This is a genomic window from Rhodopirellula sp. J20-39, assembly GCF_057365095.1.
In genome coordinates this window covers 2,468,219-2,583,561 of sequence record NZ_CP195123.1, presented here as the reverse complement: position 1 = coordinate 2,583,561, position 115,343 = coordinate 2,468,219, and the positions used below count along the sequence as shown (strand labels likewise).

Annotated in this window: 74 protein-coding genes and 1 tRNA gene (2 of these 75 running past the window's edge); 29 read left to right on the top strand and 46 right to left on the bottom strand. The window is 55.2% G+C overall.

Annotation, left to right across the window (positions count from 1 at the left end; genetic code table 11):
- On the top strand, positions 1-656 hold the 3' portion of the coding sequence (locus ACR3ZL_RS09315) for an SGNH/GDSL hydrolase family protein (protein ID WP_486173398.1). Its footprint begins 70 nt before the window's first position; the window shows 656 of its 726 coding nt (coding positions 71-726); its start codon lies off the left edge, out of view; the stop codon is at positions 654-656.
- Between the two features lie 26 nt (positions 657-682).
- On the opposite strand, the gene ACR3ZL_RS09310 is transcribed toward ACR3ZL_RS09315, so the two are convergent.
- The 4 genes from ACR3ZL_RS09310 to ACR3ZL_RS09295 form a co-directional block, all read right to left on the bottom strand.
- Positions 683-1,951 carry a PQQ-binding-like beta-propeller repeat protein gene (locus tag ACR3ZL_RS09310; protein ID WP_473648134.1) on the bottom strand — a complete coding sequence of 423 codons (1,269 nt, stop codon included), beginning with the start codon at positions 1,949-1,951 and terminating at the stop codon, positions 683-685.
- A 74-nt stretch (positions 1,952-2,025) separates the two neighbouring features.
- Positions 2,026-3,405 (bottom strand): hypothetical protein, encoded by a 1,380-nt coding sequence (locus ACR3ZL_RS09305; protein ID WP_473648135.1) that lies wholly within the window; start codon positions 3,403-3,405, stop codon positions 2,026-2,028.
- Positions 3,402-5,963, bottom strand: a complete 2,562-nt coding sequence (locus ACR3ZL_RS09300) for a protein kinase domain-containing protein (protein WP_473648136.1) — start codon at positions 5,961-5,963, stop codon at positions 3,402-3,404. The genes ACR3ZL_RS09305 and ACR3ZL_RS09300 overlap by 4 nt, the downstream gene beginning before the upstream one ends.
- A complete protein-coding gene (locus ACR3ZL_RS09295) occupies positions 5,960-6,646 on the bottom strand; it encodes a sigma-70 family RNA polymerase sigma factor (protein WP_486173397.1) in 687 nt (228 codons plus the stop codon). The genes ACR3ZL_RS09300 and ACR3ZL_RS09295 overlap by 4 nt, the downstream gene beginning before the upstream one ends.
- A 288-nt stretch (positions 6,647-6,934) precedes the next feature.
- On the opposite strand from ACR3ZL_RS09295, the gene ACR3ZL_RS09290 reads away from it, so the two are divergent.
- The 3 genes from ACR3ZL_RS09290 to ACR3ZL_RS09280 all read left to right on the top strand — a co-directional run bounded on the left by ACR3ZL_RS09290 (position 6,935) and on the right by ACR3ZL_RS09280 (position 11,155).
- Positions 6,935-9,433 carry a peroxidase family protein gene (locus tag ACR3ZL_RS09290; protein ID WP_473648138.1) on the top strand — a complete coding sequence of 833 codons (2,499 nt, stop codon included), beginning with the start codon at positions 6,935-6,937 and terminating at the stop codon, positions 9,431-9,433.
- Between the two features lie 531 nt (positions 9,434-9,964).
- Entirely contained in the window at positions 9,965-10,381 is a 417-nt protein-coding gene (locus ACR3ZL_RS09285) for a hypothetical protein (RefSeq protein ID WP_473648139.1), read from the top strand.
- Positions 10,382-10,549: 168 nt separating this feature from the next.
- Positions 10,550-11,155: a hypothetical protein gene (locus tag ACR3ZL_RS09280; protein ID WP_486173396.1), complete on the top strand. Its 606-nt coding sequence runs from the start codon at positions 10,550-10,552 to the stop codon at positions 11,153-11,155.
- Between the two features lie 145 nt (positions 11,156-11,300).
- On the opposite strand, the gene ACR3ZL_RS09275 is transcribed toward ACR3ZL_RS09280, so the two are convergent.
- Positions 11,301-12,770, bottom strand: coding sequence for a YHYH protein (locus ACR3ZL_RS09275; RefSeq protein WP_473648141.1), 1,470 nt, complete (start codon positions 12,768-12,770; stop codon positions 11,301-11,303).
- Between the two features lie 433 nt (positions 12,771-13,203).
- Here ACR3ZL_RS09275 and ACR3ZL_RS09270 point away from each other — a divergent pair, with 433 nt between their 5' ends.
- Positions 13,204-14,790, top strand: a complete 1,587-nt coding sequence (locus tag ACR3ZL_RS09270) for an efflux RND transporter periplasmic adaptor subunit (RefSeq protein WP_486173395.1) — start codon at positions 13,204-13,206, stop codon at positions 14,788-14,790.
- Complete coding sequence (locus ACR3ZL_RS09265) at positions 14,787-18,053, top strand: efflux RND transporter permease subunit (RefSeq protein ID WP_473648143.1); 3,267 nt, start codon at positions 14,787-14,789, stop codon at positions 18,051-18,053. The genes ACR3ZL_RS09270 and ACR3ZL_RS09265 overlap by 4 nt, the downstream gene beginning before the upstream one ends.
- A gap of 52 nt (positions 18,054-18,105) precedes the next feature.
- On the opposite strand, the gene ACR3ZL_RS09260 is transcribed toward ACR3ZL_RS09265, so the two are convergent.
- The 8 genes from ACR3ZL_RS09260 to ACR3ZL_RS09225 all read right to left on the bottom strand — a co-directional run bounded on the left by ACR3ZL_RS09260 (position 18,106) and on the right by ACR3ZL_RS09225 (position 27,897).
- Positions 18,106-20,061: a fructose-bisphosphatase class III gene (locus tag ACR3ZL_RS09260; protein WP_473648144.1), complete on the bottom strand. Its 1,956-nt coding sequence runs from the start codon at positions 20,059-20,061 to the stop codon at positions 18,106-18,108.
- A gap of 144 nt (positions 20,062-20,205) precedes the next feature.
- Positions 20,206-21,414, bottom strand: coding sequence for a mandelate racemase/muconate lactonizing enzyme family protein (locus tag ACR3ZL_RS09255; RefSeq protein ID WP_473648145.1), 1,209 nt, complete (start codon positions 21,412-21,414; stop codon positions 20,206-20,208).
- A gap of 67 nt (positions 21,415-21,481) precedes the next feature.
- A complete protein-coding gene (aldA, locus tag ACR3ZL_RS09250; protein WP_473648146.1) occupies positions 21,482-22,960 on the bottom strand; it encodes an aldehyde dehydrogenase in 1,479 nt (492 codons plus the stop codon).
- Between the two features lie 149 nt (positions 22,961-23,109).
- Positions 23,110-23,880, bottom strand: coding sequence for an SDR family NAD(P)-dependent oxidoreductase (locus ACR3ZL_RS09245; protein ID WP_473648147.1), 771 nt, complete (start codon positions 23,878-23,880; stop codon positions 23,110-23,112).
- A gap of 68 nt (positions 23,881-23,948) precedes the next feature.
- Positions 23,949-24,962, bottom strand: coding sequence for a zinc-dependent alcohol dehydrogenase (locus ACR3ZL_RS09240; RefSeq protein WP_473648148.1), 1,014 nt, complete (start codon positions 24,960-24,962; stop codon positions 23,949-23,951).
- Positions 24,963-25,059: 97 nt separating this feature from the next.
- Positions 25,060-26,112: an aldose epimerase family protein gene (locus ACR3ZL_RS09235; RefSeq protein WP_473648149.1), complete on the bottom strand. Its 1,053-nt coding sequence runs from the start codon at positions 26,110-26,112 to the stop codon at positions 25,060-25,062.
- A 3-nt stretch (positions 26,113-26,115) separates the two neighbouring features.
- Positions 26,116-27,228 carry an L-rhamnose/proton symporter RhaT gene (locus ACR3ZL_RS09230; RefSeq protein WP_473648150.1) on the bottom strand — a complete coding sequence of 371 codons (1,113 nt, stop codon included), beginning with the start codon at positions 27,226-27,228 and terminating at the stop codon, positions 26,116-26,118.
- Between the two features lie 66 nt (positions 27,229-27,294).
- The gene (locus ACR3ZL_RS09225; protein WP_473648151.1) at positions 27,295-27,897 is read right to left on the bottom strand and encodes a GntR family transcriptional regulator; all 603 of its coding nucleotides are present in this window, start codon (positions 27,895-27,897) and stop codon (positions 27,295-27,297) included.
- Positions 27,898-28,003: 106 nt separating this feature from the next.
- Between ACR3ZL_RS09225 and eda the strand changes: the two genes are divergently transcribed.
- The 4 genes from eda (at position 28,004) to ACR3ZL_RS09205 (ending at position 32,135) form a co-directional block, all read left to right on the top strand.
- On the top strand, positions 28,004-28,630 hold the full coding sequence (gene eda, locus ACR3ZL_RS09220; RefSeq protein ID WP_473648152.1) for a bifunctional 4-hydroxy-2-oxoglutarate aldolase/2-dehydro-3-deoxy-phosphogluconate aldolase: 627 nt from the start codon (positions 28,004-28,006) through the stop codon (positions 28,628-28,630).
- A gap of 69 nt (positions 28,631-28,699) precedes the next feature.
- Positions 28,700-29,803: a PfkB family carbohydrate kinase gene (locus ACR3ZL_RS09215; RefSeq protein ID WP_473648153.1), complete on the top strand. Its 1,104-nt coding sequence runs from the start codon at positions 28,700-28,702 to the stop codon at positions 29,801-29,803.
- Positions 29,804-29,888: 85 nt separating this feature from the next.
- Complete coding sequence (locus tag ACR3ZL_RS09210) at positions 29,889-30,872, top strand: kappa-carrageenase (protein ID WP_473648154.1); 984 nt, start codon at positions 29,889-29,891, stop codon at positions 30,870-30,872.
- A 135-nt stretch (positions 30,873-31,007) separates the two neighbouring features.
- On the top strand, positions 31,008-32,135 hold the full coding sequence (locus tag ACR3ZL_RS09205) for a glycoside hydrolase family 117 protein (protein WP_473648155.1): 1,128 nt from the start codon (positions 31,008-31,010) through the stop codon (positions 32,133-32,135).
- A 1,634-nt stretch (positions 32,136-33,769) separates the two neighbouring features.
- On the opposite strand, the gene ACR3ZL_RS09200 is transcribed toward ACR3ZL_RS09205, so the two are convergent.
- Complete coding sequence (locus ACR3ZL_RS09200; RefSeq protein ID WP_473648156.1) at positions 33,770-34,999, bottom strand: DUF1559 family PulG-like putative transporter; 1,230 nt, start codon at positions 34,997-34,999, stop codon at positions 33,770-33,772.
- Between the two features lie 857 nt (positions 35,000-35,856).
- Between ACR3ZL_RS09200 and ACR3ZL_RS09195 the strand changes: the two genes are divergently transcribed.
- The 4 genes from ACR3ZL_RS09195 to ACR3ZL_RS09180 all read left to right on the top strand — a co-directional run bounded on the left by ACR3ZL_RS09195 (position 35,857) and on the right by ACR3ZL_RS09180 (position 41,235).
- Positions 35,857-39,147, top strand: a complete 3,291-nt coding sequence (locus ACR3ZL_RS09195; RefSeq protein WP_473648157.1) for a glycoside hydrolase family 2 TIM barrel-domain containing protein — start codon at positions 35,857-35,859, stop codon at positions 39,145-39,147.
- A gap of 197 nt (positions 39,148-39,344) precedes the next feature.
- On the top strand, positions 39,345-40,712 hold the full coding sequence (locus ACR3ZL_RS09190; RefSeq protein ID WP_486173394.1) for a sulfatase: 1,368 nt from the start codon (positions 39,345-39,347) through the stop codon (positions 40,710-40,712).
- Between the two features lie 92 nt (positions 40,713-40,804).
- Complete coding sequence (locus ACR3ZL_RS09185; protein ID WP_486173393.1) at positions 40,805-41,068, top strand: hypothetical protein; 264 nt, start codon at positions 40,805-40,807, stop codon at positions 41,066-41,068.
- A gap of 26 nt (positions 41,069-41,094) precedes the next feature.
- Positions 41,095-41,235, top strand: a complete 141-nt coding sequence (locus ACR3ZL_RS09180) for a hypothetical protein (RefSeq protein ID WP_486173392.1) — start codon at positions 41,095-41,097, stop codon at positions 41,233-41,235.
- 245 nt (positions 41,236-41,480) lie between these two features.
- On the opposite strand, the gene ACR3ZL_RS09175 is transcribed toward ACR3ZL_RS09180, so the two are convergent.
- The 18 genes from ACR3ZL_RS09175 to ACR3ZL_RS09090 form a co-directional block, all read right to left on the bottom strand.
- Complete coding sequence (locus ACR3ZL_RS09175) at positions 41,481-42,614, bottom strand: DUF1559 family PulG-like putative transporter (protein ID WP_473648160.1); 1,134 nt, start codon at positions 42,612-42,614, stop codon at positions 41,481-41,483.
- 443 nt (positions 42,615-43,057) lie between these two features.
- A complete protein-coding gene (locus tag ACR3ZL_RS09170; RefSeq protein WP_473648161.1) occupies positions 43,058-43,933 on the bottom strand; it encodes a hypothetical protein in 876 nt (291 codons plus the stop codon).
- A 351-nt stretch (positions 43,934-44,284) separates the two neighbouring features.
- Positions 44,285-46,360: a phenylalanine--tRNA ligase subunit beta gene (gene pheT, locus ACR3ZL_RS09165; protein WP_473648162.1), complete on the bottom strand. Its 2,076-nt coding sequence runs from the start codon at positions 46,358-46,360 to the stop codon at positions 44,285-44,287.
- A 100-nt stretch (positions 46,361-46,460) separates the two neighbouring features.
- Entirely contained in the window at positions 46,461-47,486 is a 1,026-nt protein-coding gene (gene pheS, locus ACR3ZL_RS09160; protein WP_473648163.1) for a phenylalanine--tRNA ligase subunit alpha, read from the bottom strand.
- 29 nt (positions 47,487-47,515) lie between these two features.
- Positions 47,516-47,887 carry a 50S ribosomal protein L20 gene (gene rplT / locus ACR3ZL_RS09155; RefSeq protein WP_473648164.1) on the bottom strand — a complete coding sequence of 124 codons (372 nt, stop codon included), beginning with the start codon at positions 47,885-47,887 and terminating at the stop codon, positions 47,516-47,518.
- Between the two features lie 118 nt (positions 47,888-48,005).
- Positions 48,006-48,212 carry a 50S ribosomal protein L35 gene (gene rpmI / locus ACR3ZL_RS09150; RefSeq protein ID WP_283433472.1) on the bottom strand — a complete coding sequence of 69 codons (207 nt, stop codon included), beginning with the start codon at positions 48,210-48,212 and terminating at the stop codon, positions 48,006-48,008.
- Positions 48,213-48,579: 367 nt separating this feature from the next.
- On the bottom strand, positions 48,580-49,101 hold the full coding sequence (locus ACR3ZL_RS09145; RefSeq protein ID WP_473648165.1) for a hypothetical protein: 522 nt from the start codon (positions 49,099-49,101) through the stop codon (positions 48,580-48,582).
- A 2-nt stretch (positions 49,102-49,103) separates the two neighbouring features.
- Positions 49,104-49,541 carry a rod-binding protein gene (locus ACR3ZL_RS09140; RefSeq protein ID WP_473648166.1) on the bottom strand — a complete coding sequence of 146 codons (438 nt, stop codon included), beginning with the start codon at positions 49,539-49,541 and terminating at the stop codon, positions 49,104-49,106.
- 48 nt (positions 49,542-49,589) lie between these two features.
- The gene (locus ACR3ZL_RS09135; protein WP_473648167.1) at positions 49,590-50,678 is read right to left on the bottom strand and encodes a flagellar basal body P-ring protein FlgI; all 1,089 of its coding nucleotides are present in this window, start codon (positions 50,676-50,678) and stop codon (positions 49,590-49,592) included.
- Between the two features lie 132 nt (positions 50,679-50,810).
- Positions 50,811-51,608 (bottom strand): flagellar basal body L-ring protein FlgH, encoded by a 798-nt coding sequence (locus tag ACR3ZL_RS09130; RefSeq protein WP_473648300.1) that lies wholly within the window; start codon positions 51,606-51,608, stop codon positions 50,811-50,813.
- A gap of 98 nt (positions 51,609-51,706) precedes the next feature.
- A complete protein-coding gene (gene flgA, locus ACR3ZL_RS09125; RefSeq protein WP_473648168.1) occupies positions 51,707-53,287 on the bottom strand; it encodes a flagellar basal body P-ring formation chaperone FlgA in 1,581 nt (526 codons plus the stop codon).
- Between the two features lie 59 nt (positions 53,288-53,346).
- A complete protein-coding gene (flgG, locus tag ACR3ZL_RS09120; protein WP_473648169.1) occupies positions 53,347-54,153 on the bottom strand; it encodes a flagellar basal-body rod protein FlgG in 807 nt (268 codons plus the stop codon).
- Between the two features lie 23 nt (positions 54,154-54,176).
- A complete protein-coding gene (locus ACR3ZL_RS09115; protein WP_473648301.1) occupies positions 54,177-54,929 on the bottom strand; it encodes a flagellar hook-basal body protein in 753 nt (250 codons plus the stop codon).
- 256 nt (positions 54,930-55,185) lie between these two features.
- Positions 55,186-57,291 carry a biosynthetic arginine decarboxylase gene (gene speA, locus ACR3ZL_RS09110; RefSeq protein WP_473648170.1) on the bottom strand — a complete coding sequence of 702 codons (2,106 nt, stop codon included), beginning with the start codon at positions 57,289-57,291 and terminating at the stop codon, positions 55,186-55,188.
- A 196-nt stretch (positions 57,292-57,487) separates the two neighbouring features.
- Complete coding sequence (locus tag ACR3ZL_RS09105; protein WP_473648171.1) at positions 57,488-58,357, bottom strand: dihydroorotate dehydrogenase electron transfer subunit; 870 nt, start codon at positions 58,355-58,357, stop codon at positions 57,488-57,490.
- A 205-nt stretch (positions 58,358-58,562) separates the two neighbouring features.
- On the bottom strand, positions 58,563-59,846 hold the full coding sequence (locus tag ACR3ZL_RS09100; RefSeq protein WP_486173391.1) for a pseudouridine synthase: 1,284 nt from the start codon (positions 59,844-59,846) through the stop codon (positions 58,563-58,565).
- Between the two features lie 69 nt (positions 59,847-59,915).
- Positions 59,916-59,989: transfer RNA gene (locus tag ACR3ZL_RS09095), tRNA-Ile, on the bottom strand.
- A 307-nt stretch (positions 59,990-60,296) separates the two neighbouring features.
- Positions 60,297-60,737, bottom strand: a complete 441-nt coding sequence (locus ACR3ZL_RS09090; RefSeq protein ID WP_473648173.1) for a response regulator — start codon at positions 60,735-60,737, stop codon at positions 60,297-60,299.
- 372 nt (positions 60,738-61,109) lie between these two features.
- Here ACR3ZL_RS09090 and ACR3ZL_RS09085 point away from each other — a divergent pair, with 372 nt between their 5' ends.
- The 4 genes from ACR3ZL_RS09085 to ACR3ZL_RS09070 all read left to right on the top strand — a co-directional run bounded on the left by ACR3ZL_RS09085 (position 61,110) and on the right by ACR3ZL_RS09070 (position 66,670).
- On the top strand, positions 61,110-62,072 hold the full coding sequence (locus ACR3ZL_RS09085) for a dihydrolipoyllysine-residue succinyltransferase component of 2-oxoglutarate dehydrogenase complex (RefSeq protein WP_473648174.1): 963 nt from the start codon (positions 61,110-61,112) through the stop codon (positions 62,070-62,072).
- A gap of 166 nt (positions 62,073-62,238) precedes the next feature.
- Complete coding sequence (locus tag ACR3ZL_RS09080; protein WP_473648175.1) at positions 62,239-62,694, top strand: hypothetical protein; 456 nt, start codon at positions 62,239-62,241, stop codon at positions 62,692-62,694.
- 91 nt (positions 62,695-62,785) lie between these two features.
- Positions 62,786-64,450 carry a prenyltransferase/squalene oxidase repeat-containing protein gene (locus ACR3ZL_RS09075; protein WP_473648176.1) on the top strand — a complete coding sequence of 555 codons (1,665 nt, stop codon included), beginning with the start codon at positions 62,786-62,788 and terminating at the stop codon, positions 64,448-64,450.
- Positions 64,451-64,678: 228 nt separating this feature from the next.
- Complete coding sequence (locus ACR3ZL_RS09070) at positions 64,679-66,670, top strand: matrixin family metalloprotease (RefSeq protein ID WP_473648177.1); 1,992 nt, start codon at positions 64,679-64,681, stop codon at positions 66,668-66,670.
- A 49-nt stretch (positions 66,671-66,719) separates the two neighbouring features.
- Here the strand turns inward: ACR3ZL_RS09070 and ACR3ZL_RS09065 are convergent, their stop codons facing one another.
- Positions 66,720-67,118 carry a hypothetical protein gene (locus tag ACR3ZL_RS09065; protein WP_473648178.1) on the bottom strand — a complete coding sequence of 133 codons (399 nt, stop codon included), beginning with the start codon at positions 67,116-67,118 and terminating at the stop codon, positions 66,720-66,722.
- A gap of 350 nt (positions 67,119-67,468) precedes the next feature.
- Here ACR3ZL_RS09065 and ACR3ZL_RS09060 point away from each other — a divergent pair, with 350 nt between their 5' ends.
- Positions 67,469-68,257: a hypothetical protein gene (locus ACR3ZL_RS09060; protein ID WP_473648179.1), complete on the top strand. Its 789-nt coding sequence runs from the start codon at positions 67,469-67,471 to the stop codon at positions 68,255-68,257.
- Here ACR3ZL_RS09060 and ACR3ZL_RS09055 read toward each other — a convergent pair.
- The 3 genes from ACR3ZL_RS09055 to ACR3ZL_RS09045 form a co-directional block, all read right to left on the bottom strand.
- The gene (locus tag ACR3ZL_RS09055; protein ID WP_473648180.1) at positions 68,254-68,979 is read right to left on the bottom strand and encodes a metallophosphoesterase family protein; all 726 of its coding nucleotides are present in this window, start codon (positions 68,977-68,979) and stop codon (positions 68,254-68,256) included. The genes ACR3ZL_RS09060 and ACR3ZL_RS09055 overlap by 4 nt on opposite strands.
- Positions 68,980-68,984: 5 nt before the next feature.
- On the bottom strand, positions 68,985-69,722 hold the full coding sequence (locus ACR3ZL_RS09050) for a YqgE/AlgH family protein (protein WP_473648181.1): 738 nt from the start codon (positions 69,720-69,722) through the stop codon (positions 68,985-68,987).
- An 86-nt stretch (positions 69,723-69,808) separates the two neighbouring features.
- A complete protein-coding gene (locus ACR3ZL_RS09045; protein WP_473648182.1) occupies positions 69,809-70,828 on the bottom strand; it encodes a ketoacyl-ACP synthase III in 1,020 nt (339 codons plus the stop codon).
- 532 nt (positions 70,829-71,360) lie between these two features.
- Here ACR3ZL_RS09045 and ACR3ZL_RS09040 point away from each other — a divergent pair.
- The 6 genes from ACR3ZL_RS09040 to ACR3ZL_RS09015 all read left to right on the top strand — a co-directional run bounded on the left by ACR3ZL_RS09040 (position 71,361) and on the right by ACR3ZL_RS09015 (position 79,556).
- Positions 71,361-72,329 carry a UDP-glucuronic acid decarboxylase family protein gene (locus ACR3ZL_RS09040; RefSeq protein ID WP_473648183.1) on the top strand — a complete coding sequence of 323 codons (969 nt, stop codon included), beginning with the start codon at positions 71,361-71,363 and terminating at the stop codon, positions 72,327-72,329.
- Between the two features lie 738 nt (positions 72,330-73,067).
- Positions 73,068-73,484 carry a TraR/DksA family transcriptional regulator gene (locus tag ACR3ZL_RS09035; RefSeq protein ID WP_473648184.1) on the top strand — a complete coding sequence of 139 codons (417 nt, stop codon included), beginning with the start codon at positions 73,068-73,070 and terminating at the stop codon, positions 73,482-73,484.
- A gap of 475 nt (positions 73,485-73,959) precedes the next feature.
- A complete protein-coding gene (locus ACR3ZL_RS09030; RefSeq protein ID WP_473648185.1) occupies positions 73,960-74,988 on the top strand; it encodes a stage II sporulation protein M in 1,029 nt (342 codons plus the stop codon).
- A 13-nt stretch (positions 74,989-75,001) separates the two neighbouring features.
- Positions 75,002-76,873, top strand: a complete 1,872-nt coding sequence (locus ACR3ZL_RS09025) for a hypothetical protein (RefSeq protein ID WP_473648186.1) — start codon at positions 75,002-75,004, stop codon at positions 76,871-76,873.
- Positions 76,870-78,279 (top strand): hypothetical protein, encoded by a 1,410-nt coding sequence (locus ACR3ZL_RS09020; protein WP_473648187.1) that lies wholly within the window; start codon positions 76,870-76,872, stop codon positions 78,277-78,279. Before ACR3ZL_RS09025 ends, ACR3ZL_RS09020 begins: the two co-directional genes overlap by 4 nt.
- Positions 78,280-78,533: 254 nt before the next feature.
- Positions 78,534-79,556 (top strand): SAM-dependent methyltransferase, encoded by a 1,023-nt coding sequence (locus ACR3ZL_RS09015; protein ID WP_473648302.1) that lies wholly within the window; start codon positions 78,534-78,536, stop codon positions 79,554-79,556.
- A gap of 31 nt (positions 79,557-79,587) precedes the next feature.
- On the opposite strand, the gene ACR3ZL_RS09010 is transcribed toward ACR3ZL_RS09015, so the two are convergent.
- The 3 genes from ACR3ZL_RS09010 to ACR3ZL_RS09000 form a co-directional block, all read right to left on the bottom strand.
- Positions 79,588-80,001: a hypothetical protein gene (locus ACR3ZL_RS09010; RefSeq protein ID WP_473648188.1), complete on the bottom strand. Its 414-nt coding sequence runs from the start codon at positions 79,999-80,001 to the stop codon at positions 79,588-79,590.
- A 76-nt stretch (positions 80,002-80,077) separates the two neighbouring features.
- Complete coding sequence (locus ACR3ZL_RS09005) at positions 80,078-80,812, bottom strand: methyltransferase (protein WP_473648189.1); 735 nt, start codon at positions 80,810-80,812, stop codon at positions 80,078-80,080.
- An 11-nt stretch (positions 80,813-80,823) separates the two neighbouring features.
- Complete coding sequence (locus ACR3ZL_RS09000) at positions 80,824-82,041, bottom strand: prenyltransferase/squalene oxidase repeat-containing protein (RefSeq protein WP_473648190.1); 1,218 nt, start codon at positions 82,039-82,041, stop codon at positions 80,824-80,826.
- 310 nt (positions 82,042-82,351) lie between these two features.
- On the opposite strand from ACR3ZL_RS09000, the gene ACR3ZL_RS08995 reads away from it, so the two are divergent.
- Both ACR3ZL_RS08995 and ACR3ZL_RS08990 read left to right on the top strand, forming a co-directional pair.
- The gene (locus ACR3ZL_RS08995) at positions 82,352-82,984 is read left to right on the top strand and encodes a hypothetical protein (RefSeq protein WP_473648191.1); all 633 of its coding nucleotides are present in this window, start codon (positions 82,352-82,354) and stop codon (positions 82,982-82,984) included.
- 223 nt (positions 82,985-83,207) lie between these two features.
- Positions 83,208-84,356, top strand: a complete 1,149-nt coding sequence (locus ACR3ZL_RS08990) for a hypothetical protein (RefSeq protein ID WP_473648192.1) — start codon at positions 83,208-83,210, stop codon at positions 84,354-84,356.
- Between the two features lie 84 nt (positions 84,357-84,440).
- Here the strand turns inward: ACR3ZL_RS08990 and ACR3ZL_RS08985 are convergent, their stop codons facing one another.
- The 4 genes from ACR3ZL_RS08985 to ACR3ZL_RS08970 all read right to left on the bottom strand — a co-directional run bounded on the left by ACR3ZL_RS08985 (position 84,441) and on the right by ACR3ZL_RS08970 (position 92,209).
- Positions 84,441-85,235, bottom strand: coding sequence for an exodeoxyribonuclease III (locus ACR3ZL_RS08985; protein ID WP_473648193.1), 795 nt, complete (start codon positions 85,233-85,235; stop codon positions 84,441-84,443).
- A gap of 175 nt (positions 85,236-85,410) precedes the next feature.
- The gene (locus tag ACR3ZL_RS08980) at positions 85,411-86,370 is read right to left on the bottom strand and encodes an aldo/keto reductase (RefSeq protein ID WP_473648194.1); all 960 of its coding nucleotides are present in this window, start codon (positions 86,368-86,370) and stop codon (positions 85,411-85,413) included.
- A 488-nt stretch (positions 86,371-86,858) separates the two neighbouring features.
- Positions 86,859-90,899: an ATP-binding protein gene (locus tag ACR3ZL_RS08975; RefSeq protein WP_486173390.1), complete on the bottom strand. Its 4,041-nt coding sequence runs from the start codon at positions 90,897-90,899 to the stop codon at positions 86,859-86,861.
- Positions 90,896-92,209, bottom strand: a complete 1,314-nt coding sequence (locus ACR3ZL_RS08970; protein ID WP_473648195.1) for a metallophosphoesterase family protein — start codon at positions 92,207-92,209, stop codon at positions 90,896-90,898. The genes ACR3ZL_RS08975 and ACR3ZL_RS08970 overlap by 4 nt, the downstream gene beginning before the upstream one ends.
- A gap of 301 nt (positions 92,210-92,510) precedes the next feature.
- On the opposite strand from ACR3ZL_RS08970, the gene ACR3ZL_RS08965 reads away from it, so the two are divergent.
- Positions 92,511-93,590, top strand: coding sequence for a tRNA dihydrouridine synthase (locus tag ACR3ZL_RS08965; RefSeq protein WP_486173389.1), 1,080 nt, complete (start codon positions 92,511-92,513; stop codon positions 93,588-93,590).
- 57 nt (positions 93,591-93,647) lie between these two features.
- Here ACR3ZL_RS08965 and ACR3ZL_RS08960 read toward each other — a convergent pair whose 3' ends face one another.
- Both ACR3ZL_RS08960 and ACR3ZL_RS08955 read right to left on the bottom strand, forming a co-directional pair.
- Entirely contained in the window at positions 93,648-95,165 is a 1,518-nt protein-coding gene (locus tag ACR3ZL_RS08960; protein WP_473648197.1) for a helix-turn-helix domain-containing protein, read from the bottom strand.
- Between the two features lie 228 nt (positions 95,166-95,393).
- A complete protein-coding gene (locus tag ACR3ZL_RS08955; protein WP_473648198.1) occupies positions 95,394-96,572 on the bottom strand; it encodes an ATP-grasp domain-containing protein in 1,179 nt (392 codons plus the stop codon).
- Between the two features lie 324 nt (positions 96,573-96,896).
- Here ACR3ZL_RS08955 and ACR3ZL_RS08950 point away from each other — a divergent pair, with 324 nt between their 5' ends.
- Positions 96,897-97,073 carry a hypothetical protein gene (locus ACR3ZL_RS08950; protein ID WP_473648200.1) on the top strand — a complete coding sequence of 59 codons (177 nt, stop codon included), beginning with the start codon at positions 96,897-96,899 and terminating at the stop codon, positions 97,071-97,073.
- A 319-nt stretch (positions 97,074-97,392) separates the two neighbouring features.
- On the opposite strand, the gene ACR3ZL_RS08945 is transcribed toward ACR3ZL_RS08950, so the two are convergent.
- A protein-coding gene (locus ACR3ZL_RS08945) for a dockerin type I domain-containing protein (protein WP_486173388.1) crosses the window boundary here: on the bottom strand, positions 97,393-115,343 show its 3' portion. The gene runs 2,110 nt beyond the window's last position; the window shows 17,951 of its 20,061 coding nt (coding positions 2,111-20,061); its start codon lies beyond the right edge, outside the window — the gene reads right to left on this strand; its stop codon occupies positions 97,393-97,395.

The window sequence follows — 115,343 nt, the reverse complement described above, 5'->3', positions numbered from 1 at the left end:
CGATTGAAAACAATTCGAACGTGGCAGTTCCTGCATCACCGGGTGCGAAGAATGCGAAGCAAGATGCTCCATCCGAGTTACCTTCTGTGCTGTTGATTGGCGATTCGATCTCATTGGCATACACGCCATTGGTTCAGGCGGCACTGAAGGACGTAGCGGAAGTGGAACGAGTTCCCGGTAATTGTCGATACTCCGCCTATGGTGCGGAACACGCTCGCCAGTGGGTTGATAACGGACACTGGGATGTCATCCATTTCAATTTCGGCCTATGGGATCTCTATGGCTGGAGCCAAGACAACTTGATTTCGGTACAAGACTACGGAACCAACCTGGAGGCGATTGTCATCGCACTTAAACCAGCGTGTGATGTGCTTGTTTTCGCTACCACGACTCCGCCTTGTGCAGAGCCTGAACACAAGATCAAGGTCCTAGCGTCTCCCGAGAAATCAGCCGCATTCGAAACCGAAGCAAGACGCGTGATGAAGAAGCACGGCGTCTTGGTGAACGATCTAGATAGCATCCTTGTCGGACGCATGGATGAGTTGGGGAAAGCAGCCAACGATGTCCACTACACCCACGATGGCAACCAAGTCATCGCCGAAAAGGTAGCGTCATTCGTTGACATGACGCTGGGATTGCTACCTTCCAATAGATAAGCGGGAAGACTCACTATCACGAATTTTCATTCACCTATGCAGTACAACGCTTGGTTGCTGCGCAGATAAAGCTTCCCATCACTGATGGCCGGCGATGCATTGAAGTCGGTGTTGTCGCTGGCAAATTTGTTTTGAGCAATCACGTCGAACTTCTCACCTGGATTGATCACTAGCGTGCCACTCCGCCGAGTCACGATGTAGATCTTATCGCCAACTAGAACTGGTGATGCATAGACCGGACGACCGTTTTCAAGCGTGCCAACCCGTTCCCGGTAAATGACTTCACCGTCCTTCGCCGACGTGCAATAGGCGATGCCGCGATCGTCGACCCAGTACAACCGTTTATCCAAGAGCAACGGTGTGGCAACATAAGAACTGGATCGATTGGTCCACAACACATGACTATCGGTAACATCATTCTCGCCACCAACCTTGACCGCGATACTTCCGGACGCTCGATAGCCACCAAAGCTGTAGATCGTGTCACCGTCGACGATGACCGACGGTGAAACGTTCCCCGCCGTTGGCGAAGACGCGTACCACTGCAACTTACCGGTTACAGGGCTCATCGACCAAATTTCTCCTGGCACGCTGATCACCATTTCATCGTCACCGTTTTCCCGCGAGACGATTCGGGGCGTGCCGTAGGTCAGTTCGAGCATATCGGCGTCTTGTCGCCAAACTTCTTTACCAGTCGCTTTGTCGAGGCATAGGATCGCCTTCGCTTCTTCGGCCGCGTTCACGATGATGGTGTCTTGATACATGGTCAAACTGGCCGCCGAGCCCCATTCACGGTTGCTGCTACCTTTGCCAACGTCCACGGTCCAGTTGCGTTTTCCATCCAAAGAAATCGAGTGGACACCGCCTTTGCCTAAGAACACGTAAACGTTCTCATCATCAACAACGGGAGTGTTGCTGGCGTAGCCATGTTCGGTGATGTAGCCTCGATAACCGTCCTCCCGATAGTCGATCGGAAAGTCGACGGTCCACTGCGTTTTTCCTGAGTTCTTATCGAAACAAATCACCTGTCGCTTGGGCGTGGAACCATCAGCGTTGTAACAAGTCACGATAACCCGATCGCCCGCAATCACTGGGCTGGACGATCCCGAACCGGGCAAATCCACCTTCCATAACAGGTTCTCCGAATCGCTCCACTTCAGCGGCACCGTTTCAGTCGTTCGGGCCGTACCATCAGGGCCTAAGAAACCGGGCCAATCTTCAGCCGAACCTCGCGTCGGATATGACAGTAAAGCGAATAAGCACACGCACGCGAAAGACTGAGGATAAAGTTTCATCGATTACAACTTCGTTAAATGACAAAGCCAGCGAGCAAAAATCACGCTGACAAAAAATCGTTTTGGACTGAGGGCTAAGGCGTTTGCTGACCTGTCGCCTGCATGTTCGATGGCGGCGATTTATGTTTACGTCGATTTGAGATCGCCAGCGTCGTCGCTGCGACAGCCACCGCCGGATAGGCTGCGGTGGGGACCTGCAAATTAGACGCCTGCGTAATAGGTTGGTTTTCTTGATCGACAACCTCTTCCAGGGAAGCCATGATCGCATCCAGAACTGGCCCGGAGAGTGCTGGTTTCGTACCGTTGGCTACCCAGTCCAAAGAACGATGCAGCATCACTGTGGATTCAAGCTGCACATCCACCGTGACCCCGTCCACCGCAAAATGGGCTGGTGGCAAATTCACCCGGTCTAATGCAATCATTCCTCCGGGCCCGTCGAACCAATCGTCCATCAATCGATCGGTGTTTTCAACACGTCCGATCTCCGATCCCTCGGCCAGTCGCTGAAGTTGGGGGATTGTGCCTCGTTCCAATTGCCATGACCGAGGCTCATGGGAACTGCCCTGGGCGTCAAACCCATCGTCTCTTTCAGATTGAATCCCGCTGGAATCCGTGGGCAACAATGACCGCAGTGGCGACAAGTCAATCCAGCCCGCATCGCTAGAAAAAGGATCTGTGTCACTGTTGCCTGCTATCACTTCGCCAGCGTCGGATGCCTGTGCTAACGGGCTGCCGTCTTCGGTGGTTTCGACGCTGCGATAAGCAGCGGTCTCTTCGGTAACTTCCGAAACGACATCATCGGCCAATTCGCTGACCGATGCATCACCTGCACTTACGTCGTCTGATTCATCCGATGTCGCTATCGCCGAAACGAAAGTTCCAGTGTTGCCGTCCGCATCGCTAGCACGACGAATGGGAGTGGAACCCACATTGGTCGATTGTAAGTCTCGGACTCGCGCGGCCGCGTCGCCAAAGTTATTCGGTGCCAATGTTGGCGTACGGTTGACCTCGATCACCATGACGATGTCCGCAGTTGCAGCTGAAACCGCGTTATCCGGGGTTCTGGTTTGAACCGGCGTCTGCGTTTGACGATCATTCGATCGCCCAACATCCAAACGGTCGGCTGTTCGATTCAGACCGCGGTCGCCATTCAAGTTTTCTCGCAAGGTCGATTGCCGAGTCAGTTGAGAATGTCCGGCTTGGCGACCTTGCATTTGCGATCCAGAAACACCAGCGGATCGCTGGTCATTGGACTGACGGTTTCCAACTTCTGGCTGCCCGTTCAAACGATTATCTTGTCGCGATTCGACTTGTGGACGATTGCTTTCCTGTCTTGAATCGGTTGATCGATCGAGTTGGGTGTCGATGGTGAAATCAAAGATACCCGCAGCCAGCATGGAACGGGATTCCAATCGCTCCAAACGTAAGCGTCGCGAGAGATTATCGGCATTCATGATTCGCCTCGCAGTTGATCCAAGTTGTGTTGATGTTTTTGCAAGAACGATTGGTATCGTGGTACCTGAGGAGCGATCTGGGTTGCCAGTCGCTGGTGCTCAATCGCCTCGGCGTAATGATCCGATGCCTGCGGGAAGTTGCCACGCCTTCGCTCAAGAAAACCTGCATTATTCAGCACACTTCCCAGCATGCTGTGAACTTCCGCATCGTCAGGAAACGCGTGTACCAATTTCCGTGCTTGTTCGGCCGCTTGTGCGAACGCTTGCTCTGCCTGATTCATGCGTCCCATCGCGGCAAGCGACAATCCTAACTGATTCAAACTGATCCCCAAATCGCGACGCGAAGCCTGTTGATCTGGCCAGCGAGTACGTAGTTGATTGCTAACATCGATCGCTTGGCGTAGCGTGTCAATCGCTTCCTGATGCAACGAATTAGCCGCCTGCGCCATCGCGAGCGTGTTGAGCGTTAGGACCACTTGGGTCGCCGCTTCAGCGTCGCCTGGGTTGGCTTCCAAACGTTGCAACTGCAGCGTCAGCGACTGACGAGCGATGACGCTGGCTTGCTGCGGGTCTCGTCTGGCCATCAGTCCGGCAAGATTGGACTGAACGGTCGATAGCAACAGGGATTCGTTTTCGTCAGACACCTTCAACCGAGTCGAGTCAGCAGCGACGGTCTTGGACGAGACCAACTTGCCCTGCATCGTTGTTTGTTTAGTCAGTAAAGCGATCGCGCGACCAAACACCTTTTCCGCTTCAGCAATGTTTTCCGACTCGGTCAACATCTGGCCCAAGTTGTTCAAGGTGGTGGCAAGCTCAAGGGTTACCCGTTCGCTCGAAGGCAAACGCTGTTGGGTTGCGATGGCTTTCCCGAACCACTTTGCCGCGTTTTCAAACTCGCCGGCACTCGCAAGCTTCTCCGCGAGATTGTTCTGGCTGATCGACCACTGCAGTTGCAAGTCCCAATCACTCGGATGCGTTTTAGCGAGTTTGGCGTAGATTTGTTGTGACATTTCGAGCGAAGCCAACGCCTCTTCATTCAAGCCCAACTCGCCTCGAAACGTGCCAATCTTGCCATGCGTGATCGCCAAATCCAGTTGATGCTCACGATCGAGGGTCCCTAACGCATCGGACTTCACGACCAAACGTTCGTAGTACTCCAGGGTCTGGCTCAACAAGCGGTGACGGACCGAACTCGCCGCCGGAATATCGTCCAACAACTCGGCCATTTGAGTGCCTAATTCATCGATAGCTTCACGAGCAATCGCTTCGTTGTTCTGCGCTAAGATCGCGTTGGTATCGGACACACTTTTTTGGGCTGCCAACCGTGCGTTGCTAACAGCAAACCCAAACAAGGCCAAAACGCCTACGAGGGTTGCCGCTGCTAAACCTCGCTGATGCTTTACGGCAAAGCGGGTCCACAGATCGACCAAGTTGGGTGGCCGAGCGATGGTGGGTTCCCCCGAAAGCACACGCCGAAGGTCATCCGCGAATTCGCGAGCCGTGTCATAGCGTTCGTCGCGACGGGATGACATCGCCTTGGAAATGACCGTTGCCAAATCGCGGGGCAGGTCGTCACGAAACCGAGCCAGTGGCGTTATCGAATCCTGATCGATTTGTCGCAAGATTGACGGAGCATCTTCGCCATCGTGTGCTGGATGCCCGGCCAATAATTCATAGAGCGTCGCGCCAAGCGAGTAAATATCGGTACGACCATCGACAATGGCCGACTCGCCGCGAGCCTGTTCAGGACTCATGTACCGCATCGTGCCGATCACGTCGCCGGATTGGGTTAACGACAAATCGCCTTGAATGCGCGCGAGCCCAAAGTCGGTAATCCACGCATTGCCGTCCTGGTCCACGATCAAGTTGGACGGCTTGATGTCGCGGTGAATGATGCCTAACTCATGTGCGGCATGCAGTCCGTCGGCAACCTGCGTGGCTTGCTTGACGGCAACCCGCCAATCCAGCGGTGACGAACCACACTCCTCCATCGAGTCGCCATCAATAAACTGCATCGCATAGAAGTGAACACCCCGTTCGCAACCGATCGCAAAGACCGGCACGATGTTAGGATGTTGAAGACTAGCGGCAGCTTCCGCTTCCTGATGAAAACGCGTTAAACGGTTCGCATCCAAAACCGACGACAGCGGCAAGAGCTTGATTGCCACAGTCCGACGAAGAGAAACCTGGGTGGCTCGATAAACAACGCCCATTCCGCCCCGACCGATCACCTCGATCAACTCGAAGTCGCCAAGCGTATTCGTGTCATCCGACGAATGCGGCACCGTGGTTGATTCTCCGCCGGCCAATCGATGCAAGCTTTCCAGTCCCGCAACACATCCCTGCAAGGCATCCCGCAATTCCGGGCAATCTTGCGTGAGCGATTCAACCGAAGGCGGCAAGCCGACCTCAAGTGCCGACATGTAGTTTTCCAGTAGCTCACCCAACTGATCCTTTTGCGAATCGGTCAAATGGCGCATCGCGAGCGGTTCATCGCTGAGATCGCGTCCCGCACTATCCGCCCGACGTTGGCCACTCAGATCAGCTAGCGAAATCATTCGCTTTCCTCCAATGTCCCAAGATCATAAACCTCCTTGAACTTCGCGATCGCTCGCAACCATAACATTCTGGCCGCTCCCGACTTGATCTCCATTCGTTCGGCAATCTCATCAAACGATAAGCCTTGCAGGTTGCGGTACACGATCACGTCGCGGTAGTTGGGCTTCAACTTGGCAAGTTGATCGGACAACTCCGCTGCCAATTCACGCCGCGAAACGATCTGGCTGGGCGATGGCGCACCGTCCGCGATGATATTAGACAACCGGGCCATCGAGTCATCCATCTTTCGAGCCACCCGCTCCATCGCGACCTCGCGACGCATGTCTCGCTTCTGTGCATGGATATTTTTTTCCACCGCGTGACTAAGACAGTTAACCAAGATCTTTCGCAACCAGGCCAGCAGTTCTCCCTCGCTTTGCCCACGAAACTGACCAAAGTCGCGGTGAGCAGCCAGCATGGTTTCTTGAACCAGATCCGACGTGCTCATCCGCCGCCGCAAACGTTTGTCCAGTTGGGTCGTTGCCAAAACACTCAAGTAGTTCCGGTAAAGCTGCAAGAGCTCACCCAACGCGCGCGTGCTGCCCCCCTGCACCGAAGCGATCACATCAGCGATGGGACGACCGGCGATTGGCAAATCGGAGATCGGCGTCTCAGAAATAGCTGGCTCGATAATAGCTGACATGGGGGGATTCCTCAGATTACGGGGACGCAGATCGATGAATGGTCAGTTCGATCGCAGCTTCATCTTATGCGTCAACTTCAGTCAAAAGGTGCCAAGCAAACGCCGCAATTCTCAGAAGAAAACCTTCCGAACCGTGAATCGTTCGCCCTCGCCTACTACTCAAGGACGAAATTGCCACCGATATGTGACACTTTTCGGACATGACCGTCCTAAGAAATTGTCCTGCGGAATCGGCAGCCTGCGGGCACGGCGAAAACCTCTTCACCCCTCCTCTCATCAGGTGATCACATGGCTCGTTTCTGGAAGAATTGGATCGGACAATCTCAGACAGAACCAAAGACCGCAGGCGAACCCAATAGCCAACGAAAACCGAGTAGGCATCAAAAACCGACGAGACGCCAATCGACACAGCGGCGGTTGAAGCCAGAATCGCTGGAAGCCCGCCAACTTTTGGCTGCCAACATCTTTCATAACGAACTGATGCCCGAGGACGTCAACGAGGACGGACAGGTCTCGGCAATCGATGCACTCACGATCATCAACCGGATGAACGAACAAGTTCGCGGAATCGATGCCGGAGCCGGAATCATATCGCTGGACAGTCAAACATCCGAACAAGATGCTCGAGGCCGACGGACCGATGTCAATAACGATGGACGGGACACGGCGTTGGATGCATTGATGGTCATTAATCGGATGAACCGAGAGCGAGGTCAGGACAATTCAAACGAAGTTCCAAACAACCGGACGCCCGACGCTCCGTTTCCGGAATCCCCCGGCACCCCCAGCGGATCGGACGGACAACCGACCGAATCACCCACCGACCCGAGCGACGATCTGGAATCGGAAGTTCGCAGCCTTGATGGCACCGGTAACAACCTTGCCAACCCTGACTTCGGTTCCGCTAACACGGAATTGCTACGGGTCGCCGACAACGACTATGCCGATGGGATTTCCGAACCCGCTGGCGAGGACCGCCCGAGCGCACGGGAGATCAGCAACACGCTATCCGCTGCTGATCCCAACGGAACAACTAACGATCGCGATCTCAGTTCATTCGTATTCGCATGGGGACAATTCCTGGATCACGACATCGACCTGTCTTTGGAACCGCATGATGAAGCGGACGCGATTTCGTTCGATATCGAAGTCCCTGACGGTGACGCATTGTTCGATCCTTTTAACACAGGCGAGGCCACCATCTCACTGACCCGATCCGCCATCGCCGACGGAACTGGCACGTCGACCGACAACCCCGCCGAACAGGTCAACTCGATCACCGCGTGGGTCGATGGATCTCAAGTTTACGGCAGCGATCAAGCAACGTCGGATTCGCTTCGAGAGTTCGTCGGCGGCCGATTGCTCATCACCGACGAAGGACTGCTGCCGACCGGCGACGACGGCAACATCATCGCTGGCGACATCCGCGCCGCTGAAAACGTGGTACTCACGTCCATGCATTCGCTGTTCGTACGCGAGCACAATCGGCTGGCTGACGAGATATCAGCCGAAAACCCAGAGCTAAGTGATGAGGAGATTTTCCAGGAAGCTCGCGCCATCGTGATCGCTCAACTGCAATCGATCACCTACAACGAGTACCTGCCCGCGTTGTTAGGTGAAGACGCGTTGTCGCGATACTCGGGTTACGATTCCAGTGTGGATCCATCGATCGCGAATGAGTTTTCCACTGCTGCGTTCCGGTTCGGCCACACCACACTGAACGACGAATTCCGCCTGGTCGGCAATGATGGCGAAGAGGTTGCTGAATCAATTTCGCTGGCCAACGCATTCTTCACCCCCGAATTGCTAGAAGAAACTGGCATCGATTCGTTTCTAAAATACGCTTCGTCGACGCTTTCCCAGGAGGTCGACCTTGAAGTCGTCGACAGCCTTCGCAACTTCTTGTTTGGTGCTCCCGGCAGCGGCGGCCTCGATCTCGTATCACTGAATATCCAACGCGGACGAGACCACGGTTTGGCGGACTTCAACTCCACTCGCGTCGCATACGGACTCGACGCCGCCGAATCATTTGCGGACATCACCAGCGATGTCGATGTGCAAGCCAAACTCGAATCACTCTATGGCACCGTCGACAACATCGACTTGTGGGTTGGTTTGTTAGCCGAGGACCACACCGACGATGGCAGCCTCGGAGAAACCGCGACAACCATCATTGCGGACCAATTCGAACGCATTCGCGATGGCGATCGCTTTTTCTATGCCAACACGATGTCCAACGCCGAAATCCGTGAGATCGAAAACACAAAGCTGTCCGACATCATCGAGCGGAACACGAACTTGGATTCCCTGCAGGAAAACGTATTCTTCTTCACACCCCAAATTTCTGGGACCGTCATCGCGCAAACGGCAACGTCCGTCCAGGCGAATGCCATCGATGGAACCGCTGCCAACTCGGCAACAGGAGTCGGAGAAACGTTCGTTTCCAACTCACGAAACTCGCGTGATGACTCGCCCAGTGGCCAGCGGACAAATCCTGATCAGGGCCGTCCTGATCAAGACCAACCCGACCGGGGTGATGACAACACTGGCGTTTCAGCCGAAGGCATTGAGGTCCAGTTACTCGATAGCGAAGGCAATATCGTCGACACCACGTTGACGGACTCCAATGGCAACTACCGGTTTGATTCCGTTAGCCAATCGGGCTCTTATCAAGTTCAGGTCGCAGCCTCGGATGAGTGGGCGGTCGATGGCAGCGACAGTTGGGACATCTCCATTTCCAACGGTGAAGAGCGACTTCGCGGAATCGACTTCCACGTTCTTGTTTGACCGGGGTTCGCCCCAATCTACGTCGCCTCGTTCACACCGAACGCTCGCACTCCAATGCAGTTTAAGGTTTGACCGTACCCGAAAAAACGCAGTAGACGAGGCAACGAGTCCTTCACCACAAGCTGGTGGAGAAGGTTACGAGTCCCTCCGCACAACTTACCAAGTCCCGGGCTATTCACTTCACGCCAATCACCCGCTTACGCATTTCCTCAACCCCAACCGCATCATGCCCAGCCCCCATCCCCCGAACGCACACAGCCTTCAATCACGCCCACCTGAACCGGTTCGCTTTTCAGACGTGGACACGGTCTTCGATCAATTCCACACGTACGCCAACGAACCTTGGACCGACAAGATCCAAACCGTTGATGACGCACTGATATCAGCGATCGCTTGCCCCTCTACACCTCCGCCTAATCCGAGAAGATCCAACCGAGCCAGACTTTCTTGGTTAGGACTGTGACAACTTGCTGACCAATTCGCCCCTACCGTTAGACACGCATCTCTTCCCACGACTCACCGAGGCTTCCCATGAAGTTCATTCCCGCATTAGCCATGGTCGGCGTCCTCAGCTTAACTTCCAACGTGCTGGCACAGCGTGGCGGCCCACCGCCACCACCACCGGGCGGGAACCAAGGCAACTTCAACCAGATGCAGCAACAGAACGCTAATACCAACACAACCAACATGCCCACGATCGTCGAATTGACGAACATGATGATCGCGAACTTCGATACCGACGGCAGCGAAGAATTAAGTGCGACGGAACTGCAGGCTGCGTTAACAGCGTTGCGCCAAATGATGATGCAGAGCCAGAACAACGGTCAAAACCAGGGCGTTCAACAACGGAATAACTTCGCCGCCCAACAAAATGGGCTGGCTGAACAAGGCCAGTTCCCGCCGCCTCCACCGCCACCCCGATTCGACAACGGTCAAAACGGTTGGTAGATCCGGCATAACCGACACCCTTTCCAATGACCTTTGCCGTGAAACTGGATGAACCTGAAAAACTCGAAAAAGCGTGGCCCAACGAATCCTTGATTCACGCATGCAGCCGGTACACCGCTTTTCACCGGTACACCCATCTCAATTCGACACTTCACGAAAGGAAATGTGATGAGCTCAATATCTTCCGTCCAAAGTTCCAACGCCTACACCCAAACGCAATCAACCGGTCGCCCCCAAGGCGGCAATCCGGCTGAGCGATTGGATCAATCGTTAACCAGCTTCTTGAACGAACAGGGCGTCTCCAGCGAAGACCAAACCAAGATCAAGTCGGAACTGCAGGATGCGGTTTCGTCATTGGCAGCCGCCGGCTCGCAACCGTCCCCCACCGATGTGAAGGCGGCACTGAGCGACGTGCTGGACAGCAACGGCCTTGATGGAGAAAGTTTTATCAGCAAACTGGGTACGCCCGGAACCGGTCGACAACGCGGCAACTCGGCATCGGGACAATCCGGTCAAGCCAGCGAGTCTGGCCGAACCGGTCGAGGCGGCGGCCCGCGTGGTGCAGGTGGCCCGCCACCGCCTCCAAAGTCGGACTCAACCTCGGAAACTTCCGAGACCAGCGAAACGACGGACATCGAAACTTTGCTGGAATGGCTCGAAACCCAAGCTGAAAGCGAAGCCGCTTCCTCATCCTCGACACAATCCGAGAGCACGCAAACCTTTCCCGGTTTGTACATCAAACGTGGCGGCGGGAATCTGGATGCCACGGCCTAAAACGTTCTGCGGCTTGATCTCGCCGATTCGTTGAATCGGAAGAGTCTGGCCAAACGACTTCAATCGGCTCGACTCGGCTCAGTCAATTGATCAATCGACCGACCGCGGTCGGCTTATCGCTTAGGTCAACGACGCGTTTACGGGATCAACTACTGGGACGAGACCTACGGTTCCCTGCATCGCGATCAAAGCCAGGTCGAGAAGGCGGCCCATCGTTCCCCGGTCCATCATTCCGCGGTCCACGACGATGATCGGGGCCGTTTTGTCCAGGAGGCCCTGGCGGCCCAAACTCTTGAAGCTGTCGCAGTTGTTCGGCGGTCAAGATTTCCTTCAAACCTTGATCCACGGTTGCTTGCAACGCATCCAGCTGACGCGTTTGGCTGGCACTTAGTCCGAGCGAATCCCTGACAAAGTGAGGCAAAACCTCGCCGGGCGGAGGCGGTCCATCTGGTCCTCGCCCCATAGCTGGTCCTCGCCCCGTAGCTGGCCCTAGCCCCATGGCTGGTCCTTGGCCCATGGTGGGGCCATGTCCTCGGTCAAATCCAGGACCTCGATCCATACCAGGCCGTCGATTCGTCCCTGGTTCGATCTCGTGTTCCATCTCGGGTCCCATTTGTGGCCCCATCCCCGGCCTCATCCCGCGTCCGGGTCCTCGCTGCGTTCCGGACTGACGATCGCGTGGCGGTCCGCCCCCGAATCCCGAACTTCGACCTGCACCAGAACCTGGGCCGTGCTGAAAATCGGCACTGGGCGTGCCGCGGTAATTTCGTGGCACGACTGGCCATTCTTCCGTCATGAAATACGCATAGGTCCCGTCAGGAAATTCAGGCGTGACGGTATGCCGGCCGTTGCACTCGTCCAAGTCGCCACTGCCCGCGGCGTATTCATAGTCACGCACAAAGGTACCGTCGTATTTTCCATCAGGTGCATTCCCTCCAGGCCGATTGCCCTTCCTTAAACGATAGCTCGATGTCAGCTTCTGCACCGGTGATGCAGCATCGTTTGGATCGCTGTAGCCGTAGACGGCATAGATCGGAAAGCCATCGGCCGCCCAGCCAATCAACGGCGAGTGCTCACCTGCTTTGACCTCTACACTATCGATCAAGCCGGTCGGCAAGCCGTGGTAGTGATACTTCCCGGTGGGCTGAACGTGGGCATGAGAGACATCAATCCCCAAGGCGATTGCACCGGACAAAGGTTCATACTGCCAACCAGGTTCGCCATCATAGAATTCGCCAGCGCCAGGATCAAAGGGCACACCATTGACGGCAACACCGAATTCGCCACGCATCGGCGAAATCTGGGCAGCAACCTTCGGGTTCGCCGGCACCCGGTATTCATGGGTCTGCACCGAAATCGCATTGGGATTGCCACGATTGGGAAATCGCCCCGTTTTGTGATTGGGAATCCCGTTGGATCGGATCACTCGGTCATCGCCCTCGATTTTGATCGAGACCTGGTTCTCCACTTTTGGGGTTGAGGTCGCTGGCAGGGGCCGAAGCACTCCCTTTTGTGTGACTTTATGTAGACGTGGTGCCGGCGGTTGAGCAATTGCTAGCAGAGTAAAGCCAGACGCTACAGCGACGGCGGCGGTGCCAATGAGTGCCTTTTTCAAGGAAAACTCCCAATTACAATGGTGAAAAAATGTGGGGCAAAGAGCCAACCGATCGGGTCGACTCCGGTATTTAATGCGTAACAACGTCCCTCAAAGGGCCTCTCAAAGGCCCTGTTCATTTTGAGTGGCCCCGCCTAGAACGACTTCTCGCATTGCCTTAATAGCGAGTTACGCCCCGAGCTCTGTCGGAGACGTTCGCAAAGACGAGAACGACCGCTACCACAGGGGCGTTTGCTAACACGAACAGCCGCAATCACGGGAACTTCGGTGCCTCACAGGAACTCACCGTCGCGACTGGAGTTTCCACACTGGCGGGCACCTTGCCTGCAACTACGATGGGCGTCCGCAGTCCAAGCCAAGCATCTTTACCGCAGAAAAACGCAGTAAACATAGTCATCCAACGTGAAATTCCGTTCATGAACCTATCCATCACATGACTCAAAATCACCGACCGACGGAGTCCCCGGCGCTCCCCGAAAATTGGCCGACGACGAGTTCTGGCACCACAAGCGAGAACGCGGCTTCGAATAATGATGAATCGCCATCAAACCGAAGTCCCACTCGTATCGTCGCCAACGTGCTCATCTCGGCCGCCATGCTGGGTCTTTCCTTTTTTGGCTATACCTTTCTTGGCGAACGCCCCCGCCCCAACCGATCCAAACCGCCAAAATCGGCGGTGATGATCGTCACGACGGATCCGTTGCAACTGCACGACGGTTCAGTCGACATCGATGTTAACGGCGTCGTAGTCCCGCTGCGAGAAATTCGACTTTCGACCGAAGTCCCGGGTCGGGTCGTAAAAATGTCCGAAAACGTTCGCGCCGGCCGTGCGGTTTCCAAAGACGAAATCCTGATTGAACTGGATGCCACCGAATACGATCTGGAAGTCAAACGCCTGCAAGCCTTGTCACGGCAAGAAGCCGCCGAGGTCAATTCGGTGGAAGTCAGCATCGAGAACACCAAACAGCTCGTTGATTTGGCGCTGCGACAACTCGATATCGCTCGCCAAGAAAGTCGCCGGGTCGCTTCGCTGGTTAACCAACGAGCCGCGTCGGTGTCGGAAGTCGACACAGCCAAGCGCGCCGAACTCAATGCCGAAGCCGCCCTGGTCGGCCTGGAAAACCAACAGCGTGAACTGGTTGCCCAGAAAAATCTGGTTTCGCAGAAACGAGCACTCACCGAAGTCCTTTTGCAGCGTGCTCGGCTGGACCTTTCGCGATGCATCGTTCGATCACCTATCGACGGTCGCGTTGTCGCTTCGACCGTCGAAGAACAATCGTTTGTCCCCACCGGTACAACGTTCATCACGATCGAAGACGTCGCTGCGGTCGAAGTCCGAGCCAGTTTGACGGCCGACCAAATGTTCTGGATTTGGAGCAGCCGCACTAATCCAGATTCCCGCACAGGGCAAACGATAGCAGCAGCGACCGAAGATCAAATTCCGGCCGTTCCCGCTTCCATCACTTTTGAACTGGGGAACGAAACCCATCGCTGGTCGGCTGTGTTGGAACGACTCGATGGGGCCGGTATCGACCAGAGCACGCGAACCTACCCATGCCTGTTTCGCGTGGACGCACCCAAGTCCACACCTTCCGGCCAAGGAGCACGTCGTCTCACTCGTGGGATGTTCGTGGGTGTGTCCATCCAAGCCGAACCGAACCGTCCGTTGTTCCGTGTTTCCGAAACCGCGATCCGTCCCGGCAACCGTCTGTGGCTAAACGTGGACGGCAAACTACGCATCGTTCCGATCACGATTGTCAGTCGTATTGGCGAATTGGGAATGGACCGAGAACTGGTCGTTGAAATGCAGCGACCGGACGCGATCGGATCCGTGTCCGAAACCACCGTAATTGTCTCGCCGATCAGTGATCCGACCGACGGGATGCCAGTCGGTACCCAAGCCGAAACGCCTCAACAAGCAAACAAGCTCGCTGAAACACCTGACCAACACGAGTCACTCAGCTTCGATGCGAACGCTCCCTCAAGCTCGACTCTTCCGGCCGCGAAGGTGGCGGGATGAAAAGTCTGATTGCATGGTCAGTGAAGAATTGGCAGGCCATGAACGTGGTCATGCTGGGCATTCTCTTGATGGGCGTCTATAGCCTGACGCAGCTTCGTCGAGATTTCTGGCCGGACTTCGAGCTTTACGTTTTAAACGTGTCGGTGGTCTATCCCGGCGCGAGTCCAGACGAAATCGAAGAGGGGATTCTAGAAAAGATTGAAGAGTCGATTCGCACTGTCGACGGCATCGAAGAAATGACCTCGTCAGCGCGAGAAGGACTCGGCAGCGTCACACTGGAACTCGATCCGGACTCAACTCAAGACGACGCCCAACGTGTTTTGACAGAAGTGACCACGTTGATTGGGCAAATCCCAAGCTTCCCGGAACTCGCCGAGAAGCCCGACATTCGCATGGACACGAATTTCGTGACCGCGATTCGTGTCGCCGTAATGGGCCCCGATATCGACGAGGTCATCGCCGCTGACCAAGCCGCATCGTCACCGAGTACGTCCAAGCAGGATAAGGACGATATCAAAGCGGAAGCCGCGTTGGCACTGCGGCGCGTTGCCGAACGCGTTCGCGAAGAGGTGCTGGCCTTGCCGTCGGTATCCGTGGCTGACTTGGTCGGAACGCCGGACTACCAAATCGATATCGAAATCCCTGAAGACACGCTACGCAAATACAACCTATCGCTCAAAAGCGTTGCCGAGATCGTGCGGGCCAACAATGTTGAGCTTCCCGGCGGAACGCTGCGGGGCCGTTCGCAAGAGATCCTATTGCGAGGTAGCGACAAAAGCACCGCGGGCGTCGGCATCGAAGAAATCCCACTGGTCAGCCAACCCGGTGGTGCCGTCTTAACGGTAGGCGACCTCGGGCGAGTGCGTGACGAATTTTCAGTCGATGGCAGCATCAATGAAGTCAACGGCCGTCCCGCTGTGCTCGTCTCTGTCGAGACAACCAGCGCCGATGATTTGATCCAAGTCTCGCAAGAAGTCCGCGATTATGTTCAGCGTGAAAAAGGCAATCTGCCTGCTGGATACACGATGGTCGATATGCGTGATCGCTCCACCAGCGTCAAGAATCGACTGAACCTGCTCAGCAAGAACGCCTGGATGGGACTCGTGCTGGTGTTCATCGTGCTGGCGTTGTTTCTAGAAATGCGGCTAGCATGGTGGGTCATGCTGGGCATTCCCGTGTCCTTGCTCGGCGCCTGCATCTACATGTATTACGGCGGCCAAACGCTGAACATGACGTCGATGTTTGCCTTCTTGATCGCGTTAGGCATCGTCGTGGACGACGCGATTGTGGTGGGCGAGAACATCTACGCTCACCGCGAAACCGGAAAGAGTTATCACCAAGCCGCCATCGACGGTGCTTATGAGGTGATGCCCTCGGTCATCACGGCGATCTTAACCACGGTCATCGCGTTCGCGCCCATCATGTACATGGAAGGCCGCATCAAACGGCTTACCGTCGTCTTGCCAATGTGCGTCGGTGCGATGCTGATCATTTCGATGATTGAAAGCCTGACGATCTTGCCGTCCCACCTTTCTCACAAACGCAGCCGTTTTCTCGATGCTCTGACCTATTTGCTGTATCCACTACGGCCGCTGGGCTGGTTGCTGGAGCGAGCGAACGCAGCCATGTCTCGATTGCTGGCATGGACTATCGATCGTATTTACACGCCTGTTTTGCGTTGGTCGCTCGGCAATCCGGCAATCATTCTTTCAACGCTAGCCGGGATGCTGATCCTTTCGGTCGGCGTTGTACGTTCCGGGATGGTCCCGTTTCTATTGCTTCCCAAAATCGACTTCGGTTTCATCACTGTGCAGGTCACTTATCCTGACGGCACTCCCGTCGACGTGACCAACCAAGCCACGCTGCGGCTCGAAGAAGCGATCATGAAAGTCAATCAACGTTCCATCGACGAAAAGCTAACGACCGATCCCAACGGATTTGTCCAAGCGGTCCAACGCACAGTCGGCTCATCCGGCGACGAAGTCGGCACGAGTGTCGCAAGCCATATCGGTGGCCTTTTTATCCAGCTCAATGACATCGGCGAACGTACCGTATCTAGCGACGACATCGTGCGTATGTGGCGAGCGGAATCGGGACGCTTCCCGGGGGCGGAAGCGGTCGCCTTTGGAGCCACGCCACGCGGTCCCGCATCGCTGCCAATCGAATTGCGACTTATGGCGACGGCCGAAAACCTCGGCGAGCTCGACAAAGCGATCGAACGCTGCAAATCCAAACTCGCCGAATATCCTTACGTCTCAGACATTGCCACTGATACGCGACAAGGCAAATGGGAATACCGGATCAAGGTCCGCGACGATGCCAAAGCCATGGGCGTTTCCCTCGCCGACGTTGCCGGAACCGTTCGTGCGTCGTACTACGGCGAAGAAGTCATGCGATTGCAGCGTGGTCGGCACGAGGTCCCATTGCGAGTTCGCTACCCTCGGGAAGATCGCAACACGCTGGTCAGTTTTAACGACATTCGGATCCGCGGTGCCGATCGTACAGAAAGACCGCTCAACGAGATTGCCGAAGTCGATGTGCAACGCGGGTATTCTGAAATTCGCCGTATCAACCAAATGCGAACCATCGGCGTCGTTGCCGATGTCGATGAAACTCGAGGCAACGCGTTCAACGTGGTCTCGGACTTAAAAACGAACTTTGTCCCCCAATTCAAAGAGGAATTCCCCGGCGTTCAACTGCAGTGGGGCGGTCAACAAGAACAGACCGACGAAACCGTCAATAGTCTGACGGTGGGCTTTTTCTTCGTCCTCGGTGCGATGTTCTTGCTGCTAACAATTCAGTTCAATTCGTCCTGGCAAGCAATCCTGATCCTGTCGATCATTCCCTTCGGATTCATCGGCGCCATCGTCGGTCACATCGTCATGGACATTGATCTGACTCTTTTCAGTATCTTTGGCATCGTCGCGTTAGCCGGTGTTGTGGTGAACGATTCTATCGTGCTGGTTGACTTCATTAACCGCCGTGTTGCCGATGGTTTGCCGTTGATCGAAGCCATCGTTGATGGCGGACGTCGACGCTTCCGAGCGGTCTTGCTGACCTCGGTCACCACGTGTGCCGGCATGATGCCCATCTTGCTGGAACGGTCCAAGGAAGCCCAGGTCGTTTCGCCAATGGCCACCAGCCTGACCTTTGGACTGGCACTAAGCACAATGGTCGTACTCGTGCTTGCTCCTGTGATGTACCTGGTGATCGCCAAGATATCGCCACCGCCAGAACAGGAATCCGATCCTGTATCAGCTTAGCGATCACGCCGATCGCTCATCAGAATCACGGAACTCCCCTGGGCAGTCGTTTCTAGGCAAACTTTTCGTGTAGACGATTGGTTTGATAGGCCTCGATCAAACGCTCCAGCACTTCAACACGGTGCTGAATTCGCTGGCCGCGTTCGGTATCGCGAGTTTGGCGGGGCGTTTCGAAAGTTCGAATGTTTTGAACCTTGGGCACGATGTCGACGCCATCACGAATGGCAGATTCGACCGATTCAAAGTGAGAGTGTTCGGCCAACACAATCCGATCGGGCTCCAGCACCAATGTGTAACCGTAGTCGCCATAGGCTTCCGAGAAAGCGCCGTCGATCGTGATCGCCTTGCCGCTGCGTTTCAGGGGCGACTCGCCTTTTTCAACTTTCACCGGCACGTGGCCATTTACGATCAAACCATCTTCGGTCGCCATCCCAAACTCAGCCAACACTTTGTCGCAATAGCCAACTTCATGAATCAAATTGAAGTAAGCATCTTTGGACTCATGGTGCGATTTCTTGTCTTCGATAAAGTCCCGTTCCAAGGTGGCGATTCGGTCTTTGCCGAACAGCGGCGAACGAGGACCGCTCCATAGGTACCAAAGGAAATCCAAGTCGGACTGTTCAGATTCAACAACGGCCCGACGGACCACCTTTTCGATTCCTTCATACAACGCTCGTCCGGAAAGCATTTTGCCATCCACTGATAGCGGCAAGAAATTCCCGCTGCTATCCGACGGTACGCAACCGTGAAAGATGAGACACTCATCGCGTCGTAGATACATCGAACCGTGTCCGACCATGAACCGCATCTGCTCGTGCAACTTTTGGCTCTTCAAGAACGAGTGTTTCAAACGGGCCAAGCAATCCGCTTCTTCAGTGGACAATTCGTAGGGGTTGGCCGGATCGACCGTTGGGAACAGCGTGTCGCGTAACTCATACGTGTTGCCATCAATCTCGATGGTGCCATTTTCGTGGTCAATTCGGTGCATCAACCGTCGGTGATCAAGCTCCCAGTGGGGATTCCGCTCAATGAGCTGCCCTTCCAGTTTGAACTGCATCACGGCGGCAGCTTTTTGCATCCGAGCGACCACTTCGGCGGGCCGCATGCCGTCGCCCTTTGGCATGAAGTTGACCGCCGGATCGTCTGCATAGACGGTTCGTGCCAAATGCTCCAGCGGAGTCAGCGGTACGCTGTACCCTTCGTCCAATTGCCCCAATCTTCGGTACCGCAGTGACACTCGCAGCACGGTACAGATCAACGCCTCGTTGCCCAGCGAGGCGCCCAACCAAAGCACGTCGTGGTTCCCCCAAATGAATTCCACATTGGGCTGCAATCGCAGGTAATCCATCACTCGATCGCCGCGAGGCCCACGGTCCCAGCAATCACCTCCAATAATCAACTCATCAACCGCCAGGTTCCGGATCACTCGCCCCAGCAGGTGGATCAGGTGCAAGGCACGATCACGCCGCACCAATTCATCCAGGATCGCGCCGACAAACTCCGGTCCCCGCTCGGTCGATGGCGAGTGCAGCATCTCCAAAAGCAGCTCACGGTATTCTGCCGGGAACACGCCCGACGCCAATCTTAAGCTGAAGTTCGAAACCAAGTACCGCAACAGCTCCAACTGAGGCTTCAGCATTCGGAAGGCATACGCTTTGATCTCAACCGGATCGACAAGCGATTGCGACAGACGCTTGGTCACCTCGGCGGGATAAAACGTGAGCGTCAGGAACTCTTCCATTTCCTCCGACGTCATCGTGTCCGAAAAAATCTCCTCGACCAGCGGCCGCAGAGTTCCCGACGCGTTGTTGATAACGTGCTGCAGCTTTTTGTCTTCCCCATGGATGTCGCTGATCACGTGAACCGCCCCTTTGGGCAAGGTCTGCACGGCAGCCAGACGGGCTGTTTCAGCAATCGCAGCGTCGACGTTGGGATATTCCAACGCCAAAAGCTCCAGAATCGTTAGATCAGCTTCCGGGCGTTTGAACGAATGATGGGAGTTCGACATGTCGAGAATGGCAAAATAGGGAGGATCGAAGATCGAATCCGCCTATTGTTACACGAAAGTCCTGCCCCGCATCCAGCGAACAATGGAGAGCGCCAGAAAACGACCAATTGGGTAGTGCATAAACCCAGAAGAGCTGCTGATGCACTAGAACTTGATTTCGTGCGGTTCTAGCTTCTTCCAGTCGAATTCCACGCCCGTGCCAGGAGTGTCAGGGGCGACCGCCAAGTGGTCCTCGATCACCAATGGGCGTGTCGTGTATTGGTCGATCGGGAAACTATGCACTTCGATCCATCCGGCATTGGGTTGTGCGCTGACCAAGCTGACATGCAATTCCTGCATCCCATGCGAGCAGACCGGCATTCCGCCACCTCGCGTGCGAGACATTTCGCAAACTTTCAAGAACCCAGTGATCCCACAACAATTACTAGCGTCGGGCTGGATGTAGCTCAACTTGGCATGGTCAAACGCCAATCCAAACTCGTGTTCGGTGTGCAGATTCTCGCCCATTGCGAGTGGAACACCGGTCGCGTCGGCGATTTTAGCGAACCCGAAGTAATCGTCCGGCAGCGTCGGTTCTTCGAACCACAACACGTTGTGTTCTTGGAATCTTTTGGCGGATTCAATCGCTTCGGGTACCGACAACGCATAGTTCGCATCCACCATGAAAGCGACATCGTCGCCAACCAGCTTACGGACGGCCGCAGCCCGAGCATAATCTTCCGCCCGGTCCGGACGGCCAACCTTAATCTTCACACCATTGTGACCAGCATCAAGGAAACCACGAATGCTGTCCAGCAATTCATCTTGGGACAATCCCAAGTCGATACCACCTCGGTAAGCCTTACATCGGCTATCCGCGCCACCTGCCATTTGCCACAACGGCTTGTCTTCCCGCTTGCCACGCAAATCCCACAACGCAATATCGACTGCACTGACGGCGAACGATGCGATGCCGCCCCGTGCGACGTAATGCAAATGCCACTCCAGTTGATCGTAGCGGGCCGCGATGTCGGCCCCATCGGTCCCCACTAGTGCCGGGGCGATATCGTGGTGGATCATCGCCGCGATCGCATGCCCGCCCTTGCCACCGGTATAGGTGTAGCCCGTCCCGGTACTGCCGTCTTCCAACGTGACCGTCGCGGTAACTAATTGAAACGAATGATGATTACCGTGCTTGGCATCCACCATGACAAAAGGCAATGGCACATTAAACAGGCGTGTCTGAATCGATTGGATATTCACACAATTCAATTTCGGTGCTGGCTCGACATGGGAAGATGCATCAACGGCGTCCTCACTCGAAACACGAAAAGCTTCGACCGAATCGATGTGATGTGGATTCTCAGTATGCATAGTTGATCTCTCTATCTGTGTTGTCATCGAACACGCGAACAGTTCTGACACATGGGTGTGTCAGAAACTAGCCTGCAAAATTAACGTACATCGTTTTCTTCTCGAGATAGTTTTCGAGACCGTACTTACCATCTTCCCCACCGGTACCACTCATCTTGTGACCGTTGTGAAAACCTTGGCGCTGTTCACCCATGGGTCGGTTGACATAAATCTCACCGAATTCCAATTCAAGAACAGCCCGCTGGATCAATCGCATATCGTTGGTGAATAAAAACGCCGCCAATCCATAGTCAGTGTCATTGGCGAGCGACAAAGCTTCCTCGTAACTGCCCACCCGCATGATCGGACTGACGACACCGAAAGCTTCCGACCGCATGATTTCCATGTTGTTGTTGCAATCGGTAAGAATGGTCGGCTCGTACCAATGCCCCTTGGCAAACTGCTCACCTTCAGGCCGCTTCCCACCGATCACCACTTTGGCTCCGTCGGCGACTGCCTTGTTGACCAGTTCTTCCAACTTATCGGTCTCAAACGCGTTGACCTTGGGTCCGATATCGGTAGCGGAATCCATGGGATCGCCAATCTTCAACTTAGAAACGGCGTCGGTGTACTTCTCTACAAACTTGTCGTAAACCGCATCGTGGATGTAGAAGCGTTCGGGACATGTGCAAACCTGTCCGCTATTGAGATGCCGCGACATGACAGCCGCGTCGACTGCCTTATCAACGTCGCCATCGGCCAACAAGATGAAGGGTGCTTTCCCGCCCAATTCCAACCGAACCGCCGTCAGACGATCGGCTGACTTGCGAAAGATTTGCTGGCCCGTCTTGGTCGATCCTGTCATCGTGACCAAACGGGTAATGGGGTTGGTCACAAGTTCTTCGCCCATGACCGGACCGAGTCCTGTCACTAGGTTGAGAACGCCATCGGGGATCCCAGCTTCTTTGGCTAGCTCACCCAAAGCCAACAGCGACACGGGCGATTCAGGCGACGGTTTGACCACCATCACGTTCCCCGTCGTCAGGGCCGGCCCGATCTTTCGACACGCCAATGCAAGTGGGAAGTTCCAGGCGGCGATACCAACGGTTACACCGTAGGGCACCTTGTGAATCATGATGTGTTCACCGGGCAAATCCGAAGGCAAAATGTCGCCCTCGATCCGGCGAGCCGCTTGGGCAGGAAAGTTAATGAAGTCCGCTGAGACATCGACTTCGCCCAAAGCCAACGCGTACGTCTTCCCCATCTCGGTCGTTAGGATTTTGGCGAATTCCTCTCGGTTCGCTCGAATCAAGTCCGCGAACTTGGCCAAAATATTGCCGCGTTCCACCGCTGGCATCGCAGCCCACGCCGCTTGGGCCGCTTGAGCGGATTCCAATGCAAGCTGGGCGTCTTGTACGGTTCCTTTCGGAACGGTGTAACAAATTTCTTCATTGGCCGGGTTGGCGACTTCAATCGTTTCACCCGAAGACGACTCGTGCCATTGCCCATTGATGTACATGCGATAGTGATCGCGACCATCAATCGTGTCTTTCATTGTGTTGGTCATGATTCAGTCTTGAAGAATTGCAAATGTTTAATAATGAATGCGTCCAGCCGGGACACTGAATGCCACTGGGTCATCCAATCGGCTCGATCGCCGAGCCGATCAAGTTAGCCACCAACCGCTAAGAAACGTCCTAACGTGGCATGGTGCTTCTACCGTCCCATCCAGCCACCGTCGACCAATAGCGTCGTCCCGTGAACGTACCCAGCGGCCTCGGACGCCAGGAAAACAACCGGTCCTTTAAAATCATCTGGCTCACCCCAACGCCCCGCCGGAATACGAGCCAATATCTGTTCGGTGCGTACGGGATCGTTTCGCAGTGCCTCGGTGTTGTCAGTCGCGATGTAGCCCGGTGCGATCGCGTTCACGTTGACGCCTTTGCCGGCCCACTCATTGGCCAACGCCATCGTCAACTGACCGATCCCGCCTTTGCTTGCCGCATAGCCCGGCACGGTGATGCCGCCCTGGAACGTGAGCAACGATGCGGTGAAGATGACCTTCCCGCTACCGCGAGCAATCATATCTTTGCCGAATTCGCGTGACAAAACGAACTGAGTATTCAAGTTCACTTCCATCACCTTGTCCCAATAATCATCGGGATGCTCCGCAGCCGGTGTCCGCAAGATCGTTCCGGCGTTGTTGACCAGGATGTCGATCTGAGGATGGGCTGATTTCACTGATTCGATGAAGGCGTACACCGCTTTACGATCGGCGAAATCACATTGATAGCCCGTGAACGATCGTCCCGTGGCAACCACCTCTTTCTCCACATCGCTTCCGCTGGTTTCTAGCGACGCCGAAACGCCGATGACATCAGCCCCCGCTTCAGCTAAGCCCACAGCCATCGCTTTACCAATGCCACGTTTGCAGCCGGTTACGAGTGCGGTCTTTCCGGTGAGATCGAATTTCTGAAGAGTGGTCATGAACGGCAAAGAAGAGAAAAAGGGGAGATAAAGTGAAAGGCTCGTCAGCACAATGCGCCGACGCCGTGCTAGCTGCACTGAATCAGATATTTGATCCCGTCAGGGTTGGCGTCGATGGCTTCAAAGGTTTCCTGGACCTGGTCGATCGGATTGACTTTGGTGATCAGCTTGTCCAGATGCAACTTCCCATCACCGGCCAATTGAATCGCTTCGTCGAAGTCTTCCTGCTCGTAAAGTCGAGCACCGATCATCTTGATTTCGGACCAGAAGAACTTGAACAAGTTCACCGGTTTGGGTTGCGGATGAATCGCGACCATCACGATACGGCCCCGCACGTTGGGCAGTTCCGTCATGACTTCCACACCCGGCGCCGAACCTGAAACTTCAAACACACAGTCCGCCATCTTTCCGTCGGTAATTTCACTAACCGCTTCCGGAAGGTTTTGCTTGGTTGGATCAACAACTTCAAACCCCAATGACTTGGCAAGTTCCAATCGTGATGGATTCACTTCCGACAAGATGACCTTCGCACCCTTTTCCATCGCGACTAAACCAATCAACAAACCGATGGGGCCGCCACCGATCACCACGCATGTTTCGCCTGCAACGACCTCACCCAGACGCACGTCATGGCAGGCAACAGCGGCGGGTTCGATCATGGCACCGTGCTGCAGACTTAATGATTCAGGCAACGCGTGCAGCGTGTATGCCGGCACGGTCCACGACGACTGCATCCCGCCTGGCATATCAATGCCAATGAACTTCAGGTTCTTACCAACGTGTGCATGGCCATTGTCGAAACTGGACGGCTCTCCGAAACACAACGGACGCACCGCGACGCGATCACCTACCGCAACCGATGTCACACCTTCGCCGACTTCGGCAACGGTCGCCGATGCTTCATGTCCGATGATCTGCGGGTTACTTACCCGCTGGTCCATGGAACCATGAAAGATATGAATATCGGTTCCGCAAATTCCACAAAACGCGACTTCCAAACGAGCCTCGCCAGGACCTGGCTTGATCGCTTCGCTGATTCCGACGGCAACTTCGCGGTTGCCTTTGTATTGAGCAGATTTCATGTTTTCTTTTTGTAGTGAAGGGGCGAAGCGCCCATCGATCGTCGTGTCGTTCAATCCGCGCAGACCGCTCGCCTGCGTGAGTTCCTGTGACCGCTGTTTAAGCCCAACTAAGCTTGTAAACGGTCGTGTCGTGATAGGTCTCGCCAGGTTTCAAAACGCTGTTCGGCGAACCAGCGATATTCGGTCCGTTGGGATACTTCGAAGTTTCTAAACATAAACCACGAAATTGCCCGAACTGGGCTCCGCTTTCGCGTTGCAGGTTGTCCGATGTGTAGCGACCGGTGTAGAGCAAAGTCCCAGGTTCAGTGGACTGCACTTCCAAACGCCGCCCCGTCGTCGGTTCACTGATCTCGGCTACTTTCGCAAGCGTGCCAACCGGCTTACTGAACGCGTAATAGTGTTCGAATCCCAACGGAAGTTCGTCAAAGGCATCGCCAATTCGTTTCGGTTCGTTAAAGTCCGCCGCCGTTCCAGCAACGTCCGCGACTTGCCCCAGTGGAACGCCGGTGTCGTCGGCGACTAGATAGCGATCGCTTTCAAGTTGCAAAACATGATCGAGAACCTTGTCACGGAACCCGTTCAGGTTGAAATACGTGTGGTTGGTCAACGATACCGGCGTCGCACGATCCGTCGTCGCTTTGTAGTCGATACGGATTTCATTTTCGCTGGTCAATCGATACTCAACGACCACCTTTAACTGCCCGGGAAAGGACTCTTCGCCGTCTTCGCTATCTAGCGACAACGTCAGCGATACGGAGCCCGAGTCCTCGGATGTTTCGACGACACCCCAAACCCGCTTGTCAAATCCTTTCACTCCACCGTGCAAGTGGTTCGGTCCGTCGTTGGTCGCGACTTGATGTTGCGTTCCGTCAATTGTGAATTGGCCGTCCTTAATGCGAGCAGCGTAACGTCCGACAAGGCAACCGAAATAGGGCGAGTTGGCTTTGTATTCGTCGCCAAAATAGCCTTCCAGCGAATCGAAACCACACACGATGTCATCGACATTGCCATCCTTGTCGGGCATCGTGATTGAGGTCACGGTACCACCGTAGGTCATGACCTTCATCGACACGCCATTGTCATTGGTCAACGTATAACGCTCGACCGACTGACCCTCAAACTCGCCGAATGGCTCTTTTGCAATCTTCATGACTTAGGCCCTTTCCATCAAAAGCGACAAGTTCGAAACAACGGGCTCCTCGGCTGGAGCTTGGTCAAGCGTTTGGCCGACCGCCAGCACAAGCACACCAACCACCATGCAAGCCAAACCCGTGTACAACCATCGTCGGGCTGCGGGCGAAGCCTTGGTCCATTCGCCGGTCAAGATGCCACTGATCACGGCAACGACCAAACAAGTTGTGTTGAAGATGGCATAGACCACCACGGGGCCATTGGCGCCTAAACTATCGGCGGCGAACGCGTACATGGCCGACGCTGCGTAGTGAAAGAACGCCATCACGAAGATCAAGATCAAGTTTTTGCCGAACGCAGGCGTCTTGAACTTGCCCCACGCATTCTTTTTGGACAACTGAAACAAGAAGTAGAGCGTCATCACGACGCCACCGCTCAAGAACACTGGCAACATCACCGCCATCGCAGTCATCCAAGCTGGATTCCCGTTGGCCGTAACCGCATCGCCCAAAGGTCCGGCTCCGTAGGTGAACGCTACGTTAAAACCTGTTGCCAATAGCCCGCCGAAGACAGCGATAAAGATCCCCAAACCATACGATCGTTTGGGTGGACTGGCGTCACCGCTTCCGGCCGCTGTTTCAGCTTGCTGAAGAGCCAGCTCATCCGCTTCTCGCGTGAGTCCGGCTCGCCCGTTGGAAAGCACTCCCAGCAAAACGACTGCGATGCCTACCAAAATCGAGATCAATGCTGGCGTTGAGGGTAGCGGCTGGCCTTTGGAAATCGCGATGCCCAGCGGCAACACGCTGCCCACCAAGATCACCGTACCGATGAATAGCGAAAACCCAAGCGACAACCCGATGTGGTCAATCGCCTTGCCCCACATCATCACACCAACGCCCCACAGGAAGCTGGCAACGATCATTGTGATCAACACGCTGGAATCGATCCCGGCGTAAATGTCGCCCACGCCCTTCATCAATCCAAAGGTGGCGATCAACGGGACCACAAACATGGTCAGCACAAAGAACAAACTCCATTTGTTCTCTTCTTCGAAATCCGACGTGTACTTACCTGGCAGGGCATACAGCCCAAGCATGGTTCCCGCGATAACCGCAGCGGCGATACCAATGAACATAATGATGGAATCCCTTGTGTAGAGAGGCATCCGCAGCGGTCCGAAGATCGGACCGGTCGCACACCTCTATTTAATATTGGCTTTCAGCGCCGCGATCGTCGCTCGCGCTTTCCTGGTACTCAACGCTTGGAAAATCTTCGCGTGTTCTTGATAGCTCTGCTCGTAGTTCTCTAGACGCGTGTACGTCAGCAGCATTCGCGAGCAAAGCAGTCGCCAAGCACCGACGAAATCCTCGCCACCGCACGCGACCAAGATCGATTCGTGAAATGCGATATCGCACTGCGCGATTCGATTCGCTTCACAGGAGTCACACGCTTCTTTCAAACGCTTCAACGCCCGTTCCACCAACGCCAGCCCAGCCTCGTCCAGATCGGCAATCCCCTTCTCGACGACATACCCTTCGATCTGTTGCCGAACCATCGTGATGAAACCGCGGTCTTCGGGGTTGGGTGGGTCCCGAACGGTAACCCCTCGGTTAGCCTGATAGGTCAGGAACCCTTCGTGCGACAACTGAATAAAAGCGTCACGGATAGGCCCGCGACTGACCCCGAGTTTTGATGCAAGTTCCGTTTCTCGAAGCGTCGCTCCCGCCGGGAACTCGCCCGAAACCAAGTCATCTCGAAGGCGGTTGGTAATTTGCTCGCGTATGGTGAGTGGTGCTGTAGGCATCAGAGAATTCCGTTTGAAGAGTAGGCTCCCCGGTTGATTGTTAACAATCTAATGGGTAGGATCAGCAAATACAAGACGTTCATTGTAAATCATTTGGAACATTTCGTTGACCTTTAACCAACTTGCGGACCTGAAACTCATCCCAGTGGTCGCAATTCAGGCCGTCGAGGATGCCGCCCCCCTGGCAGACTCCCTCGAATCGGGGGGTCTGCCGGTCGCTGAGATCACTTTGCGAACGGACGCCGGACTACAGGCAATCGCGACACTTGCCTCGCGAGAAGGCTTCGAAGTCGGCGCGGGGACCGTGCACAGCGTCGAACAAGCCAAGCAAGTCAGCGACGCGGGCGCGAAGTTCATCGTGGCTCCCGGATTCAACCCGAAAACAGTTCAGTGGTGCTTGGACAACAAAATGCCCGTGTACCCCGGATGTTCCAGCCCCACCGATCTTGAAATGGCGTTGGAGTTCGGTCTGGAAATCGTGAAGTTTTTCCCCGCCGAACAAATCGGAGGCGTTGCGATGCTGAAAGCACTGCAAGGTCCTTACGCCGACATGCGATTCATTCCCACAGGCGGAATCAGCAAAGCCAACCTACGCGACTATCTAGCGTTGTCTTCCGTGATCGCCTGTGGTGGAAGCTGGATGGTCAAATCGGATCTAATTAAGGAAGGACGCTTTGACGAGATCCAGCGTTTGACCGCCGAAGCGGTTAGCCTCAGCAACCAGTGCGAATAGCTGGATTCACCACCAGTCAACAAGCGTTATTCGCCCACAATCGCTTAACCATTTGGGACCCCACCTGCCATGTCGTCGACTCTATCGATCAAGCCAGCTTCCGATTGTCAGTTTGACCTTATCTCTTTAGGTGAGGTCATGGTGCGACTCGATCCGGGTGAAACCCGCATTCGCACTGCTCGAGAATTTCGCGTTTGGGAAGGCGGCGGCGAATACAACGTGGCCCGCGGTCTGCGACGTTGTTTCGGCATTCGCACTGGACTGGTCAGCGCGTTCGCAGACAACGAAATCGGCCGACTCGCCGAAGACCTGATCTTGCAGGGCGGCGTCGACATGAGCTTCGTCAAATGGATGCCCTACGACGGATTGGGACGCACGATCCGCAACGGGCTTAACTTCACCGAACGCGGGTTCGGAATCCGCGGCGCCGTCGGTTGTCCCGACCGTGGACTGACCGCCGCCAGCCAACTCAAACCCGGTGACATCGACTGGGATCATTTGTTCGGAAAACTGGGCGTTCGCTGGTTTCATACCGGCGGCATCTACGCGGCACTTAGCGACACCACACCCGACGTCGTCATCGAAGCGGTTCAGTGCGCACGCAAGCACGGCACCGTGGTCAGCTATGACCTGAACTACCGCCCCTCACTATGGAAGGGAATCGGCGGCCACCAAAAAGCTCAGTCCGTGAATCGCGAAATCGCTAAGTCCGTCGATGTGATGATCGGCAACGAAGAAGACTTCACCGCATGCCTGGGACTGGAAGTGGAGGGCGTCGACGAAAACCTGGGCAACATTGACGTTGCCAATTTCAAACGAATGATCGAACGTGCCGTCGAAGAGTTCCCCAACTTCATCGCGACCGGAACCACGCTGCGAGAAGTCCATTCAGCGACCGTCAACGATTGGAGCGCCATCGCTTGGTACGACGGACAATTCCACGAATCACAAGCGTTCCCGAAACTTGAGATCATGGACCGAGTCGGTGGCGGCGACAGTTTTGCCAGCGGTTTGATCTATGGATTCCTGACCACCGGCGACGCGGCAAAAGCGGTGAACTACGGGGCCGCACACGGCGCCCTGGCGATGACCACCCCCGGCGACACCACCATGGTGACCGTCAATGAAGTCGAAAAAATCATGGCGGGTGGCGGCGCCCGCGTGGTTCGCTAGCGTTCAAACGACCGGTGGCCACCGAAGTGCTTCCCCGCGTTCCATTCCTGTTTCGCTTGTTCACGTCACCTCTCCGGAGTCCCCAATGACAATGACTAAGGCACTCGCGTTGACCGGCATTCTGCTCGGGTTGATCGCGACGAATCCGCTGACCAACAACCTCGCCCACGCGCAACCAGTCACCGCCCCGGAACATCAGTCCAGCCATTCAAATTCGGCGGAATCCAAAACGAGGCTGCAACCTTTCCTGCTAGAGCCAGACACTTCGAAGACTTGGAAACTCGTCGACGCCTACTCCGACGAGTTCAATTCAGACAAGATCAACCGCCGCAAATGGTTCACCGAAATGGCTCCCTGGGGCGACCGTGCTTGGTCACCCGATAATCTTTCACAGCGTGATGGATCACTGTTCATCCAGGCGCGTTATGAACCGCACGTGCAAAAAGGCAAAAAGTACTTCTACAAGCTCGGAATTCTACAGTCGACGACCAAGACGACGTACGGCTACTTCGAGGCTCGGATCAAAGGATGCAGTCGCTTCCCAGGTCTGTGCCCTGCGTTCTGGCTATACAGCAATGGCAGAGATCTAAACCCGGCCTACCCCAAGGTCACCTACAGCGAAATCGACATCGTTGAAATGCAACAAGACCTCTGGAGCCCAATCACCAAAAAGAACAGTGGTATCAAACACATCGATTGCAACCTGCACACACGCGTTATCAACGACCAAGGCAAAGAGGTTTGGATTCGCCCCAACGATCGACCTGACCTGTGCCAACACGAATGGATTCCACCCTGGGACCCTCGCGACCACTTCCATGTCTACGCATGTGAAAACACTCCCGAGATGATCACCTGGTACATCGACGGCAAGAAAGTGGCCGAGGAAAAAAACCTCTATTGGCACCTGCCGATGAACGTCACCTTCACCCTCGAACTCCGCCCGCCGTTGATCGCCTGGGCCGGAGTCGACGGGCGTGAACCCGTTGCTGAAGCGTCCACGCCGGATGGGTTCCCGACTGAGATGGCCGTCGACTACGTCCGTGTCTGGACATCCGCCCAAGATTGACCATCGCCATGCATCCGACCATTCCGTTCCGTTCGTTACCGACATCCCCCAATCAAAACCATGTCAAATCGATTCCTGCTTTCGTTTTTTGTCACGAGTCTCTTCACGGCCCCCGCTCTTTTCACGGCTCCCGCCATGTCACAAGATTCACCGCAGCCTACCCCGGAACAAATTGACTTTCTGGGAATCACTCACCCCGACAAACTCAGTGCGGCTTCCAAGCGAGCACTCTTGTGGCCGGACATTGGCAACGAATGGTTCATCGAGTTCCAAACCCACGACCTCAAAGGCGATTTCGCGTTCGAAAAAGGGGTTTGCCGCCGCGACCCCAGTGCGGTCATTAAAGAAAATGGCAAGTACTACGTCTGGTATTCGCGAAGCACCGGCGAAACACAAGGCTTCGGCGGCGACGTCGAAACCGAGAAGGTTTTCCCCTGGGATCGTTGCGACATTTATTACGCAACCTCAACCGATCGCATCACCTGGAAAGAACAAGGACTCGCTGTTCCACGCGGCGAACCGGGTGCCTACGACGATCGTTCCGTCTTCACGACTGAAATTATGAAACACGATGGCATGTATTACTTGTGCTATCAAACTGTCAAATCACCATACACCGTGCGAGTGAAAAACCAAATCGGGCTCGCCTGGTCGAACTCTCCCGATGGGCCCTGGACCAAAAGTGAAGAGCCAATCTTAAGCCCCGCCGACAACGGCATCTGGGAAGGCACCGAGCAAAATCGATTCAAGGTCAAGAAGAAAGGCGACTTCGATAGCCACAAGGTTCACGACCCTTGCATCATTCCGTTTAAAGGAAAGTTCTACCTTTACTACAAAGGCGAACAGATGGGCGAAGCGATTACTTTTGGCGGTCGACAAATTCGTCATGGCGTCGCCATCGCAGACAACCCCAAGGGCCCCTACGTCAAAAGCCCGTACAACCCGATCAGCAACAGCGGACACGAGGTTTGCGTTTGGCCCTATAACGGCGGCATCGCTTCATTGATCACGACCGACGGTCCTGAAAAGAACACCATCCAGTGGGCTCCCGATGGGATCAATTTTGAAATCATGTCTGTGATCAAGGACGCGCCCCACGCGATCGGCTTGGACCGCACAGCCGACAACGAAGCCGAACCAACTGAAACCCTGCGTTGGGGACTGACTCACCAATACGCAACCTGGAACTACCAGGTTATCCGCGGCTTCACATCGCACCGAATCAAAAGCCACCTCGCCAAAGGCGAAAAAGGCGACGACTGATTCCCCGACGCGATATTCAGACCGGGCGCCGACTCACCGGCGCCCAGGATGGACTGCTAGAACATTTTGAGATTTGACGTGCCCAATCCCGGTAGCTGGGTTCGCCATATTTCAGTTTGCGGTTCATAGGCCGGACCAAGCGCGGCGACGTTCCGGCAATCATGCGCCTGCCGGATGGGCGTCGCAAAACCTCCTTCATCCGGCCTACTTTTGGGTCGTTACGTGATTGGTCTTTTTAGCTGGATTCGACAGACTTCAGAGCACCGGAGTCTGGCGACACCGGCTACATCCTTTTCAAAAACGCTCTAGCCTGGGTTATGCCATGCCCAAATAAACTCAGCCGCATGTCGCGAAAAGTTCAGACGCACAGGCAGGAACAAATTTGACTTCGAGCCCGAAGACACATCTGCCTGCATCATGAACAGCACGTACGCAACGAGCCGACAGGCCTAGCTCAGATATCACGCTGACAGTCGCTGAATCCGAGAACCACCTAGCTGTAGCCGCCCCGCTGTAGCCGCCTTGCCAGTGCGACTCGTTCCCAGCCAATTTGCCCTGGCGTCCTCGGACTCTGATGACGATCGAACAATCCATCAAAGTTCTGTGCTGTCGATTCCTTCGCCAATGAACTGGCCATGACCTAGGCCGTTACTAGCGAGGCGATTGCCCGAAAAGCAAACGCACCGGAGAAGATTGGGTGCGTTCACAATTTCATGACCAACAGTCGATACGCCCCGTCCAGTCGCTCTTCTATCGCGTGCGATACGGAAGCTTCTCGGACACCGCCGAATGTAGAAACTTTGGACCAAAGGCCCTCAGCAAAGACCTTTCACTACTGAAAGGTTCCCGCTGGTGAAAGCCCGTAGATAGATCACTCCAGTGAGCCAACACACTAAAAGGTTAGCCAAAGCGGACTAACCTGATCTTCCGAGCCGCTCATGACGAATGCGCGTATTTGGCGACAGCATCCTCATCCTACCGGCACTCTGCCCTACTAGCGTTCTTCCCGATCAGAACTTTGACTGGCTTTCCAACACCGTCCGCTAGGTCAAACCTTTCGCCTAAACTGCGAACCTCTGTACCCCGACGGGCCCAGGTGAATTGAAAACATTTTTGGTTCGCCTGCAACTTGCGATCAACATCCGAGAAGTTGATCGCACGCGTTGAAACGGCGTATCTTGGACGGGACAACCAGATCGGTGTCCCTAGATAAACACCACTGTTCGAAATGCGAATTTCATTGTACCTGTGGGCGATCGGTCGAGGATTCTCTTGCTTTCTGTTGGGCTTCTAGTTCGGCCTTAATTTCAGCCAACTGGCTATCATTAGCGCCCTCCAACACGTTCTCAGCGACCGGGTCACCGCAACCAACGGCAAAACATAAACAGGAAACCAGGACGTAAAACTTAACCAAGTTCATGGGACTCTCAATGAAAAGGAAGGGTTCAAAAAGGGACAATCAGGATCAAAAAAATCCAAGCAACGCATCAATGGTCCGAACACGACTTGGATTAACAATGCCAGGCTGCTTCCCCAGAAGGCTACAACCTGGCTTGAACGTCGATGGTAGAGCACATCGCACCGGGCAACGCCCGACTTTGCATTCAAAGCCGGGCGTCCCTTAGCGAGATTGTTTACAGTTCTTGGTCAATCGTTTCCTTAGCTGCTCGGCTTCCCAGTGCTCCCCACAAGCCGTATGAGCTCTTTGCACCAGGATTGTAGCCACCGTCTGGAGCACGACTTCGAGAGTCACCTGCCTCGATAGAGTCGGTGATAAACTTAACAGCACCATCAGCCATCAAGACGTGAACGCCTCCTTGGTGACGACTGGATGGTGGGGCGACTGTGATCCAAAAATCAGCCGAAAAACCGCACAATTCGCGGTTGGGCGGCAAAATGGTGTTCATCGCTGAGTAAACAGAAAGCTGATCAAACCAGTGGTAGCCGCGGCCATTCGTCGAGGTAGCGACAGTGGTTGCGGGAGCCCAAAACTGAGGGCGTTCCGAATCGATCAAACCTGTTGTGTCAGCACACTTGGACGGATTCGCAATTTGCTCGCCACCCCAGAAACTCGTCTTGGTTTGCGAGATAGTCCGCTTGTCTTTGTCACCAAGGTCAGTCGCGATTTCGCCCATTGCGATCGTATTGGAAAGACCATCAAGAATGTCACGAAAGCGAGTGCTGTAATAGTTGACGAAGACGCCACGCGCCGCACCACGAATATCTTCGGCCTCAGCATTGGTCATCTTGTCCAAGAATCGATCGTTTGCCAGCGGACGATAACCGCGATACATGTGGTTCCCAGAGTCGCCTAGGCAGACGGCATAGTTAGTTCGGCCAGCGGCTGGCAACCCGCTCCCTGGATCGCTCGGGCATCGCAAACCTGGAAGTTCCGTAACCCAAGGCACATAGCCATTGCTATCTACCCAGTAGTTGGGACTTGGTCCCATCGCGGGCCATGGGTCAGTTGTACTGCGAGTCGTTCCATCTGCGTTTTGCAGACTTGGATTGGAAAGCTGCTCCCAAAGTGCTTGCTGTTCAACGAATGGAAGAAGGCCACCCAGGGCTGACAGTTTGCTCATGGTGGCGTCTTGCGATTGGCTCCACCAATCTGCGGTCGTCAATTGGCTCATGTCATCTGTACCAGTTCCTTGTCGTGGGAGCTGGTTGTAGGCGCTGTGGTAGTTGTGCAACGCCAAGCCCAATTGCTTGAAGTTGTTGCTGCAGCTCATACGTCGTGCGGCTTCTCGAGCAGCCTGAACAGCGGGAAGTAGCAATCCAACGAGGACGCCGATGATTGCGATGACGACGAGCAACTCGACTAATGTGAAGCCGCCCCGGCTTCTGTGAGTAGCGGAAGGCATGGTGGAACACCTTTTAGAGAGGGTTAATGGAACGAAAATACCCAGAACAAGTCCGGCGATAGATGATTGTTAACATTTAACTGACTTGTGTCAAGCGATTTTGACCTTTTTCTCTTATTTTACGGTCCTGTGGCAGACGTATCGGGCCAACAGGGATCATTCATCTCACCTTGGGTCGCCGTGACTGCCCAGCGTTCTGAACGCTATCGCCCAATTCACGCGGGTTTTTACGGACTTATTCCAAGACTTGCGCAGGGCTTTCGGAGTTACCGACCCGTTCCAATTCCACGCTATTTCGCGGCGTCCGTGCTTGCATCCTGGCCGCATGCGAGCAGCCGTTCCCCCTAATAGCCCGGTGGCCAATGCCTCAATTTGCTTGACACCTCCAAAAAGTTGTAAACAATCAGCAACATTGCCCCGTAGTCGCAGCCTGCCCCCAGTTGATTCGGCAGCCCAGTAAATTCGATAGCCCGGACGCTTCGGCCGTCCAAATGCAGCCGGGCTCAGATGCTGCGGGGCTTAGATGCTGCGAGGCTCAGAGCTCCCACCTCAAACCGCTCCACGGCCGCCAACTTCATTGCGGAGACCTTCGGCGTACGAACTTGCATCCCGAGTTGCGGCGACGCCAACACGTCTCCCCACAACATCCACCAATTGCAGGTGCAAAAGCGCCCAACCAACTAACCCTCGACCTCCCCGGTTAAACAATTGGTAACCGCATGATTCCAATGTGATCGTGCACCCAACACGCAATTTATCTTGTTCGTAGGTCACCCCACCCTTCCCGGCGAACAAACTGCCAAGAAGCAATCGCTTCCGCCCTTTCAATCTTATTCGTCCCAAGCTCCCACGATCCCATGAAACGACTCTTACCCTTCGTCCTGCTCGTCATTCTCGGACAACTGCAAGCTTCCGCCCAAAATGATTGGGAATGCGAGACGACGTTTCAAAAGAACCGTTTGCCTGCGCGGGTGACGTCGTATTCTTTCGTCAACGAAAAGGACGCTCTCGCTGGCGTTCGCAGCCTCGCGCGGATGCGTTCTTTAAACGGAACTTGGAAATTCAACTTTGTTGAGCGTGCTGAAGAGCGACCTACCGAGTTTGTAACACGAGACTTTGCGGGGGATGATTGGGGCGATATTCCGGTTCCGTCGAATTGGGAACTGCAAGGACATGGCCAGCCGATCTACACCAACATCACCTATCCATTCACACCAGGCATCTTTGATCCGAACCTGAAGTACGACTGGAAAGGTCCTCAACCCCCAAGACCTCCCTTTATCTACCGCGACAATCCAGTGGGTAGCTATTTCCGCGACTTCGAAGTGCCCGCTGAATGGACCGATGACTCGATCATCCTGCACTTCGGTGGTGTTTCATCAGCCTTCTATGTCTGGGTCAATGGTCAACAGGTGGGCTACAGCCAGGACAGTTGCTTGCCAGCGGAATTCGATATCACCGAGTACGTTCAACCGGGATCGAACCGAGTTGCGGTACAAGTCTTTCGATGGAGTGATGGTAGCTATCTGGAAGACCAAGACATGTGGCGACTCAGCGGCATTCAGCGAGAAGTCCTGCTACTCGCTCAACCCAAGATAGCGATCAACGATCTGGACGTACGCACTCGCTTTGATGATCAACTCAATGACTCGACTCTACTTATTCGGCCCCAGATCTGGGTTGCACGAAATCACAACCAGTCCGCTAAAGATAACCCGCTTAACACGCAATTGGCTGGCTGGAAAGTCGCCGCTCAACTTTACGACGCAGAGCACAATGCGATTCTAGCAAACCCACCGTCCGCTTCCGTCGAGTCCATTTACAACGAACGATGGCCTGCTCGTGATGTCACCGAGTTTGCATTCTTGAAAGCCGATGTTCCGCAGCCTCGCAAGTGGTCCAGCGAAGATCCGTATCTCTATCAGTTGGTGGTGTCGCTTCTCAATCCGGATGGCAAGATCGTTGAAGCTCGCAGCCAGTCAATCGGCTTTCGACAAATCGAAATCAGCGACCAAAATGAACTGCTGATCAACGGCAAGCCTGTCAAGCTGATGGGCGTCAATCGGCACGACCATCACCCTGTTCGCGGCAAAGCGTTGACTCGCGACGACATGCGGCGTGATGTCGAGCTATTGAAACAGTTCAACTTCAACGCGGTCCGCACTTCGCACTATCCCAACGATCCGTACTTTTACGATCTTTGTGATCAATACGGTATCTATGTGATGGACGAAGCCAATGTTGAAACTCACCATCTTGGCGGCTTCATTCCCAACACACCTTCATGGACGGCCGCGATCCTGAGTCGGATCTATCGAATGGTCCAGCGAGACAAAAATCACCCCAGTGTGATCTCGTGGTCCTTGGGCAACGAATCCGGAACGGGTCCCGCCTTCGCGGCTTCGGCAGCATGGGTCAAGGACTTCGATCGTTCGCGGTTCATTCACTACGAAGGAGCACAGGGCAATCCGGCCCATCCTGAGTATGTGGAAGACAATGGCGTCGGCTACAAGTCGCAAGGTTGGCCGTCAATGACCAATGGCGATGACCGGGATTATGTGGACGTGATCAGCCGCATGTACCCTGACTTAAGTCAGCTCGTGAACATGTCCAAGAATCCAAACCTGTACCGTCCCATCGTGATGTGCGAGTACCTGCACGCGATGGGCAATTCCATTGGCGGACTCGGCGAGTTCTGGGACGAAATCCGTTCGGCCCCGAATCTGATGGGTGGGTTCATTTGGGACATGATTGACCAAGGACTTTTAAAGAACGATCCACAGGGACAACCGTTCTATGCCTATGGCGGCGACTTTGGTGACATCCCCAACGACAGCAATTTTTGCATCAACGGTGTTTTCGCATCGGCCCGAACTGCCAATCCGCATGCATGGGAATGCAAGCACGTTTTTCAGCCCGTATCATTTTCGGCGGCGCAGCAAATCCAACCGAGCGACTCACCGAAGACATCCGTATCGGTCAAGTTTACCAATCGCCATGTTTTTACCAATCTGGATCAGTATGAGATTCGGTGGTCGGTTTCCGATAACGGGAAAATCGTTGAAGCAGGCGTTTTGGCATCGCAAGACATAAAACCGGCCAGCACGGGTGTCGTTGAAATTCCACTGAACGACCTCGAAATGAATCGTCTCGGCGAAGTTTGGCTACGTTTGAGCGTTCACGAAAAGACGGATCGTCCTTGGTGCTCCGCTGGGCATGAACTGGCATGGGACCAGATTTCACTGCAAGAAAACGAACTGGAGCCCTTTCCAGCTTCGACTTCTAACGCCGCAATCGAAGTTCAAAAATCTGCAAAACGCATTATCGTGCGAGGCGAGAACTTCTCGGCGACCGTGGATAGTTCGAACGGACAACTGACCTCGTACATTGTCGAAGGCAATGAACACCTAGCCGCTCCTATGCAGGTCAACTTCTCACGACCGCCAATCGATAATGATGTCAAAGCGGCCAGTTCAACCGACTTCCGGAAATCACAATCTTTCTGGAAAGACTTGCCATCCAAAATGAAAACTGAATCCGTTCGCGTGATCGCCAGTGAAGGCATGTCTCGTACCATTGAGGCAATACAGTCCTTCGAAGACAAAGTCACCCTCAAGACATCGTACACGTTCTTCAGCGATGGCAAACTATCGGTCGACCTGGACCTCGATGCCGACGAGTCGCTCCCCAACCTGATCCGCTTTGGAGTGACCTTGGGCGTGCCGGCTGACTTCAAACAAGTCCAGTACTTTGGCCGCGGTCCCTGGGAAAACTATCCCGACCGGAAACGCAGCGCAATGATTGGAATCTATGCTGCCGAAACGGACTCGCTATTCCATCGATACGTCGTCCCGCAGGAGACCGGCAATCATGAAGATACCCGCTGGCTGAAACTGCTAACGGCTGAGAACGAGTCGAGCCTGCAATTCCATGGCGATCCCGCATTTGCCTTCTCCATTTGGCCCTACAGTTCGGCTTCGATCACCCGTGCCCAGCATCCGTTTGAGCTGACAACACAGGGGTTCTACACCGTCAACATCGATCGGCTTCAACTGGGCGTCGGCGGCACTCTATCGCACACGCTTCCGCAATATGTGCCGAAGTCAGGCCCCTATCGACTCCGCTTCCAAGTTCGCGTCGGCGAATGAAGTTAAGTCGCGAACCTAAACCGTTGACTCACTCAAAACGCGGCAAGTCCGCCACCAACGAGTACCTATCGCTGGCAGCAATCCGCCCTTTCATAGGATCAATTTCAATGCATCAAAACGACAAGCCCCGGCGTCGCATCGTCCATCGGATTAGAAGCTTCGCTTCAAGATGTTCTGCGGCACCGGGTCGTCTAACGATGTCCGTGGCGATGTTGCTCTGGATTGCTAACGCCGCCTTCATTCAAGCGGCACCACCTAACATTTTGCTAATCATATCCGATGATGCGGGCTACGCCGACTTTGGCTTCCATGGCAGCAAGGTCATGCGGACTCCGAACTTAGATCGCTTAGCTGAACAAAGCATGCGGTTCGAGCAAGCGTATGTGACCGCGGCGGTTTGTGGCCCTTCGCGAGCCGGAATCCTAACGGGACGCTATCAGCAGCGTTTCGGTTTTGAAGAGAACAATGTGCCGGGCTACATGAGTGAATCATGCTTACCGGACGATGAGATGGGATTGCCACTAGATCAGAAAACAATTGCCGATTACATGAAATCCCTCGGCTACCGGACTGCTTTGATTGGAAAGTGGCACCAAGGCAATGCTGATCGTTTTCATCCACTGCGTCGCGGATTCGATGAGTTTTATGGGTTCCGCGGTGGCGCAAGAAGCTATTTTGACTTGAACCAATCCAACCAACCGATTCGAAACGAAGATCGCCTTGAACGAGGGTTCGGTGAGTTTGCCGAAACCGACCAGTACTTAACCACCGCTTTTGCTGATGAGACAATCGCATTCTTGCAGCGCAACCGGAACCAACCCTTCTTCGCGGTTCTTTCTTTCAACGCCGTGCACGCTCCCATGCACGCAGAGGCCAAAGACCTCCGAGAGTTCCCCGAACTATCGGGCAAGCGGCAACAACTTGCCGCGATGACTCTTTCAATGGACCGAGCATGCGGACGTGTTCTCGACCAGCTAACTGAGCTAGGTTTAGACGACAACACGTTGGTCGTCTTTACCAATGACAACGGTGGACCAAGTGACTCCAACGCTTCGGTTAACAAACCGCTTAGCGGGACCAAAGCAAATCATTTGGAAGGCGGCATTCGCGTCCCATTCTTGCTTCGCTGGCCCGGCGTCGTCGCTGCGGGCTCGACCTACCCGCATCCTATTAGCACTCTCGATTTACTGCCTACGCTTTACAATGCTGCTGGCGGTGACCATGCCGAATTGCAACAAATCGATGGAGTCGACCTCCGCCCCTATCTGACAGGCAAGAAAGAAGGCCGGCCCCACCAAACGCTGTACTGGAAAAAAGAAGCGAGGGGCGCGATCCGCGATGGAGACTGGAAGTTACTGCGTTTCCCCGACCGTCCTGCCGAGCTATATAACTTGCAAGACGACGTTTCCGAACACAACGACCTCGCCAATGACTATCCCGAACGTGTTCGCGATATGTACAAGCAACTATTCAGTTGGGAACTAACCCTCGATCGGCCCCGCTGGCAACTTAAGCGGGAATACGAAGGGGCCGCGATGACACGCATGGACGCCTATCGCGACTGAGAAAACACGTGCACGTTGGCCAGCTTGAACGGCCCAATCACGTAGTCTACAACGACGATCCAAAACACTTTCCCTAAGAAAGATGATCGTCGATGGCAAAACAACAAGCTGACAAGCAAACCGAGAACAAGCAAACCGAAAAGTCGGAAGCGAAACCGGAAACCAAACCAGAGGCTAAGGCCGAAGCGAAACCAGAAACGAAAACCGAAGCTACGACCGAGAAATCCGGTACCGCTTCGCCTGCAGCAGCAAAGTCAACGGCGGCAACGAAACCCGCCAAGGCATCTGCATCGAGCAGCGCAAAAAGGAAACTCCCCGTGCAAAGAAGCAAGCTGCTTCTAAGAACGGATCGTTAATCCCATCGGCGGAGAAACTAGAAAACTTGAAAGCTGCCGTTTCCATTGCCGGCAGCGCTGAGAAACTGCTCGAGATTCTAGAACACGTCGAAGAAGCCGGCGGTCGCGAAGAAGTTTGCGAAAGCATCGAAGCTTACCGCGTGCTCAAGACCGTCCTAGAAGAGTAGTACCCGACCGCAACCAACGTGCCGGTCGTCTGAATCCAAGCCAGGCTGGACAGCTTTCATGCAGTCCAACCTTGGCAGGCGTTGATCTTCTACGATTTTGATAAAGACTTGCTTCGACTTCGCCAAGCCTAAGCTTTTTTGCTGGCCGGCTTACTCATTAGCCAGCTAACTTGCTGTTGGCTTAATTGCTGGCCGGCTTACTTGCTGCTTGGCCTAACTTGCGGGCGGTTCAGCTAACTCGTCTCTCAATATTCGCCTGGTAGCTGGCGATCGTCCCGCAACAGCAAGTTCAAGAACACACCCTGGTCAACCGTGTCGGTAAGTGTGCGAGACGAACCATCACACAGTCCGATGTGAACCGAGCTAGCGTGGAAACTGAACGGCTGGCTCTTGTTGGTGTGATTGATCGAACGATACGTTCCGCAGGTATCAATCGTCGCTTCCCACGCTGAAGTCTTCGTGCAATCGGTAGCCGCGTCGGGAATGTTTGGGTTCGATGACGTTGATTTTCCACGGTTGGAATTCGACGTATCGGCCAGAAGGTTGTCGGCCAGATAAGCCCGCATCTTCACGCCGTCGCCGCCCCCGGCCCAGGTGATGCTAGGACCTCCGCTGGTATCAGCCATCGAGCCACGGACGAACAACTCCGGCGTACCGATGCATTCGTAATACATCAAAGTATGCGACAGACCATCCAAGATGCTCGCTGCTCGCCCACCCTTGTTATTCGGGTCACGGTTCCGAGATCCCGAAGCTGGTGTCATCGCCGTGCTGAATTGCATCTGTGGCTCACCGTCTTGGTAATACAGTGGATGCCCTTCAGGACGAAGTGCGGGGATCCGTGGTGTAGTGTAGTCCGCCACGCCCATCGACAAACCGTCGTCATCTAAAATCGCTCCCGATCCAGTCCGACTGGGGCACTGAAAAACGGGTAGCTCCGCAGCAGCGGCTTCGATCAACAAATCCTTGTTGCTCCAATCCGTCGACAAGCTTCCGTTGTATCCCCATTTGTATTCCGATGCCGATCGGTCATCGAAGTTGGGGTGCTTGGCCGCATTGAATTTGTCGGCAAGGTCGGGCTGTTCCACAAACGCCAAGATTCGCCACAAAGATCCCGTTCGCGAGTACGGGTAGTGCTTGAAGGTGTGCTCGAACATGGTCATGCCGAGGACGATCTGCTTCATGTTGTTTTTGCACTGTGTCCGGCGTGCCGCTTCGCGTGCAGCTTGCACAGCAGGAAGCAGCAATCCTACCAAGACGCCAATGATGGCGATCACTACCAAAAGCTCGACGAGTGTAAATCCGCCTTTGCGAGCGGAAAGTTTTCGAACCAATGGGCGCACAGGGACCAACGCCAAACGGCGATTCGCAGCATTCATCTTAGATACTTCGTACAGGAGGCTTTGAGAAATCGATGCCGTGAATTAAACGGCTGGATGTCTGGCTGGCTGTACAAAGTTAGCTGGCTTGACCGACGAACTATTGAGATTGACTCGCAATAGCTGGCCGGAGTTTATATGGCGAAATCCCCCCCGTCAAGCAACAACAGGCATGTTTCTGGCAATGCGCTCCAGAAACTGAACCAGAGTTTTCGAGCGTTTGGTCCTGAAGCCACCATGCCGCCGGAATATTCAGGTGCGTTGGCAAACCCGCTCGCATCGCTCCGAGTTTCAGACCGGGCAACAAACCGGACTTCCGGCGCCCGATGGTGGATTAACCAACCCATAACCCACTCCTCTGCAATCCATTATCTCTGTGATCCATTTCTCTGCGATCCTGCTCAGGTGATCGCCCTGTTAACGATCTCCCTTCGAAATCTCCTCTAGCGATACCACTGAGCGATCGCTTTCGCATGGGTGTCGTAGGCAGTCGGTGCGGGCAATTCATCGACATCGATTCGCAAGTAGTCATCGATCATCCGGTCGGTCCGATGCGATGTATCCTCAATCCGGTGCATCCAGAGTGACTTCAAGACACCCACGCTGTCGAAAAGCTCTGGCTGAAGGATCATCATCACACTTTCAGCGACATCGCGGTTGGCTTGCGGCAGGGATGACTTTTGGGCGACCTTGCGTCGCAGACCATCAGTCATGGAAGCTCGTGTTAACCAGGCGACGGTCTCGCGAGTCGGCGAGGTCACCAACAACTCCGCTTCGCCGGCATAGGTTCGCGTCCGCTCAAGGTCAATTCCATAGCGAACCAGACGTGGATCGCTGCCGGCTAAGTGACCGATCAAGACATCGATCCAGCGTTCTGTCATTCGGCGAAGCTGATTCAACCGAACGGCATCTTGAACGGGACACCCACGTCGATCCAAAATCGCAGCCTGCACCCGATTTCGGGCTTCCAAGTGCGACAGGTGAATCGCTTGGGCAATCGGCGAAAATTCGTCCCGCTGGGCAGCGTGATCGGAACCATCGGCCAGAGCCGAAACCACGCGAGTTAACAACTCACTGGCCAGGATTTCCTCCACGACGCCGGTGTGATCCTGCCACCACAATCGCATTTGATAGGAATTACCACTGGCTTTGGCTCGCTTGAACCGGGTAAGTGCTTGGTGCCAAAGATCCAAACGAAGCCGTGATGCCGTCCAATAGCCGTTAATAGCTTCAGGCGGGACCGAGGCGTGGCACTGCAGGATCGCAGGCCCGTGCTGGGTTAGGACGGCAGCAATTTCGGCGAGTTGAACAACGTGCATAAATCGAGATCTGCGGAGGACTGATGCGATCACACATCCAAAACGATGTGCGATGCCCCCGCACCGGATCTCAGAGAAAGCAGTTGTTGTGCCAGCGGCGGATCAGCCGACGTCGCGATTGGCCGATATCGCGTAAGTGCCTAGCAATAGACACCTTAAAAAGACACCCAAAATTCCATCGTCCATTCGCCGCCCCTCTCCGGGACGTTGCAGAATTGCAACCTATGTTGCATCCATACAGACTTGTTGCGTCTAGGCAGGGTTATTCCGCTTACGCCGGACATGGGGAATACAAGGCAGAACATCCGCACCACCCTTCGCGACCGTCCAGGCCAGAGCGATCTCAGATCGCTATCGCATCAAGACCGCGCCTAATTCATCTTCGCACTTCTTGACGACGCTTTCGACGATCCCGTCCGCATCGTCGCCCGATAGCGTTTCGGTCAAACTTTGCAATTCCATCGTGAAGAGCATGCGTTTGCGATCCTTGCCGTCCGCCTTCTCATTGCGGTAAGTCTCTTGATAGGTCAAATCCGCAAGCCGCTCATCGGCCGCCGATTCGATCACACTGGACAGCCCATCCCAACGAACGGCCTCGGGCAAGACCAAGTTCAGGTCTCGCTTGATCGACGGGAAAGCACTGACTTGCTGCTGTTGCGGAACCAAATGGGAGTGCTCGACAAGCACATCGGCGGACAGTTCAGCCGCGATCACGGGGCCAGGAAGCTTCCATGATCCAACCAGTTTTTCGTCCAGAATGCCGAGGTAGCCGATTGGAAAATCGTCTTCGCCTGCACGCTGAAGCGACAACGCGACCACTCCGCCACCTGCGAAGCCGTCTCGCTCAACTGATTCCACGGCGAGCTTTCCAGCGACACCTAATCGATTCAGTAACGTTTCAATCACGCCTTTGGTCGTGAAAAAATCGCCACCCGCAATCATCGCAACATGATAGGTCTCTGCGGGTAGCGCGTCGTCGCCCTTGGCATCAGCAGCGGCCGGCAGATAAACGTGAGCGATTTCAAACAGATCCGCCTGCATCGAAGCGGACGCCCAGTTCGCGGCCCGACTTTGCAACAAGCTAGGAATCAACGATCGCCGTAAATGTTTGGAGCCTTCCAGCATCGCAGTGCGAGTGTGCAGTGCTGGCCGATCGGTCCATGGCGAAATCGAAGCGTCGAGCTTTTCGACGACCAAGCTAGGCGTCATCGCTTCGCTGAAACCAGCCGCCGTCAACACGCCCCGAAGTCGCTGCATCGCGGAGTCAAACTCACGCTTGCTGCTAGGGGCGACCGGGATCGGTGCATCTTCAGGAATCTTGTCGTAGCCATGGATCCGCGCGACTTCTTCGATCAAGTCCGCTTCGCGAGTCAGATCGTGTCGCCAAGTTGGCGGAACACACTGAATCTCGTCGCCGGGTTTGGCCTGACAACCCAGCCCCACCAGAACCTTGGCAGTCGTCTCGGCATCAATCTTGATGCCCAACAGCCTCTCGAGTTGTGACAATCGCAGTACGATCGGTGGACGGGCGGTGACCGGTGCCGCGGTATTAATCACACCCGAAAGAACACGCCCACCCGCGATTTCGCTAATCAGCTGACACGCTCGTCGGCTTGCCCAATCAATCCCCAATGGATCGACGCGCCGTTCGAAACGGAATGACGAAGGCGAATGCAACTTCAATCGTCGTGCCGTCCGTCGCACCGACAATGGCACAAAGTCGGCTGCCTCGATGACGATGTCGGTCGTCTCGGCGGTCACCTCGCTGGACGCTCCGCCCATCACGCCACCGATCGCCAAGGCAGACTTCGAGTCCGCGATCACGCATGAATCTTGCGTCAGCTCATAACTGCGATGGTCGATCGCTTCAAGCATTTCCTTGGTCTTACCGTCGGCCGATGTTTGGCCGGGGCGGACGACGATCGTGTCGTCTTCGATCTTGCTTGCGTCGAAAGCATGCAACGGCTGGCCACATTCCATCATCACATAGTTGGTAACGTCGACCACGTTGTTAACAATCCCGATACCGATCGACTGCAGTGCTTGCTGCATCCACTCGGGGCTATCGCCTACTTTGACGCCTTCAATGACGCGAGCTGTGTAACGAGGACACGCGGTCTCGAATTCATTGCGAACGGTCAGCCGGTCACTCACCTTCTTGCTGGCTTCTTGGAATTCGATCGTTGGAATCTTCAGCGTCTGGCCGGTCAAAACCGCGATTTCGCGAGCGACACCGATATGCCCCAAGCAATCGCCACGATTGGACGTAACTTCCAAGTCAATCACGACCTCCGTTTTGCCACCGTCTAGCGATACCGTTTCGCTGCCTTCGTGATTCAGCCCCGATAAACTAAGCCGGTCGACGAGTTCGTCGTGGGACAAAGTCAAATCGACGTAGCGGGACAACCAATTCCAGGAGACTAGCACAGGAGAATTCCAGATTTCAGATGACAGGTTTCAGTAAAACCAAGCGGTCGCCGAGCCAACGTCAGGCGGTTCGCCCGATGAATGCTAACCGCATAACGGCTTAGAACTGCTGCAGGAAACGCAGGTCGCCGCTGTAAAGATCGCGAATGTCGGTGATCCCGTGGCGTCGCATGCACAATCGCTCGACACCCAAGCCAAAGGCAAAACCACTGACCTTTTCCGGATCGTAACCGACCGCTGCGAAAACGTTTGGGTCGATCATGCCGGCACCACCAAACTCAATCCAGCTACCATTCCACAAGAAGTCGACTTCGACACTGGGTTCGGTGAACGGGAAGAACGACGGGCGAAAACGAATCTCAACATCGTCGCCGAGATAGTTATTCGCGAAGACTCGCAACACCGTTTTCAGGTTGGCCATCGTCACGTTGGTGTCGACGTACAGACCTTCCATTTGATGGAACATCGGGAAGTGAGTCGCATCAGGCGCGTCGGGGCGGTAAACCCGTCCCAGCGAGATGATTCGAATAGGCGGTTGCCGCGACTGCATGACCCGAATCTGAACGGTACTGGTTTGACTTCGCAACAACGCGTCGCCTTCACCGGTGTCCGCCGAGTTGCCAGCCGTTGCCAGATAAAAATTATCCAGCGGATCGCGAGCGGGGTGATCTTCGGGAATGTTCAATGCCACGAAGTTGTGGAACGGATCCTCCACTTCGGGACCTTCGGCAACTTCAAACCCCATCCGCCCCATGATCTCCGTCAGGTGATCAATGGTTTGGGTAATCGGATGAATGTGGCCGAGTTGCCCTTGGTGACCAGGCAAAGAGGGATCAAAACCGGGCTCGATTTGGGAATCACCACCACTATCGAGCTGGCCTTGAGCCGATTCGAAGGCTTCGTTGATCGCCTTCTTAACTTCGTTCAGACGCATCCCGGCGGTACGTTTGTCCGCCGATTCGATGCCACCGAGCATCTTTTGCACGTCTTTGAACTGACCGTTCTTGGCACCCAAGAACGTCACACGAGCATCTTCGAGCGCATCGATATCGGCAGCACCATCAAACGCGGTTTTCGCGTCTGACTGCAATTGATCGAGGCGGTCGAGAAAGATTTGAAGTGACATCGATTTTGCAATCCGTTGTCGAAGACCAATTAGGCCGCGACGGATTCGCTCGCGAGGACTTCTTTGACCTTATCGCAAACGTCTTTGAAGCCAGCAGCGTCGTAAATCGCCATTTCAGAAAGCGACTTACGATCCAATTCAATGTTGGCCTTCTTCAAGCCGTGGATGAACTCGCTGTAGCGAAGATCGTGCTGGCGGACGGCGGCATTGATACGAATGATCCACAACTTACGGAATTCACGTTTACGGACTCGACGGTCACGAAACGCGTACGCTCCACTACGAAGCAGGGTCTCTTTGACGGTTCGGATCAGAGACCCACGTCCACCGCGGAAGCCCTTGGCTCGCTTAAACAGACGTTTCTTGGCTTGATTCCGTGCGGCACCTTTGCGCGTACGCATGGCTTAATTCCTTAAAGTTGTGGTTGTTGATTCATTCGTGGTTCTCGATTCAGGCCCCGACGAGTGACGTCGAAGTTTTGCCCAATCGAGTTGCCGGTCGATTGAAAGAGAGAAAAAACTAGTTGCTGTAACCGTTCAGGGCAGCGTGAATGGTGGGTTCCATCACGGCGTCGAGCGAAGTGGTGCCACGCAAGTTACGGCGGCGTTTCTTCGTCAAACCCTTTGCCAAGTGGCTTGTGCCGCTGGCTCGGTGCATCGCTTTGCCCGTGGCACTGAGGCGAAATCGCTTCTTGGTGCCCTTGTGGGTCTTCATCTTGTTTCCCATCGGGAATCCATCGTTTGGAAAGGAGGCAGGTGATTTGAATTTAAGAGGCGAGATGATAGCCGCCAGGTTTCGATTCCGCTAGGGGCACCGAATCTGCAGACTATTTCGCATTAGGGTGGTATCGGAAGGTCTGGGCAATTCCGACAGGTTTTCTGGAGGGAGACAGCACACCCCCCGCACATCGGCCGAGCTAAGCAACAGTTCAGCGAACCGGCCAGACCGAAATGCAAAGAGGAATCGATGCCTTCGATTCCTCTCATACGATGCGACCGGTGCCGATCGCAACTTCAATTGTGACCTATCCGACTCGCCGCCAGAATCGCCTGGGATTCCCGCAGACGAGTTCGATGGCGAAACGAGGCCAGCTCTAGGCCGCTTCGTTGAACAACCCGGTCCCGCCCTGGGGACTTTGCCCCTGGCGGTTGTAGGTTGTCGGCCCGGTGGCCCCGGCGAGGCGGTTCAGTAGATCTCGCTGGAAGTCGCTCAGGTGGTACTGGCAAACGAACAACGCGGTCGCCCGTTGGTGCGTCGTCGCGATCGTCTCGGCAACCTCGCCGCAGCGGCGGGCCAACCGAGCGTCGTCGATTTTGCGGGTGTAGAGCAGCTTTTCGGAGAGGCTTAGCCCCGCCGATGGGGCGTCATCGGCCCGCAGCAGTTCTTCGCGACGCTGGACCATGTCCTCCAACTCTGAAATGGACGACATCAACTGTGCTGTCGATGCGTCGACGCCGTCGGGACGAAGCCCCAACGTGTGAACGCGGGTTTCGTCCAAGATCAAGTCGATTTCCTCGGCCACTTCAGCGAGCTGGTCGACGTAGGCGGATACCCGGCTTTGCCAAGGTTGAGCAGGTGTCGTTGAAGCGTTTTCGGGATTGGGAGATTGAGTCATGATTAGCCACGCCGTTGGAGTTGGAACAAATCAAACATGGGATTGACGAACGAGTCGGCCGAGGCGTCGGAGATCTCTTCGACGAGAGTCTGGTCGAGCTGTTCTTGGAATACTTCTTCGGCACGTCCGCCGTGAAAGTACGCTGGTTTGTCTAGGCTTTTTCGCATTGATGACATCATGCTGCCAAACAGCGTCTGACCCACAAAGTCAGTGAACGCTTCGCGAACCGGTTCAGAATCTTCGGTCGCTTCTGAGCTGGGTTGGCTCAACTCAAATGGCAACTTTGCCGACGAAGCATCCTTCGCCAACGAGCCCCCTGCCAATGCCCCACCAGAGACCGAATCGCTGAGTAAGGATTGCCCAGCACGCGACGAATTGGCGAGTGAGTTAATCGCATACGACGAACTAGCTGACGATGTAGGTAGGGAGGGCAGTTGCATCTGTTTCGACTATGGACAGTGAACCGAACGTGGGGATCTCATTTGGCTTTACCTAAAAATGACTTCGCCATACAAGTCACCTTTGGCTTTCAAAGTTTTGATAATGGCAATTAGATCTTCCGTCGGAACATCCAGCGCGCCTAACGCGTCAGCAAGCGATTTCAATTTCGCGGCCGCTGGTGTCCCATCGGGACCAAGCTCGACAAACCCGTTTCCACCGCCAGCTTCAATACGCAAATTGCGATGCGTGACCAATACGGGTGCGATCTCCACATCGTCACCGATCACAACGACGCCATCGGCTTCATTGATGACGACTCGCTTCCCGCGATTGGCAAGCTGGACAGGAATGTTCAACAGAAACGAAATGAACTTGATTGGATTCTTTTGATACAACTCGGGCACACTCACCTCAACGTGAAGCTGATCAATCGCACGGGCCTGTGGTGTTGAACTGGCACCACCGGAATTGAGCCGGGACGATCCTTGGCTTCCCATCGTCAACGATGTCAACGAGTTGATCTCATCCTCAATTCGCTGGGCGGTATTGAAGTCAGCGAAATCGCGATCGATGATCAGCGTAATCCCGTTGTCTTTGACATAGTTCGCACGCACGGTGGTTTCCATCTTCATGCCGCCTTGAATCGTGCCGCTGGTGGCAGGCGCGTCAGGCGATAACTGAATGCGGCCCTGTGCCATCGCGTAGACGGTCGGGTTGTCTGCTCTTGGACCGAGCATGGGGGTTAGCATCAGGTAACCACCTTCAAGGCTCTTCGCACTGATCGCACTGATACTGACGTCGAGCACATCGCCTTGTTGCGCACCGACGGTCGGCAACTTGGCGTTCACGAAAACCATGGCGACGTTTTTGGAATCTTCCACGTCCCCTAGGTTCAAATTACCGGCCGCATCGACAGCCATCGGTCCGCCCATTAGCTGCATCATCCGGGCAAGTGCTCGTGATGTGGGTGCGGCGTCGCCGTCACCCGTTCCTCGCAAACCGACAACCAATCCGAGTCCCTGCAGCGTGTTGGTTTCCTGGCCCTTTAGTCGACATAAATCGCCAAGTTTCAGTCCACCGGCGAACACGGTAGTGTTCGATTGCAAAACCACCACGGCGACGAGCAAGCACGACATCAGCCAACCGAACACGGAACTTTGCCGTCGTAATTCGGCGCTATCGATAAGACGTGTACGTCTACACAAACGTCGCTACCGTTCATTCGAAATGGTTTGCATTGAGTAATCAAGATCGGTCTCATTTCAAAATCAAAACGGTTTAACGCGGTCAAAGAAGCGTTGGAACCAACCGCGTTGATACCCGTCGCGGACGTAGCCACGATCTTCTTTTTGAATTTCTAAGTCGATCAGGTCTCTGCTCAAGACGACGTTGTCAGGCCCGATGTCCTGTGACCGACAAATTCCCGACAGCGAGGTTTCCCAAAGGTTGTCGTTAATGCGATACTTCTTGCGAGCTTCCAGAACAAGATTGCCGTTGGGCCGAATATCAACAATCCGGGCGGCAATATTGAACGACAACGATTCGCGAGATTCGATACTAGCCTCGGACCGAAACGTCGATTGCGAATCGGCAGCGACGGTGGGCTCGCCGTCTTCCAGTGGATCCGGAACGAATCCGTTTCGTGTCAGTTTCACCCAGTCCGAAAGCGCCGCCGAAAACAATGACTGCCGCTTTTTGTCGGCTTCGCCTTCGGCCATCGCACGCGATATCTCATCAACGCGAATGGTGATGATATCCTGCATCCGGAACTGCCGTAGCGGCGGGGCGGGCTGGTAGGTCCAACTTACTCCTCGCAGCCCGATCGCTGGATTAATGTCTGGTGTGTATGGAGCGACGGGCTGTGTCCCGGCAGTGGTGCCAATTGCCGACCGAGGCTGCGGTGCGGGGCTCAATCGCGGTTGCCCCGAAGGCACGATCCCACTGGACGATACACCACCCATCCCAGGCATCATACGCTGCGGGGCGGCAAACACCTGCGGCGGTGCTTGGTGCAGCAGCGACGACTCTTGTGCTGACGCGGTGACAGCACTGAAGACCGCCAACATCAACCAACCGAAGGCAATTAACTGCCGGCGTTGAGTCACAATCCAAACCCCCATCGCTGTGGTCTCATCTCTTACCGAAAAATTAGCTTCGCTGCGGATCATCGGGTGGCCTGGGGCTGAGCGGCGACTCGGGGAGCCTGGGTGATGATTTCAACGAGCGACGAATGAACGACCTTGGCTAACAAACGGCGTTTTGGCAGAAGCGTTTCAATCTCGATCAGCTCACCTTCGGCACCATCGCCAAGCGCCTTCGCACTGGTCGTTACCAACACACCGCCACCGCCAACTTGAACTTCCAAAAGATCCCCACGGCGGATCACACGTGGTGCTGCGAAGGCACTGTATGACAACGGAACGCCCGCACGAATGAGGCCAACGACTTCGAGCCCCACCAGATCTTCCGGTGAGTTCACGACATCGCTAGGTAGGTTGATGCGGCTGTCCGACAGCGGCTCGTATTGCAGGTCGCCCGTGTTCACCCGGTGCCCACGCCGCAATGCTCGCCGCGCCGTCACGATCGGTGGATAGGGCCGAAAGGTTAACTGCACAACTCCTTGGCAAGCCTCGTTCCCTGCCCTTCCATGCAATTGCACTCGGCAGGTAACCGGTTCGAGACCTTCGTGACTCCACGTTGGCGTGGGGTCCAAGAAGATGAACTGACGAATGCCCTGAATCTTTTCGAGCGTTCCGAATGTTTTGGGATCAAATTCGACATCGTACTCAAACGCTCTGTGAAGCTCGATGTGTTCGTTACGAACGCCTAAACGCACCCATTGCTCCAACCGCTCTCGGGTTTCTGCATCGATGATCAAAGGCGTTGCGGGTTCGGCCACCACCGACTCATCTAACGTCGATGACGAATCCGGCTGGTGATAGCTGGCGGTCGCGATATCAGCCTGTGAGCGAGCACCGGCCTGTTGGCTAATCTTAGCCTGAGGCCCTCGCGCAGCGACTTGCAAACGGACCGGTTCAATTTGGATTGGCTTCGCAGCGGCCTGCCGTTGGTTCCCTGCCAACGAAGTCGCATCAATGTTCGGATTCGCTCTGGCATACTGGCTGGAGTCTTCCGGCGAAATCGGTTCGGACTGCCACCGCGTCTCGGCTGGCTTGGAACGTTGGACGACGATGGTCTCGGGACCGTAGATCTTGACCTTTTCCGGAGTCGCTTTGGCACCAGCAATTTTTTGAGCCAGCCGGTCACGTGAGATCTTTGCCACGCCACCGTCCGCCGGCATCAAGCCCACCGTCGCGTCAGACAACCTGGACCATGCGACCAAGTTCGGTTCCAAGGGACGGATCACGTCCGACAAACGGATCACGTCACCCTGAATCGCAATGGACTCGCGACTGACGAATTGCCACCGAGTGGACTCATCGATCATCGCCGCTCGCTTAGCGACACCAGCGTTTTCCGCTGTCGTATCTTGCGTACGTCGTTTGACCAGGATCGCAGCGGGACGTGTCGCGGAATACAGCGGCGTTGTGACCTCCGCGTCGATCAGTTGACTGCCCGCCGGTGCGGACGCGCTGACCACGGATGTCTCAAACGCTTGTGGCTGAACTTTGTAGTGTGACTGGAAAGAACCTCGCGACTGCGCATGACTCGCCGAGGCCGACACGAACGTGCAGGCAACCGCAAAGATCAAAGCGAGTTGGCGAGGTTTCAATTGAGATTCCATGGAGCGGCTTACGCCGAGGCACTAACGAAGCAATGCCTCGCTAGCCGAGTGGTTGACGCCTAGAAACGGCGAAGGTTGGAGATGTTCTGCATCACTTGGTCGCCGGCCTGGACAGCCTGACTGTTCAGTTCAAAGGCACGCTGCGTCGTGATCAGGTCGATCAATTCCTGCACCGGTTCAACGTTCGAAGCTTCCAGGTTGCCCTGCCGCAAAACGCCAGTCCCATCGGTCCCTGGGTTGTTCAGTTGTTCGGGGCCCGAAGCATCGGTCGCCTCGTACATGTTTTCGCCAACCTTCAACAATCCGTCTGGGTTGATGAACTGCGCAAGCTGGATTTGCCCTTGGTTACTTAGTTCGGTTTGCCCGGGTTGCCGCACCATGACTTCGCCGTTCCCGTTGATGACCATCGCGGTCGCATCTTGGGGAATGGTGATCGGCGGGTCGAGCAAGCGTCCGGTTTGAGCGGACCCCATGACCAACTGCCCATTGGCATTGATGTCAAGGTTGCCCGCTCGGGTGTACATCGTGTTTTGGCTGGACGGGTCAACAACCCGAAAGAATCCACTGCCTTCGATCGCGACATCGAGGTCACGACCGGTTTGCTGAAGCGTTCCTTGACGTTGATCCGTTTGGGTACTTGTGATTCGCACCCCCAAGCCGACCTGTGTGCCGACGGCGGTGGGAGTTTGGGTCGCGTCTTGAACACCCGGATAGGTCTCAGTGCGATACAACAAGTCTTCAAAGTTCGCTCGGTCTTTTTTGAAACCGGTCGTGTTGATGTTGGCAAGATTATTAGCGATGACATCCAATTTGGTCTGCATCGCCTCCATACCGGTTGCGGCGGTATAAAGGGTTTGAACGCTCATGAGATTTCCTTAATACGAAGTTCTTAACCCTTCAGCACTCGACCGATCAGGGATCCGAGGACGCTGTCTTGGTTCTTAATCATCTGGACGTTGGCTTCGTAGGCTCGCGTCGTCTCGATCAGTTCCATCATCGTGCCCGTGGGGCTGACTGCGGACTGTTCAAGCGAACCTGCTATTACGTTTCTATCACCGGCAGGGGCAAGTCCAAAGTCGGCGAGCGGCTTGAACAGGTTGCCGCCCACGTTGGACAAATCACCCATGTTTTGCGGGCGTCCTAGCATCAATTCCTGCGTCACACCAGCCTGGGTGATGCGACCTTCAGCACCGACCTGGAACGGCTTACGCGGATCGATTTGAATGGGATTCCCATCGCTTCCTAAAACTTGATCACCGCCGGAATTGACCATCCGCCCCGACGAATCAAAGACGAAATCGCCCGCCCGGGTGAGCAATTGCTGGTCGCCTCGCTGGAGAACGAAGAAGCTTTCTTTGTCGTGGATCGCGAAGTCAGTTTGGTTGCCCGTCGTCCGAACCGCTCCGACTTTGAATTGAGTTTGCTCCGGCTGAATCGTGACGCCGCCGCCCAGGTCGTCGATCCCTCCCAAACCAGGTGAAACCTGGCCTTGTTCGATTAGTTCAGAGAACCGAGCTTGCAGAATCGTCGCACTCGGTTTGAAACCAGGGGTTTCAACGTTGGCGAGGTTATTAGAAACCTGTTGCAGTCGGTGGCTTTGAGCCTGGGCACCGGAGGCGGATAAATAAACCCCGTACGGCATGTCGGTCACCGCTTAAAATGGGTGGGAGCGAGCTGAGAAGACTTGGGCTTACGAAACTTCCGGATCGAATTTCAAGAGGAAGTTGAAATTTCGAGTCAAGTTCCGGAACTCCCATGCCGAGTGGGGCAGCGGGAAACTCGGTAGCGCAGCCCTAGTGAGAGCCAGGCGGGGTCGCTGAAGAGCTTTGCGACCGTGATTCTCATGACAGACTAAAGCCTGCCGAAGCGCCACCCACGCCCCCTCCTATCGGTTCCCTTTACCCGCGAGCGGCGGACTCAACGTCATCCGCACCGATTGCCCCCGAACTGGCGGCGTCCGGATGCGGTGTCCGGTGCGACGTCAGATAGGTGTAACCGGCCAAGGCTCGTTCGTAGGCAGCAATCGTCTGGCCCGCCTGCTGATGATTTATCAGGTTTTCCACCACCGCGTTTTCTACGGCTTCCTGGATTGCCTCGACCAACTCTCGATCTTCGTACTGAACGTAGCCCAAGACCTCCGATACCGTGTCCCCCTTCACGACAGACTTGATTTTGGTGATGCCGCCATCCAACTCGACGTGGACCGCGTGCGTGTCACCAAACAGATTATGCAGGTCGCCCAGAATCTCTTGATAGGCCCCCACCATAAATACCGCCAACTGATAAGGCTCATTGGGCCGAAGCGGATGCAACATCAAAGTCTTGGTGCGGTTACCGTCACCGACAAACGAGTCAATTTTGCCATCGCTGTCACAAGTGATGTCCCCCAAAACCGCGTGTCGTGTTGGCTCTTCATCGAGACGATGAATCGGCATGATCGGGAACAACTGATCAATCGCCCAGGAGTCCGGCATCGATTGAAACAGCGAGAAGTTGGCGAAGTAGATGTCCGACAACATTCGATCCAAGATACGTAGATCCTTTGGTACCTCGTCGAGGTCACTCGCAAGATCGCGGGCCCGGTGACAAATCGCAAAGTACAAGGTTTCGGCCGCAACCCGCTGCTCTAATGGCAGATAGCCACCACTGAACAAATTCATGCAAAGGTCAAGCGAAACCTGCGAATCGTGAAACGTTTCGAGCATATTGCTCAATGACATGTTCTTGTAGGCATGCCACAAGTCATGGACCGGTTGCTCGTAATCTTCCGGTGGTCCTTCGGGCTTTTCCGTTTGAAGCCGCTTGGCCAACGTCTCTTCATCAAGCTGGTTTTCGCCCAGGTTGTTATCGCCGAAGACGTTGACGTTTTCATCAAGCTCGTCATGGGAAACCTGTGCCCATTCCGGCAACACAGCCGCTCCCTGACTGGTCACACCCAGGGTCTCCATCACCAACACGCTGTGCTGCGCCGCGATCGCTCGCCCACTTTCGGAAATCAATTGCGGGTGTGGAATTTCAGAGTCATCGCAAACCGATTGAACGTGATACACAACGTCGTTGGCGTATTCTTGGATCGAGTAGTTCATGCTCGATTCGTTGTCTGTTTTCGAACCGTCGTAGTCCACGCCCAATCCGCCACCCACATCCAGGTAGCCCATCTGAGCCCCGCGTTTCTTGAGGTCAACGTAGATCCGAGCCGCTTCCAGAATCGCCGACTTCAATTGGCGGATGTTTCCGATCTGGCTGCCAACGTGAAAGTGCAACAACTGAAAGCAATCGCCCATGTCCATCTCGATCAAACGATCAAGTTGTGCCAGGACTTCCGCAACAGTCAATCCAAACTTACTGCGATAACCGCCGCTCGCTTGCCATCGGCCACTGCCTCGGGTGGCGAGCTTAACGCGGATCCCGAAGGTTGGACGCACCCCGATTTCACGCCCTACCTTCAAGATCAAATCCAGTTCGCTGACTTTCTCAACGACCGGCAAAACAGTCCGCCCAAGACGCTGGGCCAGCAAGGCAAGACGGATGAATTCCTCGTCTTTAAATCCATTGCATACGATCGGCACGTCCGCCGTCCCCATCGCCACGGCAGCCAACAATTCTGGCTTGCTGCCCGCCTCGATTCCGAAGCCAAGCTTGGCACCTTCGCCAACAATTTGCTGAACCACTTCCCGTTGTTGGTTGACCTTGATCGGAAAGACACAGCGATACCGGCTTTGGTACGCATGGTCAGCAATCGCCTTCGAAAAGCAGCGATCAAGACGATGCAACCGGTCTCGCAAAATCCCGTTGAAACGAATTAGGATCGGCAACTCTAACCCACGGTCGACCAACCGATCCACCAGCGACTTCAGATCAATCGCGCCGTCCTGATTGGGGTCAGGACTGACCAGCACAGTGCCATCTTTGGATATCGAAAAATAACCGTCACCCCATCGCTCGATGCCGTATTGCGAGGTTGCGTCTTCGATCGTCCAGCGATCAAGATTAACTGTGGTCAAGGTTCAGTAACCCGAGTCAAAGATGGGGAGTTCCCCGCTCAACCGGGGCGTTAGGACGAGAACCCTGGACAGGGAACCGAAACCCATGATCGCCGCTTCGAGCTCATTTGTCGAGTTGCCATCTAACGGCCAGATCCAGCCGCGCTCGCGATCATTGCCGCAAGGGCCGGACGTCTTCGCTCGCCATCGACCGTCGCTACCAGCAAACTTGCTCGGCATCGAAGATAGGGCCTTCCACACAGGTCCGTTTGTAGTCCCACTCGCCATCGTCCTGCTGGACCTTGGCGACGCAGGAGAAACAAATGCCGATGCCACAAGCCATGGGGGTCTCCATCGACACCTGGACGACCGCGCCGTACTTCTGGCCAACTTCGGCGACCCTTTCCATCATGATCTCGGGACCGCACGTCAGCACGCGAACCGATTCACCAGGATTGGATTGCTGAAGTTCCTGCAACCGCGCGGCCAGGACATCGGGCACCCGAGCTTGCTGTCCCAGCGACCCATCGTCGGTGCAAAGCGTCAAATCAAAGCCGGCTTCGCGGAAGTCATCCACACCGGCCAACAAGGACGCCTTCCGAGCTCCATAGATCATCTCGACATGCTTGGCCCACCCCTTCTCCAATGCGTCCCGCCCGGTGACCAGCATCGGGGTCTGGCCGATCCCACCAACCGCCATGATCAATCGATCACAGCCATCCGACGCGAGCGACTCGTCGACGAAGGAATTACCAAGTGGCCCCCACAACGAAACCGGTGTACCAACCGGTGCACTGGAAAGTGGCAGCGTCAACGCACCTTTCTTCAAATAGATCAAATCAATCGCGTCGGGATTACCTTCGGCGTCGTTGTGCACGTTGTAGATCGCAAACGCACGACCAATCAACGGCGAATTCAAACCGGCCATGCGGATCATGACAAATTGTCCCGGCCGACACGTCGCAGCTATGTGAGGAGCCGACACCCGCAACAAATAGGTGTTCTCAGCAATCGCTTCGTTCACCAAAAGCGGCGTTTCGATCTGGGCGATGCTGTCGGCGTAGTGGGCAGCGTGAGGGCTTGGCATGAGCGATTTCCAGGGCTGATGTTGAGCTTACGAGTGCCGGGGGGGCTGGCTGTGAAAAAAAGCAAGTCGACGCGTCCGACAGGTACGCTTTGCCGAAGAAAGCCCAAAGCAAACCTCAGACAAACCGCCAAGGAGCCTACTTCGCTTCCCACGCCAACCAGACCTACCCAAAGATCTGGCACGCATGCCGAACGCAATCAGAGCGTTATGGCCGACGACCACGCTTGTTGGTTCGTTTGACGCTCCGCTTACCCGTCGACTTCGACGCACCACGCGAACCACCCGTCGCACCGCCGGATGCGCCGCTGCGCGAATTGGTACGAGTGCCAGTACGTGAACCGCCTTTGGATTGGCTCCGCGCCTGGGACTGCGCCCGCGGCTTGGCTTTTGCCTTGGCAGCAGCACGTTTCTTTGTGCTGGGGTCCACCGCGGCAAACTCATCGGCCATGATCACCGCCGACACTCGAGTGGATTCGCGGTTAGGCGGACGTTCGGTCTTGGCTTTCTTAACGGGACGCCGGTTCGTCGTTTTCTTCACGAACTTGCCGCTGTAGCTTTTCTTGCTCTTCTTCTTAACCGATCGCGTGCCTTCGGGTACTTCGGGCGGCGCGTTGACAGCTTGCTGAGCGATGTTTTGCAGTTTCTTGATTTCCGCATGCGTCAACTTTCGATACGCACCGGCCGGCACATCGCCAAGTCGCAGCGGACCGATTGCAATCCGACGCAGGGTTTGTACTTTGTGTCCGAATCGGGCCAAAATCCGGCGAATCTCGCGGTTCTTTCCTTCGCGAAGCCGAATTTCAAGATCGGTGGCGCGTGATCGTGCTTTCAAGATTTTCGCACCATCGACCTGCACCAGGCCTTCGGCGATGTAGATACCTTCCCGCATCTTTCGCATCGTTTCGGGCCGCACTTCGCCAGCCACGGTGACGCGATAGACCTTCGTGATTCCGTACTTAGGGTGAGCGAGTTGCTGTGCCAGATCACCGTCGTTGGTTAGCAGGATCAGACCGTCGCTGCTACGGTCCAAACGTCCCACTGGATAGACACGTTCCGTCGGCGGAACCAAGTCGATCACGCGGACGCGGCCTTGCGGGTCCGAGTTCGTCGACACGACGCCCTTCGGCTTATGTACGGCGTAGTACACCAGCTTTTGAGGCTTCAGCGGTACACCATCGACGTTGACTTTGTGATCCTTCAAGTCGATCGTCACGCTCAATTTGGTGACGATTTCGCCGTCCACCATGACGCGTCCCTCGCGAATCAACTCTTCGCATTGACGACGACTGCCGAAGCCAGCGGACGCGAGCAATTGGTTCAAACGCTTGGAGGTATCCGCCGCCGGGGGCGCTACCGATCGCTTGCTGGCGGTGACCGAACGCTTTCGAGGCTTGGCACCGTCGCGATGGCGAAAGCCGGGACCTTGGTCAGATTCAGGACTTTGGCTGGAGGCAGCGTTCGGACGCGGCTTGCTTGGTTTGCGGGGCATGGAGTTGGTTTGGCTGCGACTCCGGCAACCGCAGCGGAGACAAGGAAGGACGACAAAAGAGGGGAAAAGTAGGGCTGGCAGGACTTGAACCCGCGACCTAGGAATTATGAGTTCCCAGCTCTAACCGACTGAGCTACAGCCCCAGATTGGCTTTTGCCCGGCACACTGAAAATCAGTTTAACACTTTCCCGGAATTGCGGTACGGGGCGTTTTCACTGACTAAGAAACAGTCACGCATTACCCTAATGGCAAAGCGGCCAATGCAAAGGGCGAATTCAGACGATTCGCAGGAAACGGGCCACACCGGAATGCTTGAACAGCGCCAGACTGCTTGAACAGGGTGGGAATGCTTGAACAGGGTGGGAATGCTTGAACAGGGCTGGACTGCTTGAACAGGGCCGGATTTCGACGGCTCGCTGAGGTGACTACTAAAAAGTGGCTACAACCAGCTCAGTCGCTGCTAACTGGCGGTGGCAAAACGCCCTCGGCAAACGGCTTCATCGCTTCGATCAACTTGTCCATGTTCGCCTTGGTAAAATACCCAGCGACATGTTGGGAATACGCCAGACGGACGTCTCGCTCATGGTCCGAAGTTGTTAACACAAACACCAAAGACGACGACAATTTGGGATCGCTGCGAATCTCTTTCAAGACATCGTGCCCACTTATGCCGGGCATGTTCAGATCGAGGAAGACGATCAAACTTTGATTCGGCTTGCACTCCAGTTGCTCATGGAGGGCTTCAATCGTACGGGTCGAATCGGTCACGAAATGAATCGGGCGCACCAAATTGTGCTTCGCCAACGCTCGACGGAAAACCTCTCCGTCCAATTCGCTATCGTCAACCAATACAAAAGCGACTTCACGCCCCTCGTTTATCTGATGAACCATTTAAGCAGTATTTCAACGCGACGAGGGGCAAGTATTGGGGTGAGTTCACTTTCAGCACACGTTAACTGTACTGTTATTTCTACGCCATCTGACGCGCAAATTTCGCATTCCTTGCATGCCAGCAAGAAAACGACCGCATTCTAACGACCTATCCGGGTGGGTTGTAGTGATTGCGGCAATCCTTCCGCAACTTCGCTTTCGAAAACGAAACGACTCCTTGCCACAACCGCTACCGTGTTCCTAGGCAAAACCATCCTTGGTTAAATAGGATGCCTAGGCAAGCACTTCACAGGAAAGAACCTGCGTCCGCGAAAAACACGCCTGCGAACAAACCGACTTTTGGACAGTCATACCGATTCAGTGGGGTCCTCGATGGTCCGTGTAGATGAAATTTTATTCTCGAACGTCACCACGGCGATCCTGCGCACCGCCAACCTCACCGGAGGCGCCATCCGAGGACTGCCCAACGGAACCGTCGTTGGCGGGCTGGACGGGCTGCAATCCCTAGGCTCCGAAATGGCCGAGGTTCAAAAAGACGTTCGAAAGGGACAGTTGGGATCCGCCCTACAACGAGTCCGACAAATGGAAATGCAGTTCAACGGTGCCAAGGGCCGCTGGAATGGCATGGTCGGGGCGATGATCACCGGTGCCCGCTCGGGCCGGCAAAACCTGTCGATGCAGAAGCTCAACGAGCTTAAAAACGCCCAAGCCAAGATGACTCAATTAACCGGACCGGTCAACAAGACGTTCCGCGATCTCATTTATGCCCTGGACCACGCTCAGGCAACCCAGGGCCACGAGGACACCACCGAAACGTCCCCAAATACGTCACCCAACAATGAATCCACCGCCAGTGAGACTGATGCACCCAAAACTGATGCACCCAAAACTGATGCAACAAAGCCCGTTGCACCCGAGACCGACAATCCTCAGCCGGAAGCGGAGACCTTTGAGCGAGGCGTTCAGCTGAAAATCGTCAAAGGAGACGACCAACGCAAACGCATCGAGCCCAAATTGGAAGCGGGACAGAATTACCTGCTCGAACAAGCCGGTACAACGCGGATTGTCCAAATTACAGAAATCCGACAATCATCCATCTGGGTTTCCGAAACACACTCGCCCGAAGCAGCAGGGCACAACTGCGCCGCGGCGGGCCCCGGTCGCCCGATGGATTCGCGTCACCCGGCCGATCTTGGCAGCCCGGCGGATCTTGGCAGCCCAGCGGATCTTGGCAGCCCAGCGGATTCTGGCCGAACGCCACGCCGCGAGGTGAATTCATCCGAACTGAAACAGTGGATCAGTCAGGGCATGTGGTCGCTAAAACCCACAACCTAGCGAAGTTCTAAAGCGAGCAACGCCTCGCTGGTCCGGCCTGCTAAAGAAACCCTTCGCCAGTATCGTGACATTGTTGCCGGACAATCTCCCTATCAATGAGAGCGGGGCAATGCGGCAAAAGTGCGGCATTGCCATCTTTTCTCGATTGAGCAAGTGGAGATGGGACATGGTTCACAATTCAAGCACATTGATCCTGACGATAGGAGCCTTCCTCCTTATGGCAGGGCTAAGCAGCGACGCATTTGCGCAGTGCAGCGGCGGTGGGCGAGGTATGCCTAGCGGTAGCCCTTCCACGCTCAGCTCAAACCTGGCCTATGCGTCGAATCCGCTGTTGACGAATCCCTATTCGCAGTCCACGTTGCTGGCGAACGCATACCAGCAACAAACTTTGGCTACTCAACAACGTGTTGCCACGCTCACCAACTACTACGCCGAACGAGAACGGTTGGCTGCGATTCAACGGGAAGCGGTTGCCCGCCCTTACCGACTCGCTCGCGCAGAAGCGAAACGTGCGGCCCGGGCGGCAAGAATTGCTGAACGGCTACGAGAACAAGGTCGCAGTCCCAGCGAGTACGTGCTGACATCATCGCAAACGCTGGTGTCTTCTCCAGCGACGGAGTGAACCCAGCAACAGAGTGAACCCTGCAAAGGGCTGCTTCGCGTCATCGGGCTTAACGCCCATGACGCTCGAAGCGATCGATCGGTACCACTCAATGAAAGCGCCCGCGATGCAAGCGTCCCCCCAGTCCATCCGCGTGACTCCGCCGCCCAAACCACCTGAGATAGCGGCACCTCAACGCACGCACCAGCATTCGGGTTGGCACCGGCATGACGGAACTTCATTGGGCGTGCCGACACCACAAACCGTTAGCCAAGAAGCACTGCTTCGCCCTTTCCACTTTCGTCGTTGGTTCAGCGAACAGTGGTCACGCATCGTCCAATTCAAGGACCACCTCCTCGACGCACCCTCATGGTTGGTTAGCCTGGTGCTGCACGTTCTAGCATTGCTCGCGTTGGCGTTGATGTCAGTTTCGTCAGGCGAAATCGGACGGATCGTGCTGACCATGCAACTGGGCGACGACGCAGCCCATGTCGAGCTCGTTGAATTCTCGGTCGATCCACTCGACTTGGATGAAACGGTCTTGCAAGACGCGTCGTTTGAGTCCGACATGGATCCACAACCTGTTGAACTTGATGCCGTTGTGAAACTTGCGTCAATCACACCTCTCTTCCATTCGCTGGATAACTCGTCGACTTCCCCGTCGGATGATTCATCCGCTGCCGAATCATTGCCGCCATCCTCATCCGGTGGCACGTCCAACATGTTCGGCGGTCGCTCAGGCGAGATGAAACAAAAACTACTGAAGGAAGCTGGCGGCACCAAGGCAACCGAAGCCGCTGTGTCTCTGGGTCTACAGTGGTTGCAGCGCAACCAGTTGAAGGACGGTAGCTGGAGCTTACGAGGCCCGTATAACAGCGGGGCCCGTGGAGAGAACAACGTGTCTGCAACCGCGATGGCGATGCTCGCGTTCATGGGCGCCGGCAGCACTCATCGTGGCGGTCAGTATCAGAAAACGCTTTGGCGTGCCGCTCGCTGGCTGGTGAAACAACAAGACAGGAATGGGTTCATGGCGATCGCGGCGGCCGATCACGAAAAGATGTATTCGCAAGCGCAAGCCATGATCGCCTTGTGCGAACTGTATGCGATGACGGGCGACTCGTGGATCCGACCCTACGCTCAATTATCATGCGACTTCGCGTGTGCATCGCAGTCTCCCGAAGGCGGCTGGCGGTACCAACCACGCTTCGACAGCGACACGTCGGTGACAGGCTGGTTCCTGGTGGGCCTGAAAAGCGGCGAGGCCGCCGGACTGAAAGTGGATCAATACGTGTTCCCGCCGATCGATCGCTATTTAGATACGGTCAGCACCGGCGGAGCGGACCGATACCAGCCGGTTGGCTACGCGTACAAAATCGGCGAGCGGCCTTCCCCTTCGATGACCGCCGAGGGAATCCTATGCCGTCAATATCTGGGCCGCCAACGAGACATGCCCGGCATGAGCCAAGGACTGACAACGCTGGTCCAGAATCATCCGCTGAACATGCGACAGCGAAATGTTTATTACTGGTACTACGCCACCCAAGCACTGCATCACTACGGCGGCCCGTTATGGACGCAGTGGAATGACGAACTAAAAGTCCGTTTGCCCGCCGCCCAGGAAACTCGCGGCCGAGAACGCGGCAGTTGGTCACCCGCCGGCGATGTTTGGGGCTTCCATGCTGGCCGCCTCTACACGACCTGTTTCTCGTTGTATTGCTTGGAAGTTTACTATCGACATATGCCAATCTACGAACACGAACTGCTTGACGAAGTTTAATGTCAGCAAAGCCCGTTTGTCGGCGAAGCGTGAACGTTAGAACTCTATCTCCAAAGCGAAGCGGACTGAATCGCCCCTAACAAATTTGTAATACCGGAACCCGATGAAAACTTTTTGGTGAAATATCCAGACCAAGAGTGACATCGTGTATTCAAAGTCGCCCTAACGAACCGGGAGAACGATTTGTTCTTTCTCGTCGGTCGCAATCATTCATTAGGGAGATTGAATATGTTCGGTTCCAGTTCGTCGCGTCGCCAACAAGCCAAACGCCGCCGTCTGACGGCAGAGCCGCTGGAAGCACGCCGCGTTTTAGCCGCCAGCTTGGGCTGGGATGGGCCAGGCCTTGGCAGTGCCGAACTGACATACTACATCGCCAACTCACCTGACTCGCTCACCCAAGCTGAAACGAACGCGGCGATTGAAACGGCTTTGAACGCGTGGGCGAGCGCGGCAGACATTTCTTTCACGCCGACCGATCAATCGGGCCTGCAAGACTCGATTGATATTTCGTTCACCAATATCGATGGCGTCGCCGGCACGCTTGCCCAGGCCTACTTTCCCGACGACGTGAACCCGGCTCGCATCGCCGGAGATATTCAGTTCGATATTTCCGAAGCATGGGAAGTCGGCAATTCGCTGGGCAACCGTGCTTTCGATTTGGTCTATGTGGCCGTTCATGAGATCGGTCACTCTCTAGGGCTAGATCACACGGATTCACCAGCCAGCGTGCTCGCTCCGTTCGTCTCGGCAAACCAAGCCTTCACCACCCTTAACGCTGTCGACGTCGCTGCAGTCCAAGAGGTCTACGCGGCCGCGGTGACCGACACCCCCACCGATCCGGAATCACCAAGCGAAGAAGTGCCCACCGAAGTGCCCAGCGACGAAGACTCGCCAACCGATGAAACACCTGACGGCGATGATGACGGTGACACAACCAGCGATCCGGACCTAGGCATCCCAGACCTCGGCATCCCAGACCTCGATGATTCCGACACCGACGATTCTGACACCGATACCGGGGACCACCACGCTGGCGACACCGATCCGGACGACACTGGCGATACCGATGACGATCCATTCCCACGCCGTCGCTGGCGCCGTGGCGGCAACTGGCACCGCTGGGGCGGTCGGCTCGATGCCGAGATCACATTCCAAAACTACATCAACCCGACTGACGTCAACGCTGATGGAAACACATCGGCTCTCGACGCACTGGTCGTGATCAACCAACTCAACCAGTCGTCCACCGGCGAAGACGAAGAGATCCTTGGCCTATGTGATACCAACGGCGACGGAACCATCACCGCGATGGACGCATTGACCGTGATCAACGCGATGAACGAAGGCGAATCGGCGACATCCCCCACGACCACCCCCACCGTGGCCGCTCCAGTGGAAGCTGAAAGCATCGATTCGGAGATCACCGACACACAAGATGCCGAGACGGATGAAGCGGAAGAGACACTCGCCAGTGAAACCGACGATGCATCTGAACCCGACCCAACAACCAACGACTCCGACGTAACGACGAACGATACCAGTAACGAGACGAACGAAGAGACTCTTGATGAGTCCGACGACAACTCGATCGACGACGGCGGCCTGGTTGATGACACCGACGATACAGATGTCGAAGACACCGATATGGGTGCTATGGATCCCGAAGAGACGGACACCACCGATGTCACCGATGACGAACACTGCACCGGAGAGCCGCATACTCACTCGGGCATTCTTCACATCGGCCTATTCGGGAAAGACGCTGAATCGCTGATCACCCGACTGGACACCAACAACGACGAAGCTATCTCGGAAGACGAAGCGTCCGAACGACTGTGGGCTAAACTCCTCGAACTGGATGTCGACACGGACATGGATGGTTTGGTGACACTGGCTGAACTGGAAACCGCGTCTTTGGCGGCGAGACAGGCTGCCTTCGACGCGAAGGATTCCGATGCCGATGGCGTGCTAACCCAAGCGGAAGTAAACGAACGGTTCTGGAACAAGATCGCGGCTGCGGACTCCGATCTCGACGGCGGCGTGTCGTTTACCGAGCTCGATACCTTCTTAGCTGAACAGGAACTCAATGGTGAAGGGCAAGGCCGTTTTGGTGGCCGGCGTCACCACCATCACGAGCAATCCACCGATGCCGTATTCGCTTCGATCGGACGCGGCGACAACGTCGGCTTTTCCAGATCGAACGCTTTCCGCCGCCGCTAAGAGCTATCGAATCGAATCGCCGATGGGATTGGTGACGCACCGATCTAGGTCAAGGACGCGAGAAGCCCCAGTGCGCCGCTAGAGCATCGGCGGCGTCTTCTCGGTCCGTGATCGGGCCCCAACCGCCGTTGCGCAAAAACGCGTGCGCAAACTCGTGGGCGATCACGTACAGCGAAAACGCTTCCGGAGCGTCCGCCAACTTGCGACGCAGGACGACACAGCGACTCGTCGCCGTGCCGTGAGCAGGTAGTTCGATAAACATTCGCGAGCCGCGCCCCGGCACATAGTCTTCCAGCGACATTCGAAACCGATCATCGCCCACAAAGTCGACCTGGACCTCGAAAGGCAATGCGTCCAGGACGCTCATCACACGCACGTCCAGCGGCTCGCAACTGCGAAACGGCTCAACGTACTCGGCAAATTTCGATCGGATTCGGGTGGGGTCCATGCCGCAGTAAGTCTCGAGAGAGGATGACGTGTGAATGATACCGGCTGCCCCACAACCGGGAAGCTGCCCGAGCGTCAGCACTGGCAAACAACTGCGGATTCACCCTTCGCAAGCCAACCCTTATCTGTGACGTTGTCCGCGAGAAGACTCGAGAGATGCTTATCCAAATCCCTAGGTGTCCACCAAAGAAACCCCGTGTTTTCCATGCAAAAACGAGGAAAACTGGACACGCCACACCACGATGCATACATTATGCATACCTCCACAAGGGCCCGTTTGGGCCAAACATTACCGCACGGAGGACCGGCCGACATTCGCGCCGGGCATTACGAAGTTCCAACCGGAAACACATGAAGAAGAACAACAACTTTTCCCGAACCACGATCACCGTCCCTCACGATTTGAAGAAACGGATGAAGCGGACGGGCTCGCAAGTCAACTGGTCAGCGATCGCTTGCGACGCATTCGAAACCAAACTCGAAGAAATCGGGCCGTTCGAAGAGATCACGACCATCGAAGGAACCGTCGAACGACTCAAAGCCTTGGCGGCTGAAAACGAAGCCGCACCGACCGATGAGCCCGAGCACTCGCCCGCAGGTGAAGCCGCCGGACGACACTGGGCGATGAACTTAGCGACCATCCAACAACTCTCAGCTTTAGAAGAACTCCAAGCGGAAGTCACACCGGAAAACTGGTCCGAATTCCTCTCCACCCGCGATGGCTGGATCGAGATGACACGCCGCATTGCGACCGAAGAAACATTCGGCTTCGCCGCAATCGACGAAGACACCGGCGAAGAACGAGGCCGACGGCGACATCGCCCGGGCCATCGTGGCCGCGAACTTGGGGGCCACGAACTCGGGGGCCGCGAAGATGGCGGTGCTGCGTTCGGCGGATCTGATCGTCCTGGTCGCGGGCGACGAGAAGAAGGCCGGCACCAAGACGGACGGCATGACGGACATCGCCGTCGATTCAAACGAGGCGGGCATCGCGGCAAGGGCCATCATCGTGGTGGATTCCGAGCCCGTGCGTTTTGGCGTTCGATCCTCGAAGAACGTCCCAGCGAGCCCAACTTCTTTACTTGCTTCGCCGAAGGAGCACTCGCGGTTTGGCAAGAAGTCAAACCACAAGTTGCTTAGGCTTCTGGAGCCTTGCGTTTGCCGCGCAACCAATCAATGCACTTCATGGCTGCATGCATGACGTGTTCTACCGGAACACGTCTGACATGCCCGTGCTTATCCGTTTGAATGACGGCGTCGGTTTCTAAATCCAGAGCGGTCAAAAAACCGCCTCCGAAACAATACGTGTCGACCACGACCAAATGGGAATGACGCAAGATTTCCCCATTCGGCTGTGGCGTGTGGCCCAGGTAAATTCGCTTGCCGCTGACATGAGGTGCAGGGACAGGTTTAGGCAGGTGAGTCCAATACGTTAGCTCATCGCTCTGCTGGCCGATTGACTGCTGGGCGTGGTACATCGCGTGGATGAAAATCTCGGTGTCCGTTTCGTGAAACCGTCGCAGCCCTTGAAAAAAATCCAAGTGGCTCGATGGGATCTTTGTCGCGGAACCACCGTAGCTTGCGATGGTCGTGTTGCCGCCGTTTTCAATCCACGTCGTGGCGTCCATGTCATTCATGGTCACGCCTTGCAGCATGACTTCATGATTGCCTCGCAAGGCAGTGACCTGGCAACACTGTTGCAGCGTCAGCAATTGATCGATGACATCTTTCGAGTTCGGGCCCCGGTCGACATAGTCACCCACCAAGATCACCTCGTCGTCCGAACCGGGTTTCAGCGTATCCAACATCGAACGCAGCGCTTTGCTGCATCCGTGCACATCGCCGATTACATAGCGTGCCATGGTCGCTAGTTCATACCCGGGTCAAACGCATCACTCTCCGCTGGCAGCGACAAATCGGGACGCAAGCCTTGCAAAATCGCGTGGCCGCACCGCTTAACCAGTTTTTCCCAGACATCAGCACCACCGTCGAAGATCGAATCCGCTTCCGCAGGCGTGACTAACCAACCACCGGCTTTAAGCTCATCTTCCAACTGCCCGGGCCCCCAGCCCGAATACCCCACGATGAATTTCAATCGGGCGTCTTCACGCCGAAATAGAATCCGCAAATGATCTTCGTCTGTCGTCATCCAAGCGGGCGCACTGGCATACTCGATCGACATCGAACCAAACGCTTCGGCGGGATGATCTTTCAAGATCGTTTCGGTTCCGTGAGGCTGCTTAGGATCATCCGGCAACCCGCATGGCTCACCAATCCCAGCGACCTCATGCAACGCGATCAAAGGGCCCTCGACTGGACCGCCCAAGTGAATCAAGTCTCGATCCACCGATGGGGGCGCAGCGGAACTGGACGCGGCAACGGGTTTGGCAGCAGACTTATTCCAAGACGGATCCGACATCTCCACCGCGTCGCTGAACCGCTGGTCACTGACTCGGTTGATGACCACGCCGAATGCACCTTCGGCAGCATGCCGCACAATAAAGACGACCGACCGAAAGAAGTGTCCATCGGCCAAGTATGGCGACGCGACTAAAAAACATCCGGTGCAGTTCTGTGCTTTCGCACCCTCGTTTGGCTGATCCATTCCCTATCCCCGTTTCAGCAGAAAGCAATTTCCCAAGCGAGTGAAGACGCCCTGGTCTCGATCTCGCCCATTTGACGACCGGTGCGCTAGGTCGCCTGATATTGATCACGCCATAAACATCCCGCCCACGACAATCCGACGCCGAATCCGACCATCACGTTCACTTTGTCGCCCGCGACATCGCTTTGCATCTCGCCGCGACGGCGAAGTCGGTCGATTAGGATGGGCAACGTGCAAGAGACCGTATTTCCAATGTCGGCCATGTCGATTGGCAAACGCGCCTCATCCACGTTCATTCTCAACCGCAACTGATCCAGCATCTTCCAAGTCGCTTGGTGCATCAGGTACCGGTGCACATCGTCGTCGGTGTAGCCGTTTGTCTCTAGGACTTCATTGACCAATCGCGGGATTGCATCAACGGTGAAGTTGATCAAACTCGGGCCGTCCATATACAAGCGGCTCTTCCAACGCTTGCGATGACGCGGCGGAATCGCATCTTCAGGCGATCTTGCTCCGCCGTCACCAACGATCAACATGTCCGCTCCGCTACCGTCGCTGCCGAACTGAAAACCCGACAAGGTCGGCGTCTCTTCCGCCGTCAGTAGCGTTGCCGCGGCGGCGTCACCAAAGATGGTGCGCAGACTACGGTCGCCTTCATCGATGTATTTGCTATAGGTTTCCGCCGTCAGCAGCAGCACTCGCTTAGCGGCACCACTTTGCATCAACCCATCGGCCATGGCCAAGCCGTAGACGAAACCGCTGCACCCCAAATTGAAATCCACCGCACCACATCGTGTCGGCAAACCAAGACGGTCTTGCAACAAACACGCCGTTGTCGGCAAAGGATAGTCAGGCGTTTGCGTGCACAGCAGCACGAAATCGATCGAGGCCGGATCGATGTTCTCGCGTTCGAACAAATCCGTTGCCGCGGCCACAGCAAGATCCGCCGATGTCACGCCGGGGTCGGCGATGTGCCGCTGTTGGATCCCCGTTTTTTCGGCAATCAGGCTCAGATCCCAGCTCGGGAACTGCTCTTGAAGAGAATCGTTGTGCTCCACCCGTGGAGGTAGGTGAACCGCGATAGGACCAATTTGAGCGTGAGGCACGGGCAAGTGGCGTGAAGGCAAGCGGAAACGGGCGGGCAATAACGATTAATAACAATCACACGGGACAATTGCCAAGGCAATCCAGAAGCGACTGGCACCAGGATCCCTCGCCGGTGAACAGTTGCCCGGTTCGACTTTGGCAGGTTTTGCCGCTCGCCGGTTTGACAACTCAAATGTGTGAACACATCAACCGCATGATTCTGACAGTCTGATCGCCACGGGCGGATTCGACTAGTCCCTGATCTCAAAAGCAGACCACCTCGGCGCCCTGTCGCACCGACTTTGCGGCTGATTCCGGCGGTGGGGATAACAGGCTGCCAAACCAGGTGTTTTTGAACGTTTAGGGTCGACAAAAACGCGGCCGCTAAGCACGATGACGCCGAGATCTCGTTGCGTAAAAGTGCTTCTTCCCAGGCACGCGATCCATACCGGCCCGGCTCAAACGGCGGGTCTTTGCAACGAGACGATTGACTGTCTTGCCTCCCTGAATTGTCTGTACGAGCGCCGATCGGCGTGCTTTGGAAAAGATTGAATGATCGAACGAATTCTTGTCACCGGCGGTGCTGGTTTCCTCGGTTCGCACATCTGCGAGCGTCTGGTCGATGAAGGCCACGACGTCATCTGCCTCGACAATTTCTTCACCAGCCAAAAGACCAACGTCGCCCACCTGCTGGAACGCCCCAATTTCGAATTGATCCGGCACGACATTACGTTGCCGATCCATCTGGAAGTGGACCAGATCTACAACATGGCCTGCCCCGCTGCCCCGGGACACTACCAATACAACCCGATCAAGACGATCAAAACCAGCGTTCTGGGCTCGATCAACATGCTCGGCATTGCCAAGCGATGTGGCGCCCGAATCCTGCAAGCCAGCACGTCGGAAGTTTACGGCGATCCCGAACAGCACCCCCAAACCGAGTCCTACCGCGGCAACGTCAACCCAATCGGGATCCGGGCGTGTTATGACGAAGGCAAACGCGTCGCCGAAACGTTGTTCATGGACTACCACCGGTCCAACAAAGTCGACATCCGATTGGTGCGAATCTTCAATACCTATGGCCCACGGATGCACCCTTACGATGGCCGCGTCGTCTCGACTTTCATCCGCCAAGCCCTGGCCGGCGACGATATCACCTTGTTTGGCGACGGCGAGCAAACGCGATCGTTCTGTTACCGCAACGATCTTGTCGACGCGATCATCGGAATGATGAACCAAGACGATTTCGTCGGGCCAGTGAACATCGGTAACCCCGACGAGTTCACGATCAAGGAATTGGCCGAAAAAGTCATCGCCCTGTGCGATTCCAAAAGCAAGCTGGCATTCGAGCCGCTACCGGCAGACGATCCCACTCGCCGCCGCCCAGACATCTCGCTTGCGAAAGAAAAATTGGGCTGGGACCCAGGCATCAAGCTCGATGAAGGCCTCAAGAGCACGATCGACTGGTTCAAGCAAATTCGGCTAGAAGACTACCGGCCGCCAACGCCCAACTACAGCTAAGCACCTGCTGTATCGTGCAGTTCCGGCGAGCCAGGCCGACCTGGCTTGCTGGATGGTCAGGTCCTGAGCGGATGGATTTGCTGGACAAAACGCACTACGGGACTAACGGGAGTCCAGGGCCTATAGAGACCTGCTGAGTTCCTGGGCAGGGTCGCTCCCCGAGGCCATTCTTCGCGGCAATTCGCTCGCTTCGGCTAGGCTCCACCGCGTCGCAGCCGTCCACGCCGCTGCGGGTGCCGCCACCGCCTCCCCATCCGGTAGCGGTGGAAATGTCCCCTTCCCGGACTGGTTTCCCACCAAGAATTCTGGCCCCCGTTTATCGTTCAAACCGGCACAATTATTGCTCTCTTGGGCGTTCCAGCTTCCGACGCTGCTTTTTTAGGCTTGAACATTCCTGAACACGTCTATTCTTGCCCATACCAAGCCAAAAAGGCCCAAGAAGCTGAAAAGCATTGACCACTCCAGGTTCCGATCGTGTCACCGAGTTGACGACACATCAACTGGAATCGGGTCGGGTTTGCGAACTTTGTCTTCACACCGCTCGTCTGTACCGTAGTCCGTCATGCATTCGAATTTGCTATCGATTTCATCGAGACGAAATGATCGGCAGTCAGCGTGCGGCGGGCACCAAGTTCAGCTACCCATCTCACTACACTATTAGCACAGAAACAACGGCTCCTTCGCAGTGGTTCCTGCGGTTTTCGCGACGGTCTTCCGTCTGACAAATGAGGTTTTACCATGCCCCGAAAAGAAACACTCCAAAAGCTTCGCATCACGTTGGTCCGTCGTCGCGATGCACTTCGAAAAGCGTTGGCGGGTGACCTTAGTCTCCTACGGGAACTGCACCAACAGAAAACAGGCGACCCGCTCGATGCGGCTGCCGACACGGTTCAAGATGAACTGAACAGCCAGTTGGTCGAGGTGGAAGCTCGTGAGTTGGCCGCTATCGAGGAAGCGATCGACAAGTTTGAAGGCGACAACTACGGCGACTGTGAAGATTGCGGCAAACCGATCCCACTGAACCGCCTCAAGGCATTGCCCTACGCCAGCGAATGCATTGAATGCAAACGCAAATCCGAGCTGGGTGATTCCGACGAAGGCACCAAGACGCCTTGGAATCGCATGTACGACATGACGGAAGCAGATTCCGTCTAGGCTCATCAATGCCTCCGTTGGTCTAACTGGACCAATTTTTGAATACCGGCAAGTCATTGTCGGTGACTTCTCTGGGTGTCGAAGCATCTGCTCCACCCAACCCGGACTTCGCTAAGAGCGGATTCTCTTCGTAGCGGACGTTGCTCGGCCCCCAAACAGTTGCTCGGCCCATAGTTGCTCGGCCCCAGAATGCCTGGGCGGCCGGATGATTCTCATCTTGATGCAAATGGCCGCGGAGCGATCTTCCTGAAAAAGCGATCTTGGCCGCTTCAATCGCCAGTTTGCCACGGTGATTCAGGCTGCTTGATCGGATATACTGCCCACGTCCCACACGCCCTTATTGCTTGGGTCAAAATCAAGATCAACACAATCAACGAACCTGTGGCGAACTCACTCCACGCTGGAAACAATTAGCCATGTAAACGGCATGGGTTGACTTGTGCACGCTTTCAGAAACGGATCCGACTGGCTGCGAATGAATATCGCCAAACTTCTTGAAAAACGCCGTGCCAATTGGGACGAACTCGAGCGGCTATGCGAGTCGATGGAAGTTCGCGGCCGCACCGATAAAGCGGGGCAGAAATATGTTGGTGCCGCCGGGATCACTCGGTTCGCAACGCTCTACCGGGGTGTCTGTTCTGACTTGGCTCTGGCCGACGCCTATCAATTGCCGCCCGCCACGGTCACGTACCTGCACCGGTTGGTTGCTCGAGCACACAACCAGCTTTATCGTTCCGGGAAATTCTCCACCACGGGCTGGTTCGATCTGCTATTCCGCGACGCACCCCAGCAAATTTTTGCGGACCCATGCGTACGCATCGCAACGATCGTGTTCTTTGGTTTGTTCGCGTTGTCGATGTTCCTCGGCTACCAACAAACGCTGTTCCCCGACTTCGCGCCGACGATTGTTGGCCAGGGACAATTGGACCAACTTGAGGACATGTATGAGCAGAAGATCGATGGTTCACTGAGCCATTATGTTTCGATGTCAGGCTTCTACATCATGCACAACACCGGCATTGGGCTACAGTGTTTTGCCTACGGCATCTTGATCGTACCCTGCTTATTCATTTTGGCGTTCAACGGTGTCAGCCTGGGCACCATGTTCGGCTACATGGCACGCGAAGACGTCGGTGGCAGCGACAATTTCTTTCACTTCGTTACTGCTCACGGCCCATTCGAACTGACGGCAATCGCCTTGTCCGCCGGCGCGGGACTACGATTGGGCGTGGGATTGTTTCACACCGCCGGACTAACCCGCATGGACTCGATCCGGCGTTCGGCTCATCAAAGCGTGCCGATCATGTCGGCCGCCGCCGCGTTGTTTGTCCTGGCCGCATTCACCGAGGGCTTTCTTTCCCCCAGCCCGGCACCGTATTTGTTCAAAGCATTGTGGGCCATCATGTCTTCGGCAATGATTAGTTTCTATTTTGTAGTGTTGGGTTTCCCTCGATCGCCTCGATCTTTGGGCACACCCAACCGCTCTCGCAGTCCGTTGGAATGAAGGCAAAAGTTCGTTGCAACTTGACAAAACCAACGTCGCGATTCGAGTGCGCACGCTGTCGGAAATTGGCGACCTATCGCTGTTGATGATACGTCGCTACCCGCGAGCATTCTTCCAAGCTTTTTTCTTGGGTGCTGGATTCTGGATCGTCCTGGATCTGCTGCTATTGGGTTGGTTACCGTTCCGCGTTGCAGATGCTGGCACGTTCGACGACGAGGCCTCCAGTGAATTCTTCCGCTATCTATTCTGGATGGCGACCTTAGTGTTTCTGCAGGCACCAATTGCTGGTGTGCTCTCAACGTTTTCGTTGGGGCAATCCATCTTTGAAAGCCAACCGACCCTGCGCCGAACCTTTCGAGAAGTTCGGTCGATGTTCTGGCCAATTACTTGGACGCTAGGCATCAAGCGGATGGCAATTCCCGCTGTGGTAATGTTGGCCTTTCGATGGGGGCAAGAATGGAACGGGTTCTTCGACGTCTTCATGCCCATCGTGTTTATATTGATCGCCGCGATCATCCGCGGCAATCGACCATTCGTAGCGGAAATGATCATGCTCGAACGGTGCCCCTTGCGGGCCACACAATCAGGATCGATCACGCTAAAACGGCGTTCCAAAGCATTACACACCCCGATGGCGAGTGACTTAGGCGGTCGCTTTTTAGCCGTGTCAATGATTTTGATTGCTTTGATGGGATGCGTTTTCTATTCGATCTTTTGGGTTCGTGGCATTGCGATCGGGGTATGGGAAATGAACCTGGTTGCTTGCTTGATTTTTTATCCACTGGCGTTGTGGTTGATCGCTTCGCTGAGCGTCGTGGTTCGGTTGCTGGGCTACCTGGACGCCCGCATTCGGCTCGAAGGATGGGAAGTCGAACTGGCGATTCGTGCCGAAGCGATTCGCCAATTCGGCGAAGACATCATGACACCACCGGAGACATCTGCGCCGTCCAACCCGACACCCACTCCGTCACAACCCACTCCGTCACAACCCATTCCGGCAACGTCTCAGCCATCAACTGGCAATCCAACCGTGACCGCCTCGACAGGCCCATCATCGAGCTCGTCGATTCCCTCAATCGCAATCATCGCCTTCGCCGCATGCCTGGGCTGGTCCGGAAACGGATTCGCCGATACCAGCGGCACACCGGCCGATTCCCCCGTGCAACCGGTGGTAGCGGATTCGGTTTGGTTCGACTCCGATGCTGGCACCTTGGTGCCCATCGAGCTGACCGACCAACGCACCGACACCATGAATCGGAATAGCCGCTGGACTCCCAAGCCACCCACCGCTAAACCCACCACAGCCGCCGCGCCACCACCGACCACAGCCACGGGCGCCGGCACCTCGTGGGGGTCCCTATCAATCGGAAACCTCTTTGGATGGGTGTTACTGGGATGTCTGATGGCAGTTTTGCTGGGCGCGCTCGCTTACGTGTTCGCAAACAGCTCGTTCGACTTCCGCTCCGAACCGGACCAACAAATATTGGTAAACCGCCGCGGCCTCGATGAACAAACCAAACAACGCATAGCAGAACTGCCCGCGGAACTTCGCGACACGAACATCAACCCGCGTGCCGAGCTAGAACGATTGATGCAGCGCGGTGATTTCGACCGAGCGATTATCTTCTTGTTCGGTCACCAGCTCTTATTGCTTGACCGTGCGACGTGGCTGAGACTTTCACGCTGGAAGACCAATCGGCAATACGTTCGCGAAACCGAAAACAGCCAAGCCCTCGCCGGCCAATTGCTAGGTAAGACCGTTGACTCATTCGAACGATCTTACTTCGGTCGCCACAGCTTAACCCGCGAACAATTTGACGTTCTGTGGCAAGACAACCTGCGACTCGAAGCGATGGTGGCATCACCAGCGGAGGTCTCGGCATGAATTGGAACAAGTTAACGGTCTGCCTCGTCCTTTTGCTCACTACAGGGTGTTCTTCGTTTCACACCGATTACGGTGAAAGCGGTGGCGTCGACGGCAAACAAAGCGTCAATGGCTTCGGCGCGTTTCGCTCTTTTCTAGAAGAATCAAGCGAAGCCTCCTCAAACACCCCTGAAATCAAAACTCGTGATCTCGGTCGGTTATCGGCTCGAGCGGACCAACTCAACGGGATCGTTTGGATTCCCCAAGCGTGGCCCCCCGCCAATGAACGCGAAGTGACTCGGTGGATGAAGCGTTGGCTAAGCGACAAACCCCGGACCATCGTGTTTGTGGTGCCAGATGGCGGTAGCACAGAGGCTTATTTCCGAGAGGCAGCGAAATTGGCCGAACCGGCTCAACGACTCGAATACCGACGGCAGCTCGCGACCCAAATCAACGACCGCCTACTCGACGCTGGTAAGCGGAAAGACGTTCGGGTCAGGAATTGGTTTATCGCCCGCTCACTGCCTTACAGAATGTTCTTGCCAGATCGCCGAGTCGCCGACTACCAACTCGCTGACGACTTCGAATTGTGGTCCAGCGAACTAGAAGACTACTTGGATTACGACGAATTCGACCTTGTCGAGATGGATGACGAGGATTTGTACGCTGAGATCGACGCCATGATCGAAGAAGACTTCGATGATGAAGTCGAGGAAGAGGTTGTCGAGCAGGTGGACTTAACCAGTTTCGAATCGCTGCACCAGGAATCGATCACACTGAATTCAAAGGCCGTCCAACTGACCACGCTTGCCAAAATCCAAAGCGAAAATTGGGGTCAGTCCCAAGTATTGGTGGTCACCAGCGGGGGGCTATTAACGAACTTTGCGATGACCGGTTCGCCCGCGAACCGGATGGCGTCTGCCATTGAAAAGCAAATCCGGACAACCGCTCTTGATGACTCGTCGCCACCGGATGAAGCGGAAGAACCGCTTCAAATCGGATTCCTGTCGTCCGACGACATGCCAATCCCCATTTCTAACGCGAAGCCCGGCGCACCACCCTCAACCGGGATGGAACTATTAACCACGTGGCCACTGAGCTTAGTTACGATGCATGGGCTATTCCTGGGCGTGGTGATGTGCCTCATGCTTTTGCCAGCCTTCGGTCGACCTCGGACGGTCCGCCACAATCGAACCACCCACTTTGGAAACCACCTATCCGCCATGGCGACGCTGATGCGGCGAAGTGGAGGAAGCGGGGGCGGAGTGATGTTCGCCAAACGCAAGATCAGCCAATACCTCAGACTCGTCCGTGGCGAAACGGTCGGCCCCTGGGTTCTGCCAGAACCATCCAATACGCCACCCGACACCAGTTTGTCCAATCCCAGTTCAACCGAAATTAAAACCGCCGATCCGCCGTCCAGCTAAAAGCTTGCTAGCGGCCAGACCTTTCCTGCTTTCCAAACTTAGCCGACACAACCTGCACGCTTGACCTTCAATCGGCTTCCAATATGACCGACCAAAAAAACCCATGGGCCGATGCGGCCAAACGACTCAAGGCTCAAGAAGAAGCCGCCGTCGCTCAACGCGAAGTGAAAAAGTCACCGCCTTCTGAGCCAGTCGCGACCGAGAAACCTGCCCCCGCCGCACCGCCAAAAGCGAAGGCTGATCCGACCTTCGTCATGCTGACATGCGCTCATGGCGCCGAAGGTCTTGTCAAAGAACAGATCGCACAAGAAGGCTGGCGCCTGGCGTTTTCTCGTCCCGGTTTCGTCACCGCCAAACACGATCAAACCAAACCGGTTCCGACCGGGATCTTCATTCGAACGGGATGCCGCTCGTTGGGTAACGCCAAGAGCCAAGATGGCGACGAGCTAATCGACAAGCTGTTTCAGTCGATCGAATCGATGCCCCAGCCAATTGATCAACTGCATGTCTGGCCCAGAGACCGAGCACCGATTGGCCGCTTCGACTTCGAGCCCGAAATCGATGAAGTTGCACAAGCCGTCGCCGCGAGGATCCTAGAAAGAGTGAAGCCGAACACCTTTCGCTGTAGCCTCGCCAACCAAATCGCCCAACCGGGTGAGTCGATACTAGATGTCGTTCTAGTCGATCCTTCCCAGTGGTTCTTTGGTACGCATACGGCGACCACCTTACCAACTCGCTGGCCCGGTGGTGTGCAACCGGTTGCGCCCGAATACGAGCCGATCTCACGTGCCTATTACAAGGCGGCGGAGTCCATCGCGTGGAGCGGATTTGACATGCGGCCCGGCGACTTGGCAGTCGAGGTGGGAAGTGCCCCCGGTGGCGCATGCGGACGCCTACTCGAAATGGGCTTGAAAGTGATCGGAATCGATCCAGCGGAAATGGACGAACGAATCGCGTCGCACCCACGGTTCCAACACTACGCCGCCCGCGCTGGCGATCTGCCTCGGCGGGTATACCGAGGGGCGAAATGGCTGCTGGTCGACTCGACCGTCAAGCCGGACGCCACATTAAGCACGGTTCGCAACATCATTGAAAGTCGCGAATCAAGCATCGAAGGATCATTGATTACGATGAAGCTGGGCGACTATTCGCGAGCTTCCCAAATCCCTCGATGGCGTGACGAGGTCCTGCGTTGGCGACCCGAGGGTTTGGAGATTCGACAGCTCGCAAGAAATCGATGCGAGGTCTGCTTCGCCGTGAAAGGCCGCTGCCGATAACTGGCTCTCGCTACTGCAGCGTACTTGGTCGCTACTGCGGGTTGGATTCGAGCTCAACCGAATCACCGGTGTTGACCTTCACACCCATCGAATCCACTTTCACGTCACCGGTTGCATTGACATCAACGTCCGCTCCGGGTGCTTTGACCTGTACCCCATTGTCGTACGAAACATCCACGTCGACATCCGGAGCCCGCACTGAAACACTTTCGCCGGGCTTGCGTTTCACGTCCACTCCAGCAGCCTGCACGTCGACGGAACCGTCTTCGCCAATCTCGACACTCCCGTTGCCCCAGTCGAGCTTGAAGCCGCCCGCACCAGGATCTTGGCCGGCGCCTTTACCGCCGCCAACACCGCCCGTGCTGTCACACCCCGTCATCGCGATGAACACCGTAGGCAGAACGACCAAAGTGATTCCACAGAGCAAACGTGCATAGCGATTCATCGGATAGTCTTCCGTTTTGGCGGTAACGAATTCTCCCCAACAGCGGGGCAACGCAACGGCAGTTTACTGCAATCCCTTACCCGACACAGGGGACGACCACGTAAACCGTAGCGGGAACACGCCCACCCGGGTGCCGCGTTTCAATTTGGCACCCACTTTCAGCAACGGCACGTTCCACGACTTCATCGGCAACAAAAATGGGTTGAACGCCGAAGACGACCTTCCCGCCCACCTTCAAAACCGGTTTGACCTGGTCGAGGAAAAGCCGCAAAGTCGCCGTCCCGTCCTCACCGCCATCCCACATTTGGTCGCCGTCGACGCCTAAACGCTGCGTCAACTTGAGTGCCTTGCCTGTTTGCGTGGGCACGTACGGCGGATTGAAAAACACGAAGTCATATCTGCGTTCGGCCGGAACATCCGCAAACAAGTCGCTAACCCAAAACCGAGTGTCCGCTCGATTAAAAGCGGCGACCCGCTGAGAACTTTCCACCCGCGACGCCGAACAATCAACACCATCGACTTGCAGTCGCAAAGGCTGACCGGTTCGCCGCTTGTTCCCACTCACAATCGATAACGAGACCAATGCCCCTTCACCGATGCCCATCTCCAAGAGGTGGGTAACATCACCCGAATCATTCGCTTCGATTAGTTCCGGCAACGTCCGCGCTAACATCACGGTGACCGGATCGAATTGGACCTGGGTCTTGGCTGGAATCCGCACACCAAAGATCCTGCCGATCACCCACCGATTACGACGAAGGACTCGCAACAGCGGTTGAACAACAGGATAGATACGGTTAGCGACGGACACGAATGAGCTGACTATTCTTTCGCGTGAGCCAAGGCCAGCAAACAATAAGCGGTCACCAACTGGCGATCGCCTTCCATCCATCGTTCACTTTGATCGTTCACCCACGAACCGTCTTCCTGTTGAGTGCTTTCAAGCTTTTCGACCAATTCCAGTCGCCAATCGTGAGCAGTGCCACCCTTGGCGTCGACAACTTCCAACCCGGCCACGTCCAACGCCTTGGCAAACGTGTGGTAGTAGTAGAACAACCCTTGAGCTCCCATGCCCGGATTGTTTTCCAACGTGTAGTGATCGCGGATGAAACGAAGGGCTGCGTCCACGCGTGGATCTTCTGGCGTCAGCCCAGCGTAGATCATGCTCTTCAAACCGGCGTACGTCATCGAACCGTAGCTTCGAAGACCGCCCGATTCGGATTCCCCCGCCTTGCTTTGACCACCGGCCGCCGGCGTGTAATAAAACCCGCCGTCACCAATCTTGTCAGCGTGCGGCGTATCGTTGCCAGCTTGCGTGTCAGCGGGTTGCTTCAGGTTTTGAGTTCGAGCAACAAACCGAAGAGCCTTTTGAATTGCTTCGTCATCAGCATCATTTCCCAGTTCATGCAACGCATCGATCAAGAACGATGTATTAGACAAGTCGGGACGTGAATGACTGCCGTAGCCCGCACCGCCGTAAGCAGCATCCTCTGGTGTAATACCTTCACCCTCGTCCCACTGAATTTCTTTCAGGAACAACTCCGCTCGCTTCAACGCACTGGCATATTTCCCGGAACCGGATTGACCATCAGCTTCGCTCGCGGCGACCAACGCCAATACGGCCGTTGAGGTTTCGTAATTGCGGTACAACGAGCCGACCGCATAGATCCCACCATCGGGCTGCATCTTACTTTCGATGAACTTCAACGCCTTGATCACCGCCGGATCCGTTGTCGCAGCTTGAGGCCGATGCTCCAGAATCGCTCGGACACACAGCCCCGTCACCGCCGCGCCGGTCTCACCACTGAAGGCACCATCGTCACCTTGGCCGCGATTTTGCAGGAACGCGATCCCACGATCAGCCATGACTTCGATGCGGCGATTCAGATCAACATTCGAGTTTTCATCGTCTGTCGAAGCAGTTGCTGAGTCGGCTTGTTCCGCGACGACTTCAGCACCTTCGGAATAGCTTCCCGATTGCAATGCAACGACGGAAACGAGCAGCCATGCGAGTGACTTTACTGACCAAGCGATGTTCATTTGTGCTCACGTAATTAGGGACAGAGTAGGGGATTCGAAGCATGAAGATCGAAACGTTCGGCACAATGCGATCGACCCTCAAATACTTCGTGGTTCAACGTCAATCATATCGCGATATCCCACTCCATGCTCAGAATGATGGTAAGAAAATCCGATCAAGTAAGGTATGTCGATCCCACCACCCAAATCGCTGCTTCGTTCTCGCCGACGCCTTTACGCGCAATCGGCCCAGACCGTTCATACTCACGCCGGATCCGTCGCGGCTTCTCGGGAGATTTCTACCCCGGAGATCCCTGCGCACGAAAATCGCATGCGTCACTTCGCTACGCGTGACTTTCCGGTGCAGAACAATCAAGTGCCTGAAAACAGTGCGCGTGATCGACGAGTTCGAAGATCGCTTGCCAGCGAAACGTGGCTTCGCATCGATCCGCCCGAAATTCTGACCGGCGATCGGGTTGTCCCTGCGGGCCCAGAGCCCAAGCCGGTACCCGTCAAACCGTTCACGCCGGTTCCGAATTTCCGCCGGACGGACATTCCCAAGCCGATGTCCGTTTCGACGTCCAATCCTGTTGTGACTTTTGAAAAAGTTGACTCACCCACAACCGCATCAGAGGAGCCGCTCGAAGCGATTCCATTTTGCGAGTTCGTTGATCCCGATGAAGAACCGACCCACGATCCGCACAAATGGCTCGCCCTGCACGCGACGGACCTAATCGAACGCATGACCGAATGGTCCGAAGATCTCGGTGAACGAGAAGCGAACCTGCATGCTCGAGAAGCGAAGTGGGAGCGTCAAGCCAGACGATTGCGAATGCAGTTCCAAGAAACTCAAATGGAACTGGACGAAATCACAGCCAACCTCAATCGGCAAACACGTCAACTCAACGAGCAACAACAGCGAATGCAACGTGACGTGCGGACACTCGCGATGGAGATTCGTTGACCACCAACTCATCGGTATCTCGACGCTAACTTAAAAACCGTCACCTCGAACGTGGATCCGCTGGTCTCAAAACAATCGGTCGGCTTGTCGATTGACTGACAATCCTAGATGATGAACAGACACTCCCCCCTCTCCGAGACGGATCGTTCCGGCTCGTCCTTTTGCCTGTGATGCCTGCCTACTGATTGGCAGAACCACAGCGCAACGAGTCGAAAGTTGAGCCATGCCGCCGCTGATCGTTCGCAAGGTGGAATCTCGAAAGGACATGCGGTCCTTCTTGAAGATGACGCAGACGATCTATGCGAACGATCCTCATTGGGTTCCGCCCCTTACCGCCGAGGTTCGCACCCGGCTGAACCCCAGAAAGAATCCTTACTTTCAACACGCGACCGCCGCCCAGTGGATCGCTCAACGTGGCAGCGAAACGGTAGGCCGGATCTCGGCCCAAATTTGCGACCTCGCCCAACAACATCAAGCCGCCGGCACCGGACACTTCGGATTCTTCGAATGCGAAGACCGGCAAGAGACGGCTAACGAGCTGTTCGCCACCGCCGCGAATTGGTTACTTGAACGCGACATGAACCAAATGGTCGGTCCTTTTAACCTATCGATCAATGAAGAGGCGGGGTTGCTAATCGACGGATTTCATCGTCCACCCTACATTTTCATGAGCCATAATCCGGCGTATTACGAAACGCTGTTCAATGCCAATGGCCTGACCAAAGAAATTGATGTCTTCGCCTACCACCTCGACATCACGCAACCGTATCCCAAACGCATCACCCGCGTTCTCCAGTCCGCCGCTCGCGATACCAAGATTCAACTTCGCAACGTCGATAAACAAAACCTCGAAGCAGAACTGGGACTACTCCTAGAACTGTTTAACGAATCCTGGTCTGAAAATTGGGGACATATCCCAATGACCGTCGCCGAGGTAAACGATCTCGCAATGCTTGTGCGGCGTCTATTCAGCACCGATGCGGTTGTGCTGGCGGAGGTCGACGGCCAGTGTGCCGGTTTCATCGTCGTGATCCCCAACCTGAACGAACTGACCGCGGACCTAAACGGTCGGTTGTTCCCGGTCAATTGGCTCAAAATGCTGTACCGGATCAAGCGAGAACAATGCACTTCGGTTCGCGTCCCCTTGATGGGAATCTCACGCAAATTTCAAAACACGCGAACGGGCGCGGCGATCGCCTTTTCGATGATCGACCGATGCCGAAACGCCTGCGTTGCCAAAGGGGCGGTGCACTGTGAGATGTCGTGGATTCTGGAAACCAACAAAGCGATGCGATCGATCCTGGACGCATCCGGCTCCCAACTCGACAAGACCTATCGTCTCTATTCGAAGTCGCTGACAAACGGTCATTAAGCCGCTGGTCACGACACTCAGCCACGAAACCGCCAGTCTCCAAACTGCCAGCGACTGGTCAGCCGATTCGCACCCCCGGTCGAGCTAAGCTAGCGACGCATTTAGCGACAAATCGATTTCAACGGGACAGTGGTCCGATCCCATGATGTCCGGCCGAATCCTCGCGTCAACTACGCGGCCTATGAACCGTTTGGCGACCCAGAAATAATCCAAACGCCAGCCGACGTTCCGTTCGCGAGCACCACCGCGATACGTCCACCACGAGTAGTGCCCGGGCCCAGGTTCAAATTGGCGGAACGAATCGACGAAACCTGCGTTAACCATCTCATCGACGGCGGCTCGTTCTTGGTCGGTAAAACCCGCGTTCTTGCGGTTTGATTTGGGATTAGCCAGATCAATCTCTTGGTGCGAACAATTCAAATCACCGCAAAAGATGACCGGCTTGCGACGGTTCAGCTTGCTAACGTACGCCATGAAATCCAGGTCCCAGCGCTGCCGGTAATCTAGCCGAGCCAATTCCCGCTGCGAGTTGGGCGTGTAAACGTTGACTAGGTGAAAGTCCTCGGTCGTGATCGTAATAACACGCCCTTCACCGTCATGCTCTTCGATACCGATTCCCAGTTGCTCCTTTTTGATCGGCAATTTGGACCATGTCGACGTTCCGCTGTAGCCGCGTTTTTGCGCGGGGTTCCAAACCTGGGTGTAGCCTAGATCGTCCACCCATTGCGTATCGACTTGATCCGGTTCGGCTTTCGTTTCTTGAAAACAAATAACATCCGGCTGTTCGGACTCAACGTATTCACGCAGGCCTTTTCCTAACGCGGCACGGATCCCATTCACATTCCATGAAACCAACCGGAGCGTGTCTTTACGGTTCATCGATTCAGCAGTCCATCGAGACTAAGTGGCGTCAGCGGATCGTCATGCAAACGCATCCACGCTGAACGGTTCGTGGGGTTGGCACAGTTGCTTGCCAAGCACACCCAAACAAGAAACCGAGATGCTAACAGGACCGGCGGTTCAGTTTAAGGACAGCGGTCGTTGCCGTCCGTGACTATTGACTTCGCAGAGCTTCCATTCGTTGCAACACTTCAGCCTCCAGTCGGCGTGCTCCAACCACTTCTCGGATTTGATCCGGACGGCGAGCTCCAGCCAATGCTGCGGTCACCCCCGGTTGCGAGACCGCCCATGACACTGACAGTGCGGCAACGGTCATATTCAAATCGGCAGCAATTTCGCCAAAACCGTCGACGACATCGTGTGCCCGCTGACGTGCCTCCCCTTGGAAAATCGGATAGTTCGGCCGACTATCGCCCTCAGCAAAAACATGGTCACGTCCAATTTTGCCAGCCAGTAACCCTTTCATTAAAGTCCAATACACCCACACATCGCACCCGCTCGAATGGGCGTCTGCGATTTCGTCTTCCAGCTTGTTCCGCTGTAAAAAGTTGAGGGGACACTGGATCGCTTCGCACCGACAAACCGCATCAAATCGTTTGCGTTGTGAAGGCGTGGCATTGCAAAGTCCAATCCGCTGAGCAAGTCCCGCCTCGCGAATATCAAGCAAGGCCTCTGCACTTTCCTCAACGGCGGTCTGGTCATCAATACAATGCAGCATCAATGTTTCGAAGCGATCTCGCTTGAGTCGCCGCAGTGATTCTTCAGCGTCCTGCCGAAGAACCTTTGCTCGGCCGTCGATCACCCGCACGCCATCGACATAACGCTGGCCCACTTTGCCGATCACATGAAACTGGTCCGCGTCCCGCCGCTCGGCACCACCTAGCTCAGAAAGCACTTGGCCCAAATAGCGATCCGATTCACCATCCAATCCATACCCATAGGCAGTATCAAACGTAGTGATCCCTAATTCGATCGCCGCGCGGATGGTTTGCAACGCGTCTTCGGACGTAACGCCCATCGTCGTGACGCCCGCAATAGGCCAGAGCCCTAATACGATCGGACAATCAGGGGATTTAGGATGACTCGACGATCCGGTAGTGAGTTGATGGTTCATGCAACCAAGATAGCCCGTACCGACGACAGGCAAAACCATTCAATCGAATCAACGGATGCGGAACGTTGCCCCGCCGACATCGTCGGCTCTTAGCGAAACGGCGTGCCCCATCCGGTTTCACCTCAACTCCAATACCGACCGTAGCAATCACTTCCAGCGGTCCGAGACTCGATCGTGAGAAACAAAATTCTCGCGATCAAGCGATGACTTTATGACGGAGCCTGATCTCGACTAGGTCGCCTCCGGCTACATTTCATTTTGGGGCTGATCGTAGTGGATGAGGCGACGAATCCTGTCCACTCACCGACCAGACGGGCTCGTCGCCTCGCCCACTACACCCAACTTGAATCTGGATGAAGCACTAGTGCTTCGGCTACTTTTCATTTCGGGGCTGATCGTAGTGGATGAGGCGACGAATCCCACCCACTCACCAACCAGACGGGCTCGTCGCCTCGCCCACTACACCCAACTTGAATCTGGATGAAGCACTAGGTCGTCTCTGGCTTCCACCATGAATGGTCGGCGGTGGCTGCGGTTTCCACTTCTTGCTCGTAATTGCGATCCTCTTCGGATAGCCATTGGTTACGTGCCGCTTGTGCTGCCGCTTCTTCCGCATCGATACGACCGTCCGCAGGCTCTCGTTGGAACCAAGCCCATCCGATCGCGTCTTCAACCTCTTGGGTCTCAACGATTTCGACAGGGCGTCGCTCTTCGATAACCTTGGGAACGCGAACTGGCTTACGTTCCGGTTCGACATGTCGCTCGATCTTGATCTGAGGCCGGCGTTTTTGACGATGCTGGCGGTTCAGACGCTGAAACGCGAAATGGTATTTCGACTTCGGTGGTTTGGGCCGTGCAGGAATCACGCGGCGGTTTTCGACGACCAATTCCGCTGGACGAGCAACCGGCAAAGGTTCCGGCGTGCGTTCGATGACGACGGGAGCAACCACGACGGGTTCCGGCTCGGGCTCCGGTGCCTCTTCAACCTCATCCGCTGCCGCTACTTCCACTTCTTCTTCGATATACTCTTCTTCGTACTCTTCCTCTGGATATTCTTCCGGCGGTGCCAATATGTGAGCACGTCCAGGAGCACCTTGTGCTGGCATCTCGCGAACTTCCACGCCGATGTTGTGGAAGATATCAACGATGTGATCGTGACACGTGAACATCATCACCTGATGCCCAAGTTCGGCGAACGTTTGCAACGTACGGGCCGCGTGATCGGCACGAGCACCGTCAAAGTTGACCAGCACGTCGTCCAAGATTAGCGGCAACATAACGCCACGCCGTGAGTAGGCGGCGGCCAACGAAAGTCGCAATGCAATGAAGACGGCTTCGCCGGTACCACGGCTGAGCACTTCAAGAGGCAGAGACTTCCCATGGGAATCGTCGATCTTCAGTTGATTGGAACCCAACGGTGTCCAAATTCGAGTGTACTTCCCATCGGTCAATTGATTTAGGAAGGAGGATGCTTCACGGAGCGTTTCCGGTTGACGTTCATTTTCAACCGTTCCGCAAACATCTTCCAACAAGCAACTGGCTGTCGCGAGCGTTTGCCAACGTCGAGCAAGCTGATTGAGCTGACGTTCCACACAACCCAATTCCAAGCGAGCGGTCATCAACCGATCGTCGTCCCCGAGCTGCTTCATGCTAGCGGCCAACTCGCCTTGTGCGGTTTGCAGTCCAGCGACACGGCCTTCCGTTTCCGTCATGCGAGTGGTTAACGAATCCCAACGACGTTCCAGATCGGTAGCTTTCGCACCTTCTACCTCCCGCGCCACATCGTCGTAGTTGACCGACGTGCCAATCATCGTGCGAATTTGCTTGTCGAGCTCTTCGAAGTTCTGACGATACTGAGCCAATTGCGATTTGCGATCGACCAGTTGATAGAACTGTTCCGATGTCGCGACGCCACACTTCGCCCACAACGCTCGCCGCTGCTGTTCGCCGCGTTCGATTGCTTGCGAGTGCATGAGTTGTTGCTTCTTGTACTGGGCATCTTGCCGTTTCAAGTCCCGACGTTGCTTGATCCAGTGCTGCTGACGTGCAAGCTCTTCGTGCAGGTGATTGAGCTGATCCAGTGGATTGGATCGTGATTTCAACAAGCTTTGAATCTTGCTGGCACCTTGCTTTGGCCGTTGTGACCGCGATGCGATTTCGTCATCGTAATCATCGTCGTAGGCTTCCACGTCAACGTCTTGGTAGTCGTCTTCGTAGCCGTTCGAACCGTGCGTGCGATAGGATGCCTGCTTGTCACGGGATCCAGCCCCCTTACCCCGCGATCCCGACTTCGAGTCACGCGAGCCTGGCTTTTGTTTCCTGGACTGCGAAGCCGAAGATCGTTCTGGCTCGTAATACTCTTCGGTTTCGTCACTGTCACCGGATGCGTCAATCGATTCGATGTAGAGCGATTCGATCCGTTTAGCAATCGTCTGACGTTCCTTGCGACGTTGTTCCCGCTCTTCTCGCAAATCGTTCAAGCGACGAATGCTGGACTGCAAAGTTTCATAGCCATCGCCCAACGAACGAACGCTTTTGGGCGACAAGGTGGTCGATAGCCCTAAACGATCCAACGTCGCCGTCCATTCGCGGCGAGCGACCTTCAGCCCCTCAGCCGCCTTGGTCGCACGTTGATACGATGCTTTGTACGACTGTTCCGCCGCCATATGCGACAAGTGGATCGGCTCCGCTTCCTCAAGTTCGCCCAGTAACTGATCCGCTTCGCGAAGTTGAGCTTCGAGCGATTCTTTGGAATGATGAGCCGACGAATCGACATCCGCACGCTCGGACTCGACTTCTCGAATTTGCCGGCGGACACTATCAATTTGCCGCTCGCAATCTTCCAAGTCCAACACCGCACTGCGTTGGCCACGTTCTCGCGAAAGGTAATACACCAACAATGCCATCGCACCGAACAGGATGCACATCATCCCTTGGGTCGGATTAGGTCGGCCGACGAATGTCGTGATCTGGAAGACGTTGAACATGCCGTAAAGCACCAACATCCCACCAAAGATGAACGGCAGTCCGAGCACGAACAGGCGATCGATCGGCAACGCTTCGTCGGTCGTCAGTTCAATGGACTCTTGTTCCAGATCACGGTGCTGACGGATCAGCTTGTCGAGATGCTGGCTAAGCTGGATCCGATGGCGAAGCGAAGCGATGTTTTCACGTTCACGCCGAATCGCTTGAGGCACATCATCAGCATGGGCGCGACGCAAGAGTTCTTGCAATCGTTCGCCGTGTTTCTCTGCACGAGCCTTGTAGTTCTTCCCTTCACTTCGGGCCTGCTTCAGCAGGAACATTTGCTCTTTAACGTGCTTGGCTGGCCCCGACAAAACCGAAAGGGTCTGTCGCGAGAAGTCAGGCAACTCGCCCGCGTCGCCTTGGGCAAGCGTCTCCCGCTCACCTTCGTCAATTCCCAAGCGATCCGCGTCGACTTCGACCTGCTTGCGTGCTTTTTCGATTTGCACGTCGATTCGGCTGATCTGTTCTTCGAGTGCTTCGACCCAAGTCGCTTGCTGGGTGGCGGCTTCGATCCGCCCCTGCAAATCGAACAAACGCTTGTTAACCGGCAACTGTTCCGCTTTGTCTCGCAGCCCACGTCGGCGATTCTTGATCTCTTCGACCTTGCCACGACGTTCTTCGATCATGGCGTCGATTTGAACCAATTGCGACGGTGCTTCGTCAGGCAAACTGGATTCGTTTTCAATGTCCGCGATCTTTTCGCGAATCTGCTCACGTTCTTGCCAAGGCTCGAAAACGCTCGTCGCGATCTCAACACATCGGGCTTCACGTTCCCAAGCGACCATCCGCGACCGCAACGAATCAATTTCTTGACTCTGCGTCCGTCGCTGCGTTGCCAGTTCGCTCCACCGACGAGTTTGTCCGCTGAGACGCTGAATTTCATCACGCAATTTCTCGCGTTTGCTCATCATGCCAGCAAGTTTGCCAGCGGCAGCTTCTTCTTCACCGGGCGACGCTGCACCACGGCCTACCAATTCGCCTCGTCCCGCACGCAACGAACGCAACACGTCCACTAACGAAACGCGGTCCAAACCGCTGCTAAGCTTATACAGTTCATCGGCGGCCGAAGTGTCGTCCAATGTCGACAACTCTTGCAGCTCGCGAATCCCGATCGCGAACACGTTGGAAAAAATGGGCTCATCGATCCCGCCCAATAGGCCGGACAATCGATGCTGTCCTTGGCTGAGTCCATCCGCACCGGTGACGGTCAATGTCCCGGTCGAAGATTGGTCGGTCAGTTGGCTGTGCCGACGTACTTCGTAGCCGCCACCGGGGCCGGTCACACGAATCGCACCACCTGGCGTGCCACCGTAAACCGGCGGCAGGTAACGCGCACGTCGCTCGGGTGTGAAGCCGTAAAGCATCGCACGCAAGAATTGCATCAACGTTGTCTTACCAGCCTCGTTGGGCCCGTAGAACAAGGTCATGCCTTCGTTCATGGAATCGACTGAAAGCCCGGTCCAGACGCCGAAACCGTCAATTTGGATATCTTTGATCTTCATGATTTGCGTCCCCAAGACGGTTTGCCACCACGAAGCAGTTCAACGCCCAACAGCGTTGCTTCGTCGAGAGTGAGATCACGTTCACCAGCGGGCACGTCGCCCAATAGCGTCGAAGCGGTACTGGATAGATCAGTATGTTCTTCGGTAAAAGGCATCAGTTGCATCGGGCCCGACTTGGCCGTCGCCGTCTGACTACCTGTATCTGCACCGGAGCGAGGTTTCAGTTCGCCGGTTGCCCCCGAGGCCACTTTGCGGAACTTCTCCGCCGCTCGCAAGAAGTCGCCCAAGATGGTGTCCTCATCTCGCCACGATTTCGGATATTGCTGAGGCGGACGCACCGTCAAGCGAGTGGTCCACGCCGCCGGATTGCCATTGCCATGGTCTTGGCGAAGCTGACGCAATAGCTCGTGAGGGTCACCAACCATCGACAGCATTTCCGGGTCGGTCAGTGTTACATCCCAAGCGATCAACAAATGCCGGCCACCGTTTTCGTTGGCGAGCGTTGAAATCTTTTGTCCGATCAGGTTTCGCAGCGTGCCAACGGCTCGAATTTCCGAGGCGTCGATTAACACATGGGCATAACGAAAGCGATCCGTCTCGACTTGACGGACACGAGCGGTTTGGTCCGCATCCACATCCACGACGAGATATCCGTGAGCACCACTCTCGGCCAAACAACGGCCTTGGGTCGAACCTGGAGCAAACGCTCCCGCCGAGCCAACGCCCTCGATTTCCGTATAGTTATGCGGGCCACCCAAGGCCCAGTAATCGTGACGCCCGGCCGATAATGCGGATGCGTCAGCGGTCCCATAGCCGACCGCGACGGTGAATTCATCGGTTGTTTCAGTTTGAAAGCCTGGCACGTGCAACGATGCACGCCCTTCGCTGGACCGACCGACCACGTGGCAGACCACTCGACCGGCCCGCTCATAAGGCACCGAAAGTGCACGATCGCGAGGAAATAGCGTCACGTTGGGCGGCAACGGAACGGCCTCGGGCCACTGCTTGGGATCGTCGGCGATTCCGGCAGCCCAATAGACTGGCGTCCCGGCGGCGTGCAGCTTTTCAAAGTTGTCCAACAGCAGCGACATGCCGTGCGGTCCCGCGGCTACGGGATGCAAAAGGTCGCCTGAAAGGACCAGGAAGTCGATATTATCGGCCAACGCAGCTTCGAAAACGGCAGCGGCAGCGTCTCGAGGAGCCGTTGCCATCGCATCGCGAAGGCTATTGGGCAACTGGTCGAGATCCCCGAGCGGCGTCTCCAAATGGAAATCGCTAGCGTGGATAAAGCGGAATGATTCTCCCGGCATCGTTTCCTCCCTGAAAACCGATGTCCGCCCTTCGAATTCATGCCGGCGGTTGCCAACAATCTCACGTCAGGCGGCGTGTGATATTGCATCGTGCCGTGAAACTTTAACGAATCTCGGGAAACACTGCAAAATCAATTCGATGGGAAACTCGCCGGATTTTCCAGAGATTGATATTGATTGATCACTTCCCGCTGGATTATGCGGCGAATCCTGGTCTGAAAACCCGTTCAGTGACCCGGTCAAGCTGTTCCTAGCCAGGCTGCTACTTCGCGAAAGACGCCTTTCCGGCTAAATTTGGCACATGATCTCCACATCCAACCAACCCGTTAACTTGCCTTCGCTGACGATCGGCAATGTCCCCATTGGCTTTCCGGTCGTTCAAGCGGCGTTGTCCGGCTACAGCGATCTGCCCATGCGGGTGATCGCACGGCGACACGGCGCGAGCTATTCAGTTTGTGAAGTGATGCTGGACCAATTCCTGTTGTCGCTGACCAAACGAGAGCGGACGCGGCACTTTTTGGACATCGCTGACGAAGAGCACCCCGTTGGCGGCCAACTCATGGGCGCCGAACCGGAACAGTTCTCCCTCGGTGCAATGAAATTGGTCGAGGCAGGCTTCGATATCATCGACGTGAATTTCGGCTGCCCCGTCAAGAAAGTCCTGGGGCGCTGCCGAGGCGGGTTCCATCTGTCACAGCCCGCCGTCGCGATCGACATCCTGAAGCGAACTCGAGACATCGTGCCTGACCATATTCCCGTCACGGTCAAAATGCGGCGGGGGATCGACGACAGCGACGAAGCTCGAGAACAGTTCTTTGAAATTCTCGACGGCGCCGTCGATGCCGGACTCGCCGCCGCCACGGTGCACGGCCGCACCGTTGCACAGCGGTATATCGGACCGAGCCGCTGGGAATTCTTGAAGGAAGTCAAAGAGCACGTCGGCGACCGATTGCAAATCCTGGGCAGCGGTGACCTATTCAACGCACACGACTCGCTGAGAATGATCCAAGAGACCGGTGTTGATGGCGTCACCGTCGCTCGCGGGGCGATCGGAAACCCTTGGGTCTTTCAACAAGCTCGCCAACTTGCCGAAACCGGACAATTGCCTGCCGCCCCGACGCTGCACGAACAAGCCGCCGTCATGCGGGAACACTTCACGCTGTGCGAGCAAACTTACACTGTCGAGCGAGCTCCGTTGTTGATGCGGAAGTTTTGCATCAAGTACTCGCAAAGCCATCCGGATTATGAAAACGTTCGGCTGTCCTTTGGTCGTTTACGCACGCGTGAAGAGTTCGAAACCGCAATGGACTTGCATTACCGCGAAGACGGTCCGGGTCGGCATGTTCCCCGCGAACTGCACGGTTCCCAGGAAGAGGGCTAGGACGTCGACCAGATGCTGACCAGCGGCAACCGGACATCGGCTCCGAAAGAAATTCCGTTAGCTAGGCAAACCGAGTCGTTCCCGGGCTTCGTCCGCCCACGGACTTCCCGGTGCGAGTTGCAAGAATCGTTTCCAATGATGGTCCGCCTCCGCCGTGCGATCTAACTGATCAAGCAGGCGTCCGAGGTTGTAGTGGACGTCCGGGTAATCATCGTGCAACGACAAAGCACCCCGGTACGCCGCCACGGCTAATTCGAGTTGCCCGGTTTCGGCAAGCACGCCCGCCAAGCTAGATCGAGCCTCGACATAATCCGGATCCACCTCGATGGCCGCATAGTAACGTTCTCGAGCGGCAATGACCTCGTCGAGTCGGTAAAGCAGTTCACCAATCTGGAAATGCCATTCCGCCCGGCTTCCATCGCGTGCCAGCAATGCGTGATAGCAGTCCACCGCATAGGCAAGATCGTCGTCGTCTTCCGCAGCATAGGCGGATAGCAAAAGATCATCTTCGCTTTCGCCTCCCAGCGATCCACGAGTCCCGAGCAGCGAATCGGGCAACGGGAATGCCAACGGGTCAGACAACCCTGCCAAACCGCTCGACTCTAGCGAGCCAATATGCCCAGAGAACCCTGTATCCCCAGAGAATCCTGACGGTCCCGGGAACCGAATCGAGACCATCGCCTCATCGTCAAATTCCACTGACTGCTCGGGCGCGTCGCCGTCTTCCAGTCGCTCAAAATCAAATCGTAATTGGCCGCTCGGCTCAATCAGCCCCTCACCCTGCCGCAGCAACACATGTTTGCCCTCGATCAGAATCGAGAGCTGGTCGAGCGGTCGTCGTAGATCCGGAACGATCTCGATCAACTGCATCAAACGTCGTTCAATCGCTTCGGGACTGGCCCCCGAAGCCACCCACTGGGCCAAACGCCGGGCAGTCGCGACTTCCTGAAAATCAAAGTACGGCAGCCGATGCAAGGTTCGTACCGGCTTAATCAATCCTCGCCGATGCCACCGACGAATCACTCGCACCGAAACCCCTAACAAATGTGCAAGCATCGCGGGGGTATGCAACTTGCGGATCGAATTTTCCGCGTCGACCATGCCCAGCCGTTGCCACAAATCCGTTTCGTGCAGGATTTGAGCCTGACCGATCGGCACTCTTTGCCGAGTGGCTTCATCGATCAGTTCAGCCTCCGCTAACGGTGACTCCTCCGCACCAATCACAATCCAATCCACAGCCGCCGAATCGGACTCCACAATCACCGCCCCATAAGACCGCAGTAGATTGCTAGCTTCCCGCCGATTCATTCCGCCCAGACGACCGACGATGGCAATGCGATGGCCACGCAGGGTTTCGTTGTCCGTAAAATCCAATGCGACCGCATCAGTCTCATCACGAAGCTTCTCGAATGACTCTTCGTCATCCAACTCATCGTCAAAGTTGCTATCGTCCAATCCGCTGGCTTCTAAGATGGCTGCGTCCAGATCGATAGCACCGTTTAGCTCATCAGCAACATCGAACGGATCGCTTTCTTGTAGCCCGTCCGAGTCGTCGCTAGAGTCGATCGAGGACATCGTGGGGATAGGTTCCGGTAATCAGTGGCGGACAAAGGATTTTGAGGCTTCTCCAGCTCACCGCGAATCCTAACACACTGAACGCATCCTGGCATGCTAGGTATGCTCCCCGCAAGCACGACGGCTTTGCCTCGACGGTGTCTTTCCTCATTGCTTCCACATTATAAGCGAAGTTCCGGAGCGACCATTATGCTGCTACGACCGCCATGCTCGTCCATCTCTGCACGGTCACACCGTCCACTCGATGGATTCGTCCCCCACCACAACCTCGGGTCGATTCAAAATGGGCTCAAACAATCGCCGCGTCAGGTTCTCTTGCACCATTTGTCGAATGCCCAGGTAGGACGTCGTTAGGCGAGCATTGACCTCGATCACACTGTCATGACGAGCGTCATCACCCAAGACCATATCGATGCCGACGAAGCCGCCAAGCTTTCCTGGCAAGGAATCAACCAATCGTGCAGCAAGCGTTTGGGCACGTTGCTGCAGACTTTCGGACACCGGTCCAACACCGCCATCATACACGAGACAATCTTCGTCATTGGCCAGTGACGTATCGTGACCGATGCACTGCCAAACGGCCGGCAGAACCGTGTAGGACCGATCCGCCTCACACCCCATTACTAACACCGAAGCGGGACGCCCCGGGACGTGACGCTGAACAAACTCATGAGGCTGCATCGCGTCTAGCGCGGCTCGCAATTCGTGATAGCAACGGATCCCCATCGCACCACAACCGTCTCGCGGCTTGACCCAGCATTGATCACCACAAACACTCGGCACCGCCGATGACGCCAACTTGTTTGTCGGGCGTGACGCGACAGGCTTCGCACGCGTCACATCGAGCGACCAAGCTTCGGGATGAGGAACGCCTTCGCGGTGCAGCCACTTCGCCGTCTGCCATTTATCCGAAACGGTTGCGATCACAGCATTACTCGGTGCGAGTACTGGTACACCAGCACCACGCATCATGGTGATCACCTTGGTCAGCAACTGATCCGTTTCAGGCACAATCACGATCGCCGCATCGCATTCTCTCGCCGCTTCCACCCAAGACGCCAACGGTGCAACGTTCTTCGCCATCGGGATCGTCCGCACGGAACGGGCATCCTGAACCGTTACCTCGCCGATTGACGTGCCCACCGCAACTTGCTCGGCACACTCAATTCGTCCAGCATCTCCAACCCCTCCGATTGAATGAACGCCTAGCCTTGCTGAACACTGCGAATCAAATAGTTCCGGCAGACGGGGATCGACTGGCGAGTACACTTCCGCCCATTGCGAAAGATCCTCGACAATGGATCGCAACATCGCCGAACCTTCCCGCAATAAAGACGGCGGGATCGCCTCTACGGGAGTGTCATACATGCCACCCCCACATAAATACTCAGCCACGAAAATTTTCATCAGATCGCTTTCGTTTGCGTTGGCATCGTTATTGCTAGTTCAGTCCAGGAGATCACCCGTTGTGTTCCGAATAATGGAAACCGCAACGGTATCGTTCGATCCAACTCCAGAACTGGAGTCCTCGTTCAACTCGAAGGGCTTCCATGACTGGAAGAATCACGTCTTTCCGCCGCAAAGGCAGCAAGACGGCGAGAGTCGCTCGGTAACACCCATTTGCACCCTGGACGATCTCCTCTCCCACCGTTGGAGTGGAATCGACCATTGCAAACAACTGTGGGTGAACAGCCTTCGATTAAAACGCAACTTCCCAACTGAGACAATGCCATGAACAGTGACACGAAACATCCGTCGAACTATAGCGAACCAACGCGTTCGGACGAATCACCGACCCTGGGCGAAAAGGCTCCTGGAACTCCATTCCTAGTCGTTGGATTGACCTACCTCGCAATTTTAGCGGGCGCGTCACTCGCCATCGCCGGTCTGATCTACTTGATCCGCTAACTGGACACTGCCAAACGATTGCTATGCCCTCAATCGTTACATCTGCACCACTACGAAAGTAATTTCGCTACGCACTAAAAAGCTGGCAATGCTCTCACGTCGACCAGTCTGTCCCCAATGCCGAAGCGACCAATTCGGCACTGTACTGATATCAACTAGCTTGGTCGTTCAACGACCAAGCTGAGCTTTTGTCTAGTAACTGAACTAAATGGTCATGACAGTCGTGCTATTAAATACGACCAGCAAAAAAAATCGCCGTGGATAGCCTTTAACCATCCACGGCGATTGAATTTCACTAGCTAAGTGCCGTATTGCAGGACTAGAACAACTCGCTAATCACGCTATCCAAGTTGGACGGCACTTCATTATCGGTATCGTCGTCGGCTTCAACTTGGTCAGCAACGATCAGCTCTAGAATATCCGACTCAACTTCGGCACCAGAGACAACCTTCGATTCCGACTTCAACGTTACCGCAGCAAACGGTTCACTCGAACTGGCAAGTTCCAGTTCCTGAGACGAATTGGTTGCGAGAGTCACTTGAGCCAACGGCTCCGATCCTGCTGCAGTCTCCTTCGCATTCAACGCGTTGATCACTCTCAAAGCATCGAACGCCGTGATGGTGTTGTCGTCACTCGTATCGTAGAAGTAGTCTGCTTCAGGTGCACCAAGAGGATTTTCGGCCAGGATACTGTCGACAGGAATCCCGCCTGCTGGCATCCCCGCCCCCCGGTTCATCACATTGATAACCAGCAAAGCATCAAATGAGTTGACAATTCCATCGGCGTTCACGTCATTCGGATCAATCGGGTTGGTCAAAGCGAATCGGGTAACGTTGTACTGGACCGTAACAGGGTCACTGCTAACGCCATTGGAATCCGCGATGACGAACGTCAACTGATCTGGGCCGTTGTAGCCAACATTAGGCGTGTAGACGATCTCGCCATTCACCACCTCGGCGATTCCGTTATTCGGTCCGACCGTGATGGCAAGCGTATCCAAGTCCAGTGGCGTTTGAACGATAAACAACCCATCCATTCCCAGGGTGACTGCACCACCGGAATAGGTGCCCGAACGAATCAGGTTCGGAACCGTTGTGTTAGTCGTCGGCTTGCCGGTGACTTCAATAAAGAACGACTGAGTCGTCGATATTCGGTTGTCACCCCGGGCGGCATCGTCAGGTCCGTTATCCGTTGCAAAGACTTCGAACTCGAACGTACCAACCACACCAGCGGCAGCTTCAAATCGCAAACGCCCTTGAGCATCGACCGTTGGCTGAGACACAAACTTCGCAGCCAATTCCGCCTCGGTCAGGTCGGCTGACGTCACGGTGTAAGTAATCAACTGACGACTGGCCGATGTGGCATCCACTTCGTCCTCTGCCGTCGCAGGACCAGCACCCTGGGTCGTGATCAAGCTGAATGGACCACTCGCACCGGAACCTGCCCCGACTTGCACCGAGACAACTTGGTCTGGGCCAGCGTCGATATCGAAGTCCGGGTTGAAAGCAAACTCAGGTGCATCGTTGACTGGATTCAGTAAGAACCGGACTACACCTTGGTTTGTCTTCGGATCCGTCGCGTCATCGTCAGTGACGATAAAGTTGAACGAGTCCGGGATATTGTTCGCTGTGTTGACATCCTTAGGCGGATAGTACAACAAACCGATATCACCAACGTTCACACCACGTCCAGTCACAAAGGCATCGTCGGTACGGACCAACCAGCCACCCAAGTCGGTTTCGATTCGTCCGTTTCGTAGCGTTCCGAATCCAGCGAGCGACAACGTTTCGTAGGACTCGTTATCAGGACCGGAGATGAACATATCCAACAAACCGGGGAAATCGTTGCCAGGCAATGGCGACGTGTTGGTTTGACTGACTCGGACAAAGTACGGCGTCACGCCATCGAACTCGGAAGCCGAATCGTTGATAACGAGGCTAGCTAGATCCGATGCTGAAAGTGCAGGATCGATTTGATCGATGCCATTATCTTCAGCTAACGTCAGCGTGATCGTACCGTCGCCGAAGGTCTTATAAGCCGCGTCATCGGTTAACGTCTTTTCCGATGGATCGACGTCCGTTGGTGACGGAGCATCGTTGACGTTGTTGACAACGACTTGGAAGCTCATCAAGCCAGCACTTTGGCCACCTTCGCTATCGACGACACGATAAGTGTATTCCGCCGAACCGAACGCGTCCGCCACTGGCGAGATTTGAATCGTGCCATTGGTTTGAATTTGCGGCCGTGCAAACATCAACTCAGCTTCGTCGATCGGGTTGCCAAGAATGTCAGCATAGGACGCACTGACCAATTCAAAGCTAACCGTCTGGCTCAACAATTCATCGAGTGCTCCAGCGGGTCCCGGGAAGACCTTCACTTCGATCCCGTTGTAAAGATCGCGTGTTCGGGTCGCTCCGTTGGTTTCAACTTCATTGACTGTAATGACTCGGTTGTAGTCATCAGCGAAGATTGGCCGGTCGTTTACCGGAGCCACGCTGATTTGGACCGTGGCAGGCTCACTCAGATTCATGTGAGATTGCCCATCCACATCGCCAGGCTTCTTGCCGGTATCCCGAACCACATACGAGAAGTTGTCCGTTGGACTGAACGGTTGATTCTCGTTGTAATCTTCCAGAGGGGTGTAGTTGATGCTGTCCAGCTTCGATTCACCGGTCAGAGCCGATGTGCTGAAGATGAATTCCATCGTCGCACCCGTCGTTGTGGTCAACGTCGTTGTCTCGGTGATGCTGGTCGTTCCACCTGCACCATCAGGCACGCGAATTTCAGCGATCTCCAGTTCATCTGGTTCAGCGAAGTCCGGATCCAGGTCCACCGGATTCGCAACCGCATCGATTTCCGACGCTGCAGACGGATCCACCAGAGGATCGACGCTGGCGTCCGATGGAGTCAGCAGACGAATCGGATCAATCGTCCGTGTTCCGCCTTCGTCAAAACGGATTGAACGATCGAACGTGACCGGTTGGTCGTTGACCGCTTCCATTCGGATAGTCAATCGAGGCTTCGGATCAATCGAAAGACCTTCACTATCAGTGATGGTCAGTTCATAAACCGCGGTTCCCCAAGCGTCTGGCTTTGGTTCAACCGTTAACAAACCTGTGGTAGTCAACGTCGGCGCCGAATCACCTACGAACAACTTCGGCATCAACCCGTCGTCATTGGGCACCTGTGTGAGCACGATTGGCAACAAGATGGTTTGGTCCGACTCGTTGTCCGGCCCTGGAACGATCTCGCTTAGAGTAGGGAAGATACTTGTTCGAATCGTTCCATCGTTCGCTGTCGATTGATCTTCGAAGAAGACAACCTCGTTGGGGAACAACTCATTACCGTCGCGATCTTGAGCGATCGGCTGATCGTTCACCGAGATGGTGAAGAACGTGATCGTTTGTTGATCGCTGTACTTGGATTGCAAATCGGTTGGATTTGCTGACGATCCATCCAGAGCAACCGTCGACAGCAACTGCGTCGTGGTGTCATCCACATTATCGCCGTTGGTATCCGCCGATGGCCCGTACATTTCGAAGCCGCCAAGATCCGACACAGTGTAAGAGATGAAGTCGCCCGCAGCTAATGCCGCCGCAGGGTTTTCAGCGAAGTAATCAACGAACTGCGGCTTCAGCGTGAACTCGCCACGGTCGAAGCGAATTTCGTCATCCACTTCGACAAAGAACAGGGTCACGAAACCGTGTGGTGTGACAAACTGTTCCGGCAAAGTGTCTGTCTTGTCGTCAGTGGCACTGAAAGTGGTTCCACCCAGATCGATAATCTTCGAAGCTCCATTGGTCGCCAAACCAGTAAAGCTAGAGACGAAGACATTCTGCTCGCTTTCGTCGAATAGCGGATTGGGCTGCGTGTCGAACGCACCTTCGACGGCACCCACGGGAGCCAGCGGCGGATCGGTCGGAAAGTTTGGGGTTCCCAGCACGAGGTTTTCATTAGTGAACGTGTGCGTTGTACCCTCGTCGCCGGCGACTACGCGATCTTCGGTCCCTGGCTTATCGTTAACTGGATTGATGGTAACGAAAAGCGTCTTGGACCAACGCTCTCGCGGCGAGGTACCAACAGGATTCACGTCGGGGTTATTAATCGTGACGATGAAGCCTGCTTCGCCATAGGCATCGACAATCGGCTCGAACCTCATGCCAGCAATCCCACCAAACGCGTCCAGGTAGATTTCTGGGGTTGGCAACAAGATTGCGTTTCCGTCGACGTCGACCAAATTACCGGCCAGCGGCGTGATCGTGACCCAACTTGGATCCACCACGATTCGCTCGTCAGCACCTTTACCCAACATGAACGACTCGGTCGGATCAACAAACAAGTCATTGTAGCCCAACTCGAATACATTCAGTCCGCTCTCGGTTTCATTCAAACGGATGTGATTAAAATCGCCCAAGAATGGCTCATCGGTTTGCTCAACCACACCGAAACTGACCGTTCGTGGAGCGGAGTCTCGAACCGCCTCGACGGCATCAATTTCCGTTTGATCCGTCAGACCATCGGTATCGAGTGCTTCCGTTGGTGCGCCGACGGCTGGGTTCGGCAAGACCGATTTACCATCGTCGGTAACGATGTATTCGAACTCTTGTGGAACGCCTTCGGTCGTGTTGTTGATGTCGATCGTTGGCGTGTAAGTTCCGTTGATGAACTCACCGTTGTTGTGGAACAGTTCCGCTTGGCCGGTAACGATGCCGCTACCGTTGGTGAACTCAACCTTCACCGAACTAAACACCACACCGGCTTCCACCAATTGTCGGAAGTCCAGTTCACGCGGTGTCCAAGTTTGCTCGCCAACCAAATCATCACGGGTGTATGTGATCGTCGCGTCGGCACCGAAGATCAACTGGTGAACCTTCAAGGTTGCAAACTGGTTGTCTTCGTTAAACGGTGACGGCCCCGATCCACCTGGATCAACTGGCGTTGGATCCATTGCTGGATTTGGCGAACCATCGGTACCAAGCAGGTCTTCCTTCGCAAACGCAAATTGCAAGGTATCCGTTGCAGGATCAGTACGCTCAACGATTTCATCCGCCGTCCATGCACGATCGTAAGCGATAGGCTGGTCGTTGATCGGATCGATTGTCACTGACAGCGTCTTGGACCAACGGTCACGTTCGGGAACCGGATCAGCATTCACATTCGGGTTGCGAATCGTGATAACGAAGCCAGCTTCGCCAAACGCGTCCACAACGGGGCTTAAACGCAACCCTGTGATAGCACCGGTGCCGTCAACAATCTTCTCTGGCGTAGGCAGCACGAGAGCGTTGCCATCACCGTCAACGACGTTGGTTGCCACCGGAGTGATCGTGATCCAATCTGGATTCACAACCACTTGCTCGTCCGCACCAATCCCCAGCATGAATGATTGATTTGGGTCAACAAACAAATCGGCAAGACTTAAGTCGATCGTGGGTGCGCCCGGCAATGCCTCATCGAAGCGAATGGGCTTCAATTCGCCCAAGAACGGTTCGTCAGTTTGTGCCGTGACACTGAAGCTGATCTTCTTTGGTTCCGCATCTCGAACGGCCACCAATGCGTCAATTTCAGCTGGATCCGTCACGCCGTCGATATCGATCGACTCGGTCTCCGCACCGGGTGGATTCGGCAGAACCGATGTACCGTCGTCGGTGACGATGTACTCAAACTCTTGCGGCACGCCGGCGGTCGAGTCATTGACATCAATCGTTGGTGTGTACGTTCCGTTAGTGAATTCACCATTGTTGTGGAACAATTCCGCTTGGCCAGTCACCACACCAGCGGCATTGGTGAACACGACCTTCACCGAACTGATACCGGGAGCGGCAAATACCGGATCACGGAAGTCAAGCGTTCGGTCGGACCATGGCTGTACAACTGGGTCGCCGTTGACGTCGGTAATGTCACTTCGCGTGTAAGTGATCGTCGCGTCAGTTCCGAATACCAACTGATGCACCTTCAAGGTTGCAAACTGGTTGTCTTCGTTGAACGGTGACGGGCCGGATCCACCAGGATTTACTGGAGCTGGGTCGATTGCCGGATTTGGCGAACCGGCCACACCGAACAAGTCCTCTTTCGTGAATGCGAACTCCAATACATTGACAACGGGGTCCGCTTGTTCGACGACTTCCGGCGCGGACCATTCGCGATCGTAGGCGATCGGTTGGTCGTTGATCGGATTGATCGTCACCGACAAAGTCTTGGACCATCGATCACGCTCAGGAATCGGATCAGCATTTACATCTGGGTTACGAATCGTGACCACAAAGCCAGCTTCGCCATAAGCGTCCGCAATCGGACTCAAACGCAATCCAATAATCGCACCAGTGCCGTCGACAATTTTCTCTGGTGTAGGCAGCACAAGTGCATTGCCATCGCCGTCGACCACATTGGTTGCTACCGGAGTAATCGTGATCCAATCTGGATCGACGATGACCTGCTCGTCCGCACCAATGCCCAACATGAACGACTGATTCGGATCGACAAACAACTCTGCAAGGCTCAACTCAATTGGAGCGGCACCTGGTAATGCTTCGTCAAACTCGATGTGATTGAACTCACCCAAGAACGGCTCGTCAGTTACCGCATCGACACTGAAGCTGATCTTCCGCGGTTCGGAACTGCGAACAGCAACGACGGCGTTAATTTCGACCGGGTCGACTAAGCCGTCGGTGTCCAGGACTTCGACGTTCGGAGTCGCACTGACGGGGTTAGGAAGAATGGACTTCCCGTCATCGGTAACGATGTATTGGAACTCTTGCGGAATACCGCTGGTTGAGTCGTTGAAATCGATCGTCGGCGTGTAGGTTCCGCTGATGAACTCACCATTGTTGTGGAACAACTCAGCGTGCCCCGTCACGACCCCATCAAGATTGGTGAACTCCACCTTCACGGAACTGAACGTCACGCCTGGGTCAACCAAAGCTCGGAAATCAAACTCGCGTGGTCCCCAAACCTGTTCACCTAAAATGCTATTGGTGAATGTGATCCTTGCGTCATCACCAAAGATAAGTCGATGGATACGCAGGTCTTGGTTGCTCTCGTCAAACGGTGCTGCACCTGATCCACCTGGGTTAACCGGGGTGGAGTCACTCGCTGATCCTGTCTCGCCCAACAAATCCGCTTTACTAAAGTCAAATTGAAGAACGTTGGCAACTGGATCCGCACGCTCGATGATTTCAAAATCGCTCCATGCGCGGTCATACGCGATGGGCCGGTCGTTCACGGGATTGACCGTCACGATCAGCGTTTGCATGGCAGGCATACTGTCATCACCACCGCCAAGGACACCGTCGGCACCCAAGAAGTCGTCTGCAGTATCCGCGATACCATCGACACCCCAGTAATCGTCGTCTGTACCCAGAATGCCGTCGTTCCCAGGTGTATCCGATACGGTCACTACGATTTCAGCAGTACCGTATTGGTCCGTCGTGGTCGAGAACTTCAATTGAGCCTGAGTGCTACCGCCATCATACGGATTGTCATCAAGCCCAACGATCGTTGGGTTGGCGATCAATTGGACCGCGCCCTCGGCGTCGACATACGTACTGGTTGTCGCATCCCAAACCACATTACGAGTTGCCACCGACACATGAACGGGTTCAACGTCGTCGCCTCCCGCGGAAATGCCTTGCAACCCAATGACTTGACCATCTACTTCATCTTCATTCAACGTCACCACTTGGCCGTCGTTGATGATGCCCAGCGTTGGGTTTTGATTAACCGGATTCACTTGTAGTGAAACCGTCAAGGTTTCGACACCAGCGATGTTCCCACCAGCACTGACCAATCGATATCCGAACATCAATTCCGGAGTCAGATCGTCAGCCGTCCCTGGGATTTCATCAGGTCCCACCACAACGCCGGAATCGTAGTTCGATTGCGGAATAAACGTAGTGTTGCCGTTTCGATCAACCGTCAACTTGCCTGCAATTCGGCCCAGCGAATCGGTTAGATTTTCAATCGTTGCGGTGCCAGAAGCATCGATCGGATAGGCACGGCCTGTTCGCAGATCAACGATTTCCAAAATCTCAATCGTATCGCCGCCGTTATAGGCCGCATTCGTCCCACCAATGATGTCACCCAAAAGCGGAGTGACTGGACTGCTTTCGTCAGCCGACAGCACATCGATCGAATCCATCAAATCGGCAAGCGTTGGAGCGGTGCCGCCGACGATGTTGATCACGTGATCTTCGACTTCGCCACCAACGGCCAAGCCGCTTGCGGAAAGCCCACCGACTTGACTGATACGCAAGCGAAGTGCCCGGTCACCCGTGCCGGCGTAGTTCGCGGGGAACTCCACATCCAGCACGTTTTCGCCTGGCCACACAGCAACATGATTGAAGATGCGTTCGCCTTCTTGCAATACACCGTCGCCGTTGAAGTCGAGCCAACCGTCAACCACGCCATAATCTGACGCTATTACAGTCAACTGAACCGGACCGCCGTCGGTGACGGTGGTGCGATTGACGTTAAACGTGGCGTAAACCGACGAGGTATCCAGACCGTTTTCATCGTCGCTGATCAATGTGATTGGCAACAAACCGGCATCAGCATGAGCTGTCGCCACTGTCCCCAATCGACCACGAACGACTTGCAGCAAATCGTTGGTAGCGTCCACGCCGGTTAGCCGAACGACTTCGCCATCGATGTCGAGATAACCACCGATGAACGGTGTGAAGCTGGCCGCGTCACCCGCGGTAACCGGAATCGAGGTATCCGTTGGCGAGATTGCAAGCTGCAGAGCTGTAACAACACCCGCCGTGTCGTCGGAACCGTTGGTGCCTTGAGCCGCCTCGGCGTCTACCACTTGTTGAGCGGGATCGGCAGGCGAACCCAATCGAGGATCGTCGAGCAGTGCTTCGCCGGTCAAAATTTGGTGTCGAGCCTTGTCGTCACCGCTGGTATCTAATTCGTCGCCATAGTCGGCGACGGCAGTTCCCAACCCGATCGTGAACCGAGTCTCGGTGCCACGGTTCGCTCGCAACGCATTGCCGGCCAAATCCTTGATGCCACCGAAGGTCGAAAGCGATGATTGGAATCCGGCCGCGTTCGAAGTGAACCCGATGTCCGCCACCGCGATCCCAGCTTCACCTTCTAGATAGAAGGTATTGCCGCCTTCACTGGTCGCGACAACCCCTATCGCATCGTCGTTGTTGATCGCTTCCAGAAGGCCCGCCATGACGGCCCGTTGTGGGAAGGTCACACTTGGAATGAATGGAATCGCAGTCGCCCCCGCGCTGACGCCCGGTTCAGACACGATGGTGGCGAAGGAGTCGATACTGTCGACGGATCCAGAACCTGTTGAAATTGTGTCACCGACGTGGCCACCGATGTAGACACGTCCGCCTTCGAGCGATTGAGTTTGCGGGATTCGCAGATCTAAATCACCTCGTTCGCCTGACTCGGTCATACCGAACTCACGCAGAGCACGAGCAATCTTGCTGGTGATTCCCAATCGAACGGAATCCGGGCCTCCGCCAACGGAATCAGCGACTGAGCTGTCATCCAACGAATCACTTTCCAGAATCAAAATCGATTCCAGAGCCGAATCAATCAACTGAATTGGCGTCGTAAAGGTGGTTGGATCGGTATCACCCGGAACTGTGTAATCGGTCGTTTGCAAAACTTCGGTGATCGTTGTACCGAACAGACCACGCTCCAATGTCAGCGATAGATCACCGTTAGGCACACCGCCTACCGAGACCTCTTCGATCGCCAGCACACGAGCGAACTCGTTGCCGATTTGCAGCAAGTCGCCGACGACAGGTTGGAAGTCAGCCGATGGGGTGACTTCAATCTTATGATCCGATGCCAGGAACGATGCCCCGGTCACGCCATGCGGTGATGCCGCAGGCCCCGCCAGATACGATGTCTGGGTTGCCGACATGGTCGCCGATCGCGAAGTCGTAACAACCTCGATCATGCTGTTCGCACTGTGTGCCTGGATCGAGGTTCCAAGGTAACCCCGCTGAACCGTTACCGCGTTGGGATCACTCGCATTGTCGATCGCGATCACTCGCATGATCTCGTCACCGATGCGAATGAGTTGAGCAACCGGCGAGTCTAAGTCCAGCCCCAAACTATCGACCTGCATGACCGCAATGTCATCGGACATCGGAGAAGCTGGGGTAGCTGACAAACCCAACGGGGCAATCGAACGTTGCCCTTGGTCAATCTTGAAGATATCAGTCGTAGCGGTAGCTTCGTGTGCGAACTTCTGGCTTCCCAACACAGCCCGCTGAACCGTCAGTGTGGTCGCATCGACAACCGATACAACGGCCATGATTTCATCGCCGATCCGGATGAAATCGCCAGCGGTGAAGTTGGTTGAATCCACCACCGACAACGCAAAATCATGATCGACCGCGAGGTTATCCAGTGCCACATCGGCTGCCAAACTGCCCACGGCAGTCCCCGCATCGTCGATGTGCTCGAACTGGAATCGAGCGGTATAGCCATCGGTGCCCGTAGCGGTGCTATAGGAGAACGTTTGACCGTCAACGATTTGATCGGCACCGCTGAGCTGTAACACATAGCCAGCGTCAAACTCGTAGGTCGATGAGCTCACGCCGTCACTAACCGTGATCATGTCTTCATCGGCAATCGACGCACCGCTTTGCAGAGCCGCATTGGTCCCACCGATTGTCAACTCGACAACAGCTTGGTCTTCGTTGAACAGAATGATCTCGTAAACCGCGTTGGGTGTCCACAGATCGGACAACGGTGTCAATCGCAACTCACCCGTCGAAGGATTGAACGCCAATCGGAAGTCTTCTTCCGGAGTCAGGACGCGATTGTTCTGACGAATAATAACCGTGTTTTCATTGACGGTTTCAGGATCGACCCCAGTGCCTTCGAAGGGCGACTCTGGGTTTTCACCATCCGATAAAAGAATTGAGAATGCGTCGAGCTCGACACCCTCAAGGCGAAGCACAGTTTCGACCAAGTTAGTGTCATCACCAACCCGACTTTCAAACACATCAAACGGGGTCAGCAAAGACGCGTGTGGTGTGGTTTGGTCAGAAAAGTCAATCGCACCGATGTCGATGTCACTGTTTTGACCACCACCGCCACCGCCGACTCCACCGCTAACCCGCAGTTGCCCCAAAACGTCAAGCGTTGGTGCAAAGAACGGCGAATTCGGGATACCAAGGATCTCCTTGAAGTTGGCATACGCTCCCCGGTCTTGAAGCACGTTTTGTGAATTATTGATCGTGCCAGCATTGTCGGCTGGGTAATAGTTGCCGTCTTCAGGATCTCGGAACAGAGGATTGTTGTCCGTCCGCGCGTCCGTCCCCCACGTCCCTCCCGCATCCTGGAAGAAGTTATTGTCGATGACCGCATCGGTCGTTCCTTCGCCCGAGAGTGCGAAACCAAGATCGACGAACGCATTGTTGAGCAGCGTTGGACTGGCCGCATCGGTTAACACTACGCCAAACCCACCACCATGACCAATAATGGTGTTGTTAATGATTCGATCAATTGGCCGTGAATTGATGCTGTCTAGGTTCGTACCAAAGTACAAAATACCTGAGTGTTGGCTTTCAGCGATGATGTTGTTTTGGATCACGACACCTGGAACAAATCGATCATCATCTTTGTCCGCGAAGTTGATCGTCGGCCCCGGAGTCGGCATTCCACCCAACGCCTCAATGTCGCTGGTCATGTCAAGGCGGATGCCGCTGAAACGCGAATCCGAGATCACATTGTTTTCGAGGACAAACATCCCCTGAACCCGCTCGCGGTTTTGATCCGCATCCAGCCAACTTCCGTTTAGCAGATCGAGGATGTGCCGCTCGTTGGTGTCGTATCTCCTTAAAATGTTCAGTTCATCGCCGTCGATCAAGGCATATTCGCCTGTCCGGCGAATTTCCAACTGATAGTCGCCCGAGAGCGAGTTGGTGACTGCGTTCTCATCACGCTGCACATCGGTTCGAGTGCTGGCCCCTAAATCAACGAACGCATTGTTCAGTGTCGAAGGTGAATTGGTGACCATTTCGCCACGCTCGGCATAACCGACAATGAAATCGTCGATGAAGAAACCGATGTGGTTGTTGTCGCTTCCACCGACCGAGTTTTCACCATCGGCATCGCTCTCATCGCCAAACGAGTCGCCTGGCAAGTCGGCTTGAATTGACGAACCCGAAGTGCTGAATTCGAACCGCAACCGGATCGTTGCATTTCCAGCGTAGCGAGAAAGGTCAACACGGGCTTGGTGCCACAAAGGATTGTCGTGATCTTCGTCAAACAACTCTTGAACGATCTGCTTCGTTTCTGGTTGAGGCGCAGAGCTATTCACTCCGGCATCGGCAACGTGGGACAAGAAAGTCGGCAATTCCGCTTGTTCGCCCGCTTCGGTAGCGTCCGTTCCACTTAGCAGAGAACTGTTTGTCGCCAACAACTCCCATTCCAGCTCAACCTCATTCCACGCGTAGACGCGGGCACTGTCGCTGAAGTATCGCTCCGCAGTAACGTCATCGACATTACGGCCCGTCGCGGCTTCGGTTTCCAACAGGTAGTTGAAGTAGAGCGTTGGCCGATCTTGATAATCGGCCCCTGCAAGCGAGAATTCATTAGTGACCAACGAACCCTTGGCACCACCAGCAAAATCATAGGTATTGCGAATCGCAGTGTTACTGCTGAGATCCTGATGCTGCAAGGTGTTCAGCCCATACTGAGCATTGACGCTCACATCGCTTGGCGTGATGTAACTATTGGTTCCTACCTGCGGGTTATATACCCACTGTTCAAAACCAAAGTAGAAGCTAGCTCCACCAGCCCCTTCGTTGGAGTTCCGCCTTCCCTCGATGAAGTTGCCATCACCGTCGATAGCGTTGCGAATGCCATCGACGATTTCAACGCTGACTTCACCCGGATCACGACTTCCATCGGTAGCGTCATTGACCCCGTGGCCGGCATCGTTGGCACGCAACATCGTGGGGTGCCAAAGGTTGAAGTCCAAAGGCGAAAACGCGAGCCCCACCGGACCACCAACCAAACCGCCCATTTGAATGAAATGATCATCCGCCAGACCGTCGTCAACCATTCCCGCGACAGTGGCTGTCGCCGTTGTACCAGGATCCAAATTGGTGGAATCCACAATCAACAATGGAGCGTCAAGACCATCGTAGGCACCGGTAAAGTGAATGGTAATCCCGCCCTCGTCGAAACTTCCGCTTACACGAATGTCACCCGCATCGAAAACGGTCAGCAAAGCGTCTTGGACGCTAAAAGCCCCTTCCACTTCCGTTGTCACAGCACTCGTTGCAGCAACGTCGAGGTTTGTAGGATCGAGGACTAGTTCCGCGACATTTGTATTCGCTAAGGCTCCTGTGAATTCAATGGAATAGCCACCGACAAGGGTCGGCGTCGATGCGTCGACGAGAGTGATTGAAAAATCAGCCGGAGACAAAATCGCAGCCAGGGCGGTTTCGACATCACCAGGAGTCGCATCGAAATCGATCGCTGCTGTAACAGCCCCCTCATATCCCAAGGTAAACGTGCCTGAAGTCGCCGAAACGGTGACCGTCTGGACTTCGTTGCTGCTCTCCACCGCCGGGGCGTCGACAGCGATTGCTGGCGTCGTTTCCGCGGGGTCGACTCCATTGTCAAGCGTCAGTGTGAATGTCCCACCGGCGACGCCCGCCGAAGCAACTTCGATTAACTGCGATGCTTCGCCGGAATCGAAGACTTGGACGAGGCTACCGGATGTGTCAAACGCGTAAAGCTCGCCACTTGTCGTGGTCGCAAACAGCATGTTCCGGTAGACACCGTCTTCGACGTTTTGTGGTCCAAGCGTCAACCCAGAAAACTCAACCCCCTCAATAACTGAAAGCACCGTGGCTCGCGCGACAGCGGTCAGAGGCGTGTTGTCATTATTTCCGAAGTCTTGGTCGAAGCGATTAATCGAAATAAACTCGCCCGCACTAGTCACGCCAAAGAGGCTTCCGGTGCCTTCGAAACCACCCATCGACAATCCAGTTACTCTGCCTTGCAACGCTTCTTCTGCAGTCCCGACTCCTCCTGTCAACGTACTACCAAATGCGTTTAGGGCAACCGTACCATTTGCACCGTTATCACCAGTACCGTCATCATAGATAACGGCCACAATACGGTTGCTGACCGCAGCAGTTTCATTGATCGCATCAACAACATCTTGTGCGGTGGCTGTCACTACACGAGGATTACCACCTGTCGACAGACGGATAGTGATCGTGTTACTTGACGCGTTATAGCTAGCAGTGGTATTTCCGTTGTTGTTATTAGCACCAAATTCAATGATGGCATTGCCTGCTTCTCCAGGCACAACCGAACGAACATAGATACGTGTCGTAACTGGATCGGTCGCGTTGTTACGAACGCGAATAAATCCACTGGCATACTCAACATCTGAAACTTGGATGTTGCCAACGAGACCATATTGAGGTGTGTCGGGATTCCCGTTGGTCGCCGGCGCTGGAGTGGCATCTCCATCCGCATCGCCGCGGAACAATCGCGATCCACCATCTGCACCGCCTTCGCTGACGGCATAGTAAGTCTCGTAAACCGGCACTGGGACGGCCAACGTTCCGATGGTCTCACGTCGTCGGAACGTAACCGCGTCAGCGCCATTAGAATTGGTTACTTGCTGCGCTCGCGCGGAACGATTGTCCGTGTTGCCGTTGCTGTCTTCCGGATCCGGGATACTGGAAACGTTGAAATTCCCTTCGGTGCCCGGAATGTTGTCATCTTGGGTTGTCCCCGCAATAAAATTACCCGTCGCAGGATCAAGCTGCGAAAGGCGGCCGACCAAGTCGTCATCGTCGGTAGCGCCCGCATTCACCGGCACCATCGCTTGATAGCCAAACATCTTGCCATCGCCGCGAATGACAATGTCCTGGATGTCATCGGCCCCGGCTACCAGATTGTCATCGTCCGGCGTTAGGTCATTGTCCCTCTCGCCATTGAACGGATTGTGGGTATAGAAGTTATCCCCGTTTTCGCCACCACTATCCGTGGCGATGAACAGCGGCACGTCCTGGAAACGGAACGCAGTGATGTGCTCGTCCAGATTCGCTTTGGTCGAGATGTCCAACAAAGGACCGGCCGTGGTTGGAGCAACCGGTAATAGATAAGAGGTGTATCCGGTGAACCCGATATGATCTTCGACTACCCGTTCGACCGAATTAACTGGCTCAAGACGCGTGAGCGTGCCCGCATCGCCGGTTCCGTTGGGTCCGGTCAGCGAGAACTGCGAAGCCAACACCGAAGGCATCGACTGATTACTCATCACGGCGACGTAATACTGCAGGCCAGCCGACAGATGAACTGGACCGATGAACGGATCGTCGGTCCCCAAAGACCCACGCGACAGATCGTCTAAACTCTGGCCGTCACCACCGACCTCGGGCTGATCGTCTTCAACATTCGAATCACGCCCAATGAAAATCAATTCTTGGTTCGCGTTGTAGACTGCGATCGTGGTGTCGCCTCGCTTCTTATCGGCATAGTCCAGATCAAAGACGACCGCGACGGTTCCTGTATCTTCGGTTACGCCTGGGATGACCTGAGTTGCAGGGTGGGACACCTCAAACGCAAACACATCAACATCGGTGGCGTTTGCCAACGATCCGGCGATCGACAACGCCGCCAGATCCGTTTCCAACAAATTGCCGACATCTTGCCCGGTAATCGATTCGGGTGCATCACCCACTTCGACTGCATCGCCCACCAAAGGACTGTGCCGAGGAAGCCCTTCAATGTCGAATGCAAAGTTAGCATAACGAACATCCGCGTAACGAACCGTTGAACCAGGGAACTCATCGACTTGTTGCAAACGAATTTGCAACTGGTACTCACCCTTGGTAACGGGGACATCAGGTGTGCTTGGATCGCTATCGTGATCAACGGCAGCGGCGCGAATCCGAACGTAATAAGTGCCGTTAGCTGGCAGAGTTAAGTAGCGGCCGGGGTCATTGTTTGACAACGAATAGAAATCGCCTCCCAGCAGAGGCTCTTCAATAAGCGTCGAGTCCGCCGGCTGATCGGTGGCGGCAACCAACAGCCCTGAATTGGTCCCGTCGTCCAGCACGATTTCCAGAACCAAGTCCAAACTCGTACTGGTGCGATCGATATCGAACCAAACCTGGGTTCCAGCTTCACCAGTGAAGCTGTAAACATCCACATCGGTCGGATCATCCGGGCTGATGTAGCCGTGCACCTCAAAGCCTAGGCGACGGTTCTCGTCACCACTCTTCATGTCAGGCGCTAAGTTGCCCAACGGCTGTGCTTTGGTAACCGGATTGGAATTGATGTTATTCCCACCTGTTAGCGGTGATTCCGCTTCACGAATGATGGCAACGTTGGAATCGTTGCTCCATTCATCAAACAGGAACCCACGCCACTGGTCCAGCACCGTGACATCTTCATCACTGTTATCGGTATCAAACATCACGCGACCGTCCGGTGTGAAACCAGCACCCACGGTATCGTCTTTGATGTGGGTGATCACCACGGGATAACCAGGCAAGCCGATCACTTGGATCGTTCCGCCAATGCGATCGACGATATCCAATGGCGTTCCAGTTGCAGTGAACCCGGAATTATTCCCGGTCACTTTCACAACGAGACTTTCCGACACGCTGCTTTGCAGTCGCAAACCGCTATAGGTGTGATGGTTCCCGACGATAATTTCACCGTCGAGGATGTGAACGATATCGGAATCGTCCCAAATACTTTCGGTGGTGAGTTCCTCGCCGCGAATGTACAGACCGTTGTACTCGTTCCCGTCCAGTTCATTGAGGCGAATCAACGGGCCTCGGTTGTCATCGAACTCGCTGTAACGGTCCGCCGTTCCGGTGCTACGACCGGAGTCCACTAACGTTTGAAATTGCAACGAGTTGGCGTTCATGTAGATCGCCGGCCCATCGTTGTCGACGATTTGGTTGCCAATCAAAATGGGTTGTGAGCCACGAACGTAAATTGCGGCGGCCTGGTTCAAGCCTCGTCCGAAACGATTCGATGATGCGTTACCACTCGCGTTTTCGGTGATCAACGAATTGGTCAGTCTCAAATTCGCTTGATGAACTTCAATCGCGTTGAAACGGTCTGATTCACCGCTGCCAGTCGAACCGGTCGGAACGACACCACCACCGTAAGTGATCACCGAATGGTCAATGCTGCCGTCAGTGCCTTCGCTAAAGAAGATCCCGCCCCAATCGCCAGGCGCCGCAGTGCCAGTTCCTAGGTTGGTATCAAAAACGCCGCTGCCACCATATCGATTGTCGTTCAGAGACGTGAAGATAATGGGGCTATCGGGTGTGCCTTCGGCAATCAGCGTGGCAGCACCGCGTTCGGCTTCAATTCGTGCTTCGCTTAACTTGATGACAGTGCCCGGATCAATGGTCAATCGTCCCGATGGACGCGCACTCAACACGCCGCCCACGACTTCCGGACCGCCGGGGTTCCCCGAGATGATCAGTGATTCGGTCAAGATGTGCGTGATATCGGTGTCATCGAAACGGCCCGACACCGTCATCTGCTGAACTGTGCTTCCTAAGTTCGTAGGAATCCCAATGAACAAACCGTTGTCCGTGTTGCCACTGAGATAGTTACCTTCGATATCCGGACCAATTCGGCCGTCCGAGTCATCAAAGCTATCTGGGGTAGCGGAGATCGCTGCCTTACCCGCATTAGTGATCGTGTTGAAGCTAATCGTAGGTCGGGCAACATCGATATCGATCGGCGAGAACACGCGGGTTGCATTTTGGAAGCTCTTACCGCCCCCGTGCTTGATATCCGCGTGGTTGACCGTATTCAGGAAAATGCCGTTGGCTTCCAGATCGGAATCATCGCGGAACACGATGCCGCCGTAGTCACCCGCCGTGGCTTGGTTCGAAGGAGTTCCGTCGGAGTTACCGCCGACAGAATCGTCTCGATACGACCGTAAGTAGACTGGCAAATCCGGTGTTCCCAACACCTGGATAGCACCACCCGAACGATCCGCTCCGATCGACGAGGTTCCGACGTCGATATTGGTGGCTCGCATCTTAAGCAGGGCCCCCGCTTCGATCCGCACCGTGGTGTTCTGTGGCACATCAAGGCGGCTGCCGTCTTCCAATGTGTTGCCCGCCGTGTCGACACCGATCAGATACGGCACCGCGTTGGTAAGTCCATCCGGATCGCCTTCGTCGATGTTACCGACAATACGCACAAGCGTTCGACTGCCACCGGTAGCGGCGACCAATGCCGGAGCGATCGTTGGGAAGGGATTCGCCAAAGAGCCATCCGGCGCCG

What these genes read in the sequence shown, in the direction of transcription:
- ACR3ZL_RS09310 (WP_473648134.1), bottom strand. Translation starts at nt 1,951, where the DNA reads ATGAAACTTTATCCTCAGTCTTTCGCGTGCGTGTGCTTATTCGCTTTA.
- ACR3ZL_RS09305 (WP_473648135.1), bottom strand. Translation starts at nt 3,405, where the DNA reads ATGAATGCCGATAATCTCTCGCGACGCTTACGTTTGGAGCGATTGGAA.
- ACR3ZL_RS09300 (WP_473648136.1), bottom strand. Translation starts at nt 5,963, where the DNA reads ATGATTTCGCTAGCTGATCTGAGTGGCCAACGTCGGGCGGATAGTGCG.
- ACR3ZL_RS09295 (WP_486173397.1), bottom strand. Translation starts at nt 6,646, where the DNA reads ATGTCAGCTATTATCGAGCCAGCTATTTCTGAGACGCCGATCTCCGAT.
- ACR3ZL_RS09290 (WP_473648138.1), top strand. Translation starts at nt 6,935, where the DNA reads ATGGCTCGTTTCTGGAAGAATTGGATCGGACAATCTCAGACAGAACCA.
- ACR3ZL_RS09285 (WP_473648139.1), top strand. Translation starts at nt 9,965, where the DNA reads ATGAAGTTCATTCCCGCATTAGCCATGGTCGGCGTCCTCAGCTTAACT.
- ACR3ZL_RS09280 (WP_486173396.1), top strand. Translation starts at nt 10,550, where the DNA reads ATGAGCTCAATATCTTCCGTCCAAAGTTCCAACGCCTACACCCAAACG.
- ACR3ZL_RS09270 (WP_486173395.1), top strand. Translation starts at nt 13,204, where the DNA reads ATGACTCAAAATCACCGACCGACGGAGTCCCCGGCGCTCCCCGAAAAT.
- ACR3ZL_RS09265 (WP_473648143.1), top strand. Translation starts at nt 14,787, where the DNA reads ATGAAAAGTCTGATTGCATGGTCAGTGAAGAATTGGCAGGCCATGAAC.
- ACR3ZL_RS09260 (WP_473648144.1), bottom strand. Translation starts at nt 20,061, where the DNA reads ATGTCGAACTCCCATCATTCGTTCAAACGCCCGGAAGCTGATCTAACG.
- ACR3ZL_RS09255 (WP_473648145.1), bottom strand. Translation starts at nt 21,414, where the DNA reads ATGCATACTGAGAATCCACATCACATCGATTCGGTCGAAGCTTTTCGT.
- aldA (WP_473648146.1), bottom strand. Translation starts at nt 22,960, where the DNA reads ATGACCAACACAATGAAAGACACGATTGATGGTCGCGATCACTATCGC.
- ACR3ZL_RS09245 (WP_473648147.1), bottom strand. Translation starts at nt 23,880, where the DNA reads ATGACCACTCTTCAGAAATTCGATCTCACCGGAAAGACCGCACTCGTA.
- ACR3ZL_RS09240 (WP_473648148.1), bottom strand. Translation starts at nt 24,962, where the DNA reads ATGAAATCTGCTCAATACAAAGGCAACCGCGAAGTTGCCGTCGGAATC.
- ACR3ZL_RS09235 (WP_473648149.1), bottom strand. Translation starts at nt 26,112, where the DNA reads ATGAAGATTGCAAAAGAGCCATTCGGCGAGTTTGAGGGTCAGTCGGTC.
- ACR3ZL_RS09230 (WP_473648150.1), bottom strand. Translation starts at nt 27,228, where the DNA reads ATGTTCATTGGTATCGCCGCTGCGGTTATCGCGGGAACCATGCTTGGG.
- ACR3ZL_RS09225 (WP_473648151.1), bottom strand. Translation starts at nt 27,897, where the DNA reads ATGCCTACAGCACCACTCACCATACGCGAGCAAATTACCAACCGCCTT.
- ACR3ZL_RS09215 (WP_473648153.1), top strand. Translation starts at nt 28,700, where the DNA reads ATGTCGTCGACTCTATCGATCAAGCCAGCTTCCGATTGTCAGTTTGAC.
- ACR3ZL_RS09210 (WP_473648154.1), top strand. Translation starts at nt 29,889, where the DNA reads ATGACAATGACTAAGGCACTCGCGTTGACCGGCATTCTGCTCGGGTTG.
- ACR3ZL_RS09205 (WP_473648155.1), top strand. Translation starts at nt 31,008, where the DNA reads ATGTCACAAGATTCACCGCAGCCTACCCCGGAACAAATTGACTTTCTG.
- ACR3ZL_RS09200 (WP_473648156.1), bottom strand. Translation starts at nt 34,999, where the DNA reads ATGCCTTCCGCTACTCACAGAAGCCGGGGCGGCTTCACATTAGTCGAG.
- ACR3ZL_RS09195 (WP_473648157.1), top strand. Translation starts at nt 35,857, where the DNA reads ATGAAACGACTCTTACCCTTCGTCCTGCTCGTCATTCTCGGACAACTG.
- ACR3ZL_RS09190 (WP_486173394.1), top strand. Translation starts at nt 39,345, where the DNA reads ATGTCCGTGGCGATGTTGCTCTGGATTGCTAACGCCGCCTTCATTCAA.
- ACR3ZL_RS09185 (WP_486173393.1), top strand. Translation starts at nt 40,805, where the DNA reads ATGGCAAAACAACAAGCTGACAAGCAAACCGAGAACAAGCAAACCGAA.
- ACR3ZL_RS09175 (WP_473648160.1), bottom strand. Translation starts at nt 42,614, where the DNA reads ATGAATGCTGCGAATCGCCGTTTGGCGTTGGTCCCTGTGCGCCCATTG.
- ACR3ZL_RS09170 (WP_473648161.1), bottom strand. Translation starts at nt 43,933, where the DNA reads ATGCACGTTGTTCAACTCGCCGAAATTGCTGCCGTCCTAACCCAGCAC.
- pheS (WP_473648163.1), bottom strand. Translation starts at nt 47,486, where the DNA reads ATGTCACTTCAAATCTTTCTCGACCGCCTCGATCAATTGCAGTCAGAC.
- rplT (WP_473648164.1), bottom strand. Translation starts at nt 47,887, where the DNA reads ATGCGTACGCGCAAAGGTGCCGCACGGAATCAAGCCAAGAAACGTCTG.
- rpmI (WP_283433472.1), bottom strand. Translation starts at nt 48,212, where the DNA reads ATGGGAAACAAGATGAAGACCCACAAGGGCACCAAGAAGCGATTTCGC.
- ACR3ZL_RS09145 (WP_473648165.1), bottom strand. Translation starts at nt 49,101, where the DNA reads ATGACTCAATCTCCCAATCCCGAAAACGCTTCAACGACACCTGCTCAA.
- ACR3ZL_RS09140 (WP_473648166.1), bottom strand. Translation starts at nt 49,541, where the DNA reads ATGCAACTGCCCTCCCTACCTACATCGTCAGCTAGTTCGTCGTATGCG.
- ACR3ZL_RS09135 (WP_473648167.1), bottom strand. Translation starts at nt 50,678, where the DNA reads ATGTCGTGCTTGCTCGTCGCCGTGGTGGTTTTGCAATCGAACACTACC.
- ACR3ZL_RS09130 (WP_473648300.1), bottom strand. Translation starts at nt 51,608, where the DNA reads ATGTTGGCGGTCTTCAGTGCTGTCACCGCGTCAGCACAAGAGTCGTCG.
- flgA (WP_473648168.1), bottom strand. Translation starts at nt 53,287, where the DNA reads ATGGAATCTCAATTGAAACCTCGCCAACTCGCTTTGATCTTTGCGGTT.
- flgG (WP_473648169.1), bottom strand. Translation starts at nt 54,153, where the DNA reads ATGAGCGTTCAAACCCTTTATACCGCCGCAACCGGTATGGAGGCGATG.
- ACR3ZL_RS09115 (WP_473648301.1), bottom strand. Translation starts at nt 54,929, where the DNA reads ATGCCGTACGGGGTTTATTTATCCGCCTCCGGTGCCCAGGCTCAAAGC.
- ACR3ZL_RS09105 (WP_473648171.1), bottom strand. Translation starts at nt 58,357, where the DNA reads ATGCCAAGCCCTCACGCTGCCCACTACGCCGACAGCATCGCCCAGATC.
- ACR3ZL_RS09100 (WP_486173391.1), bottom strand. Translation starts at nt 59,846, where the DNA reads ATGCCCCGCAAACCAAGCAAGCCGCGTCCGAACGCTGCCTCCAGCCAA.
- ACR3ZL_RS09090 (WP_473648173.1), bottom strand. Translation starts at nt 60,737, where the DNA reads ATGGTTCATCAGATAAACGAGGGGCGTGAAGTCGCTTTTGTATTGGTT.
- ACR3ZL_RS09085 (WP_473648174.1), top strand. Translation starts at nt 61,110, where the DNA reads ATGGTCCGTGTAGATGAAATTTTATTCTCGAACGTCACCACGGCGATC.
- ACR3ZL_RS09080 (WP_473648175.1), top strand. Translation starts at nt 62,239, where the DNA reads ATGGTTCACAATTCAAGCACATTGATCCTGACGATAGGAGCCTTCCTC.
- ACR3ZL_RS09075 (WP_473648176.1), top strand. Translation starts at nt 62,786, where the DNA reads ATGAAAGCGCCCGCGATGCAAGCGTCCCCCCAGTCCATCCGCGTGACT.
- ACR3ZL_RS09070 (WP_473648177.1), top strand. Translation starts at nt 64,679, where the DNA reads ATGTTCGGTTCCAGTTCGTCGCGTCGCCAACAAGCCAAACGCCGCCGT.
- ACR3ZL_RS09065 (WP_473648178.1), bottom strand. Translation starts at nt 67,118, where the DNA reads ATGGACCCCACCCGAATCCGATCGAAATTTGCCGAGTACGTTGAGCCG.
- ACR3ZL_RS09060 (WP_473648179.1), top strand. Translation starts at nt 67,469, where the DNA reads ATGAAGAAGAACAACAACTTTTCCCGAACCACGATCACCGTCCCTCAC.
- ACR3ZL_RS09055 (WP_473648180.1), bottom strand. Translation starts at nt 68,979, where the DNA reads ATGGCACGCTATGTAATCGGCGATGTGCACGGATGCAGCAAAGCGCTG.
- ACR3ZL_RS09050 (WP_473648181.1), bottom strand. Translation starts at nt 69,722, where the DNA reads ATGGATCAGCCAAACGAGGGTGCGAAAGCACAGAACTGCACCGGATGT.
- ACR3ZL_RS09040 (WP_473648183.1), top strand. Translation starts at nt 71,361, where the DNA reads ATGATCGAACGAATTCTTGTCACCGGCGGTGCTGGTTTCCTCGGTTCG.
- ACR3ZL_RS09035 (WP_473648184.1), top strand. Translation starts at nt 73,068, where the DNA reads ATGCCCCGAAAAGAAACACTCCAAAAGCTTCGCATCACGTTGGTCCGT.
- ACR3ZL_RS09030 (WP_473648185.1), top strand. Translation starts at nt 73,960, where the DNA reads ATGAATATCGCCAAACTTCTTGAAAAACGCCGTGCCAATTGGGACGAA.
- ACR3ZL_RS09020 (WP_473648187.1), top strand. Translation starts at nt 76,870, where the DNA reads ATGAATTGGAACAAGTTAACGGTCTGCCTCGTCCTTTTGCTCACTACA.
- ACR3ZL_RS09015 (WP_473648302.1), top strand. Translation starts at nt 78,534, where the DNA reads ATGCTGACATGCGCTCATGGCGCCGAAGGTCTTGTCAAAGAACAGATC.
- ACR3ZL_RS09010 (WP_473648188.1), bottom strand. Translation starts at nt 80,001, where the DNA reads ATGAATCGCTATGCACGTTTGCTCTGTGGAATCACTTTGGTCGTTCTG.
- ACR3ZL_RS09000 (WP_473648190.1), bottom strand. Translation starts at nt 82,041, where the DNA reads ATGAACATCGCTTGGTCAGTAAAGTCACTCGCATGGCTGCTCGTTTCC.
- ACR3ZL_RS08995 (WP_473648191.1), top strand. Translation starts at nt 82,352, where the DNA reads ATGCGTCACTTCGCTACGCGTGACTTTCCGGTGCAGAACAATCAAGTG.
- ACR3ZL_RS08990 (WP_473648192.1), top strand. Translation starts at nt 83,208, where the DNA reads ATGCCGCCGCTGATCGTTCGCAAGGTGGAATCTCGAAAGGACATGCGG.
- ACR3ZL_RS08985 (WP_473648193.1), bottom strand. Translation starts at nt 85,235, where the DNA reads ATGAACCGTAAAGACACGCTCCGGTTGGTTTCATGGAATGTGAATGGG.
- ACR3ZL_RS08980 (WP_473648194.1), bottom strand. Translation starts at nt 86,370, where the DNA reads ATGAACCATCAACTCACTACCGGATCGTCGAGTCATCCTAAATCCCCT.
- ACR3ZL_RS08975 (WP_486173390.1), bottom strand. Translation starts at nt 90,899, where the DNA reads ATGAAGATCAAAGATATCCAAATTGACGGTTTCGGCGTCTGGACCGGG.
- ACR3ZL_RS08970 (WP_473648195.1), bottom strand. Translation starts at nt 92,209, where the DNA reads ATGCCGGGAGAATCATTCCGCTTTATCCACGCTAGCGATTTCCATTTG.
- ACR3ZL_RS08965 (WP_486173389.1), top strand. Translation starts at nt 92,511, where the DNA reads ATGATCTCCACATCCAACCAACCCGTTAACTTGCCTTCGCTGACGATC.
- ACR3ZL_RS08960 (WP_473648197.1), bottom strand. Translation starts at nt 95,165, where the DNA reads ATGTCCTCGATCGACTCTAGCGACGACTCGGACGGGCTACAAGAAAGC.
- ACR3ZL_RS08955 (WP_473648198.1), bottom strand. Translation starts at nt 96,572, where the DNA reads ATGAAAATTTTCGTGGCTGAGTATTTATGTGGGGGTGGCATGTATGAC.
- ACR3ZL_RS08950 (WP_473648200.1), top strand. Translation starts at nt 96,897, where the DNA reads ATGAACAGTGACACGAAACATCCGTCGAACTATAGCGAACCAACGCGT.